101 protein-coding genes, 2 rRNA genes and 3 pseudogenes (1 of these 106 only partly in view) are annotated in these 110,685 nt (G+C 74.7%); 42 read left to right on the top strand and 64 right to left on the bottom strand.

Annotated elements, in window-relative coordinates:
• The 7 genes from ACZ7C5_RS16785 to eccB form a co-directional block, all read right to left on the bottom strand.
• Window positions 1–201, bottom strand: the 5' portion of a protein-coding gene (locus ACZ7C5_RS16785) for a hypothetical protein (protein WP_188296902.1). 99 nt of this gene lie to the left of the window's left edge; only the first 201 of its 300 coding nucleotides appear in the window; its start codon is at window positions 199–201; the stop codon falls past the left edge of the window.
• Window positions 194–643, bottom strand: coding sequence for a YbaB/EbfC family nucleoid-associated protein (locus ACZ7C5_RS16780; protein ID WP_401083950.1), 450 nt, complete (start codon window positions 641–643; stop codon window positions 194–196). The genes ACZ7C5_RS16785 and ACZ7C5_RS16780 overlap by 8 nt, the downstream gene beginning before the upstream one ends.
• Window positions 644–838: 195 nt before the next feature.
• The gene (locus tag ACZ7C5_RS16775) at window positions 839–3,286 is read right to left on the bottom strand and encodes a hypothetical protein (protein ID WP_470322827.1); all 2,448 of its coding nucleotides are present in this window, start codon (window positions 3,284–3,286) and stop codon (window positions 839–841) included.
• Between the two features lie 100 nt (window positions 3,287–3,386).
• The gene (locus ACZ7C5_RS16770) at window positions 3,387–3,752 is read right to left on the bottom strand and encodes a hypothetical protein (protein ID WP_470322826.1); all 366 of its coding nucleotides are present in this window, start codon (window positions 3,750–3,752) and stop codon (window positions 3,387–3,389) included.
• Between the two features lie 19 nt (window positions 3,753–3,771).
• On the bottom strand, window positions 3,772–4,071 hold the full coding sequence (locus ACZ7C5_RS16765; protein WP_401083944.1) for a WXG100 family type VII secretion target: 300 nt from the start codon (window positions 4,069–4,071) through the stop codon (window positions 3,772–3,774).
• A 32-nt stretch (window positions 4,072–4,103) separates the two neighbouring features.
• Window positions 4,104–4,415, bottom strand: coding sequence for a hypothetical protein (locus ACZ7C5_RS16760; protein ID WP_401083942.1), 312 nt, complete (start codon window positions 4,413–4,415; stop codon window positions 4,104–4,106).
• 100 nt (window positions 4,416–4,515) lie between these two features.
• Entirely contained in the window at window positions 4,516–5,997 is a 1,482-nt protein-coding gene (gene eccB / locus ACZ7C5_RS16755) for a type VII secretion protein EccB (protein WP_470322825.1), read from the bottom strand.
• A 367-nt stretch (window positions 5,998–6,364) separates the two neighbouring features.
• Between eccB and ACZ7C5_RS16750 the strand changes: the two genes are divergently transcribed.
• The 6 genes from ACZ7C5_RS16750 to ACZ7C5_RS16725 all read left to right on the top strand — a co-directional run bounded on the left by ACZ7C5_RS16750 (window position 6,365) and on the right by ACZ7C5_RS16725 (window position 13,477).
• A complete protein-coding gene (locus ACZ7C5_RS16750; protein ID WP_401083938.1) occupies window positions 6,365–7,897 on the top strand; it encodes a flavin monoamine oxidase family protein in 1,533 nt (510 codons plus the stop codon).
• Window positions 7,894–9,252 carry a glutamate-cysteine ligase family protein gene (locus tag ACZ7C5_RS16745; protein WP_470322824.1) on the top strand — a complete coding sequence of 453 codons (1,359 nt, stop codon included), beginning with the start codon at window positions 7,894–7,896 and terminating at the stop codon, window positions 9,250–9,252. The genes ACZ7C5_RS16750 and ACZ7C5_RS16745 overlap by 4 nt, the downstream gene beginning before the upstream one ends.
• 151 nt (window positions 9,253–9,403) lie before the next feature.
• Entirely contained in the window at window positions 9,404–9,661 is a 258-nt protein-coding gene (locus tag ACZ7C5_RS16740) for a hypothetical protein (protein WP_470322823.1), read from the top strand.
• A 114-nt stretch (window positions 9,662–9,775) separates the two neighbouring features.
• Entirely contained in the window at window positions 9,776–10,987 is a 1,212-nt protein-coding gene (locus tag ACZ7C5_RS16735) for an MFS transporter (RefSeq protein ID WP_401083933.1), read from the top strand.
• A gap of 153 nt (window positions 10,988–11,140) precedes the next feature.
• On the top strand, window positions 11,141–11,863 hold the full coding sequence (locus ACZ7C5_RS16730) for a class I SAM-dependent methyltransferase (protein ID WP_401083931.1): 723 nt from the start codon (window positions 11,141–11,143) through the stop codon (window positions 11,861–11,863).
• A gap of 264 nt (window positions 11,864–12,127) precedes the next feature.
• Window positions 12,128–13,477: an MFS transporter gene (locus tag ACZ7C5_RS16725; protein WP_470322822.1), complete on the top strand. Its 1,350-nt coding sequence runs from the start codon at window positions 12,128–12,130 to the stop codon at window positions 13,475–13,477.
• Between the two features lie 63 nt (window positions 13,478–13,540).
• Here ACZ7C5_RS16725 and ACZ7C5_RS16720 read toward each other — a convergent pair whose 3' ends face one another.
• The 3 genes from ACZ7C5_RS16720 to ACZ7C5_RS16710 are packed head-to-tail and all read right to left on the bottom strand — an operon-like array spanning window position 13,541 to window position 15,713.
• The gene (locus ACZ7C5_RS16720) at window positions 13,541–13,942 is read right to left on the bottom strand and encodes a pyridoxamine 5'-phosphate oxidase family protein (RefSeq protein ID WP_401083927.1); all 402 of its coding nucleotides are present in this window, start codon (window positions 13,940–13,942) and stop codon (window positions 13,541–13,543) included.
• 59 nt (window positions 13,943–14,001) lie between these two features.
• Window positions 14,002–14,631, bottom strand: a complete 630-nt coding sequence (locus tag ACZ7C5_RS16715; protein ID WP_401083925.1) for an MBL fold metallo-hydrolase — start codon at window positions 14,629–14,631, stop codon at window positions 14,002–14,004.
• Complete coding sequence (locus tag ACZ7C5_RS16710) at window positions 14,628–15,713, bottom strand: S-(hydroxymethyl)mycothiol dehydrogenase (RefSeq protein ID WP_401083923.1); 1,086 nt, start codon at window positions 15,711–15,713, stop codon at window positions 14,628–14,630. Before ACZ7C5_RS16710 ends, ACZ7C5_RS16715 begins: the two co-directional genes overlap by 4 nt.
• A gap of 644 nt (window positions 15,714–16,357) precedes the next feature.
• Here ACZ7C5_RS16710 and ACZ7C5_RS16705 point away from each other — a divergent pair.
• From ACZ7C5_RS16705 to ACZ7C5_RS16695, 3 genes are all read left to right on the top strand, one after another.
• The gene (locus ACZ7C5_RS16705; protein WP_401083921.1) at window positions 16,358–17,572 is read left to right on the top strand and encodes a cytochrome P450; all 1,215 of its coding nucleotides are present in this window, start codon (window positions 16,358–16,360) and stop codon (window positions 17,570–17,572) included.
• Window positions 17,569–17,826 (top strand): ferredoxin, encoded by a 258-nt coding sequence (locus tag ACZ7C5_RS16700; protein ID WP_317620079.1) that lies wholly within the window; start codon window positions 17,569–17,571, stop codon window positions 17,824–17,826. The genes ACZ7C5_RS16705 and ACZ7C5_RS16700 overlap by 4 nt, the downstream gene beginning before the upstream one ends.
• A gap of 147 nt (window positions 17,827–17,973) precedes the next feature.
• Window positions 17,974–19,170, top strand: a complete 1,197-nt coding sequence (locus ACZ7C5_RS16695) for an MFS transporter (RefSeq protein WP_470322821.1) — start codon at window positions 17,974–17,976, stop codon at window positions 19,168–19,170.
• 45 nt (window positions 19,171–19,215) lie between these two features.
• Here the strand turns inward: ACZ7C5_RS16695 and ACZ7C5_RS16690 are convergent, their stop codons facing one another.
• The 3 genes from ACZ7C5_RS16690 to ACZ7C5_RS16680 form a co-directional block, all read right to left on the bottom strand.
• Window positions 19,216–20,136 (bottom strand): LysR family transcriptional regulator, encoded by a 921-nt coding sequence (locus ACZ7C5_RS16690; RefSeq protein ID WP_401083917.1) that lies wholly within the window; start codon window positions 20,134–20,136, stop codon window positions 19,216–19,218.
• Between the two features lie 9 nt (window positions 20,137–20,145).
• Window positions 20,146–21,369 (bottom strand): aminoglycoside phosphotransferase family protein, encoded by a 1,224-nt coding sequence (locus ACZ7C5_RS16685; protein WP_470322820.1) that lies wholly within the window; start codon window positions 21,367–21,369, stop codon window positions 20,146–20,148.
• 185 nt (window positions 21,370–21,554) lie between these two features.
• Complete coding sequence (locus ACZ7C5_RS16680; RefSeq protein ID WP_401083914.1) at window positions 21,555–22,412, bottom strand: PhzF family phenazine biosynthesis protein; 858 nt, start codon at window positions 22,410–22,412, stop codon at window positions 21,555–21,557.
• A gap of 679 nt (window positions 22,413–23,091) precedes the next feature.
• On the opposite strand from ACZ7C5_RS16680, the gene ACZ7C5_RS16675 reads away from it, so the two are divergent.
• From ACZ7C5_RS16675 to ACZ7C5_RS16665, 3 genes are all read left to right on the top strand, one after another.
• Window positions 23,092–23,895 (top strand): MBL fold metallo-hydrolase, encoded by an 804-nt coding sequence (locus tag ACZ7C5_RS16675; RefSeq protein WP_401083912.1) that lies wholly within the window; start codon window positions 23,092–23,094, stop codon window positions 23,893–23,895.
• 7 nt (window positions 23,896–23,902) lie between these two features.
• Entirely contained in the window at window positions 23,903–24,334 is a 432-nt protein-coding gene (locus ACZ7C5_RS16670; protein ID WP_401083910.1) for a nuclear transport factor 2 family protein, read from the top strand.
• A gap of 117 nt (window positions 24,335–24,451) precedes the next feature.
• The gene (locus tag ACZ7C5_RS16665; RefSeq protein WP_401083908.1) at window positions 24,452–25,726 is read left to right on the top strand and encodes an NAD(P)/FAD-dependent oxidoreductase; all 1,275 of its coding nucleotides are present in this window, start codon (window positions 24,452–24,454) and stop codon (window positions 25,724–25,726) included.
• A gap of 5 nt (window positions 25,727–25,731) precedes the next feature.
• On the opposite strand, the gene ACZ7C5_RS16660 is transcribed toward ACZ7C5_RS16665, so the two are convergent.
• Window positions 25,732–26,706 carry a right-handed parallel beta-helix repeat-containing protein gene (locus tag ACZ7C5_RS16660; protein ID WP_470322819.1) on the bottom strand — a complete coding sequence of 325 codons (975 nt, stop codon included), beginning with the start codon at window positions 26,704–26,706 and terminating at the stop codon, window positions 25,732–25,734.
• A gap of 167 nt (window positions 26,707–26,873) precedes the next feature.
• On the opposite strand from ACZ7C5_RS16660, the gene ACZ7C5_RS16655 reads away from it, so the two are divergent.
• Window positions 26,874–27,290 carry a DUF3592 domain-containing protein gene (locus ACZ7C5_RS16655; RefSeq protein WP_401083904.1) on the top strand — a complete coding sequence of 139 codons (417 nt, stop codon included), beginning with the start codon at window positions 26,874–26,876 and terminating at the stop codon, window positions 27,288–27,290.
• Between the two features lie 78 nt (window positions 27,291–27,368).
• On the opposite strand, the gene ACZ7C5_RS16650 is transcribed toward ACZ7C5_RS16655, so the two are convergent.
• The 3 genes from ACZ7C5_RS16650 to ACZ7C5_RS16640 all read right to left on the bottom strand — a co-directional run bounded on the left by ACZ7C5_RS16650 (window position 27,369) and on the right by ACZ7C5_RS16640 (window position 29,893).
• Window positions 27,369–28,046, bottom strand: coding sequence for a GOLPH3/VPS74 family protein (locus ACZ7C5_RS16650; RefSeq protein ID WP_470322818.1), 678 nt, complete (start codon window positions 28,044–28,046; stop codon window positions 27,369–27,371).
• 47 nt (window positions 28,047–28,093) lie between these two features.
• Entirely contained in the window at window positions 28,094–29,014 is a 921-nt protein-coding gene (locus ACZ7C5_RS16645) for a Clp protease N-terminal domain-containing protein (RefSeq protein WP_401083901.1), read from the bottom strand.
• A 321-nt stretch (window positions 29,015–29,335) separates the two neighbouring features.
• Window positions 29,336–29,893 carry a universal stress protein gene (locus tag ACZ7C5_RS16640; protein ID WP_470322817.1) on the bottom strand — a complete coding sequence of 186 codons (558 nt, stop codon included), beginning with the start codon at window positions 29,891–29,893 and terminating at the stop codon, window positions 29,336–29,338.
• A gap of 274 nt (window positions 29,894–30,167) precedes the next feature.
• Here ACZ7C5_RS16640 and ACZ7C5_RS16635 point away from each other — a divergent pair, with 274 nt between their 5' ends.
• From ACZ7C5_RS16635 to ACZ7C5_RS16615, 5 genes are all read left to right on the top strand, one after another.
• Window positions 30,168–31,958 (top strand): oleate hydratase, encoded by a 1,791-nt coding sequence (locus ACZ7C5_RS16635; RefSeq protein ID WP_401083897.1) that lies wholly within the window; start codon window positions 30,168–30,170, stop codon window positions 31,956–31,958.
• Window positions 31,959–32,089: 131 nt separating this feature from the next.
• On the top strand, window positions 32,090–32,437 hold the full coding sequence (locus tag ACZ7C5_RS16630) for a GntR family transcriptional regulator (protein ID WP_401083895.1): 348 nt from the start codon (window positions 32,090–32,092) through the stop codon (window positions 32,435–32,437).
• A complete protein-coding gene (locus tag ACZ7C5_RS16625) occupies window positions 32,434–33,459 on the top strand; it encodes a DUF1648 domain-containing protein (protein WP_470322816.1) in 1,026 nt (341 codons plus the stop codon). The genes ACZ7C5_RS16630 and ACZ7C5_RS16625 overlap by 4 nt, the downstream gene beginning before the upstream one ends.
• Window positions 33,460–33,972: 513 nt before the next feature.
• Window positions 33,973–34,725 carry a hypothetical protein gene (locus ACZ7C5_RS16620; protein WP_470322815.1) on the top strand — a complete coding sequence of 251 codons (753 nt, stop codon included), beginning with the start codon at window positions 33,973–33,975 and terminating at the stop codon, window positions 34,723–34,725.
• A 99-nt stretch (window positions 34,726–34,824) separates the two neighbouring features.
• Window positions 34,825–35,664 carry an SAM-dependent methyltransferase gene (locus ACZ7C5_RS16615; RefSeq protein WP_401083889.1) on the top strand — a complete coding sequence of 280 codons (840 nt, stop codon included), beginning with the start codon at window positions 34,825–34,827 and terminating at the stop codon, window positions 35,662–35,664.
• Window positions 35,665–35,724: 60 nt separating this feature from the next.
• Here ACZ7C5_RS16615 and ACZ7C5_RS16610 read toward each other — a convergent pair whose 3' ends face one another.
• Together ACZ7C5_RS16610 and ACZ7C5_RS16605 are read right to left on the bottom strand one after the other, a co-directional pair.
• Entirely contained in the window at window positions 35,725–36,384 is a 660-nt protein-coding gene (locus ACZ7C5_RS16610; protein ID WP_401084509.1) for a response regulator, read from the bottom strand.
• A 50-nt stretch (window positions 36,385–36,434) separates the two neighbouring features.
• Window positions 36,435–37,706, bottom strand: coding sequence for a sensor histidine kinase (locus ACZ7C5_RS16605; protein ID WP_401083887.1), 1,272 nt, complete (start codon window positions 37,704–37,706; stop codon window positions 36,435–36,437).
• Window positions 37,707–37,864: 158 nt separating this feature from the next.
• Between ACZ7C5_RS16605 and ACZ7C5_RS16600 the strand changes: the two genes are divergently transcribed.
• The gene (locus ACZ7C5_RS16600; protein ID WP_401083885.1) at window positions 37,865–38,797 is read left to right on the top strand and encodes an ATP-binding cassette domain-containing protein; all 933 of its coding nucleotides are present in this window, start codon (window positions 37,865–37,867) and stop codon (window positions 38,795–38,797) included.
• Window positions 38,794–39,645: an ABC-2 transporter permease gene (locus ACZ7C5_RS16595; protein WP_470322814.1), complete on the top strand. Its 852-nt coding sequence runs from the start codon at window positions 38,794–38,796 to the stop codon at window positions 39,643–39,645. The genes ACZ7C5_RS16600 and ACZ7C5_RS16595 overlap by 4 nt, the downstream gene beginning before the upstream one ends.
• A 59-nt stretch (window positions 39,646–39,704) precedes the next feature.
• Here the strand turns inward: ACZ7C5_RS16595 and ACZ7C5_RS16590 are convergent, their stop codons facing one another.
• On the bottom strand, window positions 39,705–41,219 hold the full coding sequence (locus ACZ7C5_RS16590; protein WP_470322813.1) for an MFS transporter: 1,515 nt from the start codon (window positions 41,217–41,219) through the stop codon (window positions 39,705–39,707).
• A 241-nt stretch (window positions 41,220–41,460) separates the two neighbouring features.
• Between ACZ7C5_RS16590 and ACZ7C5_RS16585 the strand changes: the two genes are divergently transcribed.
• Complete coding sequence (locus ACZ7C5_RS16585; protein WP_470322812.1) at window positions 41,461–43,527, top strand: MDR family MFS transporter; 2,067 nt, start codon at window positions 41,461–41,463, stop codon at window positions 43,525–43,527.
• A gap of 8 nt (window positions 43,528–43,535) precedes the next feature.
• On the opposite strand, the pseudogene ACZ7C5_RS16580 reads toward ACZ7C5_RS16585, so the two are convergent.
• The 3 genes and pseudogenes from ACZ7C5_RS16580 to ACZ7C5_RS16570 all read right to left on the bottom strand — a co-directional run bounded on the left by ACZ7C5_RS16580 (window position 43,536) and on the right by ACZ7C5_RS16570 (window position 46,308).
• Window positions 43,536–44,068: pseudogene (locus ACZ7C5_RS16580) on the bottom strand (Uma2 family endonuclease).
• Window positions 44,069–44,228: 160 nt separating this feature from the next.
• Window positions 44,229–45,500, bottom strand: coding sequence for an MFS transporter (locus ACZ7C5_RS16575; protein ID WP_470322811.1), 1,272 nt, complete (start codon window positions 45,498–45,500; stop codon window positions 44,229–44,231).
• 139 nt (window positions 45,501–45,639) lie between these two features.
• A complete protein-coding gene (locus ACZ7C5_RS16570; protein WP_470322810.1) occupies window positions 45,640–46,308 on the bottom strand; it encodes a GntR family transcriptional regulator in 669 nt (222 codons plus the stop codon).
• Between the two features lie 196 nt (window positions 46,309–46,504).
• Between ACZ7C5_RS16570 and lysA the strand changes: the two genes are divergently transcribed.
• Together lysA and ACZ7C5_RS16560 are read left to right on the top strand one after the other, a co-directional pair.
• A complete protein-coding gene (lysA, locus tag ACZ7C5_RS16565; RefSeq protein ID WP_470322942.1) occupies window positions 46,505–47,857 on the top strand; it encodes a diaminopimelate decarboxylase in 1,353 nt (450 codons plus the stop codon).
• A 28-nt stretch (window positions 47,858–47,885) separates the two neighbouring features.
• On the top strand, window positions 47,886–48,809 hold the full coding sequence (locus ACZ7C5_RS16560) for a LysR family transcriptional regulator (protein WP_401083871.1): 924 nt from the start codon (window positions 47,886–47,888) through the stop codon (window positions 48,807–48,809).
• 74 nt (window positions 48,810–48,883) lie between these two features.
• On the opposite strand, the gene ACZ7C5_RS16555 is transcribed toward ACZ7C5_RS16560, so the two are convergent.
• From ACZ7C5_RS16555 to ACZ7C5_RS16525, 7 genes are all read right to left on the bottom strand, one after another.
• Window positions 48,884–49,747: a serine hydrolase gene (locus tag ACZ7C5_RS16555; protein ID WP_470322809.1), complete on the bottom strand. Its 864-nt coding sequence runs from the start codon at window positions 49,745–49,747 to the stop codon at window positions 48,884–48,886.
• The gene (locus tag ACZ7C5_RS16550) at window positions 49,744–51,402 is read right to left on the bottom strand and encodes an N-acyl-D-amino-acid deacylase family protein (RefSeq protein ID WP_401083867.1); all 1,659 of its coding nucleotides are present in this window, start codon (window positions 51,400–51,402) and stop codon (window positions 49,744–49,746) included. Before ACZ7C5_RS16550 ends, ACZ7C5_RS16555 begins: the two co-directional genes overlap by 4 nt.
• Window positions 51,402–52,202: an amino acid ABC transporter ATP-binding protein gene (locus ACZ7C5_RS16545; protein ID WP_317620529.1), complete on the bottom strand. Its 801-nt coding sequence runs from the start codon at window positions 52,200–52,202 to the stop codon at window positions 51,402–51,404. The genes ACZ7C5_RS16550 and ACZ7C5_RS16545 overlap by 1 nt, the downstream gene beginning before the upstream one ends.
• Before the next feature lie 5 nt (window positions 52,203–52,207).
• Window positions 52,208–53,227 carry an amino acid ABC transporter permease gene (locus tag ACZ7C5_RS16540; protein WP_401083865.1) on the bottom strand — a complete coding sequence of 340 codons (1,020 nt, stop codon included), beginning with the start codon at window positions 53,225–53,227 and terminating at the stop codon, window positions 52,208–52,210.
• Window positions 53,228–53,258: 31 nt separating this feature from the next.
• Window positions 53,259–54,149 (bottom strand): ABC transporter substrate-binding protein, encoded by an 891-nt coding sequence (locus ACZ7C5_RS16535; RefSeq protein WP_188301782.1) that lies wholly within the window; start codon window positions 54,147–54,149, stop codon window positions 53,259–53,261.
• Between the two features lie 142 nt (window positions 54,150–54,291).
• Window positions 54,292–55,149, bottom strand: coding sequence for a hypothetical protein (locus tag ACZ7C5_RS16530; protein ID WP_470322808.1), 858 nt, complete (start codon window positions 55,147–55,149; stop codon window positions 54,292–54,294).
• A 135-nt stretch (window positions 55,150–55,284) separates the two neighbouring features.
• The gene (locus ACZ7C5_RS16525) at window positions 55,285–58,071 is read right to left on the bottom strand and encodes an SdrD B-like domain-containing protein (protein WP_470322807.1); all 2,787 of its coding nucleotides are present in this window, start codon (window positions 58,069–58,071) and stop codon (window positions 55,285–55,287) included.
• A gap of 381 nt (window positions 58,072–58,452) precedes the next feature.
• On the opposite strand from ACZ7C5_RS16525, the gene ACZ7C5_RS16520 reads away from it, so the two are divergent.
• Entirely contained in the window at window positions 58,453–58,740 is a 288-nt protein-coding gene (locus ACZ7C5_RS16520; RefSeq protein ID WP_470322806.1) for an NAD-dependent epimerase/dehydratase family protein, read from the top strand.
• Between the two features lie 271 nt (window positions 58,741–59,011).
• Here ACZ7C5_RS16520 and ACZ7C5_RS16515 read toward each other — a convergent pair whose 3' ends face one another.
• Complete coding sequence (locus ACZ7C5_RS16515; RefSeq protein WP_188301784.1) at window positions 59,012–60,049, bottom strand: aldo/keto reductase; 1,038 nt, start codon at window positions 60,047–60,049, stop codon at window positions 59,012–59,014.
• Window positions 60,050–60,166: 117 nt separating this feature from the next.
• On the opposite strand from ACZ7C5_RS16515, the gene ACZ7C5_RS16510 reads away from it, so the two are divergent.
• A complete protein-coding gene (locus ACZ7C5_RS16510; RefSeq protein WP_401083857.1) occupies window positions 60,167–60,811 on the top strand; it encodes a TetR/AcrR family transcriptional regulator in 645 nt (214 codons plus the stop codon).
• A 72-nt stretch (window positions 60,812–60,883) separates the two neighbouring features.
• Here the strand turns inward: ACZ7C5_RS16510 and ACZ7C5_RS16505 are convergent, their stop codons facing one another.
• The 3 genes and pseudogenes from ACZ7C5_RS16505 to ACZ7C5_RS16495 all read right to left on the bottom strand — a co-directional run bounded on the left by ACZ7C5_RS16505 (window position 60,884) and on the right by ACZ7C5_RS16495 (window position 62,982).
• Window positions 60,884–61,495: an SUKH-4 family immunity protein gene (locus tag ACZ7C5_RS16505; RefSeq protein ID WP_401083855.1), complete on the bottom strand. Its 612-nt coding sequence runs from the start codon at window positions 61,493–61,495 to the stop codon at window positions 60,884–60,886.
• A 662-nt stretch (window positions 61,496–62,157) separates the two neighbouring features.
• Window positions 62,158–62,709, bottom strand: a pseudogene (locus tag ACZ7C5_RS16500) (TerD family protein); the annotation flags it as partial.
• A 93-nt stretch (window positions 62,710–62,802) separates the two neighbouring features.
• Window positions 62,803–62,982 (bottom strand): hypothetical protein, encoded by a 180-nt coding sequence (locus tag ACZ7C5_RS16495; protein WP_401083854.1) that lies wholly within the window; start codon window positions 62,980–62,982, stop codon window positions 62,803–62,805.
• A 69-nt stretch (window positions 62,983–63,051) separates the two neighbouring features.
• Here ACZ7C5_RS16495 and ACZ7C5_RS16490 point away from each other — a divergent pair, with 69 nt between their 5' ends.
• A complete protein-coding gene (locus tag ACZ7C5_RS16490) occupies window positions 63,052–64,311 on the top strand; it encodes a pyroglutamyl-peptidase I (RefSeq protein ID WP_470322805.1) in 1,260 nt (419 codons plus the stop codon).
• Between the two features lie 39 nt (window positions 64,312–64,350).
• Here the strand turns inward: ACZ7C5_RS16490 and ACZ7C5_RS16485 are convergent, their stop codons facing one another.
• Entirely contained in the window at window positions 64,351–64,851 is a 501-nt protein-coding gene (locus ACZ7C5_RS16485; protein ID WP_401083851.1) for an inorganic diphosphatase, read from the bottom strand.
• A gap of 263 nt (window positions 64,852–65,114) precedes the next feature.
• Between ACZ7C5_RS16485 and ACZ7C5_RS16480 the strand changes: the two genes are divergently transcribed.
• On the top strand, window positions 65,115–66,191 hold the full coding sequence (locus tag ACZ7C5_RS16480; protein WP_470322804.1) for a restriction endonuclease: 1,077 nt from the start codon (window positions 65,115–65,117) through the stop codon (window positions 66,189–66,191).
• Window positions 66,192–66,239: 48 nt separating this feature from the next.
• Here the strand turns inward: ACZ7C5_RS16480 and ACZ7C5_RS16475 are convergent, their stop codons facing one another.
• From ACZ7C5_RS16475 to ACZ7C5_RS16460, 4 genes are all read right to left on the bottom strand, one after another.
• On the bottom strand, window positions 66,240–68,105 hold the full coding sequence (locus ACZ7C5_RS16475) for a CocE/NonD family hydrolase (RefSeq protein ID WP_470322803.1): 1,866 nt from the start codon (window positions 68,103–68,105) through the stop codon (window positions 66,240–66,242).
• Window positions 68,102–68,530: a cupin domain-containing protein gene (locus tag ACZ7C5_RS16470; RefSeq protein WP_401083846.1), complete on the bottom strand. Its 429-nt coding sequence runs from the start codon at window positions 68,528–68,530 to the stop codon at window positions 68,102–68,104. The genes ACZ7C5_RS16475 and ACZ7C5_RS16470 overlap by 4 nt, the downstream gene beginning before the upstream one ends.
• A 96-nt stretch (window positions 68,531–68,626) precedes the next feature.
• On the bottom strand, window positions 68,627–69,442 hold the full coding sequence (locus tag ACZ7C5_RS16465) for a Mut7-C RNAse domain-containing protein (protein WP_401083844.1): 816 nt from the start codon (window positions 69,440–69,442) through the stop codon (window positions 68,627–68,629).
• 99 nt (window positions 69,443–69,541) lie between these two features.
• Complete coding sequence (locus ACZ7C5_RS16460; protein WP_470322802.1) at window positions 69,542–70,804, bottom strand: MFS transporter; 1,263 nt, start codon at window positions 70,802–70,804, stop codon at window positions 69,542–69,544.
• Window positions 70,805–71,715: 911 nt separating this feature from the next.
• Between ACZ7C5_RS16460 and ACZ7C5_RS16455 the strand changes: the two genes are divergently transcribed.
• From ACZ7C5_RS16455 to ACZ7C5_RS16445, 3 genes are all read left to right on the top strand, one after another.
• Window positions 71,716–73,830 carry a xanthine dehydrogenase family protein molybdopterin-binding subunit gene (locus tag ACZ7C5_RS16455; protein ID WP_470322801.1) on the top strand — a complete coding sequence of 705 codons (2,115 nt, stop codon included), beginning with the start codon at window positions 71,716–71,718 and terminating at the stop codon, window positions 73,828–73,830.
• 81 nt (window positions 73,831–73,911) lie between these two features.
• Complete coding sequence (locus ACZ7C5_RS16450; protein ID WP_401083838.1) at window positions 73,912–74,373, top strand: (2Fe-2S)-binding protein; 462 nt, start codon at window positions 73,912–73,914, stop codon at window positions 74,371–74,373.
• A gap of 100 nt (window positions 74,374–74,473) precedes the next feature.
• A complete protein-coding gene (locus ACZ7C5_RS16445) occupies window positions 74,474–75,613 on the top strand; it encodes an alpha/beta hydrolase family protein (protein WP_401083836.1) in 1,140 nt (379 codons plus the stop codon).
• Between the two features lie 4 nt (window positions 75,614–75,617).
• Here ACZ7C5_RS16445 and ACZ7C5_RS16440 read toward each other — a convergent pair whose 3' ends face one another.
• From ACZ7C5_RS16440 to ACZ7C5_RS16415, 6 genes are all read right to left on the bottom strand, one after another.
• Window positions 75,618–76,223: a TIGR03086 family metal-binding protein gene (locus tag ACZ7C5_RS16440; RefSeq protein WP_470322800.1), complete on the bottom strand. Its 606-nt coding sequence runs from the start codon at window positions 76,221–76,223 to the stop codon at window positions 75,618–75,620.
• 149 nt (window positions 76,224–76,372) lie between these two features.
• Window positions 76,373–77,155, bottom strand: a complete 783-nt coding sequence (locus ACZ7C5_RS16435; RefSeq protein WP_401083832.1) for an SDR family NAD(P)-dependent oxidoreductase — start codon at window positions 77,153–77,155, stop codon at window positions 76,373–76,375.
• A gap of 171 nt (window positions 77,156–77,326) precedes the next feature.
• A complete protein-coding gene (locus ACZ7C5_RS16430; protein WP_470322799.1) occupies window positions 77,327–78,028 on the bottom strand; it encodes a class I SAM-dependent methyltransferase in 702 nt (233 codons plus the stop codon).
• Window positions 78,029–78,243: 215 nt separating this feature from the next.
• Entirely contained in the window at window positions 78,244–78,987 is a 744-nt protein-coding gene (locus ACZ7C5_RS16425; protein WP_470322798.1) for a transglycosylase family protein, read from the bottom strand.
• 554 nt (window positions 78,988–79,541) lie between these two features.
• Window positions 79,542–80,210, bottom strand: a complete 669-nt coding sequence (locus tag ACZ7C5_RS16420) for a response regulator transcription factor (RefSeq protein WP_401084502.1) — start codon at window positions 80,208–80,210, stop codon at window positions 79,542–79,544.
• Between the two features lie 149 nt (window positions 80,211–80,359).
• Window positions 80,360–82,021: a sensor histidine kinase gene (locus tag ACZ7C5_RS16415; protein WP_401083826.1), complete on the bottom strand. Its 1,662-nt coding sequence runs from the start codon at window positions 82,019–82,021 to the stop codon at window positions 80,360–80,362.
• Between the two features lie 176 nt (window positions 82,022–82,197).
• Between ACZ7C5_RS16415 and ACZ7C5_RS16410 the strand changes: the two genes are divergently transcribed.
• From ACZ7C5_RS16410 to ACZ7C5_RS16400, 3 genes are all read left to right on the top strand, one after another.
• Window positions 82,198–82,527 carry a DUF4326 domain-containing protein gene (locus ACZ7C5_RS16410; protein ID WP_401083824.1) on the top strand — a complete coding sequence of 110 codons (330 nt, stop codon included), beginning with the start codon at window positions 82,198–82,200 and terminating at the stop codon, window positions 82,525–82,527.
• 126 nt (window positions 82,528–82,653) lie between these two features.
• Entirely contained in the window at window positions 82,654–83,973 is a 1,320-nt protein-coding gene (locus ACZ7C5_RS16405; RefSeq protein WP_470322797.1) for an outer membrane protein assembly factor BamB family protein, read from the top strand.
• 110 nt (window positions 83,974–84,083) lie between these two features.
• A complete protein-coding gene (locus ACZ7C5_RS16400; RefSeq protein ID WP_401083821.1) occupies window positions 84,084–84,719 on the top strand; it encodes a nucleoside/nucleotide kinase family protein in 636 nt (211 codons plus the stop codon).
• On the opposite strand, the gene ACZ7C5_RS16395 is transcribed toward ACZ7C5_RS16400, so the two are convergent.
• Both ACZ7C5_RS16395 and ACZ7C5_RS16390 read right to left on the bottom strand, forming a co-directional pair.
• The gene (locus tag ACZ7C5_RS16395) at window positions 84,667–85,515 is read right to left on the bottom strand and encodes a DNA-formamidopyrimidine glycosylase family protein (protein ID WP_401083819.1); all 849 of its coding nucleotides are present in this window, start codon (window positions 85,513–85,515) and stop codon (window positions 84,667–84,669) included. The two genes, ACZ7C5_RS16400 and ACZ7C5_RS16395, sit on opposite strands and share 53 nt — an antisense overlap.
• A 52-nt stretch (window positions 85,516–85,567) precedes the next feature.
• Window positions 85,568–86,029 (bottom strand): universal stress protein, encoded by a 462-nt coding sequence (locus ACZ7C5_RS16390; RefSeq protein WP_401083817.1) that lies wholly within the window; start codon window positions 86,027–86,029, stop codon window positions 85,568–85,570.
• A 146-nt stretch (window positions 86,030–86,175) separates the two neighbouring features.
• Here ACZ7C5_RS16390 and ACZ7C5_RS16385 point away from each other — a divergent pair, with 146 nt between their 5' ends.
• Window positions 86,176–86,565, top strand: a complete 390-nt coding sequence (locus ACZ7C5_RS16385; RefSeq protein ID WP_470322796.1) for a hypothetical protein — start codon at window positions 86,176–86,178, stop codon at window positions 86,563–86,565.
• Between the two features lie 38 nt (window positions 86,566–86,603).
• Here ACZ7C5_RS16385 and ACZ7C5_RS16380 read toward each other — a convergent pair whose 3' ends face one another.
• The 3 genes from ACZ7C5_RS16380 to ACZ7C5_RS16370 all read right to left on the bottom strand — a co-directional run bounded on the left by ACZ7C5_RS16380 (window position 86,604) and on the right by ACZ7C5_RS16370 (window position 89,466).
• Window positions 86,604–87,653, bottom strand: coding sequence for a zinc metalloprotease (locus ACZ7C5_RS16380; protein ID WP_470322795.1), 1,050 nt, complete (start codon window positions 87,651–87,653; stop codon window positions 86,604–86,606).
• 93 nt (window positions 87,654–87,746) lie between these two features.
• Complete coding sequence (locus ACZ7C5_RS16375) at window positions 87,747–88,415, bottom strand: AAA family ATPase (protein WP_470322794.1); 669 nt, start codon at window positions 88,413–88,415, stop codon at window positions 87,747–87,749.
• Window positions 88,416–88,539: 124 nt separating this feature from the next.
• The gene (locus ACZ7C5_RS16370; protein ID WP_470322793.1) at window positions 88,540–89,466 is read right to left on the bottom strand and encodes an LLM class F420-dependent oxidoreductase; all 927 of its coding nucleotides are present in this window, start codon (window positions 89,464–89,466) and stop codon (window positions 88,540–88,542) included.
• Between the two features lie 222 nt (window positions 89,467–89,688).
• On the opposite strand from ACZ7C5_RS16370, the gene ACZ7C5_RS16365 reads away from it, so the two are divergent.
• Window positions 89,689–90,042: a DUF6401 family natural product biosynthesis protein gene (locus tag ACZ7C5_RS16365; protein WP_401083807.1), complete on the top strand. Its 354-nt coding sequence runs from the start codon at window positions 89,689–89,691 to the stop codon at window positions 90,040–90,042.
• Window positions 90,043–90,076: 34 nt separating this feature from the next.
• Here ACZ7C5_RS16365 and ACZ7C5_RS16360 read toward each other — a convergent pair whose 3' ends face one another.
• On the bottom strand, window positions 90,077–90,883 hold the full coding sequence (locus ACZ7C5_RS16360) for a mechanosensitive ion channel family protein (RefSeq protein WP_401083805.1): 807 nt from the start codon (window positions 90,881–90,883) through the stop codon (window positions 90,077–90,079).
• A 198-nt stretch (window positions 90,884–91,081) separates the two neighbouring features.
• Between ACZ7C5_RS16360 and ACZ7C5_RS16355 the strand changes: the two genes are divergently transcribed.
• Window positions 91,082–91,873 (top strand): alpha/beta hydrolase, encoded by a 792-nt coding sequence (locus tag ACZ7C5_RS16355; RefSeq protein WP_401083803.1) that lies wholly within the window; start codon window positions 91,082–91,084, stop codon window positions 91,871–91,873.
• Here the strand turns inward: ACZ7C5_RS16355 and ACZ7C5_RS16350 are convergent.
• Both ACZ7C5_RS16350 and ACZ7C5_RS16345 read right to left on the bottom strand, forming a co-directional pair.
• The gene (locus ACZ7C5_RS16350; RefSeq protein ID WP_470322792.1) at window positions 91,815–92,306 is read right to left on the bottom strand and encodes an FtsX-like permease family protein; all 492 of its coding nucleotides are present in this window, start codon (window positions 92,304–92,306) and stop codon (window positions 91,815–91,817) included. The two genes, ACZ7C5_RS16355 and ACZ7C5_RS16350, sit on opposite strands and share 59 nt — an antisense overlap.
• 17 nt (window positions 92,307–92,323) lie before the next feature.
• The gene (locus ACZ7C5_RS16345) at window positions 92,324–92,608 is read right to left on the bottom strand and encodes a hypothetical protein (protein WP_470322791.1); all 285 of its coding nucleotides are present in this window, start codon (window positions 92,606–92,608) and stop codon (window positions 92,324–92,326) included.
• 341 nt (window positions 92,609–92,949) lie between these two features.
• On the opposite strand from ACZ7C5_RS16345, the gene ACZ7C5_RS16340 reads away from it, so the two are divergent.
• Window positions 92,950–93,675, top strand: a complete 726-nt coding sequence (locus ACZ7C5_RS16340) for a hypothetical protein (protein WP_470322790.1) — start codon at window positions 92,950–92,952, stop codon at window positions 93,673–93,675.
• Here ACZ7C5_RS16340 and uppS read toward each other — a convergent pair.
• From uppS to ACZ7C5_RS16325, 3 genes and pseudogenes are all read right to left on the bottom strand, one after another.
• On the bottom strand, window positions 93,629–95,506 hold the full coding sequence (gene uppS, locus ACZ7C5_RS16335; protein WP_470322789.1) for a polyprenyl diphosphate synthase: 1,878 nt from the start codon (window positions 95,504–95,506) through the stop codon (window positions 93,629–93,631). The two genes, ACZ7C5_RS16340 and uppS, sit on opposite strands and share 47 nt — an antisense overlap.
• 100 nt (window positions 95,507–95,606) lie before the next feature.
• Window positions 95,607–95,777 (bottom strand): annotated as a pseudogene (locus tag ACZ7C5_RS16330) (cysteine hydrolase); the annotation flags it as partial.
• 96 nt (window positions 95,778–95,873) lie between these two features.
• Window positions 95,874–96,899 (bottom strand): hypothetical protein, encoded by a 1,026-nt coding sequence (locus ACZ7C5_RS16325; RefSeq protein ID WP_470322788.1) that lies wholly within the window; start codon window positions 96,897–96,899, stop codon window positions 95,874–95,876.
• Between the two features lie 235 nt (window positions 96,900–97,134).
• Here ACZ7C5_RS16325 and ACZ7C5_RS16320 point away from each other — a divergent pair, with 235 nt between their 5' ends.
• On the top strand, window positions 97,135–98,343 hold the full coding sequence (locus tag ACZ7C5_RS16320) for a sensor histidine kinase (RefSeq protein WP_470322787.1): 1,209 nt from the start codon (window positions 97,135–97,137) through the stop codon (window positions 98,341–98,343).
• Window positions 98,331–98,987: a response regulator transcription factor gene (locus tag ACZ7C5_RS16315; RefSeq protein ID WP_401083792.1), complete on the top strand. Its 657-nt coding sequence runs from the start codon at window positions 98,331–98,333 to the stop codon at window positions 98,985–98,987. Before ACZ7C5_RS16320 ends, ACZ7C5_RS16315 begins: the two co-directional genes overlap by 13 nt.
• Here the strand turns inward: ACZ7C5_RS16315 and ACZ7C5_RS16310 are convergent.
• The 6 genes from ACZ7C5_RS16310 to ACZ7C5_RS16285 form a co-directional block, all read right to left on the bottom strand.
• A complete protein-coding gene (locus tag ACZ7C5_RS16310) occupies window positions 98,960–101,212 on the bottom strand; it encodes a DEAD/DEAH box helicase (protein ID WP_470322786.1) in 2,253 nt (750 codons plus the stop codon). The two genes, ACZ7C5_RS16315 and ACZ7C5_RS16310, sit on opposite strands and share 28 nt — an antisense overlap.
• A 498-nt stretch (window positions 101,213–101,710) precedes the next feature.
• Complete coding sequence (locus ACZ7C5_RS16305) at window positions 101,711–102,553, bottom strand: siderophore-interacting protein (protein ID WP_401083788.1); 843 nt, start codon at window positions 102,551–102,553, stop codon at window positions 101,711–101,713.
• 166 nt (window positions 102,554–102,719) lie between these two features.
• Window positions 102,720–103,718, bottom strand: coding sequence for a hypothetical protein (locus ACZ7C5_RS16300; RefSeq protein ID WP_470322785.1), 999 nt, complete (start codon window positions 103,716–103,718; stop codon window positions 102,720–102,722).
• Window positions 103,715–104,623 carry an ATP-binding cassette domain-containing protein gene (locus tag ACZ7C5_RS16295; RefSeq protein ID WP_401084499.1) on the bottom strand — a complete coding sequence of 303 codons (909 nt, stop codon included), beginning with the start codon at window positions 104,621–104,623 and terminating at the stop codon, window positions 103,715–103,717. Before ACZ7C5_RS16295 ends, ACZ7C5_RS16300 begins: the two co-directional genes overlap by 4 nt.
• 123 nt (window positions 104,624–104,746) lie before the next feature.
• Window positions 104,747–105,172, bottom strand: coding sequence for a GntR family transcriptional regulator (locus ACZ7C5_RS16290; protein WP_401083785.1), 426 nt, complete (start codon window positions 105,170–105,172; stop codon window positions 104,747–104,749).
• A gap of 91 nt (window positions 105,173–105,263) precedes the next feature.
• Entirely contained in the window at window positions 105,264–106,709 is a 1,446-nt protein-coding gene (locus tag ACZ7C5_RS16285) for a DUF2079 domain-containing protein (protein WP_470322784.1), read from the bottom strand.
• Between the two features lie 199 nt (window positions 106,710–106,908).
• On the opposite strand from ACZ7C5_RS16285, the gene ACZ7C5_RS16280 reads away from it, so the two are divergent.
• The 3 genes from ACZ7C5_RS16280 (at window position 106,909) to pcp (ending at window position 110,321) form a co-directional block, all read left to right on the top strand.
• A complete protein-coding gene (locus tag ACZ7C5_RS16280; protein ID WP_470322783.1) occupies window positions 106,909–108,156 on the top strand; it encodes an MFS transporter in 1,248 nt (415 codons plus the stop codon).
• A gap of 180 nt (window positions 108,157–108,336) precedes the next feature.
• On the top strand, window positions 108,337–109,515 hold the full coding sequence (locus ACZ7C5_RS16275) for an alpha-hydroxy-acid oxidizing protein (protein ID WP_401083779.1): 1,179 nt from the start codon (window positions 108,337–108,339) through the stop codon (window positions 109,513–109,515).
• A gap of 122 nt (window positions 109,516–109,637) precedes the next feature.
• On the top strand, window positions 109,638–110,321 hold the full coding sequence (gene pcp, locus ACZ7C5_RS16270; RefSeq protein ID WP_470322941.1) for a pyroglutamyl-peptidase I: 684 nt from the start codon (window positions 109,638–109,640) through the stop codon (window positions 110,319–110,321).
• 68 nt (window positions 110,322–110,389) lie between these two features.
• Here pcp and rrf read toward each other — a convergent pair.
• Window positions 110,390–110,506: ribosomal RNA gene (gene rrf / locus ACZ7C5_RS16265) — 5S ribosomal RNA — on the bottom strand.
• Between the two features lie 86 nt (window positions 110,507–110,592).
• A 23S ribosomal RNA gene (locus tag ACZ7C5_RS16260) occupies window positions 110,593–110,685 on the bottom strand; the annotation flags it as partial.

The following is a 110,685-nucleotide window of genomic DNA, read 5'->3' as shown; positions in this document are numbered from 1 at the left end:
GAACAGCCTGAACAGGTCGGCGGTCGCGCCGTCCACGTTGTCGTGGTAGGTCTTGCCGATCTCGTCGTGACCGGCCGACTCCTTGTTGAAGGTGTTGATCTCGTCGGTCCGCCGGCCGATGTCGTCGAGGATCTCCGACACCCGCGCGAACCTCTTGAACTTGTTCTGGAGGTCCGCGGAGGCGTTCAGCTGCTCAGCCACGGAACTCCTCCTGCCGGTCGCGCCTGCGCCGCTCCTCCGCGGCCGCGTCCTCGGCGAACCCGGGGCGCATGTCCCGCAGCGGCGCGAAGAGTTCGTCCAGTTCGGTGCCGCCGGTCATCGAGGCCCTGAGGGTCTCGCCCAGCCCGCTGAACGCCCCCATCCGCTCGGCCATCCGCTCGCCGAGGTCGGCCCGGGCGGTGTTCAGCACGTCGGCGAGCACCGTCCCGAGCTGGGCCGGCGCCATCGACCGGTACGCGGTGGTGTGGAAGACCAGGGACACCACCTGGCCCTGTGCGCCGACCGTCGCGGTGACCATCCGGTCCTTGGTGGTCGCCGAGGCGGTGGCCGCCTGCAACTCCTTCGCCGCCTCGGCCATCTTGACCTGCTGCTCCGCCAGAGCGGCCATGGCCTGCTCGATCTGCTCGGCGTACGAGAAACTCATCCGTCCGCGCCTCCCGTCTCTGTCCCGGTGTCCCGTTGGCGCGTCCCGGGCCCGGGGGATCGGGCCCGGAACGCGCCGGCTCGTGGGGTCGTACGGTTCTCTCTACGGACGGGGCGCGGCCCGCGGTTCGACGCCGGGCCGGATCGGTCCGGCCACCCCGGGCCGACAGGCCGGATCGACCGGCCGGGCGGTCCGTCAGCGACCGATGACGCCCGTCACGGCGTCCGAGTCGGTGCCCCAGACCTCCTCGTCCTCGGCCAGCCAGGTGGTGCGCTGCCGCTCCTTCTCGCCCTGGCCGGGCGCGCCGCCGGCCCCGGCCCCCATCGGGGGGACCATCGGTCCGCCCATGCCGCCGGTCGTGGACATGCCCCGGCCCATCAGCTGGGCCTCCTCGGCGGCGGCGCCGGCCGCGGCCCGGCCGGCCGCCGTGGCACGGCTCGCGGCGGCCTCCTCGGCGGCCAGCACGGCCGTCGGCTTGACGCCCATGGCCTCCGCCAGACGGCCGCCGACGCCCAGCCCGGGCGGGCCGGAGGCGATCCCGCCGACGGTCTTCGGGCCGGCTCCGCCACCGCCCACGGGCTCGCCGAACAGGCCGGACCCGGTCCTGACGGAGCCCGCGCCGTCGCCGGAGCCGCCCGAGCCGAAGGAGACGCCGCTGCCGCCGATCGAACCGGGCAGCCCGGACCAGTTACCGGACCAGCCGCCGCCCCCGCCGCCGGTACGGATGTCTCCGACGCCCTTGGAGAGCGCGTACTCCTCGTCGGTGAGCAGTTGCTCGAACTGCGAGACCGGCCGCCCGTTCGCGTCCCGGACGGTGCCGTCCTCGCCGATGGTCCGGTCCTTGCCGAGCACCACCGGGTTGCCGTTGCGGTCCTTCAGCAGCGTGCCGTCCGGGGTGGTGACCGTTCCGTCGTCGTTGCGCTTCGAGCCCGGCGGCACCTTGAACGGCGTGCTGGAGCTCGAACCCGTGCCGCCCGACCCGGTGGTGGAGCCGCCGGAGCCGGTACCGGGCTGGCCCACCACGGTGCCCGCCGGCACCTGCCGGGGCTTGCCGTCCTTGTCCAGCAGCGGCTTGCCGTCCTTGTCGACCAGCTGGCCCTTGTCGTTGACCCGGGTGCCGGGCGGGACCATCTGCGGCTTGCCGTCCTTGTCGAGCAGCGGCTTGCCGTCCTTGTCCAGCAGCGGAACCATGCCGGCGCTGCCGCCGCCACCGGTGCCGCCGATGCCCCCGATCCCGCCGATGCCCCCGGTCTTCCCGCCCTTGCCTCCGCTGCCGCCGCCCGAACCGCCGCCCGTACCGCCGCCGATCCCGCCGATGCCGCCCGTACCGCCGCCGGTGCCGCCGATCCCGCCGGTGCCACCCCCACCGGTGCCGCCCCCGTCACCGCCGGCGCCACCGCCGAGGTTCGGGTTGCTGACGTCGGTCTTCGGCCCGTTCCCGTCACCGCCCTTGCCGTCGGGGGTCTCGACCTTGTCCTTGGGCAGGTCGAGCGTCACCGGCCTGATCGGCAGCAGGAGCCTGCTCGCGGCGTCGTAGGCGTCGGACAGGGCCCTCCCCGCGGTGGTCGCGGCCGCGTCGAGCTTGTCCACCACCCAGGCGTTCCACTTCTCCTTCGCCTTGGCGTCCAGCTGCTTGACGAAGGCGCCCAGGGACTCCTTGTTGACGCCGTCCTTGGTGGTCGCCAGGGTGACGCCGTTGCCCGAGACCGTGGCGTCGGCCGAGAGGCTCCCGTCGTCGTAGCTGATCGTGGTGAGGGTGAGGACCGCGGTGAAGTTCTTGACCAGCTCGGTGAACGCGAAGTGCACGCAGGTGTACGGCGAGGAGAAGCTGCCGCCGGCGGAGCCGTCGGTGTACTGCCAGTGCTCGCCCTTGTCGCTGTTCGGTCCGGCGCTCTCCAGGGTGGAGTTCCCCCTCCACGCCTCGTAGCCCGAGGTGTACATGTGCGCCTGCTGGGCCCTCAGGGCGTCCCCGGCATCCTTCAGCTTGGTGACGATGGGGTTGGCCGCGGGCGGGTCCCCGGCCTTCCCCTTGTACGCGCCGAGGTCGCCGCTGAGCCCGAAGTGCATGGCCAGGAACTCGTTCTCCAGGCCGTACAGGACCTCCTTGAAGCGGCCGGCCGCCGTCCCCTGGAACTCGCTGTCCGAACCGCCCACGTCGTTGAACCAGGTGTTCACCTTCTTCCGCTGCTCCACGAAGAAGGTGTCGACCTCGCCGACGATCCGCGAGGCGTCCCACAGCGTCGGGGGCGCCGTGACCTCGTTGCCGGTGCAGTTCCCCCAGATCGACGGGCCGAGGATGTCGCCCGGGTTGGACTTGAACCGGGTGAACAGGGTCGCCGTCGCGTCGCCCTCCTTGCCGTCCCAGAACGGCCAGTTGCAGGTCACGCCCAGGATCGTGCTGTAGGTGCCGCCGCCTTCGACCAGGTACACCCACTCGGCCCACATGTCGTATCCGGCGTCGCCCTTGGCGATGCCGTTCTGGACCTTGCGCCTGTCGTTGTTGCTCTTGGTGTCCGTGATCAGGTAGTAGGCCTGGATCCAGTCGGCGCCGGTCACGTCGGTCCGCTTCACGACATCGCTGTGGTCCGTCCCGGCGAACACCTTCAGCATCTGCTCCCAGGTGTAGGGCGTTTGGTCGGCCATGGTCATCCTCCGGGCAGGGTGGAACGGTTCTCGGGCAGCGGTGTGCCGCCGGCTCCGGAGGGGCGCGTGGCCCTCCGGAGCCGACGGCGGTCTCCCGACGTCAGGGGAGCTTGCTCGTCGGGGCGACGCCGCCGAGCACGTCGTGGAGGATCTCCAGCATCTGGGCCTCCGAGAGGGCTTCGCCGTCCCCCTCGTGGAGCGTCCTCCCCGCCTTCAGCAGGTCGTTGACGATGTCGTCGATCGTCTTGCGGACGGCCTCGATGCCGTCCCCCACGCTCTTCGCGTACTCGACGTAGGCCTGCTTCAGCGCCTTGGCCGACGGGAACGAGTCCTGGCCCGCCTTCAGCGCCGCCGGCGCCTTCAGCCAGGCCACCTTCTGGCCGTTCACGTCCTGCTCGAAGCTCCGCAGGTCCGCGAGCCGGCCCTCCAGGTAGGCGACCGTGATGTTGGTGGTGTCACCGCTCATGCGTGGGCCTCCGTCCTCGTCAGGCGAACTGCTTGCCGGCCTGAGTGTCGGACTCCTTCATGGTCTCGTGCATGCGGTCGAGCGTGGCCGCCGCCGCCGTGATGTCCTGCTCCATCTGCTGGTCGTTCGCCGACACGGCCGCGGAGAACTCGTGGAACGCCGTGGCGGCGACACCCTGGAAGTGCCCGTTGTCGATCACGGCGCTCAACTTGCTGAGGAGCTCCTTCAGGTTGGTCTGCATCATGGAGCCTGCCGCGCGCAGTTCGTTCGCGGACTGCTCGACCGTCTCGTGGTGGAGGTGGATGTTGCCGAAGTCCATGGGTACCTGATCCTTTTGTTCGTGACGGAGCGTCAGTCGCCCTGAAGGCCGTAGTAGATGCCGTCGGCGGCGTGGGCGCGCGCCTCGTCCTCGGCCGCGGTGAGGATCTGGTTGGCCCCCTGGGTCGACTGGACGAAGCGCTCGAAGGCCCCGATGACCTGCTGGTAGCGCGTCATCCAGTCCTCGACCCGCTGCTGGAACACGGTGCTGGCGCCGGAGATGTAGCCGCCGGCCAGCTCCTCCTTGATCCGCTCGACCGTGCGGCCGGCGGTCACCATGCTCTCGATCTGCTGCTCCAGGCTGGCGAGGACCTGCCTGATCGCCTCGTCTTCCTTCGTCAACATGCCCGGTGTGGCCATGCTCTGCTCCCTTCCCTTCGCTCGCCGGGCGGGCCGCCCGGCGGAGACATCTGATCGGCTCAACGGCCCTGCGGCAGGCCCTGGTTCAGCTGCACGAAGACGGCCCCTGAGCCGCCGCCGGGGTGGCCGCGAGGGTGCCGGCGGCCGAGGACGGGGCCCCCGTGCCGTCACCCAGCGCCGCCGGGTCCAGGCTCGGCCCGGCCGGCAGCAGGGCCACCACCGCGGCCGGGACGGACACCGGTGTCGTACCGCCGTACCCGAGCTGCTGGGCGACCGCCGCCGAGGGCAGCGGGTAGCGCACCCCGCCCTCGGTGACCAGGTACTCCGTGCTGCCCGCGCCGGCGCCCGACACCGCCCGCACCAGGGCGCCGCGCCCCGGCCGGACGGCGATCCGGTCGGCGACCACGCAGGCCCCGCCCGCGGTGCCGGCCGGCACCGCCGGGGGGCGGCCCGCGTCCGCCTGGGCGACGGGCAGCACGGTGACGGCGGTCGTCGGGGCGGTGCCCGCGGTGTGCAGGTCCGCGCAGACGCCCTCGCCGGACAGCGGCGTGACCAGCGTCGGCGGCGCCTCCGGGAGCCCCTGGGACGGCGGGCCGCCGGGCGCGGTGTGCCCGGCGAGGTCCATCGCGCCGATCGACGCGGGCACCGGGGCGGCGCTGCCGTACGCGTCCTTCTGGGTGCGCGGATCGCCGAGCAGCAGCGCGTACAGCGTCGGGGTGAGCGGCACGAGGCCGTCCTTGGTGAGCAGGTGGTGGGCGCCGCCCGGGGCCGTGAAGAGCTGGCCGATCCGGGTCGGCTTCCCGCCCAGCGCCGGGCCCGCCTCACCGCGCCTGGCGACGGCGGGCGCGGCCAGGTCGGGCCCGGCGGGCAGCGCGTTCAGCACGCCGGCCGGCACCGGGAAGGGGGCCGTGCCGCCGTAACCGAGCGCCTGGAGCGCCTGGTTGGCGGTGTCGACCCGCAGTCGCTGACCCTGCCAGAGCAGGTGCACCGAGCCGTCCGGGACGGCCACCAGCAGGCCCTGGGCCGGCGTCAGCGCCCGCCCCTCGGCGGCCGGGTCCACCAGCAGGCCGAGCCGCGGCGCGGGGGCTCCGGTCGGGCCCGGCTGGACGGTGCCGCAGACCAGCCAGGTGCCGCCGGCCAGGTCGGCGGCGGGCGGCAGCCCGTCCGGGGCACCGACGATCCCGACCGGGGTACCGCGCGGCGCGTCCGCGATCGACGCCCGGCTCACCTGCCGCACCGTCATCCGATCGCCGGCCAGCAGCCTGGCGCTGGTGTCGTTCAGCACCGGATGCAGCTGCCCGCCGACGGACAGGTACCTGGCGCCGGTCTCCTCGACCACCACCAGCGTGCCGGGCTTGGCCCAGCCCTCGCCGCCGCCGGGCCTGATCACCCCGTACACCGTGACGCCCAGCCCGATCAGCACCCCCACCGCCAGGCCCGTCATGGTGCCCCGGGTGGTCCGCCCGGTGGGGGTGTCCGGCGCGTCGGGCTCCGCCCGCAGCATGCCCGAGGCCACCCTGCTCATCACGAACAGGTGTGCCTGCACCTGGTCGCGTCGGGACTGCATCCAGTTCCTCCCCGGTTCCTCGCGGACGCGCGCGCCGCTTCGCGGCCGCACCGCTGCGCGCGCCCACTACGGACCTACGGCCCGCGCCACCGGCCCGGTTCACCGGCCGGGACGGCGCCCCGGCGGACCGCCACGGAGGGGACGGGCGGGGCGCAGGCGAACCACGCGTACTGGACGCCATCGCCCGGATGCCTCAGGGTGAGACCGGCGCCCGGCGCCCGGCCGGGCGCACCGAGGCCCCGCCGGACCCCGTCGCCGTCGCAGTCCGTCCCACCCCCGTCACCCACGTCGGCGCCGCGCAGTGGCGCCCGCGGGAGGCCTCGCCGAGGCTGGGACGGGGGTCCCGCCTCAGATGGGTACGGTGCCGATGTTCGATACGAGCTTTGCGTTCCCGCGTTCGCTGGAGGAGCCCGTCGCCGGTGCCAGGGGCCGCGTCGCCGTGATCGGGGCGGGCATCGCCGGCCTGGTGTGCGCGTACGAGCTGCAGCGCCGCGGGTTCGACGTCGTCGTGTACGAACGGGCGAACCGTCCGGGCGGGCGGGTGCGCACCCACCGGTTCTGGGACGGCACCCACGTGGACCTCGGCGCCATGCGCATCCCCGGCAACCACCACTGCGTGCTGCACTACGTCTCCCGGTTCCGGCTGGCGACCCGCCCGTTCGTCAACGCCAACCCGCGCGCCTACTACCACCTGCGCGGCCGCCGGGTCCGGGTGCAGGACGTGGCCGCGCTGTTCCCCGCGTACGAGCTGCGCCCGGACGAGCGGCGGCCCCCGACGCCGGTGCTGGACCAGCTGCTCGGCTCGGTGTGGTCCACCCTGACCCTCGAACAGCAGCGCCGCACCCTGGAGGGCCACTGGGACGACCCCGCGCTGGAGCGGGCGGCCTCGGTGTCGCTGTGGCAGTTCGTCCACGAGCACCTGTCACAGGACGCCTGGGAGCTCTTCGGCCACGCCAGCGGCCTCGCCCACTACGAGCAGTCCTCGCTGCTGGAGGTGCTGGTCGACTACTTCGGCCTGTTCCACCGCGGTCAGGTCGAGCTGGTCGACGGGCTGGACGCGCTGGTCCACGCCTTCGTCGCCGCGCTGCGCCCCGGCACGCTCCGGCTCTCCACCCAGGTCGACGAACTGGCGCTGACCACGGACGGCGTCCGGCTGCACGGCCGGCGGATCGGCGCCCGGCTGCACGAGGACGTCGACTACGTGGTGTGCTGCGTCCCTGCGCCCGCGCTCGACCGGATCACCGTCACCCCGGGCCTGCCGCACGCCCAGCAGCACGCCGTCCGCGGCATCAGCTACGCGAGCAGCAGCAAGACCGTCCTGCACCTCACCCGCCGCCGCTGGGAGCTGGAGGACGGCATCCACGGCGGCGGCAGCTTCACCGACCTGCCGATCCAGCAGTGCTGGTACCCGTCCGACAACGCGGTACGCGGCAAGGGCGGGGCCAACGGCAGCCCGGGCCCGCGCTGGACCGCGCGCGACCCGCTGCGCTCGGCCGAGCCGACGGCCCTGCTCGGCGCGTACCTGTGGGGCGCCAACGCCCGCCGCTTCGCCGCGCTGGAGACGGCCGACCGGGACGCCCTGGTGCTGGACTGTCTGGAACGGCTCCACCCGGGTATCACCGGGGACGTGGACGACATCGTGCACTGCAACTGGGACGTGCAGACCGGCATGGGCGGCGGTGCCTTCGCCCATCTGACACCCGGCGAGCACACCCGCTACCTGAGCGTGCTCGGCTCCCCGTACCCGGCGGAGCGGCCGCGGGTCTTCTTCGCCGGCGAGCACCTGTCCGGCGCCCATGCCTGGTGCCAGGGCGCGGCGCAGTCCGCCCTGAGCGCGGTCGGCGCGGTGCTCGACCGGGCCGGGCACCCCCGGGTCACCACCCGGGTGGGGGCGGTGTGACGGGCACCGGGGCCGGAGCGGAGCTGGGACGGGCCGAGCTGCTCGCGCCGTTCCGCCCCGGCCGCAGTGAGCGGGTCGGCATGGAGGTCGAATGCGGCCTGGTCGACCCGGCCACCGGGCTGGCCGCCCGCTACTCCGGCGAGCGCGGCGTGCTGGCCGTCCTGGAGGCGGTGCTGGACGGGTGGGGCGGCGAGCGGCAGGAGGACGCCGGGCGGCTGACCGGCGTCCTGCTCCCGGACGGCAGCCAGATCACCCTGGAGCACGGCGGCCAGATCGAGTACTCCTCGGCGCCGGTCCCCTCGGTGGCCAGGGCGGTGGACGACATGCGCGCCGCCCTGGAGCGACTCGCCGAGCTGGTCGGCCGGTTCGGCCTGGCCCTGCTGCCCGGCGCCAACCTGCCCTTCGACCGGCTGGCCGACGTGCGGTGGGTGCCGATGACCCGCGGCGCCATCATGCGGGACTACTTCGCCGGACTGGGCGAGCCCGGCGGCCGGGCCCGGTACGTGATGGCGCTGTCGCTGTCCACCCAGGTCACCCTGGACCACCTCTCCCCCGAGGACCTCGCCCGGAAGCTGCGGATGCAGATGGCCGCCGCCCCCGTGGTCTCCGCACTGCTCGTCAACTCACCGATCCAAGAAGGCAGTTCGAGTAGCGGCCTGCTGTCCCACCGGTGCTGGGCCTGGCTCCGGATGGACCCGCGCAGGGGCGGGGTGCTGCCGCCCGCGCTGCGCCCCGGCGTCACCGCCGAGGAGATCGCCGACTGGGCGCTCGGCCTCCCGCTGATCCACTACCGCACCCCGGACGGCCGCTACCACCGGGCGCCCGACCGCCCCTTCGCCGAGCTGCTCCGGCACGGCTACCCGGACGGCTCGCGGCCGACCCGGGCGCACTGGGCCGCCCACCTCAACCAGATCTGGACCAACACCAGGGTCCGCGGCACCCTGGAGCTGCGCGCCTCCGACGGTCCGCCGTACCCGTTCATCCCGGCCGTCCCCGCGCTCTGGGCCGGGCTCACCTACCACCCCGGGTCCCGGGAGGCCGTCTGGGAGCTGCTCGGCCGCCACACCCTGTCCGACCACCGGGCGGCGCTCGCCGAGCTGCCCGCCCTCGGGCTCGCCACCCGCCTGGGCGGCGAGCCGGTCCGGCCGCTGGCCGCCGAACTGCTCCGGCTGGCCAGGGCCGGTCTGGCCGCCCGGGTGGCGGCGGGCCTGGAACCGCCGCACGTCCTCGGGTACCTGGACCCGCTGGACGAGATCGTCGCCACCGGGCGGACCTTCGCCGAGCAGTGCCGCGAGCGCTGGCACGGCGACCTGCGCCACGACCCGGCCCGCTACGTCGCCGCGTACCGGGTCTGAGCCCGCGGACCGGCCGGGAGCCGCCCGCGCGTCAGCAGACCGTCAGCGCGGTGTCAGCAGTGCGTCAATCCGGGCTCCGGCGGGCGCGGGGCGGCGGAAGCTGGACGGACCGCACCTGCACGCACCGCAGGTCGTCCCGGAGGTGATCCGCATGTCCGTCCTCGCCGCGTTCCATTCCGCCGTCCCCGACGTGCGCCGCCGCGGCCACGACCTGCGCACCGCGTGCGCGCGGGTGCTGGACCGCCTGGCCGCCAGCCCGCTCGACAACCCGGTGCTCGGCGCCATCGGCACACCCCGCCCGGCCGGTCGGCCGAGCAGGGTACCGGCCGGGCTGCGGGCCCACTGGCACCCCGTGACCAGGGAGGACGGCCGCACCGCCCTCGAAGCGGAGTGGCAACCGGAGCACTGACTCCGCGAACGCCCCCGACCCGTCCCGCATCCGCCGGGCGCGGACGGCCGTTCGGCCCAGCGCTCCCCCGGGCGACGGCGGGCCGGGGCCGGAGCGCGCGCCTATGGTGGGCGAATGACCGACCGTCGGCCCGCTCGGCCCCCTCGGACCGCCGTCGCCCGGGCGGGCCACCTCGTCGCCGCCGCCGCCTTCGCCGTCTGCATGGCCGGCACCACCCTGCCGACCCCGCTCTACGGGCTGTACCAGGAGAAGATCGGCTTCTCCGAGCTGACGGTGACGGTCGTGTTCGCGGTGTACGCCTTCGGCGTCATCGGCGTCCTGCTGCTGGTCGGCAACGTCTCCGACGCGGTCGGCCGCCGGCCCGTCCTGCTCTGCGGGCTGGCCTGCTCCGCCGCCAGCGCCGTCGTCTTCCTGGCCGCCGACAGCGTCGCCCTGCTCTGCCTGGGCCGACTGCTGTCCGGACTGTCGGCGGGCCTGTTCACCGGCACCGGGACGGCGTACGTGCTGGAGCTCGCCCCGCCCGGGCGGCGGGCCCGCGCGAGCTTCGTCGCGACCGCCGCCAACATGGGCGGGCTCGGCTGCGGACCGCTGCTGTCGGGCGTGCTCTCGCAGTACGCGCCGCACCCGCTGGTGCTGCCGTTCGCCGTGCACCTGGGGCTGCTCGCCGTCTCGTTCGCGCTCACCCGGCTGCTGCCGGAGACCGTCGCCGGGGCCCGTCCGCTGCGCACGGCCAGACCCGTCCGGCCGTCCCTGCCGCCGGAGGTCCGCCGGGTGTTCGTGCCGGCCGGAGTCGCCGCCTTCGCCGGCTTCTCCCTGCTGGGCCTGTTCACCTCGGTCAGCCCGGCCTTCCTCGCCGTCGACCTGGGCGTCCACAACCGCGCGGTCGTCGGCCTGGTGGTCTTCACCGCGTTCTTCGCCTCCACCCTCGGCCAGCTCCTGGTGCCCAGGCTCGGCACCGCCAGGGCGATCCCGCTGGGCTGCCTGGTGCTGATCGCCGGAATGGCCCTGCTGGCCTCCTCGCTCGCCTGGGAGGTCCTGCCGCCGCTGGTGCTCAGCGCCCTGGCGGGCGGCGCCGGGCAGGGCATGGGCCTGCGCGGGGCGGTGGGCGAGGTGGCCGCGGCCGCTCCCGCCGAGCACCGCGGCGGCGCGCTCTCGGCGCTCTTCGTGGTCGCCTACTTCGGCATCTCGATCCCGGTCATCGGGGTGGGCCTGCTCACCGGCCCGCTCGGACTGGCCCACGCCGGCCTGGTCTTCGCCGGCTGCATGGCCGTGCTCGCCGCCGTCTCCGGGGTCTACCTGCTGCGCCAGGCGCGCACCTTGAACTGAGCGCCGCGCTCCGTCCGCACGCGCCCCCCGGGCCCTCCCGCACGCCCGCACGCGGTTGCCGCCGGGGCCGGGTGCCGATAGACACGGTCACAGCACCGCCCTTGACGGCACTGGGCGCGACAGCACTGGGCGTGACATCCGGAGGTCCCCGCCATGAGCGTGACGAATCGGTACCGGGACGCCTGGGAGGGCTTCTGGCGCGACGCGCCCGAGGAGCCGGGCTCGGTGATCTGGGACGCGGCGCCGGCCCTCAGCGCCGAGCGCCACCTGACGCTCTTCCGCCCCCACCTGGCCGACCCCACACTGCCCGTCGTCGACCTGGGCTGCGGCAACGGCACCCAGACCCGCTTCCTCGCCGAGCACTTCCCCCTCGTCCTCGGGGTCGACCTGTCCGCAGCCGCCCTCGACCGCGCCCGGCGCGGCGACCCGGCCGGGCGGGCCGAGTTCACCCGGTTGGACGCCACCGACGCCGAGGCCGTCCGGGCCCTCCACCACCGCCTCGGCGACGCCAACGTGTACGTGCGCGGGGTGATCCACCAGAGCGATCCGGCCGACCGGCCGGCGGTGGCCGAGGCCGTCGCCACCCTGCTCGGGGTCCGCGGCAGGGCCTTCGTGTTCGAGCTCTCCGAGGCGGCCAAGGAGGTCCTGACCGGCCTGGCCCGCGGCGCGGACGGACCGCCGCCGAAGCTGCGCCCGGTGTTCTCCCACGGACTGACCCCCGCCGAGGTGGCCGACGCGGCCTTCCCCGAGTTGTTCCGCGCCGCCGGCCTGACCGTCCTCGCCACCGGCGACCTGCCGCTGGCCACCACGGAGACCGCCCCCGACGGCACCCGGATCGACCTGCCCGCGCACTGGCTGGTGGCAGGCCCGGCCTGAACCCGGCGGGGCCTCCTCCCACGCCGGCCCGGCTGACGCCACGTCGGTTTCCGGCCATCCTCCCGGCCCCGCCCCTTCGGGACGGGCGGCACCGGCGAGCCCGCCGTGCCCGGTCACCGCTGGTCAGGCCCGCACCCCTCGCGTACGCCAAATCCCCCTCACCGCAGGTCTCCTGGCGCGTTCACGGGCCGGAGCAACGACGGTGGTCGAAGCATCGGACCCGTCGTGTTCTGCTGGACCTCGCCCGACACAGGAGTCTGATACATGGGATCCTCCACGGCCGAGGAATCGTCCGTACCCGCGGAGTCCGGCCCACCCGCGACACCGGCCACGACCTCGGGCCAGGTCCCGCCCCCGGCTCCGGTCCCGGAGTCCGTGCCGCTGCGCCGGCACCGCCCCCTGCTGCTGCTGGTCACGGAGCAGATGACGAGTTCGGTGGGGCGCCAGGTCACCGCGCTGGCGCTGCCGCTGCTGGCCATCGCCCATCTGCACGCGGGCCCGCTGGGCTCCTCGGCGCTGATGGCGATGACCTACCTGCCCGGCGTCCTGCTCAGCCCGCTGATCGGCGTCGCCGTCGACCGGGCCCGGCTGCGGCGGATGCTGGTGGCCGTCTCCTGGTTGCAGGTCCCCGCCGTCGGCAGCGTGCCGCTCGCGGCCGCGCTGGACGGTCTGACCTGGCCGCACCTGTTCGCCGCGGCGGCCGCCTCCGGGGCGCTGGGCTCCTCCCAGAGCATCGCCCTGCAGTCCTGCCTGCCCCGCGTGGTACCCACCGGACGCCTGCTGCCGGCCAACTCCTCGCTCACCGGCGCCAGGACCGTCGGCCTGATCGGCGGACCGGCGCTCGGCGGCATCCTGATCGGCGTGGTCGACCCGGCCCCGGCACTGCTGGTCGAGTGCGCCGCCTACCTCGTCGGCGGGGCCCTGTTCCTCGCGCTGCCGGCCGCGCTGAACCGGCCGGCGCAGGAGCCTGGCGGCGGTGCGCGGTCCCGCGTCGAGGCCCTGCGGGAGGGCCTCGCGGTCATCCGGCGCGAGACCCTGCTGCGCCGCCAGGCCCTCGCCGCGGCCGGGCTCAACCTGGGCGGCGGGGCCGGCGGCGGCCTGTTCGTCCTGTACGCCGACCGGGAGCTGCACCTGCTCCCGTGGCAGCTCGGCGCGGTCTACGCCGGGTACGCCGTCGGCATGGGCACCGGTGTGCTCGTCGCGACCTCCGTCACCCGGGCGCTGGGGATGGCCCGGGCCATCCGGCTGTGCGCCGTGAGCGCGGGGGCCGCTCTCTTCCTCATCCCCGCGGCCTCCCTGGGGGCGGCCTTCCCGGTGCTGGTCCTGTACCAGCTGCTGTTCGGGCTGCTGGCGACGGTGTGGTCGATCGCCATGACCACCGGACGTCAGCTGGTCACCCCCGCCCACCTGCTGGGCCGCGTCAACGCCTTCCTCCAGGCCGTCCTGACCGCCACCCTGCCCGTCGGCGCCTTCGTCGGCGGGTGGCTCGCCTCCCGGGTCGGCATCGTGCCGGTGCTGGTCGGTGCGGCGGCCGTCGCCCTGGCGGGCGCGAGCAGTCTCTGGTTCCCGCGCGACATGCTCGCCGGGATCGAGCGGGCCGCGCAGCCGTCCTGAGGCCCCGGCGCCGGAGAACGGTCGTTCCGGTAGTGAGAACGGCCGTTCCAGGAACGGGGGTTCTCAGGCCCGGCCGAGGACCCGGTCGACGGTGATCTCGATGACCACCCGGTCCGGGTTGACCCGCGGCTCCCGGTAGCGCTCGGTGTAGCGGCGCTCCGCCTCGGCGACCTGCCCCGGCTCGTCGCGGACGACCGCCACGCCCTCCAGGGTCGACCAGCGCGCCCGGTCCACCTGGCAGACCGCGACCCGCTGCCCCTGGGGCCCGGCCTCGGCGACGTTGCGGGCCTTGCGGCTGGTGCGGCTGGTGATGACCCGGGCGGTGCCCGTCTCCGGCTGGTACGTCACGCCGACCGGCACCACGTGCGGGGTGCCGTCCGGGCGGGTGGTGGTCAGCGTGGAGATGTGCCGCTCCTGCCAGAAGGAGAGGAAGGAGTCGTCGAGGTCGCGCGGGTCGTGGGCCATGACCGGGATGGTACGGCCCCGGGGGAACGGTCGTTCCCCCGGGGCCGTACGGGCGGGCGTCAGTGCCCGCGGGCGATCCACTCCGGCAGCGCCGGGGCCTCGGCCCCGATGGTGGTCGGGTCGCCGTGGCCGGTGCGCACCACGGTCTCGGCCGGGAGCGTCAGCAACCGCTCGCGGATCGAGTCGATGATGGTCGGGAAGTGCGAGAACGACCGGCCGGTGGCACCCGGGCCGCCGTGGAACAGGGTGTCGCCGGTGAAGACGGTGCCCAGCGCGGGCGCGTACAGGCAGACCGCGCCGGGCGCGTGGCCCGGGGTGTGCAGCACGGTCAGCTCGATGCCGGCCACCTCGATCCGCTGACCGTCGGCCAGCTCGCCGTCCGGGAGCCGCTCGGGGTGGGTGAGCTTCCAGAGCGGCAGGTCGTCGGGGTGCAGCAGGATCGGCGCACCGGTGCGGGCGGCGAGGGCCGGGGCCGCGTCGATGTGGTCGTTGTGCGCGTGGGTGGAGACGATCGCCACCAGCCGGCGCCCGCCGAGCGCGGCCTCGATGGCCTCGGCGTCGTGCGCGGCGTCGATCACCACCGCCTCCTCGTCGTTCCCGACGATCCAGACGTTGTTCTCCACCTCCCAGCTGCCGCCGTCGAGTTCGAAGGTCCCGGCGGTGACCAGCCGGTCGACGCGCCCGCTCACAGGACCACCACCGAACGGAGGACGTCGCCGTGGTGCATGCGCTCGAAGGCCTGCTCCACCTGGTCGAGCTCGATGGTCTCGGTGACGAAGGCACCGAGGTCCAGGCGGCCCTGGCGGTAGAGGTCGATCAGCATCGGGAAGTCCCGCGAGGGCAGGCAGTCGCCGTACCAGGAGGACTTCAGCGCGCCGCCGCGGCCGAAGACGTCGAGCAGCGGCAGCTCCAGGGTCATCTCCGGGGTCGGCACGCCGACCAGGACGACGGTGCCGGCCAGGTCGCGGGCGTAGAAGGCCTGCTTGTAGGTCTCCGGCCGGCCGACCGCCTCGACCACCACGTCCGCGCCGTTGCCTCCGGTCAGCTCGCGGATCGCCTCGACCGCATCGGTGGTGCGGGAGTTGACGGTGTGGGTGGCGCCCAGCTTGCGGGCGGTCTCCAGCTTGCGGTCGTCGATGTCCACCGCGATGATCTTCGACGCGCCCGCCAGCCGGGAGCCCATCACGGCCGCGCCGCCGACGCCGCCGCAGCCGATGACGGCGACCGAGTCGCCCCGGCCGACGTTGCCGGTGTTGATCGCGGCGCCGAGGCCCGCCATCACGCCGCAGCCCAGCAGGCCCGCGACGGCCGGCTCGGCGGCCGGGTCCACCTTGGTGCACTGGCCGGCCGCGACCAGGGTCTTCTCGGCGAACGCGCCGATGCCCAGCGCCGGGGACAGCTCGGTGCCGTCCAGCAGCGTCATCTTCTGCTTGGCGTTGTGGGTGGCGAAGCAGTACTGCGGGCGGCCCCGCTTGCACGCGCGGCACTGGCCGCACACCGCACGCCAGTTGAGGACCACGAAGTCGCCGGGCTCGACCTCGGTGACGCCCTCGCCGACCGACTCCACGATGCCCGCGGCCTCGTGGCCGAGCAGGAACGGGAACTCGTCGTTGATGCCGCCCTCCCGGTAGTGGAGGTCGGTGTGGCAGACGCCGCAGGCCTGGATCCGGACCACCGCCTCACCCGGGCCGGGGTCGGGCACCACGATCGTGGTCACCTCCACGGGCGCGCCCTTGGCGCGCGCGATCACTGCCTTGACCTGCTGGGGCATCCGATTCCACCTCCGTCTGCCGGTGCGGCTCTGCACCCGGCGTGACCTGCGAAGAAAAACTGCGAGAAGACCTGCCCACGAAGCGTAACGCCCACCCGGCCGGCCACCGGCGGAGCCCCGTGGGGCGCCCGTCCCGATCCGGTGTGATACGGCGCGCCACACCTGCCGCCGACAGGTCCGCCCCCCCTGTGACGGGCTCACGAGGCCTCCTGTGGCAAGTGCCACCCGAGTACCCGTCGAGGGCTCGGAGACAGCCGGGCGCGCTGGTGGCGACAGGGGCGCACAGGTGGCGCTGAGCGCCCGTCAGTGCGCCTCGAAGTGCCCGGAAAGCACCGGCGTTGGCTGGAAGTGCCGCAGACGGGCGCCCCGCCGCCCACGTACGGTCGTAGCAGAGACGGTCCACGCGACCACGCTCAGCACACCCGCCCCATCAGACGGCGCGCGACCGTGCGCCGTCCGCGCCGGGTGCGTACCGACCGTGCGCCCCCGCACATTTCGCGCCATTCCCCGTAGGAGCCCGACCGACCCCCCGGCCCGTGTCGAGCCGCCAGCCGGCCGCATCACCCGTCCCCCCGCACCATCCCCGGATCCACCCCCCGTCGGGCCGCGCCCCGCGGCCCACCGCCCTGGAGTCTGGAGTACGGATGTCCACCGAGAACAGTGCGACCAGTGCCGGCACCGCCCCGCTCCCCCCGCTGCACTGCATGCGCAAGCTCGAACCCGGCCCGCCCCGCCTGGCCGCGCTGCCCACCGGCACCCCGGTCTGGCTGGTCAGCCGGCACGCGGACGTGCGGCAGGTGCTGACCGACCCGCGCCTGGGCCGCGCCCCGCTCTACGCGCCGGACGCCCCGCCGATCACGGTCACGCCCAACATCCTCGACGACCCGCAGAGCATGCTGAACATCGACGGCACCGAGCACCAGCGGCTGCGCCGCACCGTGCAGCGGGCCTTCACCCCGCGCGCGATCGAGCGCTGGCGGCCCTGGGTGGCCTCGGTGATCGAGTCGCTGATCGACGAGCTGATCGACCAGGGCTCCCCCGCCGACATCATCGCCGGCTACTCCCGCCCGCTGCCGGTCGCGGTGATCAGCCGGCTGATGGGCCTGGACAACCTGGACAGCAAGCGGCTCGCGCACTGGAGCGACCACGCGCTCTCCACCACCGCGTTCTCCGCCGAGGCGATCGTCACCGCGATGACCGAGTTCGCCGCCTTCGGCGCCGAGGTGATCGCCGAGCGCCGGGCCGCCCCCGGCGAGGACCTGGTCAGCAGCCTGCTCTCGGCCGCCGCCGAGGACGGCTCGATCGCCGAGGGCCAGCTGGTCGCACTGGTCATCGGCCTGGTCGTGGCCGGACACGAGACCACCATGACCAGCCTCGGCAACGCCCTGGTCTACCTGCTCCAGGACGGCCGCGAGGCCTGGCAGCGACTCTCCTCCGACGAGGCCAGCGCCGCCGCCGCGACCGAGCAGCTGCTGCGCGCCGTGCCGCTCGGCGACGCCCAGGAGCACATGCCCGGGCTGATGCGCCGCACCGTCGAGGACGTCGAGATCGGCGGCGTGGTCATCCCGGCCGGCAGCGTGGTCGCCGCCGACGCCTCCGCCGCCAACCAGGACCCGGCGGTGTTCACCGAGGACCTGCGCACCGAGCTGTTCTCCCCGTTGGCCGCCCCCATGCTCACCTTCGGCGCCGGGCCGCACCACTGCCTGGGCGCCTGGCTGGCCCGGATGGAGCTGGAGCTCGCCCTGCACCGGCTGGCCCGGCGGCTGCCCTCCCTGCGGCTGGCCGACGCGGTCGAGCAGATCGACTGGCGGCGCGGCCTGCTGACCCGTAGCCCGAACTCGCTGCGGGTGACCTGGTGACCGGCCGCGCGGACACCGACCCGGTGGTCGTCCGGGTCGACCAGGACCGCTGCATCGGCTCCGGGATGTGCGCCATCAGCGCCCCCGACTCGCTGGCCCTCGGCGCCGACGGGCTGGCCGCCCCGCTGGCCGAATACGCCGACGGTGGAGCGGAGTTGACGGACGGCCTGAGCGACGCGGTGGACTTCTGCCCGGTCGAGGCGCTCAGCCTCCACTCGGCCCGCGGCGGCTACCGGATCGCCCCCGCGGACTGAGCCCGCCCGGGTGGCTCCCGCCGCGGTCGTCGCGGCGGGAGCCACCGGGAGGCACCGGGAGCCACCGAATGATCGATGAGCCAGGCTGATGGGTCGATGAGCTTATCGATCTTGTTCGACCCGTCCGCCGGCTGGTGAGCTGGCCGCATGACAGACGCGGAAACCCTCGCCCCACCCACCGGTCCACCCGGTGCCCACCGCTGGTCCCCGGTCCTCGCCGTGGCACTCGCCACCTTCACCGTGGTGTCCTCCGAGATGATGCCGGTCGGCCTGCTCACCCCGATGTCCCACAGCCTCGGGGTCACCGACGGGGTCGCCGGGCTCTCCCTCACCATCACCGGCCTGATCGCCGCCGTCCTCTCCCTCTTCGCCCCGCGGCTCGTCGGCCCACGCGACCGCAGGACCGTCCTGGTCGCCTTCATGCTGCTGCTCGCCCTGGCCGACGCGGTGACCGCACTGGCACCGGACTTCGCGGTGCTGTCCGCCGGCCGCGTCCTGCTCGGCGCCGCCATGGGCATCGTCTGGGGCCTCGCCGCCGGCGTCGGCCCCCGTCTCGCCGACGGCCCGCGCGTCGCGCTCGCGATGACGCTGATCTTCTCCGGCGTCTCCATCGCCTCGGTGCTCGGCATCCCGCTGGGCGCCTACCTGGCCGCACTGCTCGACTGGCGCGCCGCGTTCTGGGCGCTCGCCCTGCTCGGTGTCGTCTCCGCCGCCGTCCTCGCCGTCACCCTGCCCGCACTGCCGGTGCACGAGCGCGGACGGCCCGGCGGGCCGGGCGGCGCCCCGCGCCACCGGGGCGTCGCCGCCGGGATCGCGATCACCGCCTTCGTCGTGCTCGGCCACTTCGCCGGCTACACCTACGTCCGCCCGGTCCTCGAAGCCGGCGCGGGCCTGAGCGGCGGCGTGATCGCCGCCTGCCTGCTGGTGTACGGACTCGCGGGCGTCGCCGGGAACTTCACCCTCGGCCCGCTGTCCGGGCGCCGCCCGAGGACCGCCGTCGCCGTCGCCCTCGCGGGGGTCACGCTGGCCGCCGTCCTGCTCCCGTACGCCACCGGCGGAGTCGTCACCGTGCTGCTCGTCCTGGTCCTCTGGGGCGTCTCGTACGGCGGGGTGTCGGTCTCCACCCAGACCTGGGTCCGCATCGCGGACCCGGCCGGGATCGAGGCCTCGGCGGCGGTCTGGGCGGGCGTGTTCAACGCGAGCATCGCGCTCGGTTCCCTCGCCGGCGGGCTGGTGGTCGACCGGGCCGGGAACCACGCCGTCCTGTTCACCGCGGCCGGGCTGGCGGCGGTCGGGCTGCTGATCGCCCTGTTCGCCAGGCCCGACGCCCGACCGGCAGCATGACCGGCGGCCCGGCCGGCTGCTCGACCGGCCGGTGTCACCGGGGGCTCAGTCGACGTGTCCGGCCAGCAGCTCCACGAACCCGGCCGCCATCGGATGCGGCCGCCGCTCGTTCGCGACCACCTCCAGCGTGGTCGGCTCCAGCTCCGGCACCGGCAGGAAACGGATGTCCGGCCGCTGGACGTACGTCGTGCTGCGCTCGCACAGCAGCAGCCCCCGGCGGGTGCCGGCCACCATCGACAGCCCCTCCTGGATGGTGGCCGCACCCGCCGCGTACGTCAGTTCGCGCCCGCCCGTCGTCCGCCGGGGCGCGTTCACCTGCCGCCAGTACTCGGGCGCCGGGCCACTCGGCCCGACCAGCGGCAGCGCGGCCAGGTCCTCGGCGCTCACCCCGTCCGCACCGTCCGCCCCGTCCATCCCGACCGGGCGCTGCGCGGCGGAGACCGCCACCCACACCGGCTGCCGGGAGAACTCCATCAGCACCTCCAGCCCCGGTTCCCGGCACGGACCGAGCACGATGGCCAGGTCGACCTCGCCCCGGGCGAGGTGCGAGAACGGGTCCGCCCACGGCAGTTCGACCAGCCGCGCCGACCCCTCCGGCAGGCCCGCGATCACCCGGGCGACCGGCTCGTACACCGCGCACTGGAAGCCCAGCCGAAGCGGCCTCGCCGTCGCGGCCCCGGCCCGGGCGGCGTCGTAGCCCTCCCTGAGCCGCTCGAAGGCGGGCACCACCTGTCCGGCCAGCGCCCGTCCCAGCTCCGTCGGCTCGACCCGGCGGCTGGTGCGTCGGAACAACGGCGCGCCGACCCGGTTCTCCAGGCGCTTGATCAGCTGGGAGACCCGCCCCTGCGAGAGGCCCAGGCGCTCCGCCGTCCGCCCGAAGTGCAGCTGGTGGACGAGGACGGAGAAGCACTCCAGTTCCTGCAGGGGAAGTTCGGGCAGGACGGGGGCCGGTGTCGGTCGTTCCACCTCGGCAGTCTACGCCCGCCGGTCACTCGGGCCGCAGGCCAGCACGGCGCGCAGCTCGGCGGCCGGATCGCCCTCGTGGTAGGGGCGTTCGCTCGGCTCGATGTGGTCCAGGAACTCCTGGTAGCGCAGGGCGTAGGACAGGTGGTACAGCGGCTCGGCGAGTTCGAGCGCGCGCCGCGGGTCGCAGCCGGGGGCGTGCCGTCGCCAGGCCTCCGTCCAGACCCGGGCATGGTGCTGCCAGGCCTCCGGGGCGAGGTAGGCGCGCGGGCGCAGCCCGTCCAGGGCGGGGTGGCCGAGGCAGGAGTCGGCGTAGTCGACGACCACCGCGTTCGCGCCGTCGGAGCGCCAGTTGCCGGGGTGGAAGTCGCCGTGCAGCAGCGTCTCGGGCAGGCCGCAGGCGGCGAGCCGCTCCAGCAGCCCGGGCAGGCCGGCCGCGAAGGCGCCCAGGCGGTCCAGTTCCCCGGGCGTCAGGCCGGTCTCCGCGGCACGCCGGTCCAGCAGGGTCGTCAGCTGGGCCGCCAGGGTGCGGGGGGTGCGGTCGCGCAGGGCGGCCAGGTCGCCCCGGCGGTCGGCGAGCGCCGCCTGGGCGGCGACCAGGCGGGGGACGACGTCGGCGACGGTGCCGGCGGACGGGCTCCAGCAGTCCTCGCCGGGGACGTGGTCGAGCAGCAGCCGCCCACCGGCGGGGTCGGCGGCGAGGACGGTCGGGACGAGCCCGCGGTCGACGCCGCCGAGCAGCGCGATGACCTCACCCTCAAGGGCGTTGAACGTGGGCGTCGTGGTCTTCAGCCAGGCGTCGGCGCCGGTGGCGGTGGGGAGGCGGAGGAGACCGGAGAGGTTCCAGGTGCGGATCTGCCGCACGGGCCCGGCCAACGGGCGCCCGGCGGCCGCGAGTTCGGCCTCCGCCCAGGCCAGCGCCTCGCCCAGGCCTCGCGGCGTGGCCCAGGCGGCGCGGCGCTCGGCGGGGCCGAGCAGCGCGGCCGTGTCACCGTCCAGGGGGCGGGAGCCGAGCGCGGCCGGCCGGCGCAGCGCCTCGGCGTGGTAGCGCACCCACCCGCCGTGGCCGGGCTCCTCGCTGTGCCCGTCGACCAGCCGCGTCACCAGCACCGGCACCCCGGCCGCCTCCGCCGCCCGCGCGACCACCCCGTCCACGGAGGACCACCAGCCGACCTCCACCTCGTAGGGGCCCAGCAGCCCGAAGTACTCGTCGCCGAAGGTGAGATCGACCGTCACGGTCCGACTGCTCGCTCGCTGCATCCGAGCAGCTTCACCCACCGGGGCGGGCACATGCCAACGCTTTTCCGACCGCGTCCGGTGCGGTGACCGTCGACCGGGCACGGGGGCGCCGAGGTGCCCGGCCCCGGGGCGAGGGCGAGCAGGTCCTGCTGCCGCCCCCGCCCTGAGGCCCGCGCCCCACGTCAGCCGATCGCCACCGCCGTGCCCGAGACGCGCACCCGGGTGTCCTCCGCCCGCAGTTCGACCCGCAGGACGCCCGGACGGCCCAGGTCCTCGCCCTGGTGCAGCGTCAGCACCGCCGGGGCCGCCACCGCGCCGAGGTCGCGCAGGTAGGCGCCGAAGGCGGCCGCGGCGGCGCCGGTGGCCGGGTCCTCGACCACGCCGCCGACCGGGAACGGGTCGCGGACGTGGAAGACCTCGGGGGCCTCCCGCCAGGCGAGTTGGAGGGTGGTCAGGTCGCGGGCGCGCATGTGGGCGGCGAGGCCGTCGAAGTCGTAGTCGAGCCTGGCCAGCCGCCCGCGGGTGGCGACCGGCAGCACCAGGTGGCGGGCGCCCGCGTAGGCGATCCGGGGCGGCAGCGCCGGGTCGAGGTCGGCGGCGGACCAGCCGAGCAGCGCGAGCGCCTCCTCGACGTCGGCCGCCGGCACCTCCTCGACCTTCGGCTCCACGCTGGTGAGGGTGGCACGCAGCAGCCCGTCGGCGCCGCGCTCGACCTCGACCGGGACGTCCCCGGCCGCGGTCGCGAAGACGTACCGCCCCGGCCGGGTGTGCTCGGCCACGGCGACGGCGGCGCCGACCGTGGCGTGCCCGCAGAACGGCACCTCGGCGAGCGGGCTGAAGTACCGTACGCGGTAGGCCCCTTCGGCCGGTCCCGCGGTCAGGAAGGCGGTCTCGGAGTACCCGACCTCGGCGGCGATGGCGAGCATCCGCTCGTCGCTCAGCCCGGTGGCGTCGAGCACCACGCCGGCCGGGTTGCCGCCCTCGGGGCGGGTGGCGAAGGCGGCGTAGCGGAGGATCTCGGGGGTGCTGTCGTCGGTCATGACCGGACGAACGTGTTCCGGGCGGCCGCTGTTCCCGCGTCCCCGGGCTCCCGGGCTCCCGGGTTCCCGGGCGGCCGGGGCCTTCAGTCCGTCGGCGGGCTGCTCGGCATCGGCTTCGCCGTCCACCCGGAGAGCGGGCACGACCTGGTGCTGACCGTCTCGCACGGCGGGCACGGCCTGTTCGACGCCGTGACCGGCCTCAAGCCGGCCCGTGACCACGACCCCGCCGAGCACCCGGACGGCGGCGACCTCTCCTGCCCCGGCCTCGGCCAGGTCGCGGACGTGCGCATCCCGGTGGCCGGGCTGTGGGGCGGCGGACTGCACACCGGCGCCGAGGGCGGCTGGCGCATCGAGGTGGTCGCCCCGGAGTGGCCGCACCACCGGGTGCTGCTCGCCGGCGGCCGGGGGCCGTGGCAGGGCGAGCACGGGGAGAGCTGGTGGCTGGTCCTCGACTCCGGCCGGTCCACCTTCCGCGCGGCCGGCTTCTCGCCGACCGGCCGGACCCTCGCGGTGGCCACCAGCAGCGACCTCTCGCCCTGGACCCGGGGGTGGGGCGCGCCCCGGTGTCGCGGCCCCGGCGGAGATCCGCCGGGCAGGCCCCGGCCCTTCCGGATGCGGATGGCGCGCCCAGAGCCGATCCTGGCGGCGAGGCGTGCCCGACCGGAGGAAGGACTCAAACGTGAGTGCACTCGACTTCGAGATCGTCGACAGCCCCGACAGCTCGCTCAACAAGACCTCCGTGCTGGTCACGGGGCCGCACGACGCGCTGCTGGTGGACGCCGGATTCACCCGCTCGGACGGCCGCCGTCTGGTCGAACGGGTCCGGGCGAGCGGCAAGCGGCTGACCACCGTCTTCGTCAGCCACGGCGACCCGGACTTCTACTTCGGCGCCCAGGAGGTACAGGACGCCTTCCCGCAGGCCCGCTTCCTGGCCACCGCCTCGACCGTCGAGCACATCCAGGAGACGTACGAGGCCAAGCTGGGCGCCTGGGCGCACCTGGGCCCGGAGCTGCCCACCCGGCTGGTGCGGCCCGAGGTGCTGCACGGGGACGAGCTGGTCTTCGAGGGCCACCGCTTCGAGCTGCGCGGCGCCGACTTCCACCTGCCGGACCGCCACTACCTCTGGCAGCAGCACCACCGCGCCGTACTGGGCGGGGTGCTGCTCTTCGAGGGCCTGCACGTGTGGACCGCCGACACCCCCACCTCCGCCCAACGGGCCGCCTGGATCGACCTGCTGGACGGCATCGAGGCGCTCCACCCGACCTGGGTGGCGGCCGGCCACCGGATCGCCGGCGCGCCCACCGACCTGAACGCCGTCGACCACACCCGCGCCTACCTGCGGGCCTTCGAGACGGAGATCGGCCGGGCCGGCGACGCGGCCGCCGCCAGGGAGGCGCTGGAGCGGCGGTTCCCGAAGCTGGGACTGCGGATCGCGGTGGACATCGGCACCAAGGTCGCCCTGGGCGAGATGGCCTGGGGGTGAGCGGGCGGTGATCGAGATCCCCAGGGACGTCGCCGAGTTCGCCGAGTCGACCGTCCCCGCCGACGTGGTGCGGCGCCAGTACCTGGCCTCCGCCAGGGGCGACCTGGCCGCGCTGCGCGCCACGCTGGCCGAGGACGTCGAGTGGACCGAGATGGCTGGCTTCCCGCTGGCCGGCACCTACCGGACCCCGAAGGGCGTCACCGCCAACGTGATGGAGCGGCTGGCCGCCGAGTGGGACAACTGGACGGCGCACGACGACACCTACGTGGTGGACGGCGAGACCGTGGTGGTGCTGGGCCGCTACACGGCCGTCCACCGGGCCACCGGGAAGCCGCTCGCGGTCCGGGTCGCCCACCGCTTCACCGTGCGGGGCGGCCGGATCGTGCGCTTCGAGCAGTTCACCGACACCGCGCTGGTCAGGGAGGCGATGACCGCCTGAGGCCTCGGGTTCACTCGTACGGGCGAGCGCGGCACGGCGCGCCAGGTGCGCTCTCGACAGGCCACCCGAACGGAGGCAGGCTGGCCCCGATCACGGTCGGAGAGCGAGGAGTCGAGCATGGCGGGCACGGACACCGGGACGACCGGAGCGGGCGGCACGAGCGGCGGGCGGGAGCGCCCGGTCGTCATCGTCGGGGCGTCCCTGGGCGGCGCCAAGGCCGCCGAGGCGCTGCGCGAGGCCGGGTACCGGGGCGGCATCGTCCTGATCGGTGAGGAGCACGAGCGCCCGTACGAACGGCCGCCGCTGTCCAAGGGCTACCTCCAGGGCAAGACGCCCCGGGAGAAGATCTACGTCCACCCGCCGCAGTGGTACGCCGAGCACGACGTCACGCTGCGGCTGGGCACGGCGGTCGCCGCGATCGACCCGGCCGGGCACGCCGTGACGCTCGCGGACGACGGCCGGGTGGAGTACGCCAAGCTGCTGCTGACCACCGGCTCGGTGCCGCGCCGGCTGCCGGTGCCGGGCGCGGACCAGGACGGGGTGCTCTACCTGCGCCGGGTCGAGGACAGCGACGCGATCAGGGCCGCGCTGCGGCCGGGCGCCCGGATCGCCGTGATCGGCGCGGGCTGGATCGGCCTGGAGGTGGCGGCCGCGGCCCGCGAGGCCGGCGCCGAGGTGACGGTGCTGGAGGCGCTGGAGCTGCCGTTGCTGCGGGTGCTCGGCCGGGAGGTCGCCCAGGTCTTCGCCGACCTGCACCGGGAGCACGGCGTGGACCTGCGCTTCGGCGCCAGGGTGGCCGCGCTGACCGGCGAGGGCGGCACGGTGAACGGGGTGGAGCTCGCCGACGGCACGACGGTGGCCGCCGACGCGGTGGTGGTCGGCATCGGCATCTCCCCCGCCACCGGCCTCGCCGAGGCGGCCGGTCTCGACGTCGACAACGGCATCAAGACCGACCGGCACCTGCGCACCTCGGACCCGGACGTCTACGCGGCCGGCGACGTCGCCAACGCCTACCACCCGCTGTTCGGCAAGCACGTCAGGGTCGAGCACTGGGCCAACGCGCTCAACCAGCCGCAGACCGCCGCCCGCGCGCTGCTCGGGCAGCCGGACGCGGTGTACGACCGGGTTCCCTATTTCTTCACGGACCAGTACGACCTCGGCATGGAGTACGTCGGCTACGTCGAACCGGACGGCTACGACCAGGTGGTGTTCCGCGGCGACCCGGCCACCCGCGAGTTCATCGCGTTCTGGCTGTCCGGCGGCCGGGTGCTCGCCGGGATGAACGTCAACGTCTGGGACGTCACCGACCCGATCCGCGAACTGGTGCGCTCGGGGCGGGTGGTGGACACCAAGGCGCTGGCCGACCCGGACGTGCCGCTCGACGCGCTGTAGCGGCCTCAGCCCACCGGGACGCCGGGGTTCACCAGGCCCCGGCCCCCGGTGACGGTGTTGCCAGCGCCGATCGTCACCGGGCACGTCGCCGGGTCGTGGTTGGTCACGTCGATCGCGTACCGGTCGGGCCCGGTGGCGCCGGTGAGGTCGGAGCGGTTGCCCCGGAAGACGGTGCCGCAGCCCCAGCCCGGCTGGACGCCGTGGGTCTGGTAGCCGTCGTCGGTGGTGCGCCTGCCGGTGTTGTTCTCGACGACGTAGCCGTTGCCCTTCACGTCGACCCAGGAGTCGTCGTGGTTGCGGCCGGTGAGGCCGTCGCCGTCGAAGGTGTTGCCGGAGACCAGGCCGCCGGTGGTGCCCTCCTTGAGGTCCACGTTCTCGCCGCCGATGTTCGGGCCGAAGGTGTTGCCGGTGATCCGCACGAAGTCGCTGCGGTCGGAGAGGGTGTTGGCGGTGCCGACGTAGACGCCCTCGCCCATGCCGTCCCGGCTGAGGCCGGTGTCGTGGACGCGCGAGTCGCGCAGCGTGCCGTGGGCGCTGGAGTTGCGGAAGTGCACGCCCTCCATGGTGGTGTGGTGGACCGTCACGCCGTCGAGCAGCACGTATTCGGCGGCGTCGGCCATGATGCCCTTCTGGGCGCCGGTGACGGTGAGGCCCTGGACGGTCCAGTAGCCCGCGCCGTTGAGGTGGAGGCCGTAGCCGCCGCCGGTGGGAGTGGTGAGGACGGCGTTCGCGGAGCCGGTGAGGGTGATCCTGGCGGTGGCGGTGCCGGGGGTGGTGGCCTTGAAGTTGCCGGAGTAGGTGCCGTCGGCGAGCTGGATGGTCTGGCCGGGCACGGCGGCGGCGAGCGCGGCCTGGAGCTGCTTGGCGGTACCGACCTTGACCACGGGCGGGGCGGCGGCGCCGGCGGCCGGGGCGGCGGAGCCGAGGGTGAGGGCGGCGAGGGTGGTGAGCGCGGCGAGGACGGCGGGGCGCTTGGTCACGGACGGTGCTCCTTGCGGTGGTCGGGGCCGGCGCCGGGGTGGCGGGAGGCCGACGGTGACAGGAACATGCCGCCGTCCAGAGTGGACTGGACCGTTCCGGGGCGTCAAGAGCGCCTCGTCCGCGTGATACTGGAGCCCTGGGGGGAGTCGCGGACAGGGAGGCGGCGATGGGCGGTACGGCCGGGTTCGCCGTGGTGGTGTTCGGTGCCCTGGGCGGCGTGGTCGCCTACCTCGCCGGGGCGGTCGGGCTGCGCGAACTGCGGCGGCTGCGCCGGGTCGGCGTCCCGGTGCGGGCACTGGTGCGCTCCCGCGCCCTGGCCCCGGAGGACATCGCGCTGCCGCCGCGGCCCCTGCTCCAGTTCGAGACCGAGGACGGCCGGGTGGTCGAGGTCTTCTCCCCCGTCCCGTCCACCACCCGCCACCCGCTGCCGGACGGCGGCTTCGTGCCGGTCCGCTACGACCCGGCGGACCCTCGGCAGGTGCTGGTGGACGGCCGGGAGCGGGCAGCGCTGGAGTACGGGTTCCTCGCGCTCGGGGTGCTGGTGGTGCTCGGCGCGATCACCCTCGGCGCCACGGTGCTCTGACGCTCCGAGCGCCCCGGCCGGACGGGCCGGACGGGCCGGACGGGCCGCACGCGTCGGCGAGCGGCCCGCCCGGCGTGCTCAGGCGGAGGCGGCGGTGGTCGCGGCCGACGTCGCCGCGATGACGGCGGCCATGGTGAGCTGCATGGTCCGGATCGCCTGGCGGACGGACTCGGCCGCCCCGTCGCCGGCGGCGATCTCGGCGAAACGCGGCTCGACCTTCCTGCGGGGCAGCTCCGGGAAGGCCAGCCGGTGCAGCCTGGTTCCGTGCAGCACGGCCACCAGGGTGGCGGTGCGCACGTCCGGTTCGACGCCGTGCAGCACGGTCGCGGCCAGCCGCTCGCGCAGTTCGCGCTCCACGCTGCCGTCCGCCTCCGGGTAGCGGCGGACGGGGAAGATGCCCAGCGCGCGGCGGCGCTCCTCGACCACCAGACCGCGCTCGCACAGCCGGCCGACGGCGTCGGCGACCGCCGTGGACCGGTCCTTGGTCAGCCAGTCGGCCGCCTTGGCCCGGCCCGCACGGCGTCCGGCGACCCATGCGTCGAGCCGGGCCAGCCGGCCGTCCAGCAGCGGCTCGCCGGTCGGGGTCCGGTCGGTGACGGTGAGCCGTCCGTCGTCGAGCGCGACCCGTTCGGCCAGCACCAGCTCGGCCAGGATGCCTCCGGTGACGGCCCAGGCTGCGGTGGCGGCGTCCTTCGCCACGCCGGACTCGTCGTCCAGCGAGAGCAGCATCAGCTCCTCGGCGAGGGTGACGTGCATCGGGTGTCCCTTCCGTTCGGTGCCCGCGGATCTCGCTGCCGCGGCGTTCAGGCGCGCAGGGCTTCGACCAGCCGTCGGGCCCTGGTGTCCTCCTCCAGCAACGTCCGGAGCAGCTGTTCGGTGCCCTGACCTGCGACGTCCGCCAGGTAGGCGTCCACCGCGCGCGGGTCCGCGGCCAGCGTGACCTCGCCGGAGTCGAGCGCGGCGCGCGCCCTGGCGTAGCCGAGGCCGAGCCCGGCGAGCAGCTCTCCGACGCCGCTCTCCTCCGCCGACCGCGGCTCCCTGAGGGCCACTTCGTGAACGGCCAGCAGGGCGAGCAGGACGTGCTCGGTGCCGGGCGTGCGGCGGCCGAGGCGTTCGGCCTGGGCGTCGGCCTCCAGTCGGATCCAGGCCGCCGGGCCGCCGGGCCCCGACCGCAGCAGGCGCTTCCAGCGCGGGGCCGGGTGGGCGCGGCGGGCGAGCAGCGCCTCCCGGGTGGGGAGCAGCAGCGGGTCGAGGGCGCCCGGGCCGTCCGGCTCATCCGGCCTGTCCAGCCGGTCCAGCACCGCCTGCGGCGCGACGCCGGCAGCGCGCAGCAGTTCGGCGGCGCGGGTGTCCTCCTCGGCGAGCAGGGCGCGCAGCAGGTGGGCGGCGGTGCAGGCCGGTTCGCCGTCCCGGCGGGCCCGCTCCGTCGCGGCGGTGAGCGCCCGGGCGGCGGACGCGCTCAGCAGCGGGCCGCCCTCGCCGGCGGCGCCGAGCACCTCCCGGGCCGGCACGGCGGCGGCGTGCCCGTCCTCCGCGGTCCAGCGGCCGTCGCGCTCCCCGAGCAGGGCGCGCAGGGTGTCCGCGCCCGCCCCGGCGTCGGCGAGGGCCGCACCGGCGGGGCCTGCCTCCCGGGCCACGGCGAGCAGGAGGTGTTCCGTCCCCCGCAGCCCGCCACCCGGCCCGCCGAGCGCGTGCCAGTCCGGCTCCAGCATGGTCGTCTCCATCGGGCCCCTCCCACGACTGTTGCTTTACTCGAACTGTATGCCCGCTTTCCCCATTCTTTAGAATCATCCGCACGACAAGAACGCGTCAATACGGCACCCTGAGCCGGACGCCGTGCGCGGGCCCCGCTCCCTGTCGGAGCACCCAGGTGCTCGGCACCTCCGGCACGTCCCACCCGGTGACCGGGCGGCCGACTTCGGCGGCCCGATGGCCGGGCCTCTCGGTCCGGGCGGACGGCGCGTGGACGATCACCCACCGGTGCCCGCTCTGCTCGCCCTGCGACGTTCCACCCGCGTCCCCGGGCGGCGCCTGCGCGTCGCGGACTACCGCTCCACCGCGAGGAGTTCGGGTGCCGGTCCGGCCGACGGGTGCCGGCGGGTGCGGCGGTGGGCCGTCTCCATCCTGCGCAGGTCGCGCAGCAGCTCGGGCACCGGGACGGTGAGGACCGGGCAGCCCGCCCGCCGGGCGCAGTAGCCGGGCACCGCGCGCCGCAGCCCGCGGCGCAGCGGGCCGCCGGCGTGGCCGAGCACCAGCAGGTCGTCCGGCCGGTCGGCGACGTGGAGCAGGGCCGGGCCGGTGTCGCCGCGGATCACCACCGGGCGCAGCGGCACACCGGGGTCGGTGCCGCCGAATGCCGCGTCGAGGGCGTCGTGCAGGCGCTGTTCGGCGGCCTCCCTGACGGCCGCGAGCAGCGGCGGGCAGGGCGAGCGCCGGTAGCCGTGTTCGCCGCCGGGCGGCTCCCAGGCGAGCACCGGCACCAGGAGGGCACCGCGGTCGCGGGCCTCGGCGACGCCCCGGTGCAGTGCGGCCAGGCTCGCCAGCGACCCGCTGACCCCGACCACCACCCTGGGCCCGGTCTTCGGACTCCCGTTGCCCTGCATGATCCGTCCTCGTGTGGTCCGCGTTCTCCGTCGTGCTCCACCCAACCGCCGCCACCGGGTCTGACCTGCCCTCCTTGACGGCTTCCTGACGCTCCGGGCCGGGTTCCCAACGCCCTCCATACGCGGCCCGCCCAGCACCCGCGCCACCCGCACCTCACCCGTTCGGCCGATTCAGCGGGCGAAGATCATCACCGGATGGGTGGATGGAGACGGCCCGCCGGGAGCGGCATGCCCGACGGGCGGTTCGATGTCGAACTTTCTAGGGAGCACGGGCTTGTACTACAGCAGCGGCAACTACGAGGCGTTCGCCCGACCGAGGAAGCCGGAGGGGGCCGAACGCAAGCGGGCGTGGTTCGTGGGGTCGGGGCTCGCGGCGCTGGCCGGGGCGGCGTTCCTGGTCAGGGACGGACAGGTGCCCGGCGAGCGGGTCACCGTCCTGGAGCGGCTGAAGCTGGCCGGCGGCGCGCTGGACGGGATCGAGGTGCCCGAGAAGGGCTTCGTGGTCCGCGGCGGACGCGAGCTGGAGGACCACATGGAGTGCCTGTGGGACCTCTTCCGCTCGGTGCCCTCGCTGGAGGTCGAGGGCGCGTCCGTCCTGGACGAGTTCTACTGGCTCAACAAGGACGACCCGAACTTCTCGCTCCAGCGGGTCACCGAGCGCCGCGGCCAGGACGCCCGTACGGACGGCCGGTTCGCGCTCGACGACAGGGCGCAGAAGGACCTGGTCCGCGTCTTCCTCGCCACCCGCGAGGAACTGGAGGGCAAGCGGATCGACGAGGTCTTCTCGCGGAACTTCCTGGACAGCAACTTCTGGCTGTACTGGCGCACCATGTTCGCCTTCGAGGAGTGGCACGGCGCGCTGGAGATGAAGCTCTACCTGCACCGCTTCATCCACCACATCGGCGGGCTGCCGGACCTGTCCGCGCTGAAGTTCACCAAGTACAACCAGTACGAGTCCATGGTCCTGCCGCTGACCCGCTGGCTGATGGGCCAGGGCGTGCGGTTCCGCTACGAGGTCGAGGTCACCGACATCGACTTCGACCTCTCGCCGGCCGCCGACGGCTCCCCCGTTCGCAAGCAGGCCACCCGGATCCACTGGCGGGAGGCCGGCCGGGAGGGCGGTGTGGACCTCGGCCCGGACGACCTGGTGTTCACCACCATCGGCTCGCTGACCGAGAACTCCGACGACGGCGACCAGCACACCCCGGCCCGGCTGGACGAGGGTCCGGCCCCCGCCTGGGACCTGTGGCGCCGGATCGCCGCCAAGGACCCGGCGTTCGGCCGCCCCGAGGTGTTCTGCGGCAACATCGCCGAGAGCAAGTGGGAGTCGGCGACGGTCACCACGCTGGACGCCCGCATCCCGCACCACATCCGGAAGGTGGCCAGGCGCGACCCGTTCGGCGGCGGCGTCGTGACCGGCGGCATCGTCACCGCCCGGGACTCCTCCTGGCTGCTGAGCTGGACGGTCAACCGCCAGCCGCACTTCAAGCAGCAGCCCGCCGACCAGGTCGTCGTCTGGGTCTACTCCTTGTTCGTCGACCGCCCCGGCGACTTCGTGAAGAAGCCGATGCAGGAGTGCACCGGCGAGGAGATCACCCGGGAATGGCTGTACCACCTGGGCGTGCCGGTCGGGGAGATTCCCGAACTGGCCGCGCGGGCCGCCCGTTGCGTGCCGGTGATGATGCCGTACGTGACGTCCTTCTTCCTGCCCAGGCACGCGGGCGACCGGCCGGACGTGGTGCCCGAGGGCGCCGTCAACTTCGCCTTCATCGGCCAGTTCGCGGAGACCACCCGGGACTGCGTCTTCACCACCGAGTACTCGGTGCGCACCGGCATGGAGGCCGTCTACCGGCTGCTCGGGGTCGAGCGCGGCGTGCCCGAGGTGTTCAACTCCACCTACGACGTGCGCAAGCTGCTCGCGGCGACCACCCGGCTCCGGGACGGCGCCGAACTCGACCTGCCGGGGCCCGAGTTCCTGCGCAAGCGACTGCTGCGCCGACTGGAGGCCACCGAGATCGGGGAGCTGATGCAGGAGTTCGGCCTGATCGAGGACGAGCGGAAGTAGCGGTCGGCGAGGGAGGGGGCGGGCCCGCGGGGTCCGTCCCCTCCCTCGCCGCGCCCGTCCCCTTCCGGTCCGCCGCGTCCCTCCCCGGACCGTCGCACATAAACACGCATGGTGCTATCGTCAGTAGCACCATGTTGCTGAAGCTGGATGTCGGAGACACCCGACCGTTGCACGAACAGGTCGCGGGCGCGATCAGACGGGCCGTCGCCGAGGGCGAGTGCGCCCCCGGGGACAAGCTGCCCCCGGCCAGGGAGCTCTCCCTGGCGCTGGGGGTGAACACCAACACCGTCCTGCGCGGGCTGCGCACGCTGCGCGACGAGGGCGTACTGGAGTTCCGCCGGGGCCGCGGCATCACGATCGCGGCCGGCGCCGACACTCGCTCCGAACTGGTGGACCGGGTACGGACGTTGGTCGCGGACGCGGCCAGGGCCGGCTACAGCAGGAACGATCTCGTGGACATGATCAGGGGGATCTCGTGACGGACGAGGGGACGATTTCGAAGGGCGCCACGGCACAGCCGCCGGCACACGGGCCGGCACGCCCCGGCGCCCTCTGGGCCGCGGCGGTCTGGTCGGCCGGCGTACTGGCGCTGCTGATCGCACTGCCGCTGACGGCACGCCACCGGCTGCCGGACCCGCTGGCCACCCACTGGGGCGGGCGGGAGCCGGACGGCTCGATGTCGGTGACGGCGGCCACGCTGTTCCCTGCCGCGTTCTGGGCCGTCCTGGTGCTGGTCTCGGTGGCCCTGCGACGGTACGGGGCCGGCCGGACGCCCGGGGCAGCGGCGGTCACGCTGGCGACCGGCGGGGTGCTGCTGACGGGGGCGCAGACCTCCATCGTGCACGCCAACCTGGACCGCGCCCGCTGGCAGGACGCCGCGCCGATGGGCATCGAGGTGGCCCTGGTGCTGCTGGCCACCGGCCTCGCCGGACTGCTGACCTGGCTGGCCTGCCGCCGCTACGGCGCCCGGCCCGAGCCGCTCCCGGCAGCCGGGGAACCGGCGCTGGAGGTGCCGCCGGGCGAGCGGTTCGTCTGGCTGTCCCGGGCCGCCAATCCGTGGCTGCAACTGGTCGCGGCGGTGTCCGGACTGGCCGCGGCGGCGGGAGTGGTGGCCGCCGCGAGCGGGGTCGCCGGTCCTGGCTGGCCGCTGGTGGTGCCGTGCGCCGTCGTCTCCCTCGCCTCGCTCGCCTGCTCCTCGGTGCGGGCGCGGGTGACCGCCCGCGGCCTGACCGTCGGCTTCGGCCCGTTCGGCCGGCCCGCCCGCCACTGGTCCCCCGCCGAGCTGGACTCCGCCCGCGCCGAGCGGCGCACCGCCGCGCAGGCGGGCGGCTGGGGTTACCGGGTCAACGGGCTCGGCACCACCGTGATGCTGCGCGGGGGCGTCTGCCTGGTGGTCCGCACCCGCCGGGGCACGGACTTCGCGGTCAGCGTCGACGACGCCGAGCGCGGCGCGGCACTGCTCAACGCGCTGATCGCGCGCACCCGGCAGCCCACCGGCTGAGCGGTCCGCGCGACGGGGTACCAGGCGGTCCGGTCACCATGACCGGGCCGCCTCGCCGTTACCCGCTCCGCCCGTCCTCACGGCTCCCCCTCCCCCGCGCGCAGTTCGGTGGCGATCTGCCGCCGGCCGGCGACCAGCGTCTCCAGCACCACCCCGAGGCAGGACAGCGGACGATGCCGTCAGATCCGATCAGTGATCGGAAGGGAATGGCGTGGATCAATTCGGCTTCGGGCAGAAGGTGTCGGCCTATTGGGAGCCGCTGATCCGGACTCCCGCCGGGGAGTTGAACCGAGGGGGTGCGCACAGCCGTAGCAGATGGCCACCCCGGGTTCTCCGGGCGGCCACCTCGGGCGTAAACCACTCAAATCGGTGGTGCGTCGAACGCCGATGCGGGTACACAAATGACGGTCGCTCAGTTGTGCGGCGGTGCCCGTCCGCACCGCCCCACGCCGTCCCCCCGCGACCGGAGGATCCGCGGGCCCCGGTGCCCGCGCGGAAGGCAAGGAGGCGTCCGTGACGCACGACTCTCTCGCGCAGAATCCCGTCGGTGTCCGGCGGAGCATCCAGGACGTTCGGACCATCGCGATGCTGCGCCTCGGCGTCGGCCTGACAGGCATCCTGCTGCCCCCGGCCCTGCCGTTCGGCAACTGGCTGGCCGCCGAGGTGACGGGGCGCGGCACCGACGACTTCTGGCCGGGCTCGATGAGCGCCTCGTACTACACCGACACCCGGAACCTCTTCGTCGGCGGGCTGTGCGCGCTCGGGGTCTTCCTGATCTGCTACCGCTTCGACCGCAGGGACGACCGCTGGAGCACGGCGGCCGGGGTGTTCGCGCTCGGGGTCGCGCTGTGCCCGACGTCGCAGGCCGGCAGCTCGGGCCTTGAGCGCACCGTCGGGATGTTCCACCTGGCCTTCGCGGCCCTGCTGTTCGTCATGCTGGCGATGTTCTGCCTCTACTCCTTCCGCAACCCGCGCTCCACCCAGCCGGCCCGGGTGGGCACGGCCTACCTGGTGGCCGGGGTGGTGATCCTGGCCGCCCTGGCGCTCTCCGTCCTGGCCGGGGTGACGGGCGTCGGCTCGGGCTGGCCGGTGCGGCCGCTGTACCTGTGCGAGTGGCTGGCCACCTGGGCCTTCGGCCTGGCCTGGATCGGCGCCGCACTCGAACTCGCGGCGCACGGCCGGGGCGGCTCCGACCCGGCGGCGGCCCTCCCGCGTCAGGCCGGGCCCGCACTGTCGGCACCGATCCGCCCGGAGGCCCAGGCCTGAGGCCCCGTCACCCTCCCTCACCGGCCGACCGTTACCATGCGCACCATGGGCCGCCACCGCGGCGGCCGGTGACGGAACCCCAGCAACGGGAGGGCGAGCATGGCGAACGAGGTCCGGGCAGAGCACGGTCCGCAGGAGGATTACCCGTCGGTGGACCTGCGGATGGACGTTCCGCACTCCGCCCGGGTCTACGACTACCTCATCGGCGGCAAGACCAACTTCGAGGCGGACCGGGTCGCGGCGCACGCCTCGGTGCAGGCCTGGCCGTCGCTGCCGATCTCGATGCGCACCACCCGCGAATTCATGCAGCGCTCGGTGCGCCGGCTCGCCGAGGAGTACGGCGTGCGGCAGTTCCTGGACGTCGGCACCGGCATCCCCACCTCGCCGAACGTGCACGAGATCGCCCAGTCGATCGCTCCCGAGGCCCGGGTCGCGTACGTGGACAACGACCCGATCGTGCTGACCCACGCGCGCGCCCTGATGGACAGCAGCGCGCAGGGCCGCACCTGTTACGTCAACGCCGACTTCCGCGACCCGGAGTCGATCATCGACAACCCCCGGCTGCGCGAGGTGCTAGACCTCTCCCAGCCGGTGGCGCTGTCGCTGATCGCGATCGTCCACTTCGTGCTGGACGAGGACGACCCGCAGGGCATCGTGCGCCGCTTCATGGACGCCCTGGCACCCGGCAGCTTCCTCGCCCTGACGGTCTTCACCGGCGACACCGACCCGGTGGGCGTGGGCGGTGTCGGCCGCGAGTACAACGCGCGCGGCATCCCGTTGCAGATCCGCGACAAGGCCGAGACGGAGGCCTTCTTCGAGGGCTTCGAGCTGCTCGACCCGGGTGTCACCCTGGTGCACCGCTGGCAGCCGGACGCGGACGCGGCGCCCGTCCGCGACCGGGACATCGCGATGTACGCGGGTGTGGCGATCAAGCGCTGAGCGCAGAATCGTTTCTGCCTCTCGTTTTCTGGAGGCGGGCATGGTCCTCCGCCCCTCCGGTCAGCCGGACACGGAGACCAGGCCCGCCTCGTACGCCAGGATCACCAGCTGTACCCGGTCCCTGGCGTCCAGCTTGGCCAGCAGCCGGGTCATGTAGGTCTTGACGGTCGCGATGCTGAGCACCAGCTCGGCCGCGATCTCGGTGTTGGACAGCCCCCGGCCGACCAGGGTGAGGATCTCCCGCTCGCGGGCGGTGATCGCCGCCAGCCGCCGCTCGGCGGCCGCGGTCAGGCCGGCCGGTGAACCGGGGCCTGCCGCCGGGGCACCGGGAGCGGGCGCGGACCGAGGGTGGCGACCGCCCACGATGGCCCCGATCAGCCGCCGGGTGACGCTCGGTGCGATCAGCGCGTCCCCGGCGGCCACCACCCGCACCGCGCCGAGGATGTCGTCCAGCGCCATGTCCTTGACCAGGAAGCCGGACGCCCCGGCGTGCAGCGCCGCGTACACGTGCTCGTCCTCGTCGAAGGTGGTCAGCACCACCACCCTGGTCGGGCCGCCCTCGGCGGTCACCTGCCGGGTGGCCTCGATGCCGTCCATGCCGGGCATCCTGATGTCCATCACCACGACGTCCGGCCGCAGTTCGGCGGCCAGCCGGACGGCCTCGGCCCCGGTGCCCGCCTCGCCGACCACCTCGACGTCCGCCGTCTCGGCGATGACCATCTCCAGCGCGGCGCGCACCAGCGGCTGGTCGTCGGCCAGCACCACCCGGATCACGCGCCTGCCCCCTCGCCCGACGGGGCCGCCACCGAGGCGGCTTCGGGCACCGGCAGCCGGGCCGCGACCCGGAACCCGCCCCCGGGCAGCGGCCCGGCCTCGAACTCGCCGCGCAGCAGGGCGACCCGCTCCCGCAGCCCGACCAGTCCGAAGCCGGCACCCGGCCCGGCGCCGACGTGCCCGACAGTACGTGACACGGCACCACGTGGCCCGGCAGCACGCGCCCGGCCCCGGCCCTCGTTGGTGACCTCGACGGACAGCTCCCCCGTCGTCCGGTGGTCCAGCGCGACCACGCAGGCGCCGACGCCCGCGTGCCGCACCACGTTGGCCACCGACTCCTGGACGACCCGGAAGGCCGCGAGATCGACCTCCGGCGGCAGCGGCCCCGGCTCCCCGTGCCGCCGGACCTCCACCCGCACCCCCGCGGCGGTGGTCGCCCCGGCCAGCCGGTCGATGTCGGCGAGGCCCTGCGGCGCCACCTCCGAGGCCTCGCCGTCGGCCCGGCGCAGCGCGACCAGCATCCGGCGCAGCGCGGCCAGGGTGTCCCGGCCGGCGGTCTCGATCTCGCCGAGCGCCTCCTTGGCCCGCTCCGGCCGACGGTCGATCACCCGGCGGGCCGCGCCGGCCTGGAGGGCGACGATGCCGAGGCTGTGCGCCACGGTGTCGTGCATCTCCCGGGCGATCCGCAGCCGTTCGGCCGCGACCGCCTCCTCGGCCGCCCGGGCGCCGAGCGCCTCGGCGTGCTCCCGGTTCTGCCGCACCGAGCGGCCGACCAGCCAGGCGACCAGCGCGAGCAGCGCGCCGCCGTCGGCCGAGCCGATGTGGGTGCCGGTGAAGATGCCCACCGTGGTGCCGCTCACCATGCCGATGTGCAGCACCAGGACGACCATGACCAGGGCGAACACGGCCCTGGAGCTGCGGCGCGGCCGGGTGGCGGTGATCAGGCAGAGCGCGGTGTCCACGGCGAGCAGCGCGCCCGGCGCCACCTGGGCCCGGGCGGACCAGCCGTCGGTCTCGGTGAACGCGGCGACCAGCAGCAGGGCGACCGAGAGCACCGGCAGCCGACGCACCAGCGCCGCGCCCGCGAAGGCCACCACGGTGTCGGCCAGGGTGAAGGCCAGGCCGCCGTGCGCGGCGGCGCCGGGGTGCTGGGCGGCGTCACCGCCCATCCGGACGGCGGGGTAGCCGGCGGCCACGCACCAGGCGAGGCCGACCCAGACCTCGGGCGGGACGCGCCGGACCAGCGGTTGAGCGGGGGACGAGGGCATGGTCCATGATCGTAACGGCGGCCCGGAACGCCGTCATCCAGCCGTGGTTGTACGGCCTGGTGACATCCACGGTCGTACGGCCCCGGGTGACCTCCGCCCCGGGAGTGTCGACGCCGGTCCGATGCGGGCCGCCGGCTCCCCCAGGCACCGTGGAGCCCATGATCGAAGTCACCGAGCTGACCAAGCGGTACGGCCGTGGACGGCGCGCCCGCACCGCCGTCGACCGCCTCACCTTCACCGTCCACCCCGGCCGGGTCACCGGCTTCCTGGGCCCCAACGGCGCGGGCAAGTCCACCACCCTGCGGCTGGTCCTCGGCCTGGGCGACCCCACCGCCGGTGCCGTCACCGTCGAGGGCCGTTCCTTCCGCGACCGGCCGCGCGGTCTGCGGCACGTCGGCGCCCTGCTGGACGCGGGCGACGTGCACGGCGGGCGCACCGGCCGGGCACACCTGACGGTGCTGGCCCGCGGCAACCGCATCCCGCTCGGCCGGGTGGACGAGGTGCTGGCGGAGGCCGGGATCGCCGAGGCGGCCGAGCGCCGCGTCAGGGGCTACTCGCTGGGCATGCGGCAGCGGCTGGGCATCGCGGGCGCGCTGCTCGGCGACCCGCCGGTGCTGCTGTTCGACGAGCCGCTGAACGGGCTGGACCCGGAGGGCGTGCGCTGGCTGCGCGGACTGTTCCGGCGGCTCGCCGACGAGGGGCGCACGGTGTTCGTCTCCAGCCACATGATGGCCGAGATGGAGCACACCGCCGACCACCTGGTGGTGGTCGGGCGCGGCCGGCTGATCGCCGACGAGAGCCTGACCGAGTTCTCGGCCCGGGCCGGCCGGGCCTCGCTGGCCACCGTCACCGTCCGGGCCGCCGAACCCGACCGGCTGGCGGCCGTGCTGACGGCGGCGGGCGCCACCGTCGGGACCGGCCGGGACGGCGCCCTCGCGGTGACCGGCCTGGACGCCACCAGGATCGGTGAACTCGCCCTGGAGCAGCGCCTGTTGCTGCACGCCCTGACCGCCACGAGCGCCTCCCTGGAGGAGGCGTTCATGGAACTGACCGCCGACAGCGTCGAGTACCCCGCCGGAGGGCCCCGTTGAGCACCACGACCGTCGACCACCACGCCGGGCCCCGCGCCCGCCCCGAGCCCCGCGCCCGCTTCGCCGACCTGCTGGCCGCCGAGTGGATCTCGTTCTGGTCGCTGCGCTCGGTCCGCTGGGTGCTCGGCCTCAGCGCCCTGGCGATCGTCGCCGCCGGCCTCAAGTCCGCGCTGTACACCCGCGACCACTACACCCCGGGCGAGGGCGACCCCGCGGTCATGGCGCAGGTGGCGCTGAACGACGCGTTCAACCTCGCCGCCGGCGACATCCTGATGCTGGTCGCGGGCGGCATCGGCGCGATCGTCATCGCGGGCGAGTACGCGACCGGGCTGATCCGCGCCACGCTGGCCGCGGTGCCCGACCGCCGGGCGGTGATCGTCGCCAAGGCCTGCGTGTCGGCGGCCGTGCTGTTCGGCTACGGGGTGCTCACCGTGGGCGTCTCCTTCGGCCTGACCCAGGCGATCCTCTCCGACGCCGGCATCGGACAGTCCCTCACCGACCCGGCCGCCCTGCGGTACGTCGCGGCGGCGGTGCTGTTCGGCCCGGTCTGCGCACTGGTCGGGCTGGGCCTGGGCACCCTGATCCGGCACGGCGCCGGCGCCGTGGTCGGCACCGTCGTGGTGCTGTTCTTCGTCCCCTCGCTGGTCACCGAGCGCTACCGGTGGAGCGCCGACCTGCTGCACGCCCTGCCGCTGCCCGCCTGGCAGCGGCTGGCCAGGACCACCCTGGTGGGCCAGCGCCCGTCCGAGTACCCGGCCACCGTCGCGGGCTCCTGGATCACCTTCGCGGCCTGGTCGCTGGCCTCGGTGGCCGTCGCGGCACTCGCGATCCGGCGCCGGGACCACTGACGGCCACCAGGACCACCGGCCGCCACCGGTCCGGCCCGGGCATCCGGGCCGGCCCCGGGTCAGGGCCCGTCCCCCACCCGGGGCCCGCGGGCCCGGAAGCTGCCCCGGCCGGAGGACATGTCGGTGACCGCCACCAGCAGCGCGGCCAGCACCAGGCCGGCCGCGACCGTCACCCCGAGCTGGAAGGCGAGCGCCCAGTCCGGGCGGGGCCCGGCGGCGTGGGCGAAGAACACCGAGCCGACGACGGCGATGCCCACCGCCGAGCCGACCCGCTGCGCGGTCTGCAACACCCCGCCCGCGCTGCCCGCCCTGGCCACCGGCACCTGCTGGAGGGTCAGCGTCTGGTTCGGGGCGATCACCAGCCCGCTGCCGATCCCGGCGACCAGCAGCGGCAGCGCCGTCGTCCAGCCCACGTGCGGCCCTGACCACAGCTGCACCGCGAGCGCCGAGGCCAGCAGGCCGGCCAGCACCAGCACCAGTCCGGCCACCACCAGCCGCCGCCCCAGGCGGCTCACCAGGCGCCCGCCCACAGCCGCGGCCACGCCCGAGCCGACCGCGAACGGGGTGATCGCCAGGCCCGCCGTCAGCGCCGAGTAGTGCAGGCCCGCCTGGAGGTAGAGCGTGAAGATGAAGAAGATCGCGGTGAACCCGGCGAAGTACACCAGCGACAGCAGGGTCCCCGCCGCGTACGAGCGCACCGCGAACAGCGCCATGCTGACCAGTGGTTCGCGCCGTCGCCCGTAGTGCAGCTCCCAGCCGACGAAGGCGGTGAGCAGCACCGCCGCGAGCGGCACCAGCAGCCAGCGGGTCGGGCCGTGCCACTGCTGCGCCTGGACGAACGGCAGGAGCAGCGCGACCGTCCCGGCGCCGAGCAGCAGCACCCCGACCGGGTCGAAGTCCCGGTGCCCGGCCCGCTCGGCGGCGGGCGGCGGCGCCGGCAGCAGCCGGTAGGCGATCGGCAGCGCGGCGACGCCGATCGGCAGGTTGACCAGGAACACCCAGCGCCATCCGTTCTCCGGGCCGACGACGTGGATCAGCAGGCCGCCGAGCAGCGGCCCGACGGCGGTGGACAGCCCGATGGTCGAGCCGAGCGCGCCGAAGGCCCGGCCGCGGTCGGCGCCCTGGAACAGCACCTGGATGAAGCCGGACACCTGCGGCACCAGCACCCCGCCCGCGGCGCCCTGGAACAGCCGCGCCAGCACCAGCCACTCCTGGTTCTGCGCCGCGCCGGCGAGCGCGCTCGCCACGGTGAACAGCGCGAGCCCGGCGAGGAAGACGGCCCGCCGGCTGCGCGCGTCGCCGAGCCGCCCGGAGGGCACCAGCACCAGGCCGAAGGCCAGCGCGTAGCCGCTGAGCACCCACTGGAGGCCGCTGTCGGACATGTGCAGCTCGTCCCGTACGGTCGGCAGCGCGACGTTGACGATGCTGACGTCCAGCAGGGTCATGAACCCGGCGACCAGGCAGACCGCGAGCGCCCGCCAGCGGCGGGCGGCGGCCCGGCCGCCGACGGCGGTGGCGCCTGGCTGCGTCGGCTGCGTCGGCTGCGGGGAACTGGGCGGAGGGTCGGCGGTCATGGGAGCCCCTTCCCGGGGGTCCGGGGGCGTCCGGGCCGACGGGCGGCCGTCGGTCGACTTCGCTCGGCCCATCCTCGCCCGGCCCTCCCGGGGCCGCCACCCCGGGTCGTCACGCCGCGTCACCTGCCCAGGGCGCCCCCGGATCACGCAGCCGGGCCGCTCCCCCGGGCCGCCACCGGCCGCATCACCCGAACGGCCGAACCGGATCGCGACCGGCGCCGGTACCCCGGAGGCTGACGGCATGACCGTCGCCACCGAGACCCCGCCGTCCGCCCCACCGGTGCTGGACGTCCGGCAGCGGAACGTCGTCTTCGGCACCATCGTGCTCGGCATGCTGCTGGCCGCCCTGGACCAGACCATCGTCGGCACCGCGCTGCCCACCATCGTCGCGGACCTGGGCGGGGCCGCCCACATGTCCTGGGTGGTGACGTCCTACCTGCTGGCCGAGACGGTGGCCACCGTGCTGGCCGGCAAGTTCGGCGACCTGTACGGCCGCAAGCTGCTGTTCCAGGTCTCGGCGATCGTCTTCGTCGGCGGATCGTTCCTGTGCGGCCTGGCGACCGACATGACGCTGCTGATCGCCTGGCGGGCCGTGCAGGGCATCGGCGCGGGCGGCCTGATGGTCACCTCGATGGCGCTGATCGCGGACGTCATCCCGCTGCGCGAGCGCGGCAAGTACCAGGGCGCGATCGGCGCGGTGTTCGGCGTGGCCACGGTGATCGGGCCGCTGCTGGGCGGGCTGTTCACCGACCACCTGTCCTGGCGCTGGGCGTTCTACGTCAACGTGCCGATCGCGGTCGTGGTGGTGGCCGCGGCCGCCAGGACCATCCCCTCGGTCCGCTCGGCGGTCCGCCCGGTCGTCGACTACCTGGGCATCGTGCTGGTCGCGGCCGGCGCCGGCGCGCTGATCCTGGCGACGAGTTGGAGCGGAAACCAGTACGCCTGGGGCTCCGGGGTGATCATCGGCCTGTTCGTCGGCGGCGCGCTGGCGCTCGGCCTGTTCTGCTGGGTGGAGACCAGGGCGGCCGAACCGATGCTGCCGATGCGGCTGTTCCGCAACCCGGTGTTCACGGTCTGCTCGGTGCTCAGCTTCATCGTCGGTTTCGCCATGCTCGGCGCGCTGACCTTCCTGCCGACCTTCCTCCAGTACGTGGACGGCGACTCGGCGACCGTCTCCGGCGTCCGGACGCTGCCGATGGTGATCGGTCTGCTGATCGCCTCGGTCGGCAGCGGCAACGCGGTCAGCAAGACCGGGCAGTACCGGCTGTTCCCGATCGTCGGCACCGCGGTGATGGCCGTCGGCCTCTACCTGCTCTCCCGGCTGGAACCCGGCACCGGCACCCTCCTGGCGTCCTGCTACATGTTCGTGCTCGGCGTCGGCATCGGGCTGAGCATGCAGGTGCTCACCATCGCCGTGCAGAACACCGTCGACTACGCCGACCTCGGCACCGCCACCTCCGGGGTGACCTTCTTCCGCACCATCGGCAGCTCCTTCGGGACCGCGGTGTTCGGCACCATCTACGCCAACAGCCTGAACACCGAACTCGGCCGGGGCGTCGACGCCGCCGCCCGGCTCACCGGCGCCGACCCCGCCGTGCTCGGCCGCGCCGCCGAGAGCCCCCAGGGCCTGCACCAGCTGCCGGCCGACCAGGCCGCGCCGATCGTCCAGGCCTACTCCGACGCCCTGCACACGGTGTACCTGTGGACCATCCCGGTGGCCGTGGTCGGCTTCCTGGTGGCGCTCTTCCTCAAGCAGGTGCAGCTGCGCGACACCGCCAGGGCGGGCTCCACCGACATGGGCGAGGGCTTCGCCCAGCCGACCACCCCCGACTCCGACCCGCACCTGGAGTACTCGGTCTGCAGGATCGTCCGCGGGGTGGACCTCGACACCGTCCGGACGATCGTCTCCGACGCCGGCACCCGGGTGGACCTGGCCGGAGCCTGGGCGCTGATGGAGGTGACCGGCCACACCAAGGCCGTCGGCCACGCCTCGCTCGACCTCATCGCCGCCCGCAAGCGGGTGCCGCCCGAGGTCCTGGAGCCGGTCTTCGACCGGATGTCCGCCGAGGGCTACCTGCTCCGTGAGGGCGACCGGCTCTCCCCCACCGAGGCCGGCACCCAGGAGATCCGCTCCCTCGGCCGCGCCTGGTCCGACTGGCTCAACGCCCGCCTCGACGCCGACGCCGGCCGCCCCCGCAGCCCCGGGCTCCGCGCCGCGGCCGACGCCATCGCCTGGCGCCTCCTGGTCGAGGACCTCACCAACGGCCTCCCCGCCCACGCCCGCCCCAAGGACGCCGCCAGGGCCTGACCCGGCCGCTACAGGCGGGTGGTGTCGAGGTCGATGTCGAAGGGCTCCGGGAGGCGGACGGGCGTACCGAAGGGGTGCGGGCCGCTCTCGGCGGCGTAGCCGAGCCGGGTCGGCTCGCTGTACAGGGTGCAGCTGCGGTTCTGCCGGTCGACCAGGAGGTAGAGCGGAGCACCGTACTGGCCGTAGCGGCGGCGCTGGACGAGGCGGTCGGTCTCCGCGGTGCAAGGGGAATGACCTCGACGATCAGGAGGGTCTGATCGGGCAGCAGCGCGCCTTCGGTCTTCTCGGCGAGTTCGGCCGGCACGACGGCCAGGTCCGGGATGTACCAGTTCTCGCTGCCGGGCAGGTCGAGGTCGCCGGACCCGGACACCAGATCCAGCTACTCCAGACGCGGGGTGATCTGGCGGCGGACGACCTCGGCGGCGGACTCGTGCGCCCACGATGGCGACATGGGGGTGATGACTCCCTCGATGATCTCGGTGCGGTCGCCCGCCGTATGCCGGATCGCGTACTTCAGTGCCCTCTCGGGGTCGCTGACGATCTGTAGTCGCCAGGGACCTGGGGTGCCGTACTCACAACGCGTCTCCTTCCCATCGCGGATTCTCTCCCAGACCGTACGGCCATTCCCTCGATCGACCGGGATTGGACGTGTCTCGACCGCCTGACCTCCTTGTACGACCGGTTCGTGCCGGAATCCGTTGTCAGTCGGCCGGAACCTCCACGAGGACCGGGGCCGCCGGGGCGGGGAGGTGGCGGCGGGAGGAGAGGACGATCACGGCGAGGCTGGCGAGGGCGAGGGCCGTCACCACGCCGAGCATCACGGTGTAGGAGGCCAGCGGGGAGAGCGCCGCGAGCGCCGCGGGGAGCAGGAAGCCCGAGTAGCACAGCGCGTAGTAGACGCCGGTGATGCCGGCCAGGTCGTCGGGGGTGACGATGCGCTGGATCTCCAGCAGGCCGGAGACCACCCCGATGCCGTAGGCGGCGCCGAGGAAGACCGCGCCGCACAGGCCGAGCAGCGGGGAGCGGAGCGCCGCGTCGCCGGCGCAGACCGCCATGCCGCAGGCCATCAGCACCATGGAGACGATGACGCCGCGCGCCGAGGAGAAGGAGTCCAGGCGCTTGGCGAAGGGCTGGACGAGGGCGCCGGTGCCCAGGGTGAGGACGGTCAGCAGGGTCGCGTAGGCCAGCGACCAGTGGCCGAGCCGGTCACCGACCAGCTGCGGGGTCACCGCGTAGGCGACGCCGGCCGAGCCGAACACCCACGGGGCCATCGGCAGGATGACCCGGACGAAGCGCCGGTGCCCGGCCGCCGGCACCTTGAGGTCGGCCCAGAGGCCGCGGACGGCGACGGTACGGGCCCTGGTCTCCACGGCCTTCGGGAGGAGGAACAGCGCGGGCAGGGTGACCAGCAGGTGGGCGAGGTACGGGGTGACCATCGGCCAGGGGCCCCACTGGGCGAGCACGCCGGCCACCCCGGCGCCGAGGCCGAAGCCGAGGGTCAGGGCGAGCGAGGCGCGGCGGGCGCCGGCCCCCGGGTCTGCGGCCGGGTCGTGCGGGGCCTGGGAGAGCTCCTTGACCCAGCTGGTGCCGACCGCCATCGCGATGCCGACGGCTATGCCGGTGAGGAACCGACCGGCGTAGATGGGGAGTTCACCGGTGACACCGCCGCACAGCACTCCGCTGGCGGCCAGCGAGACGGCCACCGCGCCGATCATCAGCGGGCGCCGCCCGTAGCGGTCCGAGGCCGCGCCGCCGACCAGCAGCCCGGGGACCAGCCCGAGGACGTACGCCCCCAGGAACGCGTCCACGGTGACCTCGGAGTAGCCGCCGAGGTCGCGGTACATCAGCAGCAGCGGGGTGAACTGGTTGCCGCCCCACCCGCAGCAGAGCATGGCCAGGGCCGCGATCAGCCAGGGCCTCCCCCGGCCTGACGGTGCGACGGGACCGGCGGACGGCTGCCGGGTGGTGCTCATGGTGGTGCTGCTCCTTGTCGGATGGTCGGATGGTCGGCGTACCGGCCTGACGGTGCGTCAACATGACGGATCGCCGGGTGCCGGCGGTCCGTCGGGGCGGGCGCGCGAACGGGTGCCGCGCGCCGGAAGGACGGGAAGCTCAGCGGTCGGTGACGGTGCGGTGGGCGTCCAGGTGGGCGCGCAGCGCGGCGCTGAAGCCCTCCGCGTCGCGGGCGGCGATCCGTCCGACCAGCACGGTGTGTTCCTCGACCAGCGAGGCCAGTCGCTGCGGCTGCCGCTCCGGCCGTTCCTGGAGCAGCTGGACGGCCATCCGGCGCTGGCGGTCGCGCAGCGTCCCGTAGAAGCGTTCGGCCAGCTGGTTGCCGGCGGCCGTCACGATGCCCCGGTGGAAGGCCTCGTCGGCGTCGGCGAAGGCGCCGAGGTCGGCCAGGCGGGCGGGTTCGCGCTGCTGGTCGATCAGCCCGGTCAGCTGCCGCACCAGCGGGTCGAGGCCGTCCGGGCGGCGGGTGATCCGGCGCACGGCGGTGCTCTCCAGCGCCTCGCGCAGTTCCAGCACGTCCTCGGCCTCACCGGGCCCGACCGGCACCACGACGGCTCCGCGCTTGGGGAAGAGCTGGAGCAGGCCCTCGGCCTGCAACCGCAGGAAGGCCTCCCGGACCGGGGTGCGGCTGAGCGAGGCGCGCTCGGCGATCTCGCCCTCACTGATCAGCGTGCCGCCGGGGAGGCCCCCGCCGAGGATGAGGTCCTTGGTCAGTTCGTACGCGCGGTCCGCGGCCGGGACGCGGGCGGGAGGCGGGGTGTCGGCCATGGATCACACCGTAGCACCATAGATGCAAGCTTGGATGCAACATCCCGGACGGGCCGTGGTGACCACCGGCAGCATCGATTTCCGCAGCATCGATTTCCGTACTGCTCAGGGCCGGAACAATGCGCTTTCTCACTCCCTCCCCCAGGACCGAGGATGGGCGGGCCAGCCAGCCAGCCGGGAGGAAGCCTTGTCCCCTGTGTCGCCAGCCCTGCCGCCCGTCGATCCGGGCCTGCTGCCGCTCACCGCCGAGTACCGCCCCGAGGGCCTGTCCGTCGGCGGCGTGCTCCTGAGCGAGGCGGCCCGCCGGTACGGCACGCCGCTGTTCGTCTACGACGAGGAGCACCTGCGCCGGCGCTGCCGGGAGGCGGTGGCCGCCTTCGGCCGGGGCAACGTCGCCTACGCCTCCAAGGCCTTCCTGTGCACCGCGATGGCCCGCCTGGCCGCCGAGGAGGGCCTGCTGCTGGACGTCGCCTCCGGCGGCGAGCTGCGCACCGCCCTGTACGCCGGGGTGGCCCCGGACCGGATCGTGCTGCACGGCAACAACAAGGACGAGGCCGAACTGCGCACCGCCCTGACCGTCGGCCTGCGCCACATCGTGGTGGACAGCTTCGACGAGCTGGACCGGATCGAGCGGCTGCACCACGAGAAGGGCCTGCCCCCGGCCCGGATCCAGCTGCGGGTGGCGCCCGGCGTCGCGGCCGGCGCCCACCAGGCCATCCAGACCGGCGGCCACGACTCCAAGTTCGGCTTCGGCCTCGCCGACGGCGCCGCCGCGGCCGCGGTGCGCCGGGCCGAGGCCTCCGCCGCCGTCCGGCTGGAGGGCGTCCACGCCCACGTCGGCTCCCAGGTGCTGGACCCTGCCGAGCTGGCCGACGGAGCCGCCGCGGTGGCCCGGTTCGCGGTGGAGCACGGCCTGCGCCGGCTGACCGTCGGCGGCGGCCTGGGCGTGGCCTACCTGAGCGGGCAGAGCGCCCCCTCCTTCGCCGTCTGGGCCGAGCGGGTCCACGCGGCGGTGCGCGGCGCCGGCTGGAGCGGCGAGGTGGGCGTCGAGCCCGGCCGCTCGATCGCCGCCAGGGCCGGGCTGACCCTGTACCGGGTCGGCACCGTCAAGCGGATCGAGGACGTGCGCACCTACGTCAGCGTCGACGGCGGGATGAGCGACAACCTGCGCCCCGCGCTGTACGGCGCCCGCTACGAGGCCTTCCTGCCGCGCTGCCCCGAGGCCCCCCGCCCGCGGCGCGCCCGGCTGGTCGGCAAGCACTGCGAGAGCGGCGACGTGATCATCGACGACGCCGCGCTCCCCGCCGACCTGCGGGTCGGCGACCTGCTGGCCACCCCGGTGACCGGCGCCTACGGCTACGCCATGGCGTCCAACTACAACAAGCTGCCGAGGCCCGCCGTGGTCTTCGTCCGGAACGGCGAGGCCCGTCTGGTGGTGCGCCGGGAGACCGAGCACGACCTGCTCCGGCTGGACGTCGCCGCCACCGGGGACGGCACCACGGGCAGCACCGGGGAACCGGTCGCTGCGGCGCGGGCGTACACGTCCTGATCCACGACACAGGCCTTAGCCTGGGCCGATGCTGAACAGCGCCCGCCTGCTCGTCCTCCTGGAGATCGCCCGCCGGGGCACCATCGTGGCCGCGGCCCAGGCCCTGCACCTGAGCCCGTCCGCCATCTCGCACCAGCTCGCCCGCCTGGAGCAGGAGCTGGGCGTCGCCCTGGTGGAGCGGGCTCCGCAGTCGCTGCGCCTGACGCCCGCCGGTGTCCGGCTGGCCGAGCACGCCCAGGCGATCGCCGATCTGATGGCCGTGGCGCAGGACGACCTGCGGGCGCACTCGGAGGGCGCGGCGGGCGTGCTGCGGCTCGGCTTCTTCGCGTCCGCGGGGCTGGATCTGCTGCCCCGGGCGCTGGCCGCGTTCGCCGCCGGGCACCCCCAGGTGGAGCTGGAGCTGATCATGGGCCAGCCGCACGAGCTGGTCCCCGACCTGGAGGCGGGCCGACTGGACGCGGCCGTCGTCTTCGAGCACCCGCTGGACCCCTGGTGCCGCCAGGCGGCGGTGGACGTGCGGATGTACTTCGACGAGCCGCAGCTGGTCGTGGTGCCGCTGCGGCACCGGCTCGGGCGGCGCTCGGTGGTGCGGCTCGCCGAGCTGGAGGGCGAGAGCTGGATCGGCACCCACGGCGGCAGCACCGGCGAGCCGGTGCTCGAACGCGCCTGCGCGGCCGAGGGGTTCCGCCCCCGGGTGCGCTGCCGCAGCGACCACTACCAGGTCACCATCAACCTCGCGCGGGCCGGCATGGGCGTCGCGCTGATCCCGGCACTCGGCCTGGCCGACAGCGCCGGGGTACACGTCTGCCGGCTGGACCACCCCCAGCTGCACCGCCGGATCGGCGTGGCCACCCGGGCCACCAACCTCAACCCGGTGCTCCAGGCCTTCCTCGCCGAACTCGGCTCCGCCGCGGGGGAGATCAGGTCACTGCTCGACATGCAGTGGGCCTGAACCCCCGGCGGCGGTTCGTCGTTCTCCGGCCTCCGGCCGGCCACGTCGTGGCCGGCCGGTTCGGCTGGGCCGGTTCAGGCGGCCCGCTGGGCCCAGGCCGCGAGGGCCCGGCCGACGTCGCGGATGGCGTGCACGGCGGCCCGTTCGGTGCTGGGGCCGAGCGCCACGTCCCAGTGCGCGACGACCGCGTAGGCCACCCGCCGGGCGCCCACGATGACGCCCGCGTCCGCCCGCACCCCGGTGTCCGTGCCGGTCTTGTTGGCCACCAGCAGGTGGCCCGGCAGCGGCTCCGGGAAGCCGGGCGCGTACGGGTCGTGGTCGATCAGCGCGGGCACCAGACCGTGGTCGGTGTTGGCGCGCATCCAGTCGAGCAGCCGGGCGGACGCGCCCGGGGAGGCCATGGTGCCGCGGACCGCGAGGGCCACCAGGCGGGCCAGGTCGCGGGCGGTGCCGGTGGCGAACACCGGCGGGACGTCCGGCCCGCGCTCGTCGCGCACCCGGTCGTGCAGGGTCAGCCGGTCCAGTCCGAGCCCGCGCGCCAGCCGTTCGACGGCCGGCAGGCCGACCAGGCGCAGCAGCGCGTTGGTGGCGGTGTTGTCGCTGACCGCGGCGGTCAGCCAGGCCAGGTCCTCCACCGTCCAGCCGGGCCGGCTCAGCCGGCCGAGCAGGCCGGTGCCGCCGGTGACGTCCTCGGGGAGGATCGCCACCGGCTGCCCGGCCGTCAGTTCTCCGCTGTCCAGCCGCCGGGCGACCTCGGCCAGCAGCAGCAGCTTGGAGGCGCTGGCGACGGGCAGCACGACGGTGTCGTCCACCCCGACCGCGCCGCCGCCGTCGGGGGCCTCCGCGTCGGGGGCGTCCACGTCGACGGCGGCCACCGCGAGGGTCAGCGGCAGCGCCGCCGAGCTGCGCGTGGCGGCCGCCACCTGGGCGAGGCTCATCGGACCCGCACCACCTCTCCGGCCCGGCTCGCGGTCGGCCGGCCGCCGCGCACCGCGACCCGGCCGGCCACCACGACGGTCTCCACGCCCACCGGCGGCAGCAGCGGCTGCTCGAAGGTCGCGCTGTCCAGGACGGCCTGCGCGTCCAGCACCACCAGGTCGGCGACGGCGCCGTCGCTGACCACTCCGCGCCCGGCCAGCCCGAACCGCCCGGCGGGCAGGCCGGTCATCTTGTGCACCGCGAGCTCCAACGGCAGCAGCCCCTGCTCGCGCCCGTAGTGGCCGAGCACCCGGGCGAAGCTGCCCGCCCAGCGCGGGTGCGGACGGCCGGGTTTGGGCACGCCGTCCGAGCCGATCATCGACAGCGGGCTGGCAAGCACCCGGCGGACGTCGTCCTCGCGCATCGAGTGGCTGATGATGGTCACCTCGCCCTGTGCCTCCAGCAGCAGGTCGCAGACGTAGTCCACCGGGTCGGCGCCGCGCTCGGCGGCCAGGTCGGCGATCCGGCGGCCCTCGGCCGCCCGGCGGGCCGGGGCGGCGGCCACCGAGATCAGGTCCCAGCCGCCGTTGCCGACGGTGTTCTCCCAGCCCTCGACGCCGTTCGCGATGTCCGCCCGGACGCGGTCCCGCACCTCCTTGCTGCGCAGCCGCTCCAGCAGCGCGGCCGGGCCGCCCTCGCTGGTCCACGGCGGCAGCATCGCGTGCAGCACGGTGCTGCCGGCGGTGTACGGGTAGACGTCGCAGAGCACGTCCACGCCGTCGGCGCGGGCCTGCTCCAGACGCGGCAGGGTCCGCAGGGTGGCGCCCCAGCCGTGCCGGCCCGCGGTCTTGTGGTGGGAGACCTGGAGCGGGGCGCCGGAGCGCACCGCGATCTCCAGCGCCTCCTCCAGCGCCTTCTCCACCTGGGACATCTCGTCGCGCAGGTGCGTCACGTACGGCTTGCCGTGCCGGGCGGCGACCTTCGCCAGGGCCACGATCTCCTCGGTGTCGGCGTAGACGCCGGGCGGGTAGATCAGCCCGGTGGAGAGCCCGGCCGCGCCCTGGCCGAGCGCCCGGTCGAGCAGCCCGCACATGGCGTCCAGCTCCTCGGGGGTGGGCGGCCGGTCCTCGAAGCCCATCACCCCGGCTCGCAGCGTGCCGTGGCCGACCAGCGAGGCGATGTGGTTGCGCCGCAGTTCGGGCCGCTGGCCGGCGGCGAAGGCGTCGAAGTCCTCGGCGGGCAGCACCGGGCCGAGGCCGAAGGAGACCCGCAGGTGCCCGGCCAGCTCGGGCAGCCGCCCGGGCAGCGCGGGGAACAGGCTGATCCCGCAGTTGCCGCTGATCTCGGTGGTGACGCCCTGGAGCAGCGGGGCCAGCCGCAGCTCGTCCAGGGCGTCGCCGTCGGTGTGGGTGCCGCCGCCGAACGGGGCGGCGAGCGCGTCCGAGTGGGTGTGGACGTCGATGAAGCCGGGGGTGACGACCCGTCCGGTGACGTCCAGGGTCTCGGCCGCGGTCACCGCGCTGCCGGGCGGCAGGACGGTGACCCGGCCGCCCCTGACGGCGAGGTCGGCCGGGCGGGCGGGTGCCCCGGTGCCGTCCACCAGGGTGCCGCCGCGCAGCAGCAGGTCGGCCGGGGTCGTGGTCACGTCCGCTCCCATCAGTCCCATCGTTCCCATCAGAGCACCGTCGAGAGGAAGGCCCGGGTGCGGTCGTGCCGGGGGGCGGTGAACACCTCGGCCGGGCTGCCGGCCTCCACCACCGCGCCCTGGTCCATGAAGACGACCCGGTCGGCGACCTCGCGGGCGAAGCCCATCTCGTGGGTGACCACGATCATCGTCATGCCGCTGCGGGCGAGGTCGCGCATCACGCCGAGCACCTCGCCGACCAGCTCCGGGTCGAGGGCCGAGGTCGGCTCGTCGAAGAGCATCAGGGTCGGTTCCATGGCCAGTGCCCTGGCGATGGCGACCCGTTGCTGCTGGCCGCCGGAGAGCTGGGCCGGATAGTGGTCGGCGCGGTCGGCCAGGCCGACCCGGTCGAGCAGTTCGCGGGCCTGGCGCTCGGCCTCCGCGCGCGGGCGGCGCTTGACCGCGATCGGGCCCTCCATCACGTTCTGGAGCGCGGTGCGGTGCGGGAAGAGGTGGAAGCGCTGGAAGACCATGCCGATCCGCTCGCGCTGGTGGCGGATGTCGCGCGGCCGGCGCTCGCGGAGCTTGTCGCCGGTGGTGCCGTGCGGCTCGTAGCCGACCGGTTCGCCGTCCACCTCGATCCGCCCGGCGTCGATCTTCTCCAGGTGGTTGAAGCAGCGCAGCAGCGTGGACTTGCCGGAGCCCGAGGGCCCGATCACGCAGAGCACCTCCCCCGACCTGACCTCCAGGTCGATGCCGCGCAGCACCTCCAGGTCCCCGAAGTGCTTGCGCACCTTCCGGGCCGACAGGACCACCTCGGCGGCCGTCCCTCCCGGCGCGTCCAGGTCGATCGTCCTCACTTGCCCTCCCCCTTCTTCGTCACACGCTTGCGCGCTCCGCCGCGCCCGGGCCGCAGGTTCGCCAGCACCCTGCGGTGCAGCGGCGGCGGGGCACCGGCCGGATTGAACTTCCGCTCCACCGCGTGCTGGGCGATGCTCGCGATGGTGGTGAGCACCAGGTACCAGATGGACGCGACGATCAGCAGCGCGATGACCTCGAAGTTGGCGAGGTAGAGGTGCTGCGAGACGGTCATCAGGTCGGCGCCGGCGATGACCGAGACCAGCGAGGTGGTCTTCAGCATCGAGATGAACTGGTTGCCGAACGGCGGGATGATCACCCGCATCGCCTGCGGCAGCATCACGCGGGTGAGGATCTGCCGGTTGGACATGCCCAGCGAGGCGCCGGCCTCGCGCTGCCCGGGGTCGACGCTCTGGATGCCGGCCCGGACGATCTCCGACATGTAGGCGCCCTCGTTGATCGACAGGCCGAGCAGCGCCGCCACGAAGCCGGTGATCAGGGTGTTGGACTGCCAGCTGACCAGCTTGGGCCCGTCGAACGGGATGCCGATGCTGATCTCGGGGAACAGCAGCGCCAGGTTGAACCAGAAGATCAGCTGGACCAGCAGCGGGGTGCCGCGGAAGAACCAGGTGTACGCCCCGGCGGTGGTCCGCAGCACCGGGTTGTCGGACAGCTGCATCACCGCCACGACCACGCCGATGACGATTCCCACCACCTGGGAGATCAGGGTGAGCTGGACCGTCACCCAGAGCCCGTCCAGGATCACGCCGTCGAACTGGTACTTGGCGACGATGTCCCAGTGCAGGTTGGGGTTGACGATGACCGTCCAGGCGAGCCAGACGGCGAAGAAGGCCGCCGCCAGCACGGCGAACCAGCGGGCCGGGCGGGGGCGCCCGGTCACCTCGAAGGCCAGGTCGTCGTCGACGGCTCCCGCGGCGGACGGCGCGTGGCCGGCCGGGACGGCCTTCGGGGCGCTGTCGGGCTTCAGGGGGTCGGCGGGCATCGCGGGGTCTCTCATGTCGGTGCTCATCTCGTCGGTGCCGCCGTTCTCACTGCGCCGCGTTGACGGTGGCGCGCTCCACCGCGCTGCCGCCGACCTGGTAGGTGTCCAGGACCTTGCGGTACTCACCGCTCTCGATCAGCTCCTGGAGCGCCTTCTGCACCGCGTCGCGCAGCCCGGAGTCCTTCTTCGCCACCGCGATGCCCCACGGAGCCGTCCCGTACTGGTCGGGCAGCACCTCGTAGGAGCCGCTGTTCTGGACGAACATCTGCGCCACCGGGTAGTCCACGATGGTGGCCACGGCCCGCTCGCTGTCCAGCTGGAGGAGCCCGGTCGGGGCGTCCTCGCTCTGCGAGATCGTCATCTTGGTGGCGCACTTGGCGTTCTGCTGCTCGCCGATCTCCAGGTTGGAGCTGCCCTTGGCGAGGACCACCTTCTTGCCGCAGAGGTCCTCGATGGACTTGATGCCCTCCGGGTTGCCCTTCTTCGTCATGATCACGCCGCCGGTGCGGAAGTAGTCGACGAAGTCGACGGCCTGGCGGCGCTGGGCGCTGTCCGTCATGGAGGACATCACCAGGTCGTAGCGGCCGGCCTGGAGGCCGGGGATCAGGCCGTCGAAGGAGGAGTTGGAGAGTTCGAGCTTCAGGCCGAGCTTCCCGGCGACGGCGGCGGCGAGGTCCGGGTCGACCCCGGTCAGTTCGGTGGTTCCGGGCTTGTACATCTCCATCGGCGGGTAGCCGACGGAGGTGGCCACTCTGAGCACGCCGCTCTGCTTGTTCTTCTCGGGGAGCAGCTCGGTGGCGCTCTTCCCGGAGTTCTGGCCGGCCTGCGCTGCTCCGGCGGCCGGGGAGCCGCCCTGGTCGGAGCGCCCGCAGGCGGTGGCGGCCAGGACGACCAGGGACAGTGCGGCCAGACAGCGCAGGGAACGGGGGCGGTTCATCGGCTACTCCCTCGGGCGGTGACGGTGCGCCGATGCTGGCAGCCGAATCCCGGTGAACGGAAGATGATGAAGCTATTGCTGCCTCACCAACGATTTTTGTACGGCTGACCGCTCTGTCCTGCGGACTTCCGCCCGCGCCGGGTCAGCCGGTGAGCCAGGGGGCCTCGGGCAGCTTGGCGTCCGCCTGCCGTCCGGCGAGGTCGACGGTGGTCGGGGTGCCCAGCCCCGGCATCCGCATCGTGACCCGGCGCAGTCCGCCGTCGCCGTCGACCCAGTAGGTCAGCGGCGAGCGGGCACCGTCGGGCGCGGCGCCCTGGGCGCGCGGACCGGCGATGCGGTCGTGGTCGCGGCCGTCGATCCGGTCCCGGCCCAGCCAGCGGGCCCCGGACTGGGCGAGCAGCAGCGGGTTGTCGGGACGGTCCGCGCCGAGTTGGACCAGCAGGTTCAGCCCGGCGTCCAGCGGGTCCGCCGTGTAGGTCCGGGGTGACCAGCCCTGGCGCGGGATGTGCTCGGCCAGCTGCCAGGCCGGGGCGTCGGAGCCGGTGCCGGTGCTCGTGCCGGTGCCGGTGCTCGTGCCGGTGCCGGCCGTGGGGGCGGCAGTGGAGGCGGTGCCGGCCGGCTCGGGGGCCAGGCCGAGGCCGCCGGTGTCCCAGACGATCAGCCCGTGGTCCATCGGGCCGCTCGCGCCGGTGGTCCGGTAGCGGCCCACGCCCCGGTGGTTGCGGTAGTCGACGATCCCCTCGACCCGGATGCTCACGCCCCCGCCCTCGTCGGCCGTGAGCACCACGGACACCGGGCTCGCCTGATAGAGGTTCAGCCGCGACAGGGCGAGCCGGCCCGCCTCGTCGGTGGTCACCGGGCGTTCGGTGGCCTCGTCGGAGACCGCCCGGTAGGCGACCAGGCCGCCCGCCGCGGCGCCGCACACCAGGATCGCGATCAGTGCCGTGAGCCGGCCGGCCCGTCGGGGCGCGCGGCCGTCGGCCTTCGTCTTGCGGGGCATGCGGTCCGCTCCCTTTCCTCGGTCGGTCATGACGGTCGGGCGGGTCCGGGGACCGTTCGGTCCCCGGACCCGCCCGACCTGTCCCGGTGCGGGTCTCCCCGCACCGGGCTCCCCACGCGGGGCTCCCGGAAGAGGCTAGCCGCGCCGGGCGGACCTGCGCCTACGACCCGTCAGCACCATCGCGGCGCCGAGGGTGATCAGCCCCGCCGCGCCGGTCAGCAGGACCGGCATCCCGTCGCCCGCACCGGTGTTGGGCAGGTGCCCGGGTGCGGGGGCCGGCGGCGCCGGCGGTGCCGGGGGCACCGGAGCCGCCGTCGTCGGCGCCGGGGTCGGCGTCTCGGTCGGGGTCGGCGTCGGCGTCGGCGTCGGGGTGGGCGTCGGGGTGGGGATCAGCGTGTTGACGGCCGTCACCTCCACACCGGCGTCGAGGTTCGCCGGGGTCAGCACCAGCGGGCCGAAGACAGTGACCTTCGGGGCCTCGTAGCCCTCCGGCGGGCTCAGCTCCTGCCAGTAGTACGTTCCGGGCAGCCCGGTGCCCTGGCAGAGGCCGTCGGCCGCGGTGGTGCAGGGCTCGCCGACCTTGGCGTCGGGCTTGTCGCCGGTCGGCTGGAGCCCGTCGGTCCCGTTGGTCTCGTGCCACAGCTGGAACTTGGCGCCGGCCAGCGGCTTGCCGTCCTGGTCGTGCTTGACCAGGCGCAGCGCGCCCTCCTGCTGACGGAAGCCGAAGTCGTAGGTGTGGTCGTTCTCGCCGGGGCCTCCGGTGGTCAGCGCCCGCTCCGGGTACTTGCCGTCCTTGGGGACGATGCCCTTGGAGTCGATGAAGCGGTTGTCACCGACGTCGTGGCCGGTCGGCACCCACTGGAAGAGGGGGCCGTCCTTGGCGTAGTCCGCCGGGTCGTCCAGCTTGATCGTGTACTTGGTCCGCGGCTTGAGGCCGCCGTCGACGTTGCTGTCGTCGAAGTAGTACTCGCCGCGCTTGGTCGTCTTGGTGGTGCCGACGAGCTTCCCCGACTCGTCGTACAGGTGGACGGTCGCGCCCGGCACCGGCTTCTGGCCCGGCAGTTGGAGGCCGCTGCGCTCGGGGTCGTACCAGACCCGGTTGCCGATCTGGAGCGGAGCCTGGTCGCAGAGGACCTCCAGGTCGCCCATCGCGGCACCCTTGCCGAACGCCGGGTACGGACCGACCGGGTTGAGCCGCAGGCCGCCGTCCGGCTTGCCGTCGCGCTTGACGAAGGCGCTGCCGTAGCCGAAGGCCATGCCGTTGCTGTCGTAGCCCGAAGTCGCGATGGAGTCCTCGACCTTCGAGAACGCCATCCCGGCGTTCGCCGGGTTGTTGTGGCCGATGCGGAAGTTGTCGAAGAACCGCTGGCCCCGGGCCGTGGAACCGCAGCCCAGGTTCGTGTCCAGCACGTAGGTGCCGTTCGCCGGGCAGGCCTTGAGGAGGTCACCGCCGGACAGCACGGTGGACATCGTGCCGGCCGTCGGTCCGGCCGCCGACTGGTCGCCGAAGCGGTCCCGGAAGGCGAGCAGCATCGAGCCGTCGGTCTCGAAGGCGATCTCGGCCACCGCCGGCTCGGGGTTGGCCATGTAGTTCGCCCCGCAGGCCTGACCGTTCTGCGAGGACGGGAAGGTGTCCTGCCACGGGAACCAGGCGGAGCCGGGGCACGGCCCGCCGACCGTGGTGCCGCGCGGGTAGTCGAGCGGCTGGTCCAGCACGGGCGCCTTGAAGGTGCCCGTGGCCAGGTCGAACGGCAGCACCAGGGCGCGCAGGTCCGAGGCCTTGCCGGCGGACTCGCCCGAGCAGACGCCGCCGGCGAAGAGGACGCCGTCCTGGAGGCCGAGGCCGTACGGACGCCAGTCCCCGGCCGCCGGGCAGCCCGGGTCGGGGATCGGGTAGGCGGCCTTCGGCTCGGCCGCCGTCGCCGCGGTGGCGTCGTAGCGGTAGAGCTTGCGGTCGTGGAGGTTGACGACGAACAGGTCCTTGCCGTCGTCGGTGACCTTGATCGCGCCGAGGCTCTCCTTGCCCACCGCGGGCAGGAAGCCGTCGTCGTTGCCCGGGCCGTGCGGGGTGGTGCCCGCGTCCGGGACGGTGGCGAACAGTGTGGTCTTCTTCTGCGCCACGTCGGTGACGTAGATGCCGCCGGGGCCTCCGGGGCCGTAGCTGGTGCTCCGCTTGGCCTGGGCCGAGGCGAACACCCGCCGGTCGGCCTTGTTCCAGGCGATGCCGTAGAGGTTCCCGGTCTGTTCGCCCGTGGCCAGGTCGGTCACGGTCGCGTCGGTGCCCGCCACGCCCCGGGAGTTGTACGGGTAGGACACCAGCGTGTGCCCCGCCCCGCCCTCCCGGGTCGCCGGCTGGCAGGTCGTCACCAGCGGCGCGTTCTTCTGGCAGTAGTCACCCGGGCTCCACAGCCCCGTGGTGAGTTCGACCGTCTTGCCGCCGGAGAGGTCGACGAACTCCTCGTTGGAGCTCAGCTGGTTCGGCGCGCCGTCCAGGCCCTGGCGCGAGGCGAAGGCCGGGTAGAGCACGCCCGGCTTCGGATTCACCACCTGGACCCGGTACTTGCCGCCGGTGAGCTTGGTGGCCGGCGCCAGCGTCACCGTTCCGTCGGCCGCCGTGGTGCCCTCGACGGACACCCCTGCGGCATCGGTGAGCGTCACCTTCACGCCCGCCGTCCCCGATTCGAGTCCGGGCGTCCACACCCCGTCGGTGTCCACGGCCCGGATCACCCGGACCTTCACCGTCCCGTCGCCGGCCGCCGGGAAGGCCGAAGGGGCCGCCGCCAACGAGCAGGCGCCGATCGCCACGGCCAGCGCCACCGCGCCGCCCGCGGTGCGACGGCCGGAGGCCCGGCGCTCGGGCCCGCCCGACCGCCGGTCCGGGCCGCGCCCGGTACCGACGGTTCGTTCACTTGTCGTCGTCATCCCTGCTCTCATCGTCCAGTTGGGCCTTCCGGCCGGCCTCGCGAGCGAGTTCCCGAGTGGCGAAAAGCCGTCATTGTTAACGGGAGCTTAAAGGGGATTCACACAAGTTCGCCGGGAAACAAGGAACTTTGACGTTTCCCCAGACGTCACAAGGCCGTCACGGTCCACTGCCCGCCACCGCCGCCGGGCGACTGACCAGCGGCGACCGGCCGGGCACCTTCCGAAACCCCCCACGACCGCCGCCACGTGCGGTCGACCGTCGAACACGGTTCCCCCCGGAACCGTCCACACCGCTCCCCGACTCGCTTACCCCACGCACAACTTGCGCAACAACCGGGCACCGGGTGGCCGCACCGCGGCCCGGACTGGCACGATGTCCGAATGCGCATTCTGGTCATCGGCGGAACCCGCTTCATCGGCCTCCACTTCGCGGAGGCGGCACTGGCCGCCGGACACGAGGTCACGGTGGTGCACCGGGGCCGGTCCGGCGCCGGACTGCTCCCGGACGCCACCCACCTGATCGCCGACCGGGACGCCGGCCTCGCCACCGGGCTGGCGCTCCGCCCGGTGGCCGAAACCGCCCGCGGGATCGGGCCGTTCGAACCCCAGCCGGAGACACTCACCCCCGCCGGGGAGGCCGAGCTGCTCGCCGCCTGGCACCGGCGGTAGCCGCCGCGGCCGCCGGTCCGGCCCCGGCCCGGACATCTCCCGGGCCGGGGCCCACTCCGCGTGCCCGCGCACCCGCACCCTGACGGCACGTCACGACGGTGCCCCCAAGGGGGCGGGCCGCTCTCCGCTTCCGGCAACCGGCGGAGCTCCGAAGTGGACAGGCTGTTCTCCCGGCTCCCAGCGGACTCACCCGGCCGGCCGTCATCGACCGACCGTGCCGCCCCGCGAGCCGGCCCCCGAGGAGCCCCGGCATGACGTCCCCCGCCGGGCCTCAGCCGGCGAGCGGCGGGTTGAGCCGGGCGAAGGCCTCCTGCCGGCGGTACGGGAAGTACGGGTACGGCGCGGTGCGGGCGCTGGCCGCGTCCAGCCGGGCCACCTGCTCCTCCGTCAGGGCCCAGCCGACCGCGCCGAGGTTCTGCCGCAACTGCTCCTCGTTGCGGGCCCCGATGATGACCGAGGAGACGGTCGGCCGGCGCAGCAGCCAGTTGATCGCCACCTGGGGAACGGTGCGCCCGGTCTCGGCGGCGACCTCGTCCAGCGCGTCGACCACCCGGTGGAGCAGCTCGTCCTCGACCGGCGGGCCGTAGTCCGCGGTGTCGTGCAGCCGGCTGCCGGCCGGGAGCGGCTGCCCGCGCCGGATCCTCCCGGTGAGCCGGCCCCAGCCGAGCGGGCTCCACACGAGCGCGCCGACGCCCTCCTCCCGGGCGAGCGGCATCAGCTCCCACTCGTAGTCGCGGCCGACCAGGGAGTAGTAGACCTGGTGGGCGGCGTAGCGCGGGCGGCCGTGCCGGTCGGCCAGGGCGAGGGACTTCATCAGCTGCCAGCCGGAGAAGTTGGAGACGCCGGTGTAGCGGATCTTGCCGGCCCGGACCAGGTCCTCCAGGGTCGCGAGCACCTCCTCGATCGGGGTGCCGGCGTCGTAGGCGTGCAGCTGGAACAGGTCCAGGTAGTCGGTGCCGAGGCGGCGCAGCGCGTCGTCGACGCTCCGGACCAGCCGGGCGCGGGAGGTGCCGGCGTCCTGGGGGCCCTCGCCGGTGGGCAGGCCGGCCTTGGTGGAGATCAGCACCTGGTCACGGCGGCCGCGGACGGCCTGGCCGAGCACCTCCTCGGAGGCGCCGTCGGAGTAGACGTCGGCGGTGTCGAAGAGGGTGACCCCGGCGTCGATGGCGATGTCGAGCAGCCGGCGGGCCTCCTGGACGTCGGTGGTGCCCCAGGCCCCGAACAGCGGCCCGCGGCCGCCGAAGGTGCCGGTGCCGAGGCTGAGCGCGGGCACCTTGAGCCCGGACGTGCCGAGCCGGCGGTACTCCATGTCGGTGGTGGTGGTCATGACGATTCTCCCCTCGAAGCCCATAATGGGACTCTCGTTCCGTTAGGATGTCCTGAACCTAACAGACTCCACGCCTCTAATGGAACAGGAATCCCGTTAATGGCCGTCGAGCCCCCCTCGCCCGCGCAGCCCGAGCCCTCCACGCCCGGCACCGTCCGCCCCGGCGGCCGGACCGCCCGGGTCCGCGCCGCCGTCCTGCGCGCCGCCGAGGACGCCCTGGTCGAGCACGGCTTCAGCGGCCTCGACCTCGGCGACATCGCCCAGCGGGCCGAGGTCGGCCGCACCACCGTCTACCGCCGCTGGGGCAGCACCACCGCCCTGGTCGCCGACCTGCTCGCGGACATGGCCGAGCAGTCGCTGCCGCACACCGACAGCGGTTCCCTCGCCGGGGACCTGCGGGCCAACGCCCGGCTCGTCCGGCGCACCCTGGCGGATCCCCGGCAGGGCGCGCTGTTCCGCGCCGTCCTCGTGGCGGCGAACTGCGACCCGGACGCGGCCGAGGCACTGCGGCACTTCTACCGGCGCCGGGTCGAGGAGTGGGCGCCGTGCGTCACCGCGGCCGTCGAGCGCGGCGAACTCCCGCCGGACACCGACGCGTTCGAGGTCGTCCGGGCGGTCTCGGCACCGCTCTACTACCGGATGCTCACCACCGCGGAGCCCTTGGACGAGGCCGCCGCCGACCGCGCGGCCCAGGCCGCCGAGGCGGCGGCCAGGGCCGGGGCGTACCGGCGCCGGGGCGACTGACCGTACGGACCGCGGGCACGGCGAACGGCCGCACGGCGCAGGCGCGGTGTGCGGCCGTCGGGCCCGGGGCGGTCAGCCCTCGTCCGGGTCCTCCTGGTACTCCTCGCGCAGGCTCTCCAGCAGGCCCGCCCAGAGGTCCGACTCCTCCGGCCCCTGCCCCAACTCCTCCACCAGCGCGGCGAACTCGTCCAGCGCGGCCCTGGCGTCCCCCTCGCGGATCCGCTCCTCCAGCCCGGCCGGCAGCGCCAGCGCGCCGATCAGCGCGGGCAGTGAGTCGGCCGCCCGCCCGCCGTCGCCGCGGCCGTGGTCCCAGCCGTCCGGATGGTAGATCCGCACGGCGCCGGTGTCGCCGGCCACCATCAGGTGCAGTTCGTCGAACCTCCCGACGCAGTACCCCCAGTTGCCCGGCGGGGTGTCGTCGTCCGACGTGCGCTCGCCGAACAGCTCGTCCAGGTCCGCCTCCCACATCCCGCGCCCGGGCAGGTCCGTGGCGTCGAAGCCGACGAAGTCGAGCCCGACGGCCGGCACCCCGACCTCGCCCAGGAACGCCCGGGCGCCCGGCGCCGTCAGCCGCTCGGGCAGGGTCTCGGGGCGCCAGAGCGTGCCCGGGCCGAAGCAGGACTCCAGCCAGGCCGCGGAGGGGTTCCCGGCGGCGGCCGGCAGCCCGGCGTCGAGCGTGGTCATCGGTGCGTCTCCCCCGGTCGGAACGGTGCTCCGCCGCCATTCAAGCGCACCGCACCGACAGCGAGGGCCGCCGGGGAGCACCCCCGACGGCCCTCGCCGAACCGCGGCCTGACGGCTTAGAAGAAGCCGTCGTCCTCGTAGTGGTTGTTGACGACCACCTGCGGGTCGTCGTCGAAGGCCTCGTTCAGCAGCGCGCCGCCGACCAGGCCGGCCGCACCCGCGCCGATCAGCGCGCCGGTGCCGAAGCGCCGCCCGCCCTGGGCCTGCTGGCCAGGCACCTGCGGCTGGCCCTGCTGGACCTGTTGCGGATAGCCGCCCTGCTGCACCGGCTGCGGGTAGCCGCCCTGCGCCGGGGTGTAGAACGGCGGGAGGTTGGTCTGCACCCGCTGGGCACAGGCCACGCAGGCCTCGATCTGGCGCGGGACGCCCCACTGCGGCGACCACAGCACCGCCGCACCGGCGGCGCCGTGCGAGGGGTCGAAGAAACACGTCACGGGGGAACTCCCTGCTCCTGGCTGGTTCATCGGAACGACGGGCGCGGCCGCGGGCGGCACCGGGGCCGCGAGCGGCATGGGCGGGGCAACCGGCGGCGCGGGCGGCGCCGCGGGGGCGGCCGGAGCGGGGGCGGCCGGAGCGGGCGCGGCGGCGGGAGCCGGTTGCAGGACGTCCACGCCGAAGTCCGTGGCGATGCCCGCGAGCCCCTCGACGTAGCCCTGCCCGACCGCCCTGAACTTCCAGTCCGCGCCGTGCCGGTACAGCTCGCCGAACACCATCGCCGTCTCGCGGCCGGCCTCCGACGCCACGTCGTACCGGACCACCTCGGCGCCGCTGTCCGGGTCGGTGACCCGGATGTGGGCGCCGCCGACCTGCCCGAAGGACTGCCGGCGCTGAGCCGCGTCGTAGATCGCCACCGCGAAGACGATCTTCTCCACCGAGGCGGGGACGTCCGCCGTCGTGACCTCGATCTGCTCCCGGTCGACCCCGTCGCCGGACCCGCCCAGGTGACGGACCGAGCCGTCCGGGCTCCGCAGGTTGTTGAAGAACACGAAGTGCTGGTCCGAGGCGACCTTCCCGGACGCCCCGCAGAGCAGCGCGCTGGCGTCCAGGTCGTACCCGGGCCCGGCCGTCCAGCCGATCCCCACCCGGGCCACCCGCAGCCCGGGGGCCTGCTTGCCCAGGGAGACGTTGCCGCCCTTCGTCAGGGCCACGCTCATGGAACTTCCTCCACCACCGTACGAGTACCGCTGTCCGAATACGACAACGCTGTAGAACTCGCGACGGTTCCCGGTCGAACCGTCAGCTTTCCGTCAGGGCCCGAGCCGGGGGTCGGCGAGTGCCTGGCGGACGTCCTGGCAGCGGGTCACCAGCCGGAACGGCAGGCCGTCCGGGCCGACGACCCGAGGGACGGGGGTGCCGGCGCGCAGCCGGGTGCAGCCGCCGTACGGGTCGGCGACCAGGGACGTCGGGGAGAGGTCGGGCACGGCCACCGACCCAGCCCACGGCCACCGTGCCGACACCCTGGCGGGCCGTCAGGGCCGGACCTATTGTCAGCGCACATGACATGTCTACGCCGCGTCGCCGGACTGGCCGCCGCGCTCACCGGAACCCTCGCCGCCCTGCTGACCCCGGCCGTCGCACAGGCCGCCCCGGCCGGCTGCCGCACCTCCGCCACGGTGCCCCTGGACGCCGAACAGTCCCGCCTCCAGGACGCCCGGACGGCGGCCTTCACCGAACGCTCCGGTCTGGGCGGGCTGCTCGACGGCTTCCCCTCGGCCCTGTGCGCGGCCCGCAACGCCCGGCAGGCCCAGTGGGTGGTGGAGACCTGGGGCCGGGCGCTCTGGCAGGCCGGTCTGGACCGCGCCCAGGGCCGCCGGCCGAGCGGTGAACTGCCCGCCGGGGACGACCGCCCGCTGTACTGGACCAGGCTCGCCATGACCGTCCGGCTCGCCCACTGGCAGCCCCGGTTCGACGTCGACCACGCCGCGCTGCGGGTCCGCTTCGAGGACGCCTCGCGCGGCCTGGACGACGGGTTCGGCTCCGCCCCCGGGGTCCGGCGGATCTTCCTCAGCGGCTTCGACCCGTTCGGCCTGGACGTCGAGCCGCGCCGCGCCAACCCCTCGGGCGCGGCCGTGCTGCGACTGCACGGGCAGCGGATCACGCTGGCCGACGGCAGCGCCGCCGAGGTGCGGGCGGTCGTCCTGCCGGTGCGCTACGGCGACTTCGACGGGGGCATCGCGGAGCGCGCCTTCGCTCCGCACCTGCGGCCCGGCCGGCAGTCCGCCGACCTGATCACCAGCATCAGCCAGGGCTACCCGGGCAAGTTCACCCTGGAGGAGTGGGCCGGGCGGGCCCGCTCCGCCGACCCGGCCACCGACAACGTGGCCGCGCTCTCCGGCGGCACCACCGAGCACCCGGTGGACGCTCCCGGCCTGGCCCCCGGGCCGCAGTTCGTCCGCACCACCCTGCCGGTCGACGCGATGGCCTCCGTCCAGCAGCCCTTCCCGGTGCTGCTGAACACCTTCGTCACCGAGATCCCGGCGGGCGCCACCGCCCCGGTCTTCCGGCCGGACGGGCCCACCCCCGGCTCCCGCGCCGTCTCCGGCGGCGGTGGCGGGTACCTCTCCAACGAAGTCGCCTACCGCTCCAACCGGCTGCGCGTGTTCCTCGCCCCCGACCTCCCGGGCGGCCATCTCCACACCCCGGTCCTGACCGGCCTGCCGGCCGACCCGAACCGGCTCACCGCACCGGAGTTCGAGCAGAACGAGGCCGCGATCGGCGACGAGGTGCGGGCGATCCTGAGCACCGTCCGGCTCTGACGGGCCGCCCGGCCCTGACGGCCCGCCCCCTGGCACCCGTTACGCCGGGCCGGCGTAGCGGGTGCCCGCCGCGCGGGCGCGCGACTCGGCGATCTCGGCGTGGGCGGCGTCGCGGCCCGCCCAGTGCGAGCCCTCGACGGACTTGCCGCGCTCCAGGTCCTTGTACACCAGGAAGAAGTGGGTGATCTCCAGCAGGTCGAACTCCCGCAGGTCACCGATGTCCCGCAGGTCCGCGTAGCGCGGGTCGCGGGCGGGGACGCAGAGCACCTTCTGGTCCGGGCCGCGTTCGTCGCGCATCACCCACATGCCCACCGCCCGGCAGGTCAGCACGCAGCCGGGGACGGCCGGCTCGCCGCCGAGCACCAGGGCGTCCAGCGGCTCGCCGTCGCCGCCGAGGGTGCCCTCGACGTAGCCGTAGTCCGCGGGGTAGCGGGTGGCCGTGAAGAGGGTGCGGTCCAGGCGGATGCGGCCCGCCGCGAAGTCCATCACGTACTTGTTCCGCGACCCCTGCGGGATCTCGATCATGACCTCGAACTCCACCGCGGCCTCCTCCTCGGCTCCTCCTCGGTTCCTGGGGGCGATTGTCCGTCGTTCGAACGCCCACCGGCGGCACCCCGCCGTTCGTGGGCGTGCACGACCGTCCGCCCCGCCCGTGTCCGGCCCCGGCCCGCACGCGCCGCAGGGCCGCCGCATCGTCCCAGGTCTCGATTGTGCGGCGGAACTGACGGCCCGACAGTGCTTCGTCCACGATTCCCCTACGGTGACGCCTGCAACAACCGTCACCTGCAAGAGGGGGCACGCCCATGTCCCGGAGCCGGAAGCTCCACCGCCTCAGCAACCCCGACACCGACGAACGCCGCGCCCAGCGCGCGCTGTTCCGTCACCTCCGCGACGACACCAACGCCAACCGTGGCCGGATGGCCAAGCGCGTCCGCGAGCTCCAGCTCCTGCTGGCGATGGACCCGGTCGACTTCGAAGGGCTGATCGCCCGTCTGATGGAGGCGATGGGCATGAAGGTCGAACTCACCGCGCGGTCCAGGGACGGCGGGGTCGACGTCCGCGGCGCCGACCCCGACCCGTTCCGCGGCGGGAACGTGATCGTCCAGGTGAAGCGCTACCGGGACACCGTGGCGCCCTCGGCCGTACGGGACCTGTACGGGACGCTGCGGCACGACCAGACCGCGACCAAGGCCGTCCTGGTCACCACCAGCAGGTTCGGCCCCAGCTCGCACCAGTTCGTCGCGGGCAAGCCGATCTCCCTGATCAACGGCGCCGAGCTGGTCGGGCTGCTCAGGCACCACGGCTTCCACGAGGTCTTCGCGGACGCCCAGGACGACGCCTCCGCCGAGGCCGGCGCGCTGGACGGGCTGCCCGCGATCGAGGTGGCCGCCGAGCCCGCCCGGCTGCTCCTGCACTGGACCGGCGAGGAGGAGTACGACATCGCCGCCCTGGTCTGCCAGGGCAACACGGCGCTCTCCGACGACCACCTGGTGTTCTACAACAACGGCTCGACGCCCGACGGTTCGGTGCGCCTGGTGACGGGTTACGGCGACGCGAACGCCTGCCTGATGGTCGACTTCGACGGGCTGCCCGCCCATGTCGACCGGCTGGTCGTCATCGCCGCCGCCGACACCGAGAACCACCCCGGCGCCACCATGGGCGGCTTCGCCGGGCCGGCGCTGATCCTGGAGGCCGGCGCCGGGCAGGACGCGGCCGTGGTGCACCTGGCGGACGGCGCGGAGACCAACACGGCGATGCGGCTCGGCCGGTTCGACCGCGAGCCCTCCGGGGACTGGGAGTTCACCCCCGCCCTGGCCGGGTACCCGGGCGGGCTGCGGCAGGCCGTGACGGCGTACGGGCTGGAGGTCGTGGACGCGTGACGGGTCGGGGGCGCCCGGCCGAGGCCGGGCGCCCCCCGGGTGCGGACCTCAGCGCACGACCGGCAGCTCCAGCACCGATGCCCGGTCGCCGCCCCAGCCGATCCGGTAGTCCGCCCGTCCGTCGGCCGGGAGCAGTTCGAAGGAGTCGGGGTTGGCGGCGGCGACGGTGAGCCGGATCCGGTCGCCGGCGCGGAACAGCACCGAGACCGGCTGGAGGTCGATGGCGACCTTCTGGGGGCGGCCCTGCGGGAGGTCCGCCGCGTCCTCGGCGGCGTAGCTGCGCGGCGTGCGCAGCCGGCGCCAGTCCGGGTTGTCCGCCCGGTCGGCCACCGCCCGGTCGGCCAGGGCGAGTTGCCCCTCTGTCAGATAGGTGACCCGGCCGTCCGGTGCGACGTCCTCCAGGTAGACGTGCAGGGCGCCGCGCGCCGAGCCCGCGAGGCCGGTGACGTCGAGGGTGACCTTGCCGTTGCCGGTGACCCGGGTGTCGGCGGTCAGCGGCGCGGTGGTGTAGCCGAGCAGCTTGGCGTCGACGGCGGCGCGGTCGGGGTAGACGACCTCGTCGCCGCTGAGGTTGGTGTTCCAGCGGTCCAGCGGTCCGGTGCCCGCGGTCGGGTCGAGACGCAGCAGGTCGGAGCCGGTGCGGTGGCCGTCGGGACGGCCGGCCAGCGTGCCGCCGGCGCCGAGGTGGAACCGCTGGGTGCGGGTGCCGGGCACCGGCCAGCGGTCGGTGGTGCGCCAGACGCCCTCGTTGAACGTGTAGTAGTGCACCTGCCGCCGGCCGTCGGGCCTGGCGTCGCCCCGGACGTAGCGGTCGAAGAAGTCGAGCACCCGCTGGTCGTTCTCGGTGCGCTCCTGCGCGGTGAGCGGGCGGGCCGGCAGGAACGGGTCGGCGAGCCAGGCGGCGCCGTGGTTCCAGGGGCCGATCCAGTCGTCCTGGGTGTTGGACAGGCCGGTGAACTGGGAGAGCACCCCGTTGGCGGTGCCCGCGTCGAGCCAGCCGGCGCTGGTCAGGACGGGCACCCGGCCGGCCTCGACGGCGTCGGTCCGCTCGCCGACGCTGCCGACCGTCCAGCTCTCGGGGCCGTTCCGGTAGTCGCGGTGGACGCCGGTGTGCGCCATCTCGACCAGGTTGGCGTTGGCCGCGTGCTCGGCGCGGGCCGCGGCGAGCAGGGCCTGGCCGTCGGGGCCGTCGACCGGCCGGGGCTGGAGTCCGGTGAGGCCGACCTCCGCGCAGAGCCGCCGGGTCGAGTCGTCGGTCTCGCAGGTGGTGCCGCCGGCCTGGTCGAGGACGCGCAGCACCAAGCCGTACCGGGCGACCCTGGGTTCGATGAGCACGCCCCCGGGGCGCACCAGGTCCTCGTACGGGTCGAAGTCGTAGGAGACCGGGGCGGCGGCGGTGATGTGGTGGTTGCCGAGGGAGGTGGCGAGCATCGCGGTGTCGCCGCCGTAGGAGATGCCGGTGGTGCCGACCCGGCCGTTGGACCAGGGCCGGCCGGCGATCCAGTCGCTGAGCGGGCCGCTGTCGGCGGTCACGTCGGCGCCGAGTTCCGAGGTCAGGGTGCCGAAGGAGGCGCCGGTGCCGCGCAGGTCGGCGACCACGTAGGCGTAGCCGCGGGCGGTCCACTGCCTGGCCGCGCTGCTGACGCCGCCGGTCTCGCCGGCCTTGACGGCGGCCCGCCAGTAGCGCTGGGTGACCAGGACGGTGGGCAGTCGGGCGCCCGCCCGGGTGCCCTCGGGCAGGTAGACGTCGACGGCGATGCGGACCCCGTCCGGCATGGTCACGTAGCGCGACTGGAGCTGTGGTTCGGCGGGCCCGACCGGCCCGGCGGCGGCCGCCGGTGCGACCGCGAGCCCGAGCACCACCGCGGCCGCGACCAGCGCCGCCGGCAGGCGGCGCGACAGCCCCCGCCTCATCGGACGGTCGCCTTCCAGGGGCCTTCCTCGGGGCGCGCCTCGTCGTCCGTCCCCGGCCAGGGCGGCATGGTGACGGCGGTGATCCGCAGCGGCTCCCCGGCGTCCCCGTCCGCGCGGAACTGGAACGCGGTGCCCAGCGGTATCGACACCGCCGTACCGGGCGCGAGCCGTACGGTCTCCTCGCGCCCGCCCTGGCGGCGCCAGAGCTCGCCGCTGCCCGCGGTGACCTGCCACAGCTCCTGCACGGTGGCGTGCGAGACCGCGCGGGTCACCTGCCCGGGGGCGAGCGCGAAGACCGCGAGGCTCCCCTGCCCCTCCAGCACCAGCAGCGGGTACACCTCGGCCCCGTCCGGGGCCGTCACCACGGGGGCGTCCCCCACGTCCGCGGTGTCGAAGGGCTGCTGCTGCCCTGACTGACTGCTCATGTGTGACGACCTGGCCTCTCTCGTCCGACCGAGTAGCGTGGTCTCGTCCCCCACCGCCGATGGGACCACGGGCGCGCGGCCGTCCGCCAGAGCTGACTACCCTGAGACGACCCCGAGTTGGCCCTGACCCTCTCCGGACGGGGCCCGGCCGTCTCCGGCCGGCGCCTGAGCGTCGCCGGCCGGCGGCCCGCCGTCGCCGAAGTCGCGTACGGCCTCGGTGACGATCGCCTCCAGCCGGGCGTGGTGGGCACCGCGCCAGTAGGCCTGGCCGCAGTCGGCGCACTGGGCGAAGGCGTCGTAGGAGCGCTCGGTGCCGTCCCGCAGCTGCTCGCTCACCGAGGTCTTGGTGGCCGGGCGCAGCATGCCGTTGCAGGTGGTGCAGCGGCTCCAGGGCGCGAGCGGCGGGGCGAAGCGGGAGAGCACGTCGCGCAGCTGTTCGGCGGGGCGGTGGCTGTAGACGTAGGCGCCGGCCCACAGTTCGCGGCGGCGCAGCAGGCCCCGGTCGCGGGAGAGCATGATCCGCTGCTCGGCGGCGGAGCGGGCGGCGAGGGCGGCGTCGCCGATGTCGGGGTTCTCGTACGCGGCGTCCACGCCGAGCAGGCGCAGCCGGCGGGTGAGGGTGCCGAGGTGGACGTCCAGCAGGAAGCGCGGCGGGGCGGCCGAGGGCTGCGGCCTGCTGACGGCCCGGACGGCGATGGACTCGCCGTCGGCCGGCACGTGCGCGTCGGTCACCGCCAGACCGTCCACCAGCAGGCCGCCGACCTCGGTGAGCGGGACGCCCAGGGACTCGACGACGTGGCCGAGGGTGGAGGCGCCGTCGGTGCGCAGCACGGTACGGCCGGCCCGCCGGGGTGCGGAGACGAAGAGGTGCAGTTCGGGGGCGAAGTCGAGCCAGATCTGGGGTCGGTCCACGCGGCCAGCATGCCAGCGGGCGGCGGGCCGGGGCCACCGGGTTTCCGGCCCGCCCACGGGGGGCCGCCACCATGGGCCCGGGCGCCGCGGGGCCCGGGGTCAGGACGCCGCTGCCACCGCCACCGCCGGTGACACCGCGTGACCGCGGTCCCGCGCCGCCCAGCGGGCGACCGGCCCCATCGCGTGCCCCGCCACGAGGAACACCCCGCCCAGGACCAGCCAGCCGGCCAGGCCCCCGTCCAGCAGCAGCGTGGTGAGCAGCAGCGGCCCGAGGGTGCGGGCGACGGCGACTCCGGTGCCGAAGAAGCCCTGGTACTGGCCGGTCCGTCCGGGCGGGGCGAGGTCGAAGGCGATCTGCCAGCTGCCCGCCGACTGCCGCATCTCGCCGGCCACCTGGAGCACGGAGGCCGCGACCAGCAGCGCGCCGACCGCCCAGACCGGCACGTCCAGCGCGGACAGTCCGAAGACGGCGCAGGAGCCGAGCAGCAGCAGTCCCGCCGTGCGGACCGCCCGGGCGGCCGGGCCGAGCCCGGTGACGCCGCGCGCCGCACGGACCTGGAAGGCCAGCACCGCGAGGGTGTTGAGCACGAACAGCGCCGAGCCGAGCCAGCCGACGCCGGGGGCGCGCTGGGCGATCCAGAGCGGGATGATCAGGCTGAGCAGCGGCATCCGCAGCAGCAGCACGGCGTTGACCGCGGTGACGGCGGCGTACCTGCGGTCGCGCAGCACCGCCAGGCGCGGCCCGCCGTCCGGCTCCCCCGGCACGGGCGGCGCTTCCGGCAGCCGCCGCAGCAACTGGGCGCCGATCAGGAAGCCGAGCGCGGTGACGGCGAAGGCCGCCAGGTACGCGGTGCGGGTGCCGACGCTCAGCGCGACGCCCCCGATCGCCGCGCCGACGGCCAGTCCCCCGTTGAGGGTCGACTGGATGTGGGCGAGCAGCGCGGTCCGCTCCGCGGGCGGCACCAGGGCGGCGACCAGCGCCTGGCGGCTCGCGGTCAGGCCGGACTGCGCGGTGGCGTAGAGGCAGACCGCGAGCAGGAACAGCGGGTAGCCGCGGATCACCAGGAAGGCGGCGACGACGGCCGCCGTGCCGAGCGCGAGCGCCACCGCGGTACGGCGCGGGCCGCGCCGGTCGGCGAGGTGGCCGAGCGGGACGCCCGCGACGGAGCCCAGTGCCCAGGCGAGGGTGAGGCCGAGCCCGAGGGCGGTCGGCGACATCCCGACCACCCGGGTGAAGTAGAGCGCGGAGCAGGTGTAGTAGGCACCGTCGCCCACGGCGGCGGCCAACTGGGCGGCGGCCAGGGTCCGCTGGGGCCCGGCGGGCGGCAGGCCGCCCCAGCGGGCGGCTCGTTCGGTCGACATGCCCCTCCTCCTCCTTCTCTCGTTCTCGGGCGGCCACGCGGCGGGCCCTCCGGACGGTCACCCGGTCCGTCCGGGTACTCGCCCGGCCCCGCCGCGTGACGGCCCGGTCCGGCCGGGTGCTCACCCGCACGCGTCCACCTGCGTAAACGTCTTCACGGTCCGTCACTCCTGCCCGCGACCGCCGGACGGGCGGCGCGCGGCGCCGGTCTCCGCGACCGCCCGCGCCGGTACGCCCCACCCTAGTGAGGAACCGGCCCAGTGGACCGGTCCAGTGATCAAGGAATTTCCTGGGCCAATCCGATCCGCCGCCGCACCGCCGACCGACCGATGAACCCGCGTGCGAGGGGCGCCAGTTGGCGCCTCCGAGCCCCTCGGGACGGTCCGGAACCGGCCCCGCCCGCGCCTCCGAAGCGCCGTCCGTACCCGCTCCGACTCCGCCCGCGCGGAACGCCGGGGAAGCGCGATCGGGCAGACCAGGGGCCAACTTTGACCGTGTTGACCCGTCAGTAGCGCCCTTTTATGCTCGACGGCGTTCGCGATCCGGCACCGGGCCGGGGCCGCCGCGCCCGCCCGATCCGTCGCCGCCTCCGGCTCGAAGGGTTTCTCCCATCAGCACCTTCATCGCCCCCTCCGACTCCACCGGCCGGCCGGGCGACGCCGGACGCCCTCGCGCCCACTCCCCGACGGACGCCCCGAACACCCCTGGCACTCCTGGCACTCCTGGCACTCCGAACCCCCCGAGCAGCGCCGACGATCCGGACGTCCGGGCCACGGACGGCCCCACCCGCCGCCGACGCTTCCTCACCTACCTGCTGGCCGCGCCCACCCTCACCATCGCCGCCCGCCTGGGCCTCGACGCCGCCGCGCCCGCCACCGCGCGGGCCGCCGCCCCGACCCCGGCCGGGGCCACCGTGCCGTCCCCGGCCCGGGCCGCCGCACCGGCCCGCGAGACCGCCCTTCCCCAGCAGCTGATCGGCCTGCCCGGCATCCCGGACATCGTCGACCTCGGCGACGCGATGATCATCGCCGGGCTGCCCACCTCCCACCTGCTGGTCCTCGAAGTCACCACCGCCGGACGCGCCGTGCTGCACCTACCCCGGCTTGAGGTCGGCCAGGGACTCACCACCGCGATCGCCATGATCGTCGCCGAGGAGCTGGACGCCCGGCTCTCCGACGTCGACGTCCCGCTCTCCGACTCCCGCCCCGAACTCTGCTTCAACCAGCTGACCGGCGGCTCCACCTCGATCCGCGCGCTGTACGACCCGGTGCGCGCCGCGGCCGCCGCCGCCCGGGCCCGGCTGGTGACCGCCGCCGCCGAGCGCTGGAACGTTCCCGCGACCACCCTGCGCACCGCCGACTCCGCCGTCCTCGCCCCCGACGGCCGCCGGCTCGGCTACGGCGGCCTCGCCACCCGGGCGGCCGGCGTCACCACACCCGCCGTACCCTCCTTCCCCAAGTCCCCCGAGCAGCTGCGCCTGGTGGGCAGGCCGACCGGCCGGATCGACGCCCGCGACATCGTCACCGGCCGCGCCACGTACGCCGGGGACCTCCGGATCCGGGGCGCCGTGCCCACCGTGGTCGCCCGCCCGCCCACCGTCAACGGCACCCTCAAGTCACTGGACGCCTCCGTCGCCCGCGCCATGCCCGGAGTGCTCGGCGTGGTGCGGATCCCCACCGGCGTCGCCGTCCTCGCCGAGACCTTCGACCAGGCGCTCAAGGGCCGCGACGCGCTGCGCACCACCTGGAACCCGGGCCCGGTCGCGGGCCTGTCCGACGCCGACGTACGGTCCCGGCTGCGCGCCGCCCACCTGCCGTCCCCGCCGCCACCGCTGCTCTCCCACCGCGTGGAAGGGGAGTTCGACTTCGCCTTCGTCAACCACGCCCCGATGGAGGTGCTCACCGCCGTCGCCGACGTCCGGCCCAACCGCGCCGAGCTGTGGTTCGCCTCGCAGAGCCCGATCCTCGCCCAGGGGACCATCGCCGCCGAACTCGGACTGCCCGAGGAGGCCGTCACCGTCCACGTGGTGCGCGGCGGCGGCTCGTTCGGCCGCCGGCTGTTCTTCGACGCCGCCCTGGAGGCCGCCCAGGTCTCCAAGGCCGCGGGCCGCCCGGTCAAGCTGATGTGGACCCGCAACGACGACATGCGCCACGGCCGGATGCGCCCGGCCAGCCACCACCTGGTCCGGGCCACCTACGGCCTCGGCCGGGTCTTCAGCTGGGAGCACCACATGGCCGGTGTCCGGACCGACCTCGGACACGGCCTCGGCGACATGCTCACCGCGGCCGGCTACAACCTCCCACTGGCCGGGCTCACCGCCTCCGAACTGTTCTTCCTGCTCACCGAGAGGATCCCGTACGACGTCGGCGTGCCCACCCAGCTGCTCGCCGAGCTGCCGCTGGATCTGCACACCGGCAGCTGGCGCTCGGTCTACTCGGGCACCGTCCGGGTCTCCGACGAGATCATGGTGGACGAGGTCGCCCGCCGGATGGGCCAGGACGAACTGGCCTTCCGCCGCGCCCGGCTGCGCGGCGCCGCCGGGCGGGCCGTGCTCGACGAACTCGCCAGGAGGGGCGACTGGGGCCGCCCGATGCCCCCCGGCCTGGCCCAGGGCATCGGCTACCACGACGAGAACAACTCCACCGCCGCCTACCTGGTCGAACTCGACGCCACCGACCGGGCCAACCCCCGGGTCACCAAGGCCGTCATCGTCGCCGACGTCGGCCGGGTGATCAACCCCAAGGGCCTGGAGGCCCAGCTGACCGGCGCCCTGGTCGACGGCATCTCGGTGATCCTCCAGGCCGGCAACCATCTCGACAACGGCGCCTTCCGGGAAGGGAGTTACGGCGACTTCCACTACGCCCGGCAGCGGCACACCCCGCCGGTGGTGGAGATCCACCTGATGCCGCCGAGCGGACCGCCGGGCGGCGCCGGCGAACTCGGCGTCCCGGCCGCCTCCGCCGCCGTCGCCAACGCCTACGCCCGCGCGACCGGCACCAGCCCGCGCTCCTTCCCGATCAACTTCTGACCGTCCGCCGCCCTCTGACCACCAGCCGCCTTCCGACCCTCCATCGCCTTCCGACCACCAGCCGAGGAATCCCGACTCCCCATGCCGAGCCACACCTTCGTCCTCAACGGGCAGCCCGTCACCGTCGAGGCCCCGGACGACATGCCGCTGCTCTGGGTGCTGCGCGACAAGCTCGGTGTCACCGGCCCCAAGTACGGCTGCGGGGTGGGCGTCTGCCGGGCCTGCACCAGCCACCTGGACGGCCGGGAGTTCCAGCCCTGCACCCGGTCCGTCAAGGACTGCGCGGGCCGCACCGTCACCACCATCGAGGGCCTGGCCGACGGCGAGGTCCTGCACCCGGTCCAGGAGGCCTGGCTCTCCTGCGACGTCGCCCAGTGCGGCTTCTGCCAGCCGGGCCAGATCATGACCGCCGTCGCCCTGCTGCGCCGCACCCCGAACCCGACCGACGCGGACATCGACCAGATCCAGAACATCTGCCGCTGCGGCAGCTACCCGCGCATCCGCGAGGCGATCAAGCAGGCCGCCGCCCGGCGGGCGCACTGACCGGGCCCTGCCCCACTCCGTCGCTCGGAACCCTGGCCACACCGGTCCGGACCACCTAGGCTGACCGGACCCCAGTCGCCGAGCCGCGCGAGGATGACGCATGATCAGGCGCCGTTCACTGCTCGCCCTCGCGGGCCTGGGCGGGGCCGCCGCCCTGCTGCCCGCCGGTCCCGTCCACGCCGCCCCGCCGCGCACCATCGACCTGCCCGCACCCACCGTCGGGCGCCCGGTCGGCACCACGACCCTGCACCTGGTCGACCGCGACCGCCCCGACCCGTTCGCGCCCGTCCCGGCACCGCGCGAACTGATGGTGCAGTTCTGGTATCCGGCGCGCGGCACCGCCGGCCGGCCCCGCGCGCCGTACATCACCCCCCGGGTCGCGGCCGCGATCGAGCAGAACCTGCCGCTGGATCCCGGCACCCTCACCCGGGTCCGCCCCACCGCCCGCGCCGGCGCACCCGTCCACCCGGGCCCGCTCCCCCTGCTGCTGCTCGGGCACGGCCGCACGGGCGGGCGCAGCAACTGCACCGCGCTGGCCGAGGAGCTGGCCGCGCACGGCTACCTCGTCGCGTCCGTCGACCACACCTACGACGCCGCCGCCGTCGAGTTCCCGGACGGCCGGCTGGTGCGCAGCGTCCTGCCGGAGAACCCGCCGGACTGGGACGCCGCCGAACGCGAGGAGATCGCCGTGCGGGTCGCCGACCTGCGCTTCGTCACCGGCGAACTGACCGGCTGCCGGCTGCCGTTCCGGGTCGACCCGGACCGGATCGGCGTGCTCGGCCACTCCATGGGGGGCGCCACGGCCGCCGAGGCGCTGCGCCAGGACCCGCGCCTGCGGATCGGCCTCGACCTCGACGGCGGCCTGTTCGGCTCGCCCGTCCCCGAACTCGGGCTGGACCGGCCGTTCCTGCTGCTCACCGCGCTCGACGACCACGACACCTGGCAGCGCTGGCGCGAGCACCACCACGCCTGGGGCCGCCAGCTGCGCACCCTCGGCGCGGGCCACCTCAGCTTCACCGACCTGCCGCACACCGCCGCCCCCGGCCACCTCGCCGACCACCTCCCCGCCGGCGCCTACGCCTCTCTCCTCGGCACCATCGCCCCGGCCCGCGCCACCGCGCTCACCCGCGCCTACGTCCTGGCCTTCGCCGACCGCTTCCTGCGCGACCGCCCCGCCCCGCTCCTCGACGGCCCGTCACCGCGCCACCCCGAGATCGAGTTCCACTGGAGCCACGCGTAGCCGGCTAGCCGGTCGGGCCGGCCTGCGGGTCGCGGCCGAAGAAGGCGGCGAGCCGGTCGTACGCCGGGGCGTCCTCGGGGACGGTGACGGCGGGGCCGAAGGCGTGCTGCTCCTCCTCCGCGCCGCGGTACTCGGGTTTGAGCGCGCCGGCCGCCCAGGCGAGGGCGGCGAGCGCGACCTCGTGGTCCAGGCCCTCGGTGGACTGGCCGGTGGCGTGGGCCAGGTCCCAGCCGTGGACGGCGAATTCGGCGATCTGCTGGTCCACGGGGAAACGGGCCGGCAGGCTGCCGCCGCCGGGGAGCGCCAGGGTTCCCGAGAGGTCGCCGGCCGCGCGCCAGGCGCCGACCAGTCCCTCCGCTCCGGCCTCGAAGGCGTGCAGCCAGTCCTCCTCGACCCGTTCGAAGGGCTGCGACCAGTCCGGCTGCCCGCCCTCCGCCCGTACGGTGAACTGCCGCAGGTCGTGCAGGAGGTGGCTGACCAGGTCGCCGACGTCCCAGGTGCGGCAGGGCGTCGGGTGGGCCGCGAGTTCGACGCCGGTGCCGTCGATCAGCCCGGCGGTCTGGGCGAGGGCCCTGGCGAGCAGCTCGATCGGGTCGTCCGCTGTGGTCATGGCACACCTCTCGGTCCTGGGTCCCGGTGCGGGGGCACGGGTCGTGCCGGGCGATCGTAAGCGCGGACGCCCACCACCGCCCGGCGCGACACCGGGCCCACCGCCACCGGTGGCACCGGGGCCTCTGGTGCCACCAGTGCCACCGGCTGTCAGGCGGCGAAGCCGCCGTCCACCGCCAGCTCGGCGCCGGTCACGTACCGGCCGTCCGCACCCGCCAGGTAGGCGACGGCGGCCGCGACCTCCGCGCCGGTGCCGTAGCGGCCGAGCGCGGTGAGCCCGCTCTGGAACTCCGCCGAGGTGCCGTCGGCCGGGTTCATGTCGGTGTCGATCGGCCCCGGGTGGACCAGGTTGGCGGTGATCCCGCGCGGCCCGAGTTCCCTGGCCAGCGCCTTGGTCAGGCCGATCAGCGCGGCCTTGCTGGTCGCGTACAGGGTGGCGCCGGGGAAGGCGACGCGCTGGGCGATGCAGCTGCCGACGTTGACGATCCGCCCGCCCTCCGCCAGGTGGACGGAGGCCGCCTGGGCGTACAGGAAGGGGGCCCGGACGTTCACCTCCAGCACCCGGTCGACCTCCTCCAGCGGGTAGTCGCCGATCGGGCCGACAGCGCCGACGCCCGCGTTGTTCACCAGGACGTCCAGCCTCCCGAACCGCTCGACGACGGCCTCGACCGCGGCCCGCACCGCCTGCGGGTCGGCGCTGTCCGCCCGTACGGCCCAGCCCTTCCGCCCCATCGCGGTGATCTTCGCGGCGACCTCCTCGGCCCGCTCCGCACCGCCCTGGTAGGTCACCACCACGTCGGCGCCGTCCTCGGCCAGCCGCAGGGCGACCGCCGCCCCGATCCCCCGACTGCCGCCGGTCACCAGGGCCACCTTGCCGTCCAGGCCGCCGACGCCCTCGAGGCCGTCACGCACCGCCGCACCGTTCATCGTCATATCTCCAGAACTCCTCGTTCCGATCTCGGACATGACTCGATCCTGGTCCGAGGCGTTTCAAACCTCCGGCGGTATTCGGACGTTGAGTTCAACGTTCAACCAACTCCCTGAAGGCCCCGGCGAGCCCCACCGAGCCCCCGGAAAGCCACCGCACCCCGGCGCGCGCGCCGTCTACCGGTAGTACGACCCGACCGCGGGCTGCCCCGTGTAGTTCGGCCCGGACGCCGGATCGGCTCCGACGTACTCGAAGGGCAGTACGACCGGTCGTCCGCCGTCCAGGAGCAGCAGGTGCCGACGCGCCCGGTACTCGAACCCGGCCGCCCGCAGCGCCGCCACCACCGCGCGGGCCGCACCGGAGCCGTCCGGCCGGCGCACCGACTCCGGGTCGAAGTGCGCGGCGAACCGGCCCTCAGGGGTCAGCCAGGAGGCGGCACGGGCGATCGCGCCGAGCTGGTCCCCGAGGTAGTGCAGCCCGTGCACACAGGTGATCAGGTCGTAGGACCGCTCCGGCACCCAGTCCGCGACCGCCGCCGTGACCAGCCTCAGGTGCGGCAGGGCGGCCGCGTCCGGCGGTGGGGCCGGCGGACCGACCAGGTCCACCCCGGTCAGCTCCACGTCCGGCCACCGGGCCGCGGCCGACGGCGGTCCCGGGGCCGACCGCCGCGCCGCCTCCACCAGGGCCCTGCCCTCGCCGCTGCACAGGTCCAGCCACCCGGGAGCCGTGCCGCCGTGCTCCGCCAGCCGGTCGAGCGGGTCGAAGCCCAGCTCGCGGGCGTAGCTGTTCACCCCGGTGAGCCCGCGCTCGCGGTTCATCGTGCTGTTGGCCACCACCGAGGAGGCGGTGAGCTCGCTGTCGCCGATCAGTCTGACCATCAGCCGACCCTACCGGCAGCGGAAACGGCCGCTCCCGTACCGGAAACGGCACGGGAACGGCACGGGAGCGGGTCCGGCTCCGGGGGAACACGCCGGGACCGGCCGGAGCGGCCGCCCCCCGGGGGGCAGGGACGGCCGCTCGGCCGGTCGACCGGGCTCCGTCAGGCGGCGTCCCGCCAGACGGTCAGGTGCTCAGGTGCTCAGGCGACAGACGCTCAAACCGTCAGCGCCTGGCCCGGGAAGATCAGGTCCGGGTCGCCGCCGATGGTGCGCACGTTCTTCCGGTAGAGGCTGTCGGTGTCGGTACCGAACTTGGCCGCGATGTCGCTCAGGGTGTCGCCGCTCCTGACCGTGTAGTCGCCGCCCGCGGTGTTCTTCGGGGCGACCGGCGCGGACTGCGCGGGCTTGGCCGAGGGCTGCCCCTTGGGCGCCTGCTGCTTGGCCGCCGGTGCGGCGGCAGGCTTGACCACGGGCTTCGCGGCGGGCCTGGCGGCAGGCTGCGCCGCCTTCGGGGCGGGCTTGGCCGCCTTGGTGTTCGAGGGGGCGGCCGCCGGAGCACCGCCCTTGCCCAGACCCGCCTTCTGCGAGCAGACCGGCCAGGCGCCCGGACCCTGCGAGGCGAGGACCTTCTCCGCGACGGCGATCTGCTGCTCCTTCGTCGCCTTGTGGGCCTGGGAGGCGTACGCGGTCCCGCCGTACGCGGCCCAGGTGGACGGGCTGAACTGGAGCCCGCCCTGGAAGCCGTTGCCGGTGCTGGTGCTCCAGTTCCCGCCGCTCTCGCACTGGGCGACGGTGTCCCAGGTCGAGCCGGTGGCGGCGGAGGCCGAGGTGGCCGTGACGAGGCCGGCCACCGGCAGGGCCGCGACGGCGGCGCCCGCGACGACCGCCATCCGTACGCGGTTGCGCTTGGTGGTGGCGGTGGTCTCGGTGGCAGCGGCGGTCTCGTGACGGGGTTTCATACAGGTCCTCTCGACGAGCCCCGGGCGGGCAGGCGGAACCAGGCCCGGGACATGGGCCGGCAGTCTTTCGCTCACCTCACTCGACGGCGGCCGGGCACGTGTCGGACGTGCCGTGCCGCCCCGGTCACCCCCGCACGCCGACGGCCTGTTCGAGCCGGCCTGGTCGGCGGACACCGCCCTCGCGCCGTGGGTCAGTCGGCGGGCAGTGCCTCGGGGTGAACCCGGGTGGCGCTCGGTGCGCCGCCAATGAAGCTAGGGGCATCACCCGGACGCAGCAAGCAATTCTTGGACGTCGCAGGTCAGTTGACTGTTACCGGCGGTATCGATCTAGAAGCTGCATGCGATTTGACCAGCTTTGACTGAATTTTCAAGATCAAATGGTCATATTCCGTGCCCTCGCTCACACCCGTCCATCCGAGAAAGCCGGCGCACCCTCCACGCGGAGGAACCGTCAACTGACGCACCGTCACCATCGCACCCGGAGTTCCCCGTTCCGCGGCGCCGTCGAGTGGCATCCGCCACACTCACCACGTACCGCTACCGGAAGAGCACCCTCAGTGGCGGCCGTCGAGCTCCGCGTCCCGCGCCAGCAGCGCCGCCTGGACCCGGTTCTCGCAGCCCAGCTTGGCCAGGATCCGGCTGACGTAGGTCTTCACCGTCGCCTCGCTCATGTGGATCCGCGCCCCCGCGTCGGCGTTGGACAGACCTTCCCCGAGCAGCGCCAACACCTCCGACTCGCGCCCGGTGAGCACCTCCAGCCGACGCCGCGCCGCCACGCTGCGGGCCGCCAGCGAGGCGCTGCGCCCGGAGGCCAGCGAGTCGACGATGTGCCGGGTGGCGGCCGGGGACAGGAAGGCGTTCCCGCCCGCCGCCGCCCGGACGGCCTGGATCAGCTCGTTCGGCGCGGTGTCCTTGAGCAGGAAGCCGGCCCCGCCCTCGGTCACGGCGCGCAGGACGTTCTCGCGCTCCCCGAAGGTGGTGAGGATCAACGCCCGCGCGCCGGGAACGGCCCTCGCCAGCTCCCCGAGCGCCGTCAGCCCGTCCATCACCGGCATCTGGATGTCCAGCAGCACCACGTCCACCCGGTGCGCCCGCGCGAGTTCCAGCGCCTCCCGGCCGTCGGCGGCCTCCGCGACCACCTCGATGTCGGCGGCGGAGCCCAGGATCATCCTGATCCCGGCCCGGATCAGCGGCTCGTCGTCGGCGACGAGGACTCGGATCACGCTGGTCATTCCCCTCGAACGGTGCTTCGGCTGCGGCACCATCCTCACATCCCGGCCGGACCGTTCGGAACCGCCCCGATCCGGACCGCCACGGTCCGAAACCGGCCCGGCCCGCCCGGGCCGGAGCACCCGCCCGCGCACGGGGGCACTCAGCCCCTCATCACGTACTCCTGTTTGTCCACCAGCACCCCGTCCCGGAAGCAGAATCGCGCCACGTGCTCCTCGTTCCAGCCGGAACCGGGCACACCGTCCAGGCCGTACCAGCGGCAGTGCGCGCCCGCCGGCACCTCGGGACCGCTCCCCTTGTAGGTGTCGGTGAAGAAGTCGTTGCCGCGCGGCAGCGTGCGCAGCACCTCCGCCTCGGCGGTGCCGACCTTGATCTGATCGAACATCGGCTTCGCCACGCTGGCGTCGTTGGTGCCCTGGACGAAGGCGACCACGCCCCAGACCAGCAGGCCGAGCACCGTCAGCGCGACGGTGCCCACCCCGATGGCACAGCCCAGCGCGGGGCTGCGCCGCCGATGCCCCTCCTCTGCGGGCGTCAGGCCTTCCGGCATCCAGTCCTCGGCCCCGGCCGGCCCGGCCGCCCCGTCCTGCTCGGCCCCTTCGTACGGCAGGACGGCCGCCAGCCGGAAGCCCTGCGCCGGAGTGGGCCCGGCGTGCACCATCCCGCCGACCAGCCGGGCGCGCTCCCGCAGGCCGGTCAGCCCCTGCCCGCCGCTGACCGCCGCGCCCGCGCCGGTGCGCGCGCCCACCAGCTCCGGCGCGCGACCGTTGGTCACCTCCACCACCAGCGCGTCCGGCTCGTACCGGAGCGCGACCCCGATCGACGCGCCGGGGGCGTGCTTGTGCGCGTTGGTGAGCGCCTCCTGCACGATCCGGTACGCCGCGTGGTCGACGGCGGCCGGCAGCGGGCGCCGCTCGCCCTCCCGCCTGAGCCCGATCTCCGCCCCGGCCGCCCGGGAGGACTCCACCAGCCCCTCGACCCCGTCCACCCCGCCCCGGCCCGACACCCCTGCGGCCACCCCGGTGGCGGGCGGCACCGCCGTCGACTCGTCGTGCAGCACGCCGACCACCTCGCGCAGCTCGCGCATCGCCGCCACCGCCGCCTGCCGGAGCACCCCGACCGCCTCGCGCTGCCGGTCGGTGAGCGTGCGGTCCACCTCCAGCGCGCCCGAGTGCACCGAGATCAGCGCCAGCTGGTGGCCCAGGCTGTCGTGCATGTCCTGGGCGATCCGGTGCCGCTCGCGCAGCCGCGCCTGGTGCACCACCATGACCCGCTCGCGCACCAGCTGCTCGTTGCGCTCGCGCAGCGCGTCCAGCAGGGCGCGCCGCTGCGCCCGGTAGCGGCCGTAGAGCCCGGGCAGCACGGCGACCAGCAGGAAGAAGCCGAGCGACAGACCGAGGACCAGCTTCGGCGAGAGGGAGGCGGCCTCCTTGAGCACGCCCGTCATGGTGAACAGCACCCAGCCCACGACGAAGGCACCGACCAGCGACCAGACCCGGCGGATCCGCGCCCCGGCCGTCCAGCCCGCGCAGACCAGCAGCGGCATCGGGCCGGCCGCCCAGCCGGCGAGGGCCGCGGTGACCAGCAGCACGGGAGCCGGCAGCCCCTTGCGCAGGACGAACAGCACCATGACGGCGAGACCGAAGGGCACCGCCAGGCCGGAGCGGGTGATCAGTTCCAGCAGGGCGGCGAAGCCGCCCATCACCAGGGCGAGCACCGCCTCGCCGACCACCCGCCGGGGCCGCCAGGGCCCCGGCAGTGCCGTCCGTACCGCCGTGTCCCAGGCCCGCGCGATCGCTTCCACCCGTCGAGGCTATCCGCCGGACCCAGGTGCCCGCCGTCCTCCTTCGTCGCCCTCCCGCGCCGACGAAAGTCGCCGCCCGGCCCCACCCACCGGGGGCGTACGGCGCCCCGGCCGGAGCCCGGGCCAGGCCGGGCCCCGAGCTGCCCCGGGGCCCGGCCTGCACCAGCATGGACGGCATGCCGAGCGAATCCCGCCGCACCACCGTGGTCAACCTCAAGGGCCACCGCGACGACACCGGCTACGAGGACGTCGTCTACGTCGGCCGCGCGATGCACCGCGGCGGCTGGCACCTCGCCGAGTCGCCGCTGCACTGCCCGTACCGACCGGGGCCCGACCTCACCCGCGAGGAGATGGTGGTCGAGTACCGCGCGTACCTGCTCGCCCGCCCCGACCTGCTCGACCTCGTCCCCCCGCTGCGCGGCCACCGCCTCGGCTGCTGGTGCGCCCCGCTCCCCTGTCACGCCGACGTCCTCGCCGAGCTGGCGGACCACCCGCCGAAGAGGTGAGGAGAGAGAGGAGAGGCGCGGTCCCCGTCGTTCCTCCCCTACCACCGTTTCGTACGCATCGCTGCCTGTTCGGTATCCTCCGGGCGGGTGGCGGCGCGGGGCCGCCGGTGGGGAAGCGAGAGCCGCATGCAGTCATCGTCGTCCACGGGTCCGGCGCGCGAGACGTCGTGGCAGTGGGACGAGGCGACGGACGGCGGCGAGGCTTCCGAGGACGTGATCACGGGCGGCGGCGAGCGCCGGCGTCCCAGCCGACGCGGGCTGCTGTTCGGAGCCGGGGCGCTCGCGGCGGGCGGGGCCGTCTGGGCGTTCGGCCGTTCGGGCGGGGGCGGGGCCCTCCCCACGCCGGGGCCGACCAGGCCGCAGCCGACCGCCCTGTCCGGGCCGACGCCGCTGTGGACCTACCGCGGGCCCGAGGCGATGATGCCCGAACGCCTGGTCGACCCGCCGGACCGCCCGGTGTACCTGTCCAAGGCCGGCCTCCAGGTGCTCGACCCGACCCAGGGCACCGCCGCCCGGCTGCTGGTCTTCGACCCCCCGCCCCTCCGGGACTGGCCCAGCGACCTCGACATGCTCGGCAAGGTGGCGATCGGCCCCGACCGCCTCTACGCGGCCACCTACGAGGGCCACGTCGAGGCCCGCCACTTCACCGACCCGGCCGCCGACTGGAGCCTGCCGCTGCCCGACGAGCTCCAGGGCCAGACCACCAAGCTGGCCGGCTACGACCGCGGCGTCCTCTACGGCTACTCCTGGGGCCTCCCGCACGGCGAGGACACCCCGCCGGAGAACCGGATCTTCGCCCTGCGGGCCGCCGACCGCTCCTTCCTCTGGTCCATCCGCACCGAGCGCGAGGAGCAGCCGGTCACCCCCGCCACCAGCACCGGCGGCAACCGCCTGGCCTGCGTCCGCTTCCTCGGCAACCGCCCCCAGCTGGTCGTCAGGAACGCCGCCGACGGCCGCGAGCTGTGGACCGCCCCCGGCGACGAGGACCTGCGCTGGTGCGCCACCGGACCGGCGAACGTCCACGTGCCCGACGGCACCGGCGGAGTCCGCGCGCTGCGCGCCGACGGGGAGCCGGGCTGGACGTACTCCCCCGCCCGCGGCGAGTCCTGGCGGGCGCTGCCGCCCGTCCCCGACGGCCCCCGGGTGTACGTCCCGCGCGACCACGGCATCGTCACCGGCCACGACGCGGCCACCGGCGCCGTGCTGTGGACCTGCCGGCTCCCGTACACGCTGGACCGCCGCAGCCGGCCGCTGGTCGCGGGCGGCACGCTGTTCGTGCCCGGTACGGCGGTCGGCGGGGTCAGTGCGATCGACACCGCGACGGGGAAGCTGCGCTGGAACTTCCGCGACTCGGGCCCCGGCCGGGACGTGTGGACCCTCGCCGCCGACGCGGAGCGCCTGTACGCCGGCCACGACGACATCCTGCACGCGCTCCCGCTGCACTGACACCACCGCGCCGGGACCACCGCACGGGGAGCACCGGCGCCGGGGCCGACGCGCTCGACGGCGCACGAATCCCGCTGCACGGGCCGCCCCGCGCACGGCAGGATGGCCCGATGCAGGTACGCCCGATCTCCCCCGACAAGCTGGCCGAGCTGCTCGCCGACCGCATCGCCGCGCTGCCCGACGCGGGCGCCCGCCGGCTGCGGGTGGCCGTGGACGGCGCGGCGGCGGCCCGCCCCGAGGCGCTCGCCGACGCCCTGGTGGAGCCGCTGCGGCTGCGCGGCCACCCGACGATACGGGTCTCGGCGGCGGACTTCCTGCGCCCGGCCTCGATCCGGCTGGAGTACGGCCACCACGACGCGGACGCCTTCCACGACCTCTGGCTGGACGACGGCGCCCTGGCCCGCGAGGTCCTCGACCCGCTGGAGCCGGACGGCAGCGGCCGGGTGCTGCCCTCCCTGCGCGATCCGGTCACCGACCGCTCGACCCGCGCCCCGTACGCCGAACTCCCGCCCGGCGGCGTGCTGTTGCTGGACGGCGCCCTGCTGCTCGGCCGCTGGCTGCCGCTGGAGCTGACCGTCCACCTGGCCCTCACCCCGGCCGCACTGGCCCGCCGCACCCCCGCCGACCAGCGGTGGACGCTGCCCGCGTTCGCCCGCTACGAGACGGAGACCGTCCCCGCCGAGGCCGCCGACGTCACCGTCCGGGTGGACGACCCGCGCCACCCCGCCCTGGTCGAGCGGACGTGACCTCCGGGGCCGGGCCGCGCTGGCAGTACGGGCACCAGAACACCGCCCGGTCGCGCGGCGGCGAGCCCTGACGCCCGGTCGTCACGGGGGTGACACAGCGCGGGCAGGGCCGCCCTGCCCGGCCGTAGACCCAGTGCTGGTAGCCGGGCCTGGTGTCGCCGGTGGTGATGTGGCCCGGGCGCAGCTTGTTGGCCTCCAGCATCTGCCGGGCCCGCGCCACCAGCCGGTCTGGGTACGGGAGTTCGCCGACCTCGGTCCACGGCGTCACGCCCGCCACGAAGCACAGCTCGTTGGCGTAGACGTTGCCGATCCCGGCGAGGTTGCGCTGGTCGAGCAGGGCCTCGACGACCGGGCGGCCCGGGCGGGCGAGGAGCCGGCGGACGGCCTCGACCGGGTCCCAGTCGGGGCCGAGCAGATCCGGGCCGAGGTGGCCGACGATCCGCCGCTCGTCGGTGGTGCGCAGCAGTTCCACGACGGGCAGCCGGTAGCCGACGGCGGTGCCCTGGTCGGTGCCGAGGACGGCGCGGATCTGCCAGGCGGGGCCTCCGGTCCACGGCTCGCCGGGGCGGTAGACCTCCCAGCGGCCGTCCATCCGCAAGTGGGTGTGGAGAGTGAGACCGCCCTCGAAGCGGGCGAGCAGGTGCTTGCCGCGCGGGGCGACCTCCAGCACCCGGCGGCCGGCGAGGTCGGCGGTGGCGTGCGCGGGCACCCGCAGGTCGGCGCTGGTCAGCAGCTGTCCGGCGAGGGCCTCGTGCAAGTGGGCCGCCACGCGGTAGACGGAGTCACCTTCTGGCATGTCTCCATTCTGGTCCGCGTGGCGGCCCTGCGGCTCACCGGCCCCTCAGCTACTACTCCGAGTGTTCCGGGGCGGACTGGCCCTCGCGCACCACGACCACCGGGCAGGGCGCGTGCTCGGTGAGGTGGCGGCTGACCGAGCCGAGCAGCACGCCGGAGAAGCCGCCGAGGCCCCGGCTGCCGACGACGAGCAGGGCCGCGCCCTTGGCGGCCTCCAGCAGCACCTGGGCGGCGTTGCCGGGCATCACGCTCTCGGTGATCCGCACGCCCGCGTCGTCACCGGCCACCTTGGCGATGGTCTCGGTGAGGGTCTGGCCGGCGAGCTCCTCGGGGTTGAAGGTCTCGACGGTCGGCACGCCCTGCCCGGCCCAGCCGTAGAAGGCCGGGTACTCCCAGGCGGCGATCGCGTGGACGGCTCCGCCGACGGCCTTCGCGTAGTCGATCGCCCAGCGCAGCGCCTGCTCCGAGGCGGGCGAGCCGTCCACGCCGACGACGATCCGGGGATTGGCGCTCATGCCTTGCTCCTTCGGTTGCTCCTGATCGGTCCCGACCCTCCGAACATAGATCAAATCGGACAAACAATCGGTATCTGCCACGCCGGAGGCGCCTCCGGCATTCAATTCCAGCGCGGCGGGCCGCTTGGAGCTGGGATGATGCCCGGATGCCGAGCAAGCCCCGCCGCCGTTCCGGCGGCTTCGCCGAGGTCCTGGCCGCACTGCCGCCGAAGGACGGGGAGAGCGAGCAGCGGGAGCTTCACGATCCGCTCGCCTCCGGCGGCTTCCTGGACGCCGGGGGCCGCTACTGGCGACCGGCCCGCGGCCCGGTGGACCGGCGGCTGGCCCGGCGGCTGGCGGTCGCCGCCGACGAGATGGCGCTGGGCCTGGCGGGCCGGCTGGACGAGGTCTCCCCCGGCCGCTTCGTGCCCGCGCTGCTCACCGCCGAGGAGCGCGCGGAGGCCTGGCTGCGGGCCTGCTCCGCCGAGGCGTACTGGGCGTACGAGTTCCGCGCCTCCGGCGGCCAGTCGCTGCTCTACCTCGTCATCCACTGCTGAGCCCGCCGGGAGGTGCTTCCTCCGGGTTTCCCGCCCGGTCAACTCCGGTATGCGGCCCAGGCGTTGGCCATCCGCTTGACCTGTCCCGGGGTGAAGCGGGTCATGCAGGAGTCGTAGCTGTAGTCCATGAAGTCGTGGATCGGGTCGAGCCCGGGGCTGGGGCAGGTGTCGCGGCCCTCGGGGCAGCCGGAGGCGGCGGAGCGCTCGGGCGGGGTGTCGTCCACGTAGTCGCCCGGGGCCCGGCAGCCGCCCTGGAAGGTGTGGAAGAGGCCGAGCCAGTGGCCGGTCTCGTGGGTCGCGGTGTCGCCCTCGTCGTAGTGGGTGGCGGTGCCGCCCGGCAGGGAGGCGTCGAGCACGACCACGCCGTCGTCGGTCGGGTTCGTCCGGTACGCGTTCGGGAAGGTCGACCAGCCGAGCAGGGACTCGCCGAGGTGGGCGGTGTACAGGTTGAGGGTGCCCTGGTCGCCCTTGCGCAGGGCTGTCTTCATCGCCTGCTCGGCGGACGATTCCGGCGTCATGCCGTTGTACCAGGAGGCGTTGTCGGTCCAGTCGGTGCCGGCCAGTTCGAAGTGGAACGGGCTCGGGGCGTTGCCCTCGCCCTGGCCGCCGTAACTCTCGTTGAGGTGGTCGATCTGGCCGGCGACGGCGGCCTGGTCCAGCCGCCCGGCGTCGCCGTCGTGGATCACGTGGACGAAGACCGGGACGGTGGTCGGGGCGGTGGCCCTGACCCGGCCGCCGCCGAGTTCGGCGAGCCGCCCGTCGAGGTCGGCCTGCATCGCCCCGGCCTCCTCGGCGCTGACCTCGTTCGGGTCCCGCCCCGGCCTGCCGCCGGCCGGCCGGCGGGCCGCGGCACCGCCGGCACCGGCCGTATCGGCAGCGGCCACATCGGCACCGCCCACAGCGACGCCGTCCACAGCGGCGCCGTCCGCGCACACGGCGGCCGGAGCGAGGGCGGCTGCCGGAACCGGGGCGGCCCCGCGGTGCACGGCCGGTGCGGCGAACTGGCTCAGACCGGCCGCGGCGACCAGCGCGGCGGCACAGGGGAACAGGCGGGGGGCACGCGAGCGCCCCCGGGCAGTACGGCGCATCTGCGCTCCTGACAGGGGAGTTGACGGAGTCTCGGCCGCGCCCCGGGCCTGCCCCGGCCGGACCCGCCGGTGCCCGGCACGGACCCGCCGAGACTACGACGCCGTGAAGTCGATCTCCCGCAGGGCGCGCGCGGCCGCCCGGTCGAGTACCACGGCCGACGCACAGCCGGCCGGCAGCCGGCCGGCTTCGAGGATCCGGCCGCGCAGCCGGTCGACCGCGGCCAGGTGCCGGGCGAAGGCGTAGCGCGAGACTCCGCGCCGGCGCCGCCGTTGACCGTCCAGGGCCTCCGCCGGGTCGGCGTCGAGCAGCAGCAGGTGCACCCGGCGGCCCTGCCGGACGGCCGCGCGCACCAGCCACGCCCGCACCCAGGGCTGGGTGCCGCAGTCGTGCACCGCGAGCGGCCCGCCGTCCAGCACGGCGCGGCGCAGCCGCCGGTAGTGGGCGAGCCGGGCGAGCGGGCGGTAGAGCGCGTACGGGACGAAGCCGGGCAGCCGGTCGGCGTACTCCTCGCGGACCAGCTGGGAGTCGATCAGCGGGGCGCGGACGCAGCGGCGCATCAGGGTGCTCTTGCCGCTGCCGGGCAGGCCGGTGACCACCAGCAGGTCCCCGGCCGGATAGCGCAGGGCCGCCGGTCCCGGCCCGCGCAGCTCGTGCAGGGCGGGCGGCTCGTGCGGCACGGCCAGCACGACCCGCTCCCCCTCGGTGCGCGGCGACGGCACCCTCGGCACCACCGTCGCCCGCGCCGTTCTCGTCCCGCTCACCCGGTCTCCCCCCGCCGTTCCCCGCTCAAGGAGCATGGCGCATTCCCAAGAGCGAGTAAAGGGCGACCGGTGGAGCGGGCACGGACGGCCCGGGCCGGAGCAGGGCCCGGGCCGGCGCCGGGTCTCAGCCCAGCTGCGGGGCGACCCGGGAGGCGATCAGCTCCAGGTGGTCGAGGTCGTCCAGGTCGAGGATCTGGAGGTAGATCCGCTCGCTGCCGACGGCCGCGTACCGGCCGATCCTCTCGGCCACCTCGTCCGGGGTGCCGGCCAGGCCGTTCTCCTTCAGCTCCGCCACGTCGCGGCCGATCGCGGCGGCCCGGCGGGCCACCTCGGCGTCGTCGCGGCCGACGCAGGCCACCAGGGCGTTGGAGTAGGTGAGGTCGTCGGCCGAGCGGCCGGTCCGCTCGACCGCGGCACAGACCCGGCCGAACTGGGCGGCGGTGTCCTCCGCCGAGGCGAACGGCAGGTTGAACTCGTCCGCGAAGCGGGCGGCCAGGGCCGGGGTGCGCCGGGGGCCGAGCCCGCCGACCAGCACCGGGATGCGCTCCTGGGCGGGCTTGGGCAGCGCGGGCGAGTCGGTCAGCGTGTAGTACTGCCCGGCGAAGTCGAAGGTGTCGCCGAGCCGGGTGTTCCACAGCCCGGTGATGATCTCCAGCTGCTCCTCCAGCCGCCCGAACCTCTCCTTGGGGAAGGGGATGCCGTAGGCGGTGTGCTCGGCCTCGTACCAGCCGGCGCCGAGGCCGAACTCGACCCGGCCGCCGCTCATCGCGTCCACCTGGGCGACCTGGATCGCGGTGACGCCTGGCAGCCGGAAGGTGGCGGCGGTCATCAGGGTGCCCAGGCGGATGGTGCTGGTCTCACGGGCGAGGCCGGCCAGGGTGATCCAGGCGTCGGTGGGCCCGGGCAGGCCGTCGACGTCGCCCATCCTCTGGTAGTGGTCGGAACGGAAGAAGGCGCTGAAGGCACCGAGCTCCTCGGCGGTGCGGGCGACCTTGAGGAGGGTGTCGTAGCTCGCACCCTGCTGGGGTTCGGTGAAGACGCGGAGATCCATGCCGCCCATTCTGGTACCGGCCGTCCGGTGGCGGTACGGGCCGTCCCGGTGGTCGTACGCCCGGTGGTCGGCGGTCGTCGCCCCGGTGGTCGGCGCGGCGGACCCGGCGGGTCACGGAGCGTTCCCGCTCCGGCCCCGGTGCGCCGCCGGGGTGGCCAAGGTCTCAGCACGGAACCGTCACGGGCGTCCGTTCCCGTCGCGGGGCTCGCCTACCGTGGACGGATGTTCGCGACCTCCGACGATTCCTTCCGGCGTTCCCCCGACGAGCCGGCCGGCTGCCCGCTGCCCGGCATCGTGACGGCCTTCACGCCCCGGCTGGCCGAGTTCGCCTTCGAGCCGGGTTTCGTCGCGGCGGTCGACCAGCACACGGCGATGCTGCGGGAGCTGCTGTACGCGCAGGGGCCGGAGCTCGCGCCCCGGCCCGTGGACCGTGAGGAGTTGTCGGACTACGCGCTGGGCTTCCTGGACGCGCTCGCCGAGATCGGCTGGCGGGAGCCGGTCGGCTACGACTACGCCGTGATGCGGCTCACCGCGATCTGCTGGCTGGTGCGCGAGCAGGGCCTGCTGGAGGTCTGAACCCCCGGCAGGCCCTGCCGCCCCGGTTGCCGGACTACCGGTTCTGCTCGCCCTCGATGCCCGGAGCGGGCGGGGTGCCGGGACCGGTCTGGGTGGTCGGCCGGACCGGCTGGTTGGACAGCGCGTCGGAACGGCCGGCCTGGTAGGAGCTGCCCCGCAGCCGGGCGGTCTCCCGCTCGGCGCCGTCCAGCCACCGCTCCCAGCGCTGGCGCATCGGGGTGATCAGGCCGCCGCCCACACCGACCACCAGCACGCCGACGACGGCGGCGAGCACGGCGATCAGCACCGGTCCGGTGATCGTGGTGGCGATCCCGGCCTGGCCCAGCGCGGCGATCACGCCGAGGCCGACGATGAACGCCCAGACCAGGGTGGCGACCGTCCGGCCGTACGAGGCGCCGGACAGCGAGTTGCCGACGATGTCGCGCACGCCGTTGGCGATGGCCATCGCGACCACCACGATCACGATCGCGACGATGCCGCGCGGCAGCCAGGCGACGATGCTGTGGATCATCGTGCTGATCGGGTTCGAGCCGAAGACGCCGAACGCCAGCTGCAGGGCCATCAGCAGGACGATGTAGTAGACGACCTTGCAGATGATGCCGGTCATGTCGTACTTGGAACCTTGCAGGCGGGCGGCCATCCCGGACCGCTCCGCGACCCGTTCCGAGCCGACCCGGCGCAGCACCCGGTCGAGGATCTTGGCGATCGCCTTCGCCACGAACCAGCCGATGACCAGGATCGCCAGGAAGGCGATGAACTGCGGAATGACCTTGGCGATCTTGGACCAGGCCTCGGTGAAGCCCGACCCGAAGTCGACGGACAGTGCGAGCTGCTGAGCCATGGAGTCCTCCACTCGGTGACACGGCGCCACGAGCGGGCGCTTCCGGCCCCCCACCCTTCGTGGATAGCAGGCGCCCGCTCCGGCCGCGCGCGCCCGCCGTCCGGGCTGGTCCCCTCGGGTGAATCCCGGCCCCGTCCGCACGCGTACAGTGGCGGTGCGGGGCTGGCCACGGGGTGGGACGGACGGGACGGTGCGGCAGTGAGCGGCACGACGGCGGGCGGTACGGCAGTGGGCGGTACGGCGGCGCGCGCGGTGGACCACCGGGCGCTGCACTGGCGGGTCCGGCCGGAAGCGGCCCGGGCCGCCGTCCTGGTGCTGCACGGCGGCGAGGAGCACAACCTCGCCAGGCCCGGGCGCCTCAACCTCCCGCTGCTGCGGATGCACGGCTTCCTGCGCGGGCTGACCAGGGCGACCGCGGGCGCCGGGGTCGCCGTCGCGACCGTCCGCTACCGCCACCGCGGCTGGAACGGCGACCGGGCCGACGCCGCGCGGGACGCGACCGCCGCGCTCGACGAACTGACCGCGCTGCTGGGGCCCGTGCCGACCGTCCTGATCGGCCACTCGATGGGCGGGCGCGCGGCGCTCCTGGCCGGCGGGCACCGGTCCGTCACCGGGCTGGTCGCCCTCGCGCCGTGGTGCCCGGCCGAGGACCCGTGCGAACAGCTCGCCGGCCGTGACGTGCTGATGCTCCACGGCGACCGCGACACCGTCACCCCGCCCGCCGAAACCCACGCCTTCGCCGCCCGCAGCCGCGCCGCGGGCGCCCGGGTCTGCGGCTACACCGTCACCGGCAGCGGCCACGCCATGCTCCAGCGCATCCCCGACTGGCACCGCGCCACCACCCGTCTCACCACCGCCCTCCTCGGCCTCCGCCCCCTCCCCGCCGAGACCGCCTCCGCCCTCGCCCTCCCACCGGCCTCCCCCGACGCCCTCACCCTCGCCCTCCCGCCCCAGCCCCGCCACGCCCCGGCCCTCCCGGCGAACCCCTGACGAAGCGGCCCCCGCGCCCGGCGGACTCGGCGAGGCGTTCACGGCCTGATCGGGCCCGAGGGCCGCGCCGCCTCAGATCCGTCGCAGCGAGCGCCATGTCACCGCCGCACCGGTCGAGCCGGCCATCAGCAGACAGGCGCAGGCCACGGCCGCCAGGGTGCCCGGATCCAGGTGGAGGGTGACGGGGGGCTCCGGTGCTCTGGGAGAGGCCGGAGGCCAGGCCGGCCAGGGGCGGAAGGGCGGCCAGCAGGCCGAGGGCCGTGCCGATGACTGTCACCAGGGCGGCTTCGGCCGCGGCGAACAGGACCAGCTGTCCGGCGGTGCCTCCGGCCGAGCGCAGGACGGCGAGGTCGCGGCGGCGGCCGTGGACGGACAGGGCGGTGCCGTTGGCGGTGGCGATCGCGCTGTAGCCGACCGCGACGGCGATCAGCATCCCGGCGAGGCTGTCGGTCAGCCGGGCGTCGGTGTCGTAGTCGTCCAGGGCCTAGCGGACCGCGTCGTGGACGGCCGTACCGGGGACCACCGGGACGGGCGCGCCGTCCGCCGGGACGAATCCACGACGGCGGCGGCGACGAAGCCGTGCTCGGTGCCGTCGGGGTCGGTGTGGGTGTCGAGGGCGAGCCCGGGCGGCACCAGCGGGGTGAGCAGGCGGGGTGGCAGGGCGTAGGTGAGGACGAGCGAGTGCGCGAAGTGGGTGCGCATCGCGAAGGGGTGGCGTCGCAGCAGGTGTCGCACGGTCGACTCCGGTGTCTGGTGCGGGAATTCGGAGCGTGACGGGGAAGCACGGAATCGCCCTCCGCCGCAGGCCGCGGTAGGGGTGTTGGCGCGCGTCCTCATCATGGCGCACATCTTTGAACACGTTCAACTCAAGAGTGGGATGGATGCACAGGGGAGCGTGAACACCCGCTCGACAGCGGTCCGGGGGGCGCCGCGGCGCGGCCGTACCACCCTGGGCCGCACCCCGCTCCCCCCGCCCGGGTGGTTTCGCCGCCCGGGACACCGTCGGAGACGGTCGGTGGACGGATGATCCGTCCCGGGGCCGTGCGCGGGCGGCCAGGGAAGGACGGTTCGGGACCATGAGCACCACACGACGCATGCTGCTGGGCGCGGCGCTGATCGCCCCGCTGCTGGGTCGGTTCACCGGGACGGCGGCCGGCGCCGTGGACGGCGGCACCGGGGGTATCGGGAGCACCGGCGGCACCGGGAGTACCGGGAGTACCGGGAGTACCGGGAGTACCGGGAGGCTGGGCACCCTCTCCGACGGCTGGGTGGAGCTGCGCTGGACCCCGGAGGCCCAGACCCAGCTGGACCGCTTCCAGGCGATGGTGGAGGCCGTCGCCCCGGCACGGCTGGTCCTGGGCGAGCACGGCATGTCCGTCCGGCTGCCGATCCAAGCGGCCCAGGGCGACCCGTCACTCGCGGACCCGCCGAAGGCGTACGGCGACGGTGCGCTCGACGGTGGCGTCTCCGTCCGCACCTCCCAGGGCGTCTACCGGGTGGTGGACCTGGTCGGCGCGATCAAGGACGGCCTGGGCTCCGGCCGCTGCGAGGTCAGCGGCGCGGAGATGGGGCACCGCTCGGCGTTCCGCTGCGGCCTGACGGAGGGGAAGCTGACGGCCGCACCGGTGCCCGCGGGGCAGCCGATGAAGGTCCGGCTCAGCGAGGCGCCGCTGCGCCCGACCCAGGAGGCGGTGGACGCGTACACCACGAGCTTCGGCGCGCACCCGGTCACCGTGGACACCGTGCTGGCGTACGTCACGGCCGAGGGGACGTACACCCCTCCCCCGGCCGCGCAGGAGTAACCGCGGTGGCGGCAGCAGTGGTGGCCGCGGTGCTCCCGGAGGCCGGGCGGTCGCCGCGGGACGCCCGAGGCTGGGCGGGCACGCCGCCGCCGAAGCGGCGCTCGCGGTCCGCGTAGGCCCGGACGGCGCCGCGCAGCCTGGCCAGGTCGTAGTCGGGCCACGGCGTCGGGTCGAACAGCAGCTCGGCGTAGGCGAGCTGCCAGGGCAGGAAGTTGCTGATCCGCTGCTCCCCCGAGGTGCGGATCAGCAGGTCGACGTCCGGGAGATCGGGGACGTACAGGTGCCGGGCGAGGTCGGCCGGGCCGATCTGCTCCGGACGGATCCCGCCCGACACCGCCTCGGCGGCCAGTCCCCGGGCGGCGGCGGCCAGTTCCTCCCGGCCGCCGTAGTCCACGCACACCGTCAGGGTCAGCGTGCCGTTGTTGGACGTCAGGCTCTCCACCAGCGCGATCGAGGAGGCCAGCGACTCGTCCACCCGGTCCCGCCGCCCGCACCAGCGGATCCGGACGCCGAGCGCGTGCAGGCTCTCGGCGCTGCGGGTGAGGCCGTCGGCCAGGGAGTCGAAGAGCGCGGTCAGCTCCTCGGGCGGGCGGCCCCAGTTCTCGCTGGAGAACGCGTAGAGGCTCAGGTGCCGAACGCCCAGCCGAAGCGCCGCGTTGACCAGGCGCAGCGCGGCCCGCTGCCCGGCCTGGTGGCCCTGCCGGGCGGGCAGCTGCCGGGCTTCGGCCCAGCGGCGGTTGCCGTCCATGATCACGGCGACGTGGGCGGGCGCGTCCTCCGCGGGTACGTCCTCCGCGGGTACGTCCTCCGCGGGCGCGGACCGGGTGCGGCGGAGGGGTGTGGTTCCGTCGGTGCGCAACGGCGTGAGGCCCTCGGTCAGGACGCGCGAGCCCACCAGGGTGACCTCGTCGTACTGGAGTTGGGCGCCGAGCAGCACGGCGTGCAGGAACGGGCGGCACTCGGGGGCGGCGAGCCAGGTGGCGGGCAGGGCCCGCTCCAGCAGCCGGTGGAGGTGGCCCCGCTGGCTCGCGACCAGCTCGTCCAGGGCGTCCCGGCGGGCGGCGCCGGGGTCGGCGCGGGGGTCCGCACCAGTGTCGGCGCGAGGGCCGGCCGGGTGGTCCGCCCGGTGAGCGTCCCGGCCGAGGTCGGCGACGGTCAGCCCGAGGCGGCGCAGGTCCTCGCCCGGCAGGTAGCAGCGGCCGGCCGCGAGGTCGAGCGGGAGGTCCTCCAGGATGTCCGCCAGCTGGCAGGCCTCCCCCAGTGCGGACAGCGCGTCCGCCGCCTCCCGGCCCCGCGCGCCCAGCAGCGGGGCCCACAGCTCGGTGATCGTCCCCGCGACGCCCCGCAGGTGGCGGCGCTGGTCCTCGTGGGTCCCGAAGGCGGGCGGGCGGGCACCGTCGGCCCGGGTGGCGTCCAGGAACTCCTCGACGAGCGCCGGGTCCAGCCCCCAGCGCCGCACCGTGTCCACGAACGCCCGGCGCAGCGGGTGCCCGCTGCGGCCGGCCGCCAGCTCGGCCAGGGTGTCGGCCCGCCAGCGGGCGAACCGGCGCTCCCGCTCGGCGGGGCCTTCTGTACGCCCTTCCGTACGCCCTTCGGTGGCGTCGGCGTCGGCATCGGCATCGGCGATCCGGTCGGAGCGGGAGGCGAAGCCGTTGAGGGCGTGGACGTACGGCCGCACCTCGGGGGGCAGCGCGTCGCTGATCGCCCGCAGTGAGGCCAGGTGGTCGGCCACCTCCTGCTCACAGAGCCGGTACGACTCCGCCAGCTCCGGCCCCCACTCCAGCCCCGGTTCCGGCTCCGGCGAACCGCCCGCCGCCCCGCTCCCCGCCATGCCCCTGCCCGCCCTCCGCCGACGCCGTGCGAACACCCGGTCAACGAGGCGGAGGCGCAACGGTGGCGATCCGGCCGGAGGCACCGGAGGCCGCGCGCACTCAGCCGAGGTCGGCCGGGGACTCCACCACCACGCCGTACAGGTCGCCGATCGTCGCCAGTGCCGCCCGGTGGACCTCGGCAGCCGACAGCCGGGTGCCCGCCGACTCCAGCGGCCGGGTGGCGCAGGCGGCGGCACCCCCGGCCGGCCGGTTGCCGCGCAGGAAGGCCCCGGCCGTCCCCGGCGCACCCGTTCCGCACGGAACGACCGTTCCCGGGAACGGTCGTTCCGCCCTGCCCCACAGCCGTTCCGCCCTGCTCCGCCGTCGCTACGCCCGCTCCTGCTGCGCCGCTCGCCAAGCCTCCCAGGCCACCAGCGGCGCGAGGTACGACCAGCGCCGCGAGCCGTCCGGGCAGGTGCCGCCCTCGACCAGTTCGGAGACCGTACGGCGGGTGAACGGCACCCAGACGGCCATGTCGTGCTCGAAGGTGCTGTGGCAGGCCTCGCGGCGGCGGTCGATCCCGGCCGCGTCGAGCCGGGAGCGGACGGTGGCCACCAGCGTGTAGCAGGAGGCGGGCTCGCTCCAGCCCAGCCAGGTGATCACGGTCGGCCCGACGTCGGCCGGCAGCAGGCCCAGCTCCTCCTCCAGCGCCCGCAGGACCAGCCCGTAGAAGTCCTCGGCGGCGCCCGGCTCGTCGCGGTACTTCATCGTCTCGTTGATCCCGACCGTCCACTGCGCCGGGAAGGTGTTGACCGCCAGCGAGCGGCGGAGCAGCAGCAGCCTGCCCAGCCGGTCCCGCACCGCGACGCAGGCGCTGACCATCGTGGGCGGCGCGACGGCCACGAAGCTCGTCAGGCCCTCGTCCAGCGCGCCGCGCAGCAGCCGGGCCACCTCGGGGTCCTCCCGGCCCAGCCGGGTGCTGGCCATGCACTCCGCGTAGTCGCTCTCGGCGATGTCCACCTCACAGACCCGCGCGCCGCCGTGCTCGCCGTGATCGACCGTCAGCCGCGTGACGTACGCCGTCCGGCCCGCCGCCCCGGCCGCCCGCTGGCGCGCCACCTCGTCCGCCCACCCGACCGCGTCCAGCACGTGCGGGCGCACCACCCGCCCCTGGTACGTCGTCACCAGCGTGCCCGGCGTCAGCGGCCGGGTCGCCGACCAGGTGATCAGCGGAGCCAGCCCGTCCGCCCGCACGTCGTGCGCCCGGGCCGCCGCCGTCAGGCTCGCCCGGCGGACCCTCGGCGCCGGCACCCGGGAACCGAGGCGCGAGCCGCCGAACTTGGCGAAGTCGTACACCAGGTTGGTCAGCACGCCGAGCAGCAGGGCCCCACCGATCCCCAGCAGCCACTCCATCCAGGACCCCCCGTGTCCGCGATCGACCCGCCCCATTGTGGAGGTGCGCCGCTGCCGAGGGAAAGGGCCACGGGCCACGGCCGGGGCCGGTGTTAGGGTGATCGGCAGTCAGCCGGCCGGTTCGCAAGCGCGGGGGAACTGAACGATCGTGCGGGCGAACAGGATTGCCGCGTCCACGGACCGGCCGACCGTCCGCTCCACGGCCCGGTCGGCCCTGCGCTCCGCCGCCCGGTGGGTGGCACGCCGCTCCCCCGCCGCCGCCTGGTACCTCCTGCTCTGCCTCGGCACCGGTCTGGCCGCGTCGGCCGGGCTCTGTCTGCTGCTCGTCGTCCTCGCCCTCTGCCTGGTCGGCGTTGGCCTGCCGCTCCTCCCGCCGGTGCTGCGACTGCTGCGCCGCTGCGCCGAGTTCCACCGGCGGCGGGTCGGCCGGCGGCTGGGCGGCGACCGGCCGCGCACGCCGTACGGCGACCGGGTCTCCGTGCGCGATCCGGCCGTCCGCAAGGACCTGGTGTGGCTGCTCGCCCACGGCACCGGCGGGGCGGTGCTGTGCGCAGCGGCCCTCACGCTGTGCAGCCATGCCGTCAACTGGCTGACGGCACCGGTGTGGTGGCAGCTCCTGCCGGACCAGCGCGGGAGGATCATCCTGCTGACCGTCGAATCCTGGCCGATGGCCGTCGCGGCGGCGGCCGGCGGGGTCGGCTACGCCGTCCTCGCCCTGGCGCTGCTGCCGCCGATCGCCGACCTGCACGCCCGGGCCTCCCGCCGGCTGCTCGTCGCCCGGCCCCGCACGTCGCTCGCCCGGCGCGTCCGGGAGCTGACCACCAGCCGGTCCGCGGCCCTGGACTCCCACGCCGCCGAACTGCGCCGGATCGAACGGGACCTGCACGACGGCGCCCAGGCCAACCTGGTGGCCGTCTCGCTCCGGCTCGGCATGATCCGCCGCGCTCTTGACCAACGCCCCGAGCAGGCCGCGGAGTTGGTGGACTCCACCCAGCTCGTCGCCGAACAGGCCCTGGCCTCGCTGCGTACCCTGGTGCGCGGCATCCACCCGCCGCTGCTCGCCGACCGCGGGCTCGCCGAGGCCGTACGGTCGCTCGCCGCGCACTGCGCCGTCCCCACCCGGGTCGAACTCGACACGCCGCCCCGGGGCGAACTCGACGCGCCCGCCGCCGCCGAGGCCGCGGCCTACTTCGTGGTCTCCGAGGCGCTCGCCAACGTCGCCCGGCACAGCGGCGCCCGCGCCGCCCTGGTCCGGCTGCGGATCACCGCCGACTCCATCGCCGTCCGGGTCGAGGACGACGGCCGGGGCGGCGCCGCCGACGGAGCGGGCACCGGGCTGCCCGGCCTGCGCCGCAGGGTCGCCGCCTTCGACGGCACCACCCGCCTGTCCAGCCCTCCCGGGGGCCCGACCGTCCTGGAAACGGAGATACCGTGCGGATCCTGATCGCCGAGGACAACGCCCTGCTCCGCGAGGGCCTGGTCCTGCTGCTGCACAGCGAGGGCCACGAGGTCTGCGCGACCGTCGAGCACGGCGACGAACTGCTGCCCGCCCTGCTCGACCACCGCCCGGACGTCTCCGTGGTCGACGTCCGGCTGCCGCCGGGCTTCCGCGACGAGGGCCTGCGCGCCGCCGTCGAAGCCCGCCGCCGGCTGCCCGACCTGCCCGTCCTGATCCTCTCCCAGTACGTCGAACGCGCCTACGCCGCCGAACTGCTGGCCCAGAGCGCCACCGGCGTCGGCTACCTGCTCAAGGACCGGGTCGGCCGCGCCGAGGAGTTCCTCCAGGCCCTGCGGCGCGTCGCCGAGGGCGGCACCGCCATGGACCCGGAGGTGATCTCCCAGCTGATGGCCCACCGCACCGGCCCCGACCCGCTGGCCGCCCTCACCCCGCGCGAGCACGAGGTGCTCGCCCTGATGGCCGAGGGCCACAACAACCCGACCATCGCGCGGCTCCTCTTCCTCGCCGAGAGCTCGGTGAACAAGCACATCGGCGGCATCTTCGGCAAACTCGGCATGCCCACCCCCGACACCGGCCACCGCCGGGTGCGCGCCGTCCTCACCTACCTGCGCGCGCTCGCGGACGGGTGACCGTCCGCGGACGAGGCGCCGTCCTGCGCCGGCCCGCCGTCCTGCGCCGTCTCATCCGCCCGAGCCGCCAGCCGCAGCTGTTCCTCCTCGACGATCAGCTCCACCAGCGACCGCTCCGACACGTCCACCGCCTCCGGCGTCGACTCCGCCACCTCGCTGCGCCGCGCGTAGTCGTCGAACAGCCTGCCCTTCGCCCGCAGCAGGTCCAGCATCCGCTGGTCGACGCTGTCCGCCGCCAGCAGCCGGTGCACCCGCACCCGGCGGACCTGCCCCATCCGGCGGGAGCGCGCCACCGCCTGCTCCTCCAGGGTCGGCTTGACCTGCGGCTCGCACAGGATCACCACCGAGGCCGCCTGGATGTTCAGTCCCACGCCGCCGGCCTGGATCTGGCAGAGCAGCACCGCGTGCCCGGACACCGCACTGAACGCGTCCACCACCTCCTGCCGCCGCGCCGCCCCCAGGGAGCCGTCGACCGGCCCGAACGGCCGCCGCTCCAGGGCCTCCCGGACCGCGGCCAGGACATCGCGGAAGAACGAGAAGACCACCACCTTCAGCCCGCTCTCCGCAGCCTCGCCGACGATCTCCAGCAGCCGCCGCAGCTTCGCCGAATCCGCCGGGTCCGCGTACCCGGCCCGCCGCATCGCCGGGAAGTTGCCCGCCGCGACGGCCGACCGGTAGGCCGCGAGGTCGGCGGGCGCGAACTCCTCCCACTCGTCCACGTGGACGACCTCGGGCAGTTCGGTGAGCACGTCCTGCTGGTTGCGGCGCAGGTACGCCGGGGCCACCGCCTTGCGGAACGCCACCGGCCCGGCGGCCGCCGAGTCCGGCCGGACCTCCGGCACCAGCTCGGGCTGGAGGTACTGCACCAGGCTGCGGAACTCCTCCACCCGGTTCTCCATCGGCGTCCCGGTCAGGAACAGCACCCGCTCCACCCGCTCCACCCAGGCGGCCACCGCCCGGGAGCGCTGCGCGGCCCGGTTCTTGACGAAGTGCGCCTCGTCCACCACGACCATCCCGACCGTGACCGCCTCCGCCACCTCGGCCGGCTCCAGGCGGCGCAGCCCGTCGAAGGTCACCACCGCGACACCGCCCTCGCGGAGCCACTCGGCGAGCGCCGCCTCCCGCTCCTGGCCGTGCACCCGGTACGCCCGCAGGGTGCTGCGCGACTCCACCTCCCGGGTCCAGTTGATCAGGACACTGGCCGGGCAGACCACCAGGAAGTGGGTGCTCTCCCGCGCCCGCAGGTGCGCCAGCACGGCGATCGCCTGGATCGTCTTGCCGAGGCCCATCTCGTCCCCGATGATCACCCGCTTCCGGGCGAGCACGAACCGCGCGCCGAACGCCTGGTAGCCGCGCAGCGACACCCGGCAGTGGGTGTCGTCCAGCGGCTCGGCCCTCACCCGGTCCGACAGCTCCTCCGGCAGGAACCCCTCGGCTGCGGCGAGTTCGGCCCCGGCCTCCTCGACGATCCCGCCGAGCACACCGTAGTAGTCCGCCGAACGCAGCTCGAAGTCCGTCCACGCCTCGACCGCCTCGACCGGCGGGCGCAGCAGGTCGACCGATGCCTGGGCGAGCAGCACCGGGACGTCCTGCGCCCCGAAGCCGGCCAGCACCTTCTCCAGTCGCTCCACCGCCGCCTGCGCCCGCGCCCGCCGCTCCCGCCCGGCGAACAGCCCGCGCAGCACCCCCCTGGCCGGCTGCGCGGCCACCACCAGCGGCTCCAGCTCGGCCTGGACCCGCTCCGCGGTCTCCCTGGCCCGCCGTGCGTCCGGCCCCGCGGCCACCAGCCGCTGGAGCGCGACGACCAGCGCGGTGCCCAACGGGTCCTGCCGGTCCACGTCCAGCCGCACCGCCACCGTCTGCTCGACCGCCCTGGCGATCTGCCCGGCCGCGGCCAGCGCCTGCGCCGCCGTCTGCGCCCCGACCCCGGGGATCAGCTGGAGCGTGTAGCGGGAGGCCTCCGCCACCTGCCGCACCGTCCCCAGCCCGGCCGCCTCCAGCGCCCCGACCCGCAGCCGGCCCTCGGTCACGTCCCTGAGCCGGGCCGTCGGGATCGCCCCCAGCTCGTCCGCCACCAACCGGTCCCGCAGCCCGAGGTACGCCGCCCGCACCTGCTCCACGGCTCCCCGGTGGTCCGCCACCACCGCCCCGGCCGCCGCCCGCAGCCCGTCCGCCTCGGCGAGGACCGCCCCGGGCCGCCGCCCACCCCGCCGCCGCTCCCCCACCGCCTGGCCCCCGTCCCGCTCCGTGTCCTCGGACGCCCATGATCCCACCCACCGGAAGGGGCCGTCCGGCCGGTCCGTACGGGGACGAGGGCCGGACGGGGCTCGGGATCGGACGGGGCTCGGGATCGGACGCCCGGCGGTGGGCTCCCGCCGGGCGGGGAGGGGCAGTCGGCGCACGGCCAGGGCCGTCGTCGTCCACGGTGGGGCCGAGCAGTACCTCGGCGGGGATCCGCCGGACCGGGACACCGTCCCCGAACTCCCGGGCGGCGTACGGCCGGCCGGCGGCCCGGTGCCCGAACCGGCGGACGCGCCCGCCGCGTTCCACGGCGGCCCGTCCCACCCCCGGGACACCCGCCCGGGGTCCGACCCCGCCGGCCGGGCCTGGGTCGACCGCGACCGCGGGCGGCGCCGGCCCGAAGGCCGGACGCCACCCGCGATCGTGGCAGGCGGCGCCACCGGAGATCCGTGGCGGAGCGGGCGGCTGCTCGGCGGCGCGGATCAGCCGGGCTGCTCCTGCTCGGCCTCCACCTGGGCGTTCCACTCCCGCTTGGCCGCCCGCCAGCCCTCGTCGCTCTGACCGAAACGCCAGTAGCCCGAGATCGACAGCCGCTCGCGCGGGATGCCGTGCTCCAGGCGCAGCAGGCGCCGCAGCTCCTTCACGAAGCCCGCCTCGCCGTGGACGAACGCGGATGCCGTACCGGCCGGGAACTCCAGCGCGCCCACCGCCTCGACCAGCGCCTCGCCCACCGGGCGTGCGCCCCGGTGCAACCAGCTGACCTGGACCCCGGCGGGCGAGAGGATCTTCTGCTCCTCGGCGGCGTCCGCGACCTCGACGAAGGCGTGCACCACCGCGTCGGCCGGCATCCGCTCCAGCGCCGCGGCGATCGCGGGCAGCGCGCTCTCGTCGCCCGCCAGCAGGTGCCAGTCGGCGCTCGGGTCGGGGGCGTAGCCGCCGCCGGGGCCCAGGAAACGCACCGTCTCGCCGGGCTGCGCACGGGCCGCCCACGGACCGGCCAGGCCCTCGTCGCCGTGCACCACGAAGTCGACGGTCAGCTCGCGCAGCGCCGGATCCCAGTCCCGCACGGTGTACGTCCGGGTGGTCGGCCACTGCTCGGGCGGGAACTCCTCGCGTATCCGCGCCATGTCGAAGGGCTGCGGGTAGCTCACGCCCTCGGGGGTGAAGAGCACCTTGATGTAGTGGTCGGTGAACTCGGTGGCGTCGAAGTCGTCCAGCCCCGCACCGCCGAGGACCAGGCGCACCATGTGCGGCGTGATCCGCTCGGTGCGCAGCACCTGTGTTTCGCGGGCCCGTGGTGTCCGGCGGGTCGGTCGGTCTGCCATGACGCCTCCTGGGCATGGTCGCACTTCGTGGTTAGGCTTGCCTAAGTTAGCACCTCGAAGTGGCGCGCGGTCCACCCGGCAGCCGGTCGCCATGCCGTCCCCGATCGGGCAGGCGACCGGCGTGACCTCTCGTCACCCGTGCGGTTCCGGGGCCGGAGGGCGGACCCTACGACCGGATCCAGCGGAAGACGGCGACCAGCAGCGCCGCCGTGAGCGTCAGCAGGATGCCCGCTTCGACCAGTTGGATGGGGACGAAGTGGTCGACCGGGTGGTAGCGGAGCCATGCGGTGGCGTCGTCGGCGCAGGTGACGGCGGTCTGGCAGGCGTCGATGCCGGCGCGGCTGCCGTCGGGGAGGACGACACCGCGGTCCAGGAGCCAGGCGTTGGCGGGCTTGGGGGTGCTCAGGGTGGCGACCTGTTCCACGGCGGAGTGGAAGAAGGGCCGGGCCCAGAGGACGAGGCCGTGGGCGGCGGCGACGAGGGCGCCGGTGAGGAACATCGCGGGCAGGGTGCGGCGGACCAGTCTGCCGACGAGGACACCGAGCACCAGGGCGAAGAGGGACCAGGCGACCGGGGCGAGCCCGAGAGCCGGGTAGGTGAAGAACTGGAACGGCGGGTCGAAGCCGACCGGGCCGTTCAGTATGTCCGTCCACCACACCCAGCTCATCAGTGCGGCGAGCACGCCGCTGACGGTCAGCACGGCCAGCCCGGGCACGGCGAGCCGGACGGCCAGCCAGCGGGCCGGGCTGACGGACTGTGCGCGGATCAGGCGGATGGTGCCGCGTTCGTACTCCTGGGCCAGCAGCGGCGCGCCGACGAACACGCCGACCAGCAGCGGGAGCGCGGTGACGGCGGGCTGGAGGACCTCCAGGTACCAGAAGCCCGGGCGGTTGATCGGCGCGAAGAGGGTCCAGCACCGGGCCTCGTCCATGCTGAGGGTGTTCCAGGCACCGCTGTAGCAGCCGGTCCGGCGCAGGACGCCCACGATGTGCCGGCAGGCGATGTGGATCCAGGCGAGTTCGGCCACCGCCAGGGCCAGCAGCACACCCATGGTCCTGAGCAGGAAGCGGTTCTGACGCAGCGCCAGCCAGAACAGGCCGCGCAGGCCGGGGGCGGCGACGGCGGTCGGAGCGGTGGCGCGGTCGGGCAGGACGTCGGTGCTCATGCGGACACCCCGTTCGGGCGGTACGAGTCGTCGGCGGAGGAGGCGGAGGCGGCGACGGAGGCGGCGACGGAGGCAGACGAGGAGGCGGCAGGAGCCGCCGCGGGTGCCCGGAGGTAGCCGAGCAGCAGGTCCTCCAGGCTCGGCCGCTCGCTCTCCCACCGGCCGTCCACCGGTTCGCCGGTGCGGACCAGCGCGATGGAGCGACGGCCGCTGACCCTCTGTTCGACCACCGACCCGGCCGGGAGGCCGGGCTCCTGGGCGGCCGGCCCGGTGAGCAGCTGGTGGCCGTCGAGGATCTCCTCCAGGTCGCCGGCCAGCCGGACGCCTCCGCGCTGGACGAGGACGAGGTGGTCGATGACGCCCTCCAGCTCGGGCAGGATGTGCGAGGACAGCAGGATGCTGGTGCCGCGTTCGGCGGCGGCCGACATCAGGGTGCCCATCAGCTGGTGCCGGGCGAGCGGGTCGAGGTCGGCCATCGGTTCGTCGAGGAGCAGCAGGTCGGGGAGCTTGCCGAGGGCGAGCGCGAGGCCGACCCGGGTGCGCTGGCCTCCGGAGAGCGAGCCGACTCGCGCCTTGGGCTTCAACTCACCCTGGTCGACGATCCGTTGGGCCAGTTCCCGGTCCCACACCGGATTGAGCTCGCGGCCCATCCGCAGCGTCTCGGCGACGGTGAGGCCCGGGTACAGCGGTTTGTCCTGCGGCACGTAGGCGACCCGGGCGCGCAGCTCGGGCGTACCGGGCACGGCGCCGAGCACCCGCAACCCGCCCTCGGTGGGCGCGAGCTGGCCGGCGGCGAGGGCGAGCAGGGTGCTCTTGCCCGCGCCGTTGGGGCCCACCACGCCGCAGATCCGTCCGGCCGGGACGGTGACGTCGCAGCCGCGCAGGGCCCAGCCGCTCCGGTACATCCTGCCGAGGCCGGTGGCCTCCAGCGCTGCTGCCCCCAGGGCCGGCGCCGACGCGGGCGCCGTGGTCGTCGGGTCTTGCACCCGGTCCCCCCACTGTTCTCGGTTCGGTGTTGCCGGGGAGTCTCAGGCCCCGGTGTCGGAGTCCTTCGCCTCGGCGCCGGGAACCCCGGTGTCGAAGCGCTGCTCCAGGACGGAGGCCATCAGCGCGGCGATGTCCTCGCGCTCCAGTCCGGCCGCCCGGGCCCGGTCCACCCACTCGACCAGTTCCGCGCGCAGCGGCCCGTCCGCCGCGGCCTCGGGCCGGGCGAGCGAGCGCCGGACGAAGGTGCCGAGCCCCGGGCGGGGCTCGACCAGCCCTTCACGTTCGAGTTCGCGATAGGCCTTCAGCACGGTGTTGGGGTTGATCGCGGTCTGCTCGACCACCTCACGGGCGGTCGGCAGCTTGTCTCCGGGCTGGAGCAGTCCGAGCCGCAGGGCCTGCTTGGTCTGCTGCACGATCTGCTGGTAGGTGGAGACGCCGCTGCGCCGCTCGATGCGGTATTCGATCACCCGTGCTTCAGCCTTTCACTAGTTCAATAGTGGAATAGTGGCCCACCGCGGTGCGCGGGTCAAGCCGGCCCCGGGGCCTCATCCGGAGCGGTCAGGGGCTCCGCAGCAGGAGCAGCCCGTCCTGCCCGACCAACTGCCGGTAGCCGCGCTCCCGGTAGACGTCCAGCATCCGGGCGGTGTCGGCGGTGGCGCACGGGGACCGCACGCTCGGGTCGCGCAGGTCGACGGCCACCCACTGCGGCCCCGGCCCCACCGGTTCCCGGCACACCAGGGTGACCTCCGCCCGGCGGGTGAGCTGGGCCGCGAGCCGGTTGGAGGCGGCCACGGTGGCGTCGTCGGGTATCCGGTCGAGCAGCGCCCTGGTCGCGGTGAGCCGCGGCGAGGTGCGCCAGGCTTCGGGCATCACCACCTCGTGCAGCGGATAGAGCGGCAGCGTCACGGCGGTCACCAGAGCGGTGACGGCCAGCGCGCGCCTGGCACGCCGGGCGTCGACGCGGCGGAGTGCGTCGACCAGGGCCGCCAGCACGATCGGCATCAGCACCGCGCTGTAGTGGTAACTGACGCCCCAGTAGTGCGGGTTGGCGGAGAGCAGCCGCCAGGCCAGGGTGGGCACGCAGAGCAGGACGAGCGGCGAGCGCAGGCCGGCGAAGCCCGCGGTGGCGGCGAGCAGGAACAGCAGCAGCCACTTGACCGGCGGCCAGCCGAGCCGCAGCGGCAGGGCCCGGAGCGAGGGCTGCCCGCCGCCGTCCAGCTGCTGCCAGTAGTCGAAGCCCCCGGCGGAGTTGAAGGCCGGCAGCACCACGAGCACGGTGAGCGCGGTCGCGGCGAGGCCGACGCCGGCGAGCGCGAGCCCCGGCAGCGGGCTGCGGCGCCGCTCCCGCCCGGCCTGCCAGGCGATCAGGACGCCGACGGCGGCCACCGTGAGGCCCAGGTCCTCCTTGACCAGCAGCAGCGGCAGCGACCAGAGCGCGGCGGCGAGCGGCCGGCGGCGGCCGAGTGCGGTGGCGGCGAACGCGATCAGCGGGACGGCGAAGGCGATCTCGTGGAAGTCGTCGGCCGCCGCCCGGACGATCCCCCAGGAGGCCCCGGTGGCGCAGCCGATGATCAGCGCCACCCGCGGCCCGGCCACCTCGTGGGCCCAGCGGGTCAGCGGGACGACGGCCGGCGCCATCAGCAGCGCCTGGGCGACGAGGAGGGTGACCGGGCTCGGGAACACCCGGTAGGCGGGGGCGAGAGCGGCGATCAGCGGGTGGAAGTGGTCCCCGAGCAGGTGGTAGCCGGGCCCCTTGATCGGCACGATCGGCGCCTGCCCGTGGGCGTACGCCCGGACCGCCTGCTCGAAGATGCCCAGGTCGTAGGCCTTGCTGAGGCCGCGCCGATACCGGTTGACGGCGACGCAGGCGTAGAGCGCGGCGAACCCGGCGGCCAGGCCCCAGGCGAGCGCGACGGGGCGGCGGACCGGAGGCGGCGCGGACGGAGGAGCGGACGGCCCCGGCAGGGCTCGGGGCGGGCTGAGCGGGGAGGAGGTAGCGGGCATCGGCAAAGTACCCTTTCACTATTCGAATAGTGGAAGGGTGATGGAAGCCCGGACAGCCGTCAAACCCGCCCGGACCACGCCGGCCGGGCCTTCGGGCTGCCCTCACGGAAGCGTTGACGTCGGATTCACGCCAGCCCGACCCCCGTTCCGCTTGGTGGACTTCGGGAAGTACCCCGAACCCACCGACAGGACCTCCGGCATGCCCGACACCACCCACCGACCCGACCGACTCGCCCCGGCAGCCCCGCCCACACCGGCCGCCCCGGGCGCACCGGAGCCCCGGGCCCGCCGCGGCGGCACGCTCGCCGTCCTCGCCGTGACGACGGGCGTCTTCTCCATCGTCACCACCGAGATCCTGCCGATCGGCCTGCTCACCCCGATCGGCGCCACCTTCCGGATCTCCGACGGCACGGCCGGGCTGATGATGACCCTGCCGGGCATCGTCGCCGCGGTGGCCGCGCCCGTCGTCACCGTCGCGACCAGGCGGGTGGACCGCCGCACCATGCTCTGCGTGCTGCTGCTCGTCCTCACCTTGGCGGACCTGCTCAACGCGCTCGCCCCCGACTACTGGGCGGTGCTGACCGCCCGGGTCGTCCTCGGCCTGGTCATCGGCGCGTTCTGGTCGATCGGCTCCGGGCTCGCGCCGCGCCTCGTCCCCGAGCACCGGCAGTCGCGGGCCAACACCCTGGTCTTCTCCGCCGTCCCGCTCGGCTCGGTGCTCGGAGTGCCGGCGGGCGTGTTCCTCGGTTCGCTGGCCGGCTGGCGGGCGGCCTTCCTCGCGGTGGCCGCGCTGACCCTGCTCGCGCTGGCGGCCCTCCTGCGGTCGCTGCCGCCGCTGCCCCCGCTGAGCACCACCGATCTGGGCGTGCTGCGCGGGCTGCTCGCCGGCCGCGGCACCCGCACCGGCATCGCGGTGACCGTGCTGATCGTGGTGGCGCACTTCGGCAGTTACACCTACGTCACCCCGTTCCTGACGGACACCACCCACGCCGGTGCCGGGCTGGTCACCGCCCTGCTGCTCGGCTACGGCGCCGCCGGACTGCTCGGCAACGTCCTGGCCGGCGGCCGGGCGGCCGGTGCGCTGCGACCGGTGTTCGGCGCGGCGGCCGTGCTGCTCGCCGCCGCTGCCCTGCTGCTGCCGTTGCTGGGCACCGGCGGTCCCGGAGCCGCCGCCGTGCTGGCGCTCTGGGGTCTGGCATACGGCGCCGTCCCGGTCTGTTCGCTCAGCTGGTTCCTCGCTGCGGCCCCGCACGCCCCGGAAGCCGCCGGCGTGGTGTTCACCTCGGTGTTCCAGGCCGCCTTCTCGGCCGGCGCGCTGACCGGCGGTCTGGTGGTGGACCACTCCTCCCCCGGTACGGTCATGCCGCTCGGCGGAGCGGTCGCCCTGCTCGCCGCGGCGGCGGTGTGGCGGTACGGGCACCGGGTCCGTCCCGCGCCGACGCGGTGACACCGCCGAGGCCGTGAGGCACCCGCGTCCGCGTCCCGGGCCCCTGGCCGCCGGCTCCGTCCGTGGTGAGAATGCCGGGGTGCCGTCTGCCCTCCCGTCCGCCCGTGCGGCGGGGCCGGGCGGACTGTACCGCAGGCCGGGACGGTCCCGGTCGACAGCGGACGGAAGGACGGCGAGCGGATGGACCCGGCATTCCAGGGGCGGTTCGGCGACTACCAGATCGAGATCTACCTGAAGGGCCTCGGCGGCGTGCTGCCGACGATGCCGATGACCTTCGCCGAACTGGAGGCACGGGCGGGCGCGGCGCTGGCACCGTCGGTGCTCTCCTACGTCGCGGGCGGGGCGGGTGACGAATCCACCCAGCGGGCGAACATCGCCGCCTTCGACCGGTGGGGCCTGGTGCCGCGGATGATGGCCGGCGCGAGCACCAGGGACCTGTCGGTGGAGCTGTTCGGACAGCGGCTGCCAAGTCCGCTGTTCATGGCGCCGATCGGGGTCATCGGCCTCTGCGCGCAGGACGGCCACGGGGACCTCGCCACCGCCAGGGCCGCCGCCAGGACCGGTGTGCCGATGGTGGCCTCGACCCTGACGGTCGATCCGCTGGAGCAGGTGGCCGCCGAGTTCGGCGACACCCCCGGATTCTTCCAGCTCTACACGCCCACCGACCGGGCGCTCGCCGAGAGCCTGGTGCACCGGGCGGAGGCCGCCGGCTACCGCGGCATCGTCGTCACCCTGGACACCTGGGTGACCGGCTGGCGCCCCCGCGACCTGGCCACCGCCAACTTCCCCCAGCTGCGCGGCCACTGTCTGGCCAACTACACCTCCGACCCGGTCTTCCGCGCCCGTCTCGCCAAGGCGCCGGAGGAGGACCTCCAGGCGACCGTCCTGGAGTGGGTCGGCGTCTTCGGGAACCCGCTGACCTGGGACGACCTGCCCTGGCTGCGCTCGCTCACCGACCTGCCGATCCTCCTCAAGGGCATCTGCCATCCCGAGGACGTCCGCCGGGCCAGGGACGGCGGCGTCGACGGCGTCTACTGCTCCAACCACGGCGGCCGCCAGGCCAACGGCGGCCTGGCCGCCCTCGACCTGCTCCCCGACGTGGTCGAGGCCGCCGACAGCCTGCCCGTCCTGTTCGACTCCGGCATCCGCTCCGGCGCCGACGTCGTCAAGGCGCTCGCCCTCGGCGCCACCGCCGTCGGCGTGGGCCGCCCGTACGCCTACGGGCTGGCCCTGGAGGGCACCGACGGCATCGTGCACGTGCTGCGCTCGCTGCTGGCCGAGGCCGACCTCCTGATGGCCGTCGACGGCTACCCCACCCTCGCGTCCCTCCGTACAAACGGTGCACTGCGCCGGACATGACGCACAATCAGGCCACTGGGTTCACCGGAAACCCAGTGGGGCTTGCCGGGACATTCGGGACGGCTCTACGCTCGAACGGCATAAATCGGGTCCGTACGTTCCCGTACGCGAGGAGGTCCGCCATCATCCGCGTCCTGCTGACCGCCTTCGAACCGTTCGGCCGCGATCCCCTGAACTCGTCCCTGGAGGCGGGCCGGCTGGTCGCCGCCGGTCCACCGGCCGGAGTGGCCCTGAAGTTCGCCGAGCTGCCCTGGGTGTTCGGCGACTCGATCACCGAACTGCGCCGGGCGGTGGCCGGGTTCAAACCCGACCTGGTCATCGCCACGGGCCAGGGTGGCAACCGTCCGGACCTGACGGTGGAGCGGGTGGCGATCAACCTCGACGACGCCGTCCGGACACCCGACCGAAAGGGCAACCAGCCGATCGACCAACCGGTCGTGCCGAACGGGCCGGCCGCGTACTTCTCCTCCCTGCCGGTGAAGGCCTGCGTGGAGGCGGTCCAGCAGGCCGGAATCCCGGCCACCGTCTCGCACACCGCCGGCACCCAGCTCTGCAACCACGTCTTCTACGGGCTGGCACACCTGATCGCCACCGAACACCCGGAGCTGCGCGGCGGGTTCGCGCGCCTGCCGTACCTGCCGAGCCAGACGTCCGGCCGGGAGCAGAGCGCGTCGATGTCGGCGGAGACGGCGGCCGAGGGAGTGCGCATCCTGATCCGCAGCGCCGTGGCCACCCTCCAGTCCCAGGCCGGCGGCGCGACGGCCGCACCGCGACGGCGGCCGTGGCTGTCCCGCCGGGGCGGCTGATCCGACCATCTGACCGGAAATACGAAAAGCCCCTGATCCGTTGGGATCAGGGGCTTTTCGGAAGAATTGTTCGGCGGCGTCCTACTCTCCCACAGGGTCCCCCCTGCAGTACCATCGGCGCTGTAAGGCTTAGCTTCCGGGTTCGGAATGTAACCGGGCGTTTCCCTCACGCTATGACCACCGAAACACTATGAAACTGTCAACCGCACCAACCCATACAAACCCGGGTCGGGGTCGTTGTTTCAGAACAACACAGTGGACGCGAGCAACTGAGGACAAGCCCTCGGCCTATTAGTACCGGTCAACTCCACCCCTCACAGGGCTTCCATATCCGGCCTATCAACCCAGTCGTCTACTGGGAGCC

Source organism: Kitasatospora sp. NPDC036993 (assembly GCF_055607525.1).
The sequence above is the reverse complement of the archived record's forward strand: the minus strand, read 5'-3'. Positions and strand labels throughout refer to the sequence as shown.

Coding starts and splice junctions, on each gene's coding strand:
- ACZ7C5_RS16780 (WP_401083950.1), bottom strand. CDS start 643: ATGAGTTTCTCGTACGCCGAGCAGATCGAGCAGGCCATGGCCGCTCTG.
- ACZ7C5_RS16775 (WP_470322827.1), bottom strand. CDS start 3,286: ATGGCCGACCAAACGCCCTACACCTGGGAGCAGATGCTGAAGGTGTTC.
- ACZ7C5_RS16770 (WP_470322826.1), bottom strand. CDS start 3,752: ATGAGCGGTGACACCACCAACATCACGGTCGCCTACCTGGAGGGCCGG.
- ACZ7C5_RS16765 (WP_401083944.1), bottom strand. CDS start 4,071: ATGGACTTCGGCAACATCCACCTCCACCACGAGACGGTCGAGCAGTCC.
- ACZ7C5_RS16760 (WP_401083942.1), bottom strand. CDS start 4,415: ATGTTGACGAAGGAAGACGAGGCGATCAGGCAGGTCCTCGCCAGCCTG.
- eccB (WP_470322825.1), bottom strand. CDS start 5,997: ATGCAGTCCCGACGCGACCAGGTGCAGGCACACCTGTTCGTGATGAGC.
- ACZ7C5_RS16750 (WP_401083938.1), top strand. CDS start 6,365: ATGTTCGATACGAGCTTTGCGTTCCCGCGTTCGCTGGAGGAGCCCGTC.
- ACZ7C5_RS16740 (WP_470322823.1), top strand. CDS start 9,404: ATGTCCGTCCTCGCCGCGTTCCATTCCGCCGTCCCCGACGTGCGCCGC.
- ACZ7C5_RS16735 (WP_401083933.1), top strand. CDS start 9,776: ATGACCGACCGTCGGCCCGCTCGGCCCCCTCGGACCGCCGTCGCCCGG.
- ACZ7C5_RS16730 (WP_401083931.1), top strand. CDS start 11,141: ATGAGCGTGACGAATCGGTACCGGGACGCCTGGGAGGGCTTCTGGCGC.
- ACZ7C5_RS16725 (WP_470322822.1), top strand. CDS start 12,128: ATGGGATCCTCCACGGCCGAGGAATCGTCCGTACCCGCGGAGTCCGGC.
- ACZ7C5_RS16720 (WP_401083927.1), bottom strand. CDS start 13,942: ATGGCCCACGACCCGCGCGACCTCGACGACTCCTTCCTCTCCTTCTGG.
- ACZ7C5_RS16710 (WP_401083923.1), bottom strand. CDS start 15,713: ATGCCCCAGCAGGTCAAGGCAGTGATCGCGCGCGCCAAGGGCGCGCCC.
- ACZ7C5_RS16705 (WP_401083921.1), top strand. CDS start 16,358: ATGTCCACCGAGAACAGTGCGACCAGTGCCGGCACCGCCCCGCTCCCC.
- ACZ7C5_RS16695 (WP_470322821.1), top strand. CDS start 17,974: ATGACAGACGCGGAAACCCTCGCCCCACCCACCGGTCCACCCGGTGCC.
- ACZ7C5_RS16680 (WP_401083914.1), bottom strand. CDS start 22,412: ATGACCGACGACAGCACCCCCGAGATCCTCCGCTACGCCGCCTTCGCC.
- ACZ7C5_RS16665 (WP_401083908.1), top strand. CDS start 24,452: ATGGCGGGCACGGACACCGGGACGACCGGAGCGGGCGGCACGAGCGGC.
- ACZ7C5_RS16655 (WP_401083904.1), top strand. CDS start 26,874: ATGGGCGGTACGGCCGGGTTCGCCGTGGTGGTGTTCGGTGCCCTGGGC.
- ACZ7C5_RS16650 (WP_470322818.1), bottom strand. CDS start 28,046: ATGCACGTCACCCTCGCCGAGGAGCTGATGCTGCTCTCGCTGGACGAC.
- ACZ7C5_RS16645 (WP_401083901.1), bottom strand. CDS start 29,014: ATGGAGACGACCATGCTGGAGCCGGACTGGCACGCGCTCGGCGGGCCG.
- ACZ7C5_RS16640 (WP_470322817.1), bottom strand. CDS start 29,893: ATGCAGGGCAACGGGAGTCCGAAGACCGGGCCCAGGGTGGTGGTCGGG.
- ACZ7C5_RS16630 (WP_401083895.1), top strand. CDS start 32,090: ATGTTGCTGAAGCTGGATGTCGGAGACACCCGACCGTTGCACGAACAG.
- ACZ7C5_RS16615 (WP_401083889.1), top strand. CDS start 34,825: ATGGCGAACGAGGTCCGGGCAGAGCACGGTCCGCAGGAGGATTACCCG.
- ACZ7C5_RS16610 (WP_401084509.1), bottom strand. CDS start 36,384: ATGGTCATCGCCGAGACGGCGGACGTCGAGGTGGTCGGCGAGGCGGGC.
- ACZ7C5_RS16605 (WP_401083887.1), bottom strand. CDS start 37,706: ATGCCCTCGTCCCCCGCTCAACCGCTGGTCCGGCGCGTCCCGCCCGAG.
- ACZ7C5_RS16600 (WP_401083885.1), top strand. CDS start 37,865: ATGATCGAAGTCACCGAGCTGACCAAGCGGTACGGCCGTGGACGGCGC.
- ACZ7C5_RS16590 (WP_470322813.1), bottom strand. CDS start 41,219: ATGACCGCCGACCCTCCGCCCAGTTCCCCGCAGCCGACGCAGCCGACG.
- ACZ7C5_RS16585 (WP_470322812.1), top strand. CDS start 41,461: ATGACCGTCGCCACCGAGACCCCGCCGTCCGCCCCACCGGTGCTGGAC.
- ACZ7C5_RS16575 (WP_470322811.1), bottom strand. CDS start 45,500: ATGAGCACCACCCGGCAGCCGTCCGCCGGTCCCGTCGCACCGTCAGGC.
- ACZ7C5_RS16570 (WP_470322810.1), bottom strand. CDS start 46,308: ATGGCCGACACCCCGCCTCCCGCCCGCGTCCCGGCCGCGGACCGCGCG.
- ACZ7C5_RS16560 (WP_401083871.1), top strand. CDS start 47,886: ATGCTGAACAGCGCCCGCCTGCTCGTCCTCCTGGAGATCGCCCGCCGG.
- ACZ7C5_RS16555 (WP_470322809.1), bottom strand. CDS start 49,747: ATGAGCCTCGCCCAGGTGGCGGCCGCCACGCGCAGCTCGGCGGCGCTG.
- ACZ7C5_RS16550 (WP_401083867.1), bottom strand. CDS start 51,402: ATGGGAACGATGGGACTGATGGGAGCGGACGTGACCACGACCCCGGCC.
- ACZ7C5_RS16540 (WP_401083865.1), bottom strand. CDS start 53,227: ATGAGAGACCCCGCGATGCCCGCCGACCCCCTGAAGCCCGACAGCGCC.
- ACZ7C5_RS16535 (WP_188301782.1), bottom strand. CDS start 54,149: ATGAACCGCCCCCGTTCCCTGCGCTGTCTGGCCGCACTGTCCCTGGTC.
- ACZ7C5_RS16530 (WP_470322808.1), bottom strand. CDS start 55,149: ATGCCCCGCAAGACGAAGGCCGACGGCCGCGCGCCCCGACGGGCCGGC.
- ACZ7C5_RS16525 (WP_470322807.1), bottom strand. CDS start 58,071: ATGACGACGACAAGTGAACGAACCGTCGGTACCGGGCGCGGCCCGGAC.
- ACZ7C5_RS16520 (WP_470322806.1), top strand. CDS start 58,453: ATGCGCATTCTGGTCATCGGCGGAACCCGCTTCATCGGCCTCCACTTC.
- ACZ7C5_RS16515 (WP_188301784.1), bottom strand. CDS start 60,049: ATGGAGTACCGCCGGCTCGGCACGTCCGGGCTCAAGGTGCCCGCGCTC.
- ACZ7C5_RS16510 (WP_401083857.1), top strand. CDS start 60,167: ATGGCCGTCGAGCCCCCCTCGCCCGCGCAGCCCGAGCCCTCCACGCCC.
- ACZ7C5_RS16505 (WP_401083855.1), bottom strand. CDS start 61,495: ATGACCACGCTCGACGCCGGGCTGCCGGCCGCCGCCGGGAACCCCTCC.
- ACZ7C5_RS16490 (WP_470322805.1), top strand. CDS start 63,052: ATGACATGTCTACGCCGCGTCGCCGGACTGGCCGCCGCGCTCACCGGA.
- ACZ7C5_RS16480 (WP_470322804.1), top strand. CDS start 65,115: ATGTCCCGGAGCCGGAAGCTCCACCGCCTCAGCAACCCCGACACCGAC.
- ACZ7C5_RS16475 (WP_470322803.1), bottom strand. CDS start 68,105: ATGAGGCGGGGGCTGTCGCGCCGCCTGCCGGCGGCGCTGGTCGCGGCC.
- ACZ7C5_RS16470 (WP_401083846.1), bottom strand. CDS start 68,530: ATGAGCAGTCAGTCAGGGCAGCAGCAGCCCTTCGACACCGCGGACGTG.
- ACZ7C5_RS16460 (WP_470322802.1), bottom strand. CDS start 70,804: ATGTCGACCGAACGAGCCGCCCGCTGGGGCGGCCTGCCGCCCGCCGGG.
- ACZ7C5_RS16450 (WP_401083838.1), top strand. CDS start 73,912: ATGCCGAGCCACACCTTCGTCCTCAACGGGCAGCCCGTCACCGTCGAG.
- ACZ7C5_RS16445 (WP_401083836.1), top strand. CDS start 74,474: ATGATCAGGCGCCGTTCACTGCTCGCCCTCGCGGGCCTGGGCGGGGCC.
- ACZ7C5_RS16440 (WP_470322800.1), bottom strand. CDS start 76,223: ATGACCACAGCGGACGACCCGATCGAGCTGCTCGCCAGGGCCCTCGCC.
- ACZ7C5_RS16435 (WP_401083832.1), bottom strand. CDS start 77,155: ATGACGATGAACGGTGCGGCGGTGCGTGACGGCCTCGAGGGCGTCGGC.
- ACZ7C5_RS16430 (WP_470322799.1), bottom strand. CDS start 78,028: ATGGTCAGACTGATCGGCGACAGCGAGCTCACCGCCTCCTCGGTGGTG.
- ACZ7C5_RS16425 (WP_470322798.1), bottom strand. CDS start 78,987: ATGAAACCCCGTCACGAGACCGCCGCTGCCACCGAGACCACCGCCACC.
- ACZ7C5_RS16410 (WP_401083824.1), top strand. CDS start 82,198: ATGCCGAGCGAATCCCGCCGCACCACCGTGGTCAACCTCAAGGGCCAC.
- ACZ7C5_RS16405 (WP_470322797.1), top strand. CDS start 82,654: ATGCAGTCATCGTCGTCCACGGGTCCGGCGCGCGAGACGTCGTGGCAG.
- ACZ7C5_RS16400 (WP_401083821.1), top strand. CDS start 84,084: ATGCAGGTACGCCCGATCTCCCCCGACAAGCTGGCCGAGCTGCTCGCC.
- ACZ7C5_RS16395 (WP_401083819.1), bottom strand. CDS start 85,515: ATGCCAGAAGGTGACTCCGTCTACCGCGTGGCGGCCCACTTGCACGAG.
- ACZ7C5_RS16390 (WP_401083817.1), bottom strand. CDS start 86,029: ATGAGCGCCAATCCCCGGATCGTCGTCGGCGTGGACGGCTCGCCCGCC.
- ACZ7C5_RS16385 (WP_470322796.1), top strand. CDS start 86,176: ATGCCGAGCAAGCCCCGCCGCCGTTCCGGCGGCTTCGCCGAGGTCCTG.
- ACZ7C5_RS16380 (WP_470322795.1), bottom strand. CDS start 87,653: ATGCGCCGTACTGCCCGGGGGCGCTCGCGTGCCCCCCGCCTGTTCCCC.
- ACZ7C5_RS16370 (WP_470322793.1), bottom strand. CDS start 89,466: ATGGATCTCCGCGTCTTCACCGAACCCCAGCAGGGTGCGAGCTACGAC.
- ACZ7C5_RS16365 (WP_401083807.1), top strand. CDS start 89,689: ATGTTCGCGACCTCCGACGATTCCTTCCGGCGTTCCCCCGACGAGCCG.
- ACZ7C5_RS16360 (WP_401083805.1), bottom strand. CDS start 90,883: ATGGCTCAGCAGCTCGCACTGTCCGTCGACTTCGGGTCGGGCTTCACC.
- ACZ7C5_RS16350 (WP_470322792.1), bottom strand. CDS start 92,306: ATGCTGATCGCCGTCGCGGTCGGCTACAGCGCGATCGCCACCGCCAAC.
- ACZ7C5_RS16340 (WP_470322790.1), top strand. CDS start 92,950: ATGAGCACCACACGACGCATGCTGCTGGGCGCGGCGCTGATCGCCCCG.
- uppS (WP_470322789.1), bottom strand. CDS start 95,506: ATGGCGGGGAGCGGGGCGGCGGGCGGTTCGCCGGAGCCGGAACCGGGG.
- ACZ7C5_RS16325 (WP_470322788.1), bottom strand. CDS start 96,899: ATGGAGTGGCTGCTGGGGATCGGTGGGGCCCTGCTGCTCGGCGTGCTG.
- ACZ7C5_RS16305 (WP_401083788.1), bottom strand. CDS start 102,553: ATGGCAGACCGACCGACCCGCCGGACACCACGGGCCCGCGAAACACAG.
- ACZ7C5_RS16300 (WP_470322785.1), bottom strand. CDS start 103,718: ATGAGCACCGACGTCCTGCCCGACCGCGCCACCGCTCCGACCGCCGTC.
- ACZ7C5_RS16295 (WP_401084499.1), bottom strand. CDS start 104,623: ATGTACCGGAGCGGCTGGGCCCTGCGCGGCTGCGACGTCACCGTCCCG.
- ACZ7C5_RS16285 (WP_470322784.1), bottom strand. CDS start 106,709: ATGCCCGCTACCTCCTCCCCGCTCAGCCCGCCCCGAGCCCTGCCGGGG.
- ACZ7C5_RS16280 (WP_470322783.1), top strand. CDS start 106,909: ATGCCCGACACCACCCACCGACCCGACCGACTCGCCCCGGCAGCCCCG.
- ACZ7C5_RS16275 (WP_401083779.1), top strand. CDS start 108,337: ATGGACCCGGCATTCCAGGGGCGGTTCGGCGACTACCAGATCGAGATC.